The 111,365-nt window shown below is 66.1% G+C and carries 113 protein-coding genes, 1 tRNA gene and 1 pseudogene (1 of these 115 running past the window's edge); 54 read left to right on the top strand and 61 right to left on the bottom strand.

The genetic code is table 11. The features are described 5' to 3' along the window. Positions 1-1,288: the 5' portion of an exodeoxyribonuclease V subunit gamma gene (locus Q8T13_16625; protein ID MDP3719388.1), read on the bottom strand. 1,970 nt of this gene lie to the left of the window's left edge; 1,288 of the gene's 3,258 nt are visible here — the first part of the coding sequence; the start codon lies at positions 1,286-1,288; its stop codon lies off the left edge, out of view. Between the two features lie 182 nt (positions 1,289-1,470). Here Q8T13_16625 and Q8T13_16620 point away from each other — a divergent pair, with 182 nt between their 5' ends. Continuing rightward, complete coding sequence (locus Q8T13_16620; protein ID MDP3719387.1) at positions 1,471-2,547, top strand: hypothetical protein; 1,077 nt, start codon at positions 1,471-1,473, stop codon at positions 2,545-2,547. A 16-nt stretch (positions 2,548-2,563) separates the two neighbouring features. Here Q8T13_16620 and Q8T13_16615 read toward each other — a convergent pair whose 3' ends face one another. Continuing rightward, positions 2,564-4,000, bottom strand: a complete 1,437-nt coding sequence (locus Q8T13_16615) for a PQQ-dependent sugar dehydrogenase (protein MDP3719386.1) — start codon at positions 3,998-4,000, stop codon at positions 2,564-2,566. Between the two features lie 74 nt (positions 4,001-4,074). Between Q8T13_16615 and Q8T13_16610 the strand changes: the two genes are divergently transcribed. The 3 genes from Q8T13_16610 (at position 4,075) to metK (ending at position 7,457) form a co-directional block, all read left to right on the top strand. Continuing rightward, positions 4,075-5,451, top strand: a complete 1,377-nt coding sequence (locus tag Q8T13_16610; GenBank protein ID MDP3719385.1) for a serine hydrolase domain-containing protein — start codon at positions 4,075-4,077, stop codon at positions 5,449-5,451. 37 nt (positions 5,452-5,488) lie between these two features. Beyond that, entirely contained in the window at positions 5,489-6,010 is a 522-nt protein-coding gene (locus Q8T13_16605; protein MDP3719384.1) for a sulfur transferase domain-containing protein, read from the top strand. Positions 6,011-6,287: 277 nt separating this feature from the next. Beyond that, positions 6,288-7,457, top strand: a complete 1,170-nt coding sequence (gene metK, locus Q8T13_16600) for a methionine adenosyltransferase (GenBank protein ID MDP3719383.1) — start codon at positions 6,288-6,290, stop codon at positions 7,455-7,457. 319 nt (positions 7,458-7,776) lie between these two features. Here the strand turns inward: metK and Q8T13_16595 are convergent, their stop codons facing one another. The 3 genes from Q8T13_16595 to Q8T13_16585 form a co-directional block, all read right to left on the bottom strand. Next, positions 7,777-8,547: a hypothetical protein gene (locus Q8T13_16595; protein MDP3719382.1), complete on the bottom strand. Its 771-nt coding sequence runs from the start codon at positions 8,545-8,547 to the stop codon at positions 7,777-7,779. Positions 8,548-8,859: 312 nt separating this feature from the next. Beyond that, positions 8,860-10,203 (bottom strand): CapA family protein, encoded by a 1,344-nt coding sequence (locus Q8T13_16590; protein ID MDP3719381.1) that lies wholly within the window; start codon positions 10,201-10,203, stop codon positions 8,860-8,862. 95 nt (positions 10,204-10,298) lie between these two features. Continuing rightward, positions 10,299-10,658 carry a hypothetical protein gene (locus Q8T13_16585; GenBank protein MDP3719380.1) on the bottom strand — a complete coding sequence of 120 codons (360 nt, stop codon included), beginning with the start codon at positions 10,656-10,658 and terminating at the stop codon, positions 10,299-10,301. Positions 10,659-10,806: 148 nt separating this feature from the next. Here Q8T13_16585 and Q8T13_16580 point away from each other — a divergent pair, with 148 nt between their 5' ends. From Q8T13_16580 to Q8T13_16570, 3 genes are read left to right on the top strand one after another with little or no spacing between them, the layout of a single operon-like run. Then, the gene (locus tag Q8T13_16580; GenBank protein ID MDP3719379.1) at positions 10,807-12,015 is read left to right on the top strand and encodes a hypothetical protein; all 1,209 of its coding nucleotides are present in this window, start codon (positions 10,807-10,809) and stop codon (positions 12,013-12,015) included. After that, positions 12,012-12,752, top strand: a complete 741-nt coding sequence (locus Q8T13_16575) for a pseudouridine synthase (GenBank protein ID MDP3719378.1) — start codon at positions 12,012-12,014, stop codon at positions 12,750-12,752. Before Q8T13_16580 ends, Q8T13_16575 begins: the two co-directional genes overlap by 4 nt. A gap of 42 nt (positions 12,753-12,794) precedes the next feature. Further along, positions 12,795-15,599: a PAS domain S-box protein gene (locus Q8T13_16570; protein MDP3719377.1), complete on the top strand. Its 2,805-nt coding sequence runs from the start codon at positions 12,795-12,797 to the stop codon at positions 15,597-15,599. A 38-nt stretch (positions 15,600-15,637) separates the two neighbouring features. Here the strand turns inward: Q8T13_16570 and Q8T13_16565 are convergent, their stop codons facing one another. Further along, entirely contained in the window at positions 15,638-15,922 is a 285-nt protein-coding gene (locus Q8T13_16565; GenBank protein ID MDP3719376.1) for a hypothetical protein, read from the bottom strand. A 2-nt stretch (positions 15,923-15,924) separates the two neighbouring features. Further along, complete coding sequence (locus Q8T13_16560; protein ID MDP3719375.1) at positions 15,925-16,608, bottom strand: hypothetical protein; 684 nt, start codon at positions 16,606-16,608, stop codon at positions 15,925-15,927. A 181-nt stretch (positions 16,609-16,789) separates the two neighbouring features. Here Q8T13_16560 and Q8T13_16555 point away from each other — a divergent pair, with 181 nt between their 5' ends. After that, positions 16,790-18,229, top strand: coding sequence for a TIGR00366 family protein (locus Q8T13_16555; protein ID MDP3719374.1), 1,440 nt, complete (start codon positions 16,790-16,792; stop codon positions 18,227-18,229). Between the two features lie 172 nt (positions 18,230-18,401). Beyond that, positions 18,402-19,523: a hypothetical protein gene (locus Q8T13_16550; GenBank protein MDP3719373.1), complete on the top strand. Its 1,122-nt coding sequence runs from the start codon at positions 18,402-18,404 to the stop codon at positions 19,521-19,523. 24 nt (positions 19,524-19,547) lie between these two features. On the opposite strand, the gene scpB is transcribed toward Q8T13_16550, so the two are convergent. The 8 genes from scpB to uvrC all read right to left on the bottom strand — a co-directional run bounded on the left by scpB (position 19,548) and on the right by uvrC (position 26,971). Then, the gene (gene scpB / locus Q8T13_16545; protein ID MDP3719372.1) at positions 19,548-20,291 is read right to left on the bottom strand and encodes an SMC-Scp complex subunit ScpB; all 744 of its coding nucleotides are present in this window, start codon (positions 20,289-20,291) and stop codon (positions 19,548-19,550) included. After that, complete coding sequence (locus Q8T13_16540; protein MDP3719371.1) at positions 20,288-21,184, bottom strand: segregation/condensation protein A; 897 nt, start codon at positions 21,182-21,184, stop codon at positions 20,288-20,290. Before Q8T13_16540 ends, scpB begins: the two co-directional genes overlap by 4 nt. Beyond that, on the bottom strand, positions 21,184-22,179 hold the full coding sequence (gene trpS / locus Q8T13_16535) for a tryptophan--tRNA ligase (GenBank protein ID MDP3719370.1): 996 nt from the start codon (positions 22,177-22,179) through the stop codon (positions 21,184-21,186). The genes Q8T13_16540 and trpS overlap by 1 nt, the downstream gene beginning before the upstream one ends. Next, positions 22,176-22,784: a site-2 protease family protein gene (locus Q8T13_16530; GenBank protein MDP3719369.1), complete on the bottom strand. Its 609-nt coding sequence runs from the start codon at positions 22,782-22,784 to the stop codon at positions 22,176-22,178. Before Q8T13_16530 ends, trpS begins: the two co-directional genes overlap by 4 nt. Positions 22,785-22,840: 56 nt before the next feature. Beyond that, the gene (locus tag Q8T13_16525; GenBank protein MDP3719368.1) at positions 22,841-24,328 is read right to left on the bottom strand and encodes a pyridoxal-dependent decarboxylase; all 1,488 of its coding nucleotides are present in this window, start codon (positions 24,326-24,328) and stop codon (positions 22,841-22,843) included. Between the two features lie 7 nt (positions 24,329-24,335). Further along, positions 24,336-24,755 carry a type II toxin-antitoxin system VapC family toxin gene (locus Q8T13_16520; GenBank protein ID MDP3719367.1) on the bottom strand — a complete coding sequence of 140 codons (420 nt, stop codon included), beginning with the start codon at positions 24,753-24,755 and terminating at the stop codon, positions 24,336-24,338. Further along, positions 24,736-24,978 (bottom strand): hypothetical protein, encoded by a 243-nt coding sequence (locus Q8T13_16515; protein MDP3719366.1) that lies wholly within the window; start codon positions 24,976-24,978, stop codon positions 24,736-24,738. Before Q8T13_16515 ends, Q8T13_16520 begins: the two co-directional genes overlap by 20 nt. An 82-nt stretch (positions 24,979-25,060) precedes the next feature. Continuing rightward, the gene (uvrC, locus tag Q8T13_16510; GenBank protein ID MDP3719365.1) at positions 25,061-26,971 is read right to left on the bottom strand and encodes an excinuclease ABC subunit UvrC; all 1,911 of its coding nucleotides are present in this window, start codon (positions 26,969-26,971) and stop codon (positions 25,061-25,063) included. 26 nt (positions 26,972-26,997) lie between these two features. On the opposite strand from uvrC, the gene Q8T13_16505 reads away from it, so the two are divergent. Further along, positions 26,998-27,753: a CDP-alcohol phosphatidyltransferase family protein gene (locus tag Q8T13_16505; protein ID MDP3719364.1), complete on the top strand. Its 756-nt coding sequence runs from the start codon at positions 26,998-27,000 to the stop codon at positions 27,751-27,753. Positions 27,754-27,877: 124 nt separating this feature from the next. Here the strand turns inward: Q8T13_16505 and Q8T13_16500 are convergent, their stop codons facing one another. The 5 genes from Q8T13_16500 to efp all read right to left on the bottom strand — a co-directional run bounded on the left by Q8T13_16500 (position 27,878) and on the right by efp (position 31,402). Then, positions 27,878-28,414 (bottom strand): GNAT family N-acetyltransferase, encoded by a 537-nt coding sequence (locus tag Q8T13_16500; protein MDP3719363.1) that lies wholly within the window; start codon positions 28,412-28,414, stop codon positions 27,878-27,880. A gap of 91 nt (positions 28,415-28,505) precedes the next feature. Beyond that, positions 28,506-29,384, bottom strand: a complete 879-nt coding sequence (locus Q8T13_16495) for a Ku protein (protein ID MDP3719362.1) — start codon at positions 29,382-29,384, stop codon at positions 28,506-28,508. 95 nt (positions 29,385-29,479) lie between these two features. Next, entirely contained in the window at positions 29,480-30,049 is a 570-nt protein-coding gene (locus Q8T13_16490) for a hypothetical protein (protein MDP3719361.1), read from the bottom strand. Then, positions 30,046-30,669 carry a thymidine kinase gene (locus Q8T13_16485; protein MDP3719360.1) on the bottom strand — a complete coding sequence of 208 codons (624 nt, stop codon included), beginning with the start codon at positions 30,667-30,669 and terminating at the stop codon, positions 30,046-30,048. The genes Q8T13_16490 and Q8T13_16485 overlap by 4 nt, the downstream gene beginning before the upstream one ends. A gap of 166 nt (positions 30,670-30,835) precedes the next feature. Further along, a complete protein-coding gene (efp, locus tag Q8T13_16480) occupies positions 30,836-31,402 on the bottom strand; it encodes an elongation factor P (GenBank protein ID MDP3719359.1) in 567 nt (188 codons plus the stop codon). Positions 31,403-31,497: 95 nt separating this feature from the next. Between efp and Q8T13_16475 the strand changes: the two genes are divergently transcribed. Genes Q8T13_16475 through Q8T13_16465 form a run of 3 tightly spaced genes read left to right on the top strand, consistent with a single transcriptional unit; the run spans position 31,498 to position 34,220 of the window. Further along, the gene (locus tag Q8T13_16475; protein ID MDP3719358.1) at positions 31,498-31,896 is read left to right on the top strand and encodes an Hsp20/alpha crystallin family protein; all 399 of its coding nucleotides are present in this window, start codon (positions 31,498-31,500) and stop codon (positions 31,894-31,896) included. Beyond that, on the top strand, positions 31,893-33,080 hold the full coding sequence (locus tag Q8T13_16470; GenBank protein ID MDP3719357.1) for a trypsin-like peptidase domain-containing protein: 1,188 nt from the start codon (positions 31,893-31,895) through the stop codon (positions 33,078-33,080). Before Q8T13_16475 ends, Q8T13_16470 begins: the two co-directional genes overlap by 4 nt. Before the next feature lie 3 nt (positions 33,081-33,083). Continuing rightward, positions 33,084-34,220 carry a mechanosensitive ion channel family protein gene (locus tag Q8T13_16465; protein MDP3719356.1) on the top strand — a complete coding sequence of 379 codons (1,137 nt, stop codon included), beginning with the start codon at positions 33,084-33,086 and terminating at the stop codon, positions 34,218-34,220. Here the strand turns inward: Q8T13_16465 and Q8T13_16460 are convergent, their stop codons facing one another. The 5 genes from Q8T13_16460 to Q8T13_16440 form a co-directional block, all read right to left on the bottom strand. Beyond that, entirely contained in the window at positions 34,221-34,832 is a 612-nt protein-coding gene (locus tag Q8T13_16460; protein ID MDP3719355.1) for a DNA-3-methyladenine glycosylase, read from the bottom strand. Next, the gene (locus tag Q8T13_16455; GenBank protein ID MDP3719354.1) at positions 34,829-35,662 is read right to left on the bottom strand and encodes a hypothetical protein; all 834 of its coding nucleotides are present in this window, start codon (positions 35,660-35,662) and stop codon (positions 34,829-34,831) included. Before Q8T13_16455 ends, Q8T13_16460 begins: the two co-directional genes overlap by 4 nt. After that, on the bottom strand, positions 35,659-38,574 hold the full coding sequence (gene uvrA / locus Q8T13_16450; protein ID MDP3719353.1) for an excinuclease ABC subunit UvrA: 2,916 nt from the start codon (positions 38,572-38,574) through the stop codon (positions 35,659-35,661). Before uvrA ends, Q8T13_16455 begins: the two co-directional genes overlap by 4 nt. Before the next feature lie 84 nt (positions 38,575-38,658). Further along, a complete protein-coding gene (locus Q8T13_16445; protein MDP3719352.1) occupies positions 38,659-40,260 on the bottom strand; it encodes a tetratricopeptide repeat protein in 1,602 nt (533 codons plus the stop codon). 32 nt (positions 40,261-40,292) lie between these two features. Next, a complete protein-coding gene (locus tag Q8T13_16440) occupies positions 40,293-40,766 on the bottom strand; it encodes a DUF664 domain-containing protein (protein MDP3719351.1) in 474 nt (157 codons plus the stop codon). A gap of 118 nt (positions 40,767-40,884) precedes the next feature. Between Q8T13_16440 and Q8T13_16435 the strand changes: the two genes are divergently transcribed. Beyond that, positions 40,885-42,126 (top strand): porin, encoded by a 1,242-nt coding sequence (locus tag Q8T13_16435; GenBank protein ID MDP3719350.1) that lies wholly within the window; start codon positions 40,885-40,887, stop codon positions 42,124-42,126. 68 nt (positions 42,127-42,194) lie between these two features. Here the strand turns inward: Q8T13_16435 and Q8T13_16430 are convergent, their stop codons facing one another. Continuing rightward, complete coding sequence (locus Q8T13_16430) at positions 42,195-42,695, bottom strand: DUF3253 domain-containing protein (protein MDP3719349.1); 501 nt, start codon at positions 42,693-42,695, stop codon at positions 42,195-42,197. Positions 42,696-43,022: 327 nt separating this feature from the next. Here Q8T13_16430 and Q8T13_16425 point away from each other — a divergent pair, with 327 nt between their 5' ends. From Q8T13_16425 to Q8T13_16405, 5 genes are all read left to right on the top strand, one after another. Further along, positions 43,023-44,213: a site-specific integrase gene (locus Q8T13_16425; protein MDP3719348.1), complete on the top strand. Its 1,191-nt coding sequence runs from the start codon at positions 43,023-43,025 to the stop codon at positions 44,211-44,213. After that, positions 44,210-44,794 (top strand): hypothetical protein, encoded by a 585-nt coding sequence (locus tag Q8T13_16420; GenBank protein MDP3719347.1) that lies wholly within the window; start codon positions 44,210-44,212, stop codon positions 44,792-44,794. Before Q8T13_16425 ends, Q8T13_16420 begins: the two co-directional genes overlap by 4 nt. An 84-nt stretch (positions 44,795-44,878) precedes the next feature. Next, entirely contained in the window at positions 44,879-45,094 is a 216-nt protein-coding gene (locus Q8T13_16415; GenBank protein ID MDP3719346.1) for a helix-turn-helix domain-containing protein, read from the top strand. Further along, entirely contained in the window at positions 45,091-46,647 is a 1,557-nt protein-coding gene (locus Q8T13_16410) for a phage/plasmid primase, P4 family (protein ID MDP3719345.1), read from the top strand. The genes Q8T13_16415 and Q8T13_16410 overlap by 4 nt, the downstream gene beginning before the upstream one ends. Then, positions 46,640-46,927, top strand: a complete 288-nt coding sequence (locus Q8T13_16405) for a hypothetical protein (GenBank protein MDP3719344.1) — start codon at positions 46,640-46,642, stop codon at positions 46,925-46,927. Before Q8T13_16410 ends, Q8T13_16405 begins: the two co-directional genes overlap by 8 nt. Positions 46,928-46,932: 5 nt before the next feature. Here Q8T13_16405 and Q8T13_16400 read toward each other — a convergent pair whose 3' ends face one another. Both Q8T13_16400 and Q8T13_16395 read right to left on the bottom strand, forming a co-directional pair. Next, positions 46,933-47,175, bottom strand: coding sequence for a hypothetical protein (locus tag Q8T13_16400; protein MDP3719343.1), 243 nt, complete (start codon positions 47,173-47,175; stop codon positions 46,933-46,935). Positions 47,176-47,220: 45 nt separating this feature from the next. Continuing rightward, positions 47,221-47,829 carry a hypothetical protein gene (locus Q8T13_16395; GenBank protein MDP3719342.1) on the bottom strand — a complete coding sequence of 203 codons (609 nt, stop codon included), beginning with the start codon at positions 47,827-47,829 and terminating at the stop codon, positions 47,221-47,223. Positions 47,830-47,868: 39 nt separating this feature from the next. Between Q8T13_16395 and Q8T13_16390 the strand changes: the two genes are divergently transcribed. From Q8T13_16390 to Q8T13_16370, 5 genes are all read left to right on the top strand, one after another. Beyond that, positions 47,869-48,201: a cold shock domain-containing protein gene (locus tag Q8T13_16390; protein MDP3719341.1), complete on the top strand. Its 333-nt coding sequence runs from the start codon at positions 47,869-47,871 to the stop codon at positions 48,199-48,201. A 31-nt stretch (positions 48,202-48,232) separates the two neighbouring features. Next, positions 48,233-48,679 carry a P27 family phage terminase small subunit gene (locus Q8T13_16385; GenBank protein MDP3719340.1) on the top strand — a complete coding sequence of 149 codons (447 nt, stop codon included), beginning with the start codon at positions 48,233-48,235 and terminating at the stop codon, positions 48,677-48,679. Positions 48,680-48,885: 206 nt separating this feature from the next. Continuing rightward, a complete protein-coding gene (locus Q8T13_16380) occupies positions 48,886-49,314 on the top strand; it encodes a hypothetical protein (protein MDP3719339.1) in 429 nt (142 codons plus the stop codon). A gap of 17 nt (positions 49,315-49,331) precedes the next feature. Further along, positions 49,332-49,799: a hypothetical protein gene (locus Q8T13_16375; GenBank protein ID MDP3719338.1), complete on the top strand. Its 468-nt coding sequence runs from the start codon at positions 49,332-49,334 to the stop codon at positions 49,797-49,799. Next, positions 49,796-49,975, top strand: a complete 180-nt coding sequence (locus Q8T13_16370; GenBank protein MDP3719337.1) for a hypothetical protein — start codon at positions 49,796-49,798, stop codon at positions 49,973-49,975. Before Q8T13_16375 ends, Q8T13_16370 begins: the two co-directional genes overlap by 4 nt. Positions 49,976-49,980: 5 nt before the next feature. Here the strand turns inward: Q8T13_16370 and Q8T13_16365 are convergent, their stop codons facing one another. Then, positions 49,981-50,787 (bottom strand): hypothetical protein, encoded by an 807-nt coding sequence (locus tag Q8T13_16365; protein ID MDP3719336.1) that lies wholly within the window; start codon positions 50,785-50,787, stop codon positions 49,981-49,983. Positions 50,788-50,983: 196 nt separating this feature from the next. Between Q8T13_16365 and Q8T13_16360 the strand changes: the two genes are divergently transcribed. Next, a complete protein-coding gene (locus tag Q8T13_16360; GenBank protein MDP3719335.1) occupies positions 50,984-52,162 on the top strand; it encodes an ankyrin repeat domain-containing protein in 1,179 nt (392 codons plus the stop codon). A 150-nt stretch (positions 52,163-52,312) separates the two neighbouring features. Here the strand turns inward: Q8T13_16360 and Q8T13_16355 are convergent. After that, positions 52,313-52,388 (bottom strand) — tRNA-Thr (locus Q8T13_16355). A gap of 519 nt (positions 52,389-52,907) precedes the next feature. Between Q8T13_16355 and Q8T13_16350 the strand changes: the two are divergent. Next, positions 52,908-53,417, top strand: a pseudogene (locus Q8T13_16350) (general stress protein). 18 nt (positions 53,418-53,435) lie between these two features. Here Q8T13_16350 and Q8T13_16345 read toward each other — a convergent pair. From Q8T13_16345 to Q8T13_16335, 3 genes are all read right to left on the bottom strand, one after another. Continuing rightward, positions 53,436-55,250 carry an ABC transporter ATP-binding protein gene (locus tag Q8T13_16345; protein MDP3719334.1) on the bottom strand — a complete coding sequence of 605 codons (1,815 nt, stop codon included), beginning with the start codon at positions 55,248-55,250 and terminating at the stop codon, positions 53,436-53,438. 75 nt (positions 55,251-55,325) lie between these two features. Then, on the bottom strand, positions 55,326-56,729 hold the full coding sequence (locus tag Q8T13_16340) for an aminotransferase class I/II-fold pyridoxal phosphate-dependent enzyme (GenBank protein ID MDP3719333.1): 1,404 nt from the start codon (positions 56,727-56,729) through the stop codon (positions 55,326-55,328). A 73-nt stretch (positions 56,730-56,802) separates the two neighbouring features. Further along, on the bottom strand, positions 56,803-58,092 hold the full coding sequence (locus Q8T13_16335; GenBank protein MDP3719332.1) for a hypothetical protein: 1,290 nt from the start codon (positions 58,090-58,092) through the stop codon (positions 56,803-56,805). Between the two features lie 178 nt (positions 58,093-58,270). On the opposite strand from Q8T13_16335, the gene Q8T13_16330 reads away from it, so the two are divergent. Further along, entirely contained in the window at positions 58,271-58,525 is a 255-nt protein-coding gene (locus Q8T13_16330) for a hypothetical protein (GenBank protein ID MDP3719331.1), read from the top strand. 11 nt (positions 58,526-58,536) lie between these two features. Here the strand turns inward: Q8T13_16330 and Q8T13_16325 are convergent, their stop codons facing one another. Continuing rightward, positions 58,537-59,628, bottom strand: coding sequence for an aldolase/citrate lyase family protein (locus Q8T13_16325; GenBank protein MDP3719330.1), 1,092 nt, complete (start codon positions 59,626-59,628; stop codon positions 58,537-58,539). Positions 59,629-59,750: 122 nt separating this feature from the next. Here Q8T13_16325 and Q8T13_16320 point away from each other — a divergent pair, with 122 nt between their 5' ends. Genes Q8T13_16320 through Q8T13_16300 form a run of 5 tightly spaced genes read left to right on the top strand, consistent with a single transcriptional unit; the run spans position 59,751 to position 63,438 of the window. Beyond that, positions 59,751-60,560 carry a sugar phosphate nucleotidyltransferase gene (locus Q8T13_16320; GenBank protein MDP3719329.1) on the top strand — a complete coding sequence of 270 codons (810 nt, stop codon included), beginning with the start codon at positions 59,751-59,753 and terminating at the stop codon, positions 60,558-60,560. Then, positions 60,557-61,897: a galactokinase family protein gene (locus Q8T13_16315; protein MDP3719328.1), complete on the top strand. Its 1,341-nt coding sequence runs from the start codon at positions 60,557-60,559 to the stop codon at positions 61,895-61,897. Before Q8T13_16320 ends, Q8T13_16315 begins: the two co-directional genes overlap by 4 nt. A gap of 27 nt (positions 61,898-61,924) precedes the next feature. Then, positions 61,925-62,389, top strand: coding sequence for a hypothetical protein (locus Q8T13_16310; protein ID MDP3719327.1), 465 nt, complete (start codon positions 61,925-61,927; stop codon positions 62,387-62,389). 2 nt (positions 62,390-62,391) lie between these two features. After that, positions 62,392-62,958, top strand: coding sequence for a hypothetical protein (locus tag Q8T13_16305; GenBank protein ID MDP3719326.1), 567 nt, complete (start codon positions 62,392-62,394; stop codon positions 62,956-62,958). 6 nt (positions 62,959-62,964) lie between these two features. Continuing rightward, the gene (locus tag Q8T13_16300; protein ID MDP3719325.1) at positions 62,965-63,438 is read left to right on the top strand and encodes a hypothetical protein; all 474 of its coding nucleotides are present in this window, start codon (positions 62,965-62,967) and stop codon (positions 63,436-63,438) included. 76 nt (positions 63,439-63,514) lie between these two features. On the opposite strand, the gene Q8T13_16295 is transcribed toward Q8T13_16300, so the two are convergent. Genes Q8T13_16295 through Q8T13_16285 form a run of 3 tightly spaced genes read right to left on the bottom strand, consistent with a single transcriptional unit; the run spans position 63,515 to position 65,894 of the window. Beyond that, positions 63,515-63,967, bottom strand: a complete 453-nt coding sequence (locus tag Q8T13_16295; protein MDP3719324.1) for a DUF6152 family protein — start codon at positions 63,965-63,967, stop codon at positions 63,515-63,517. Next, positions 63,964-65,019 carry a hypothetical protein gene (locus Q8T13_16290; protein MDP3719323.1) on the bottom strand — a complete coding sequence of 352 codons (1,056 nt, stop codon included), beginning with the start codon at positions 65,017-65,019 and terminating at the stop codon, positions 63,964-63,966. Before Q8T13_16290 ends, Q8T13_16295 begins: the two co-directional genes overlap by 4 nt. A gap of 8 nt (positions 65,020-65,027) precedes the next feature. Then, on the bottom strand, positions 65,028-65,894 hold the full coding sequence (locus Q8T13_16285) for a hypothetical protein (protein ID MDP3719322.1): 867 nt from the start codon (positions 65,892-65,894) through the stop codon (positions 65,028-65,030). A 70-nt stretch (positions 65,895-65,964) separates the two neighbouring features. Between Q8T13_16285 and Q8T13_16280 the strand changes: the two genes are divergently transcribed. Next, positions 65,965-67,887, top strand: coding sequence for an amidase family protein (locus Q8T13_16280; GenBank protein ID MDP3719321.1), 1,923 nt, complete (start codon positions 65,965-65,967; stop codon positions 67,885-67,887). An 86-nt stretch (positions 67,888-67,973) separates the two neighbouring features. Here the strand turns inward: Q8T13_16280 and Q8T13_16275 are convergent, their stop codons facing one another. From Q8T13_16275 to Q8T13_16255, 5 genes are all read right to left on the bottom strand, one after another. Next, positions 67,974-68,375 (bottom strand): GxxExxY protein, encoded by a 402-nt coding sequence (locus Q8T13_16275; GenBank protein MDP3719320.1) that lies wholly within the window; start codon positions 68,373-68,375, stop codon positions 67,974-67,976. A gap of 126 nt (positions 68,376-68,501) precedes the next feature. Next, positions 68,502-69,515 (bottom strand): M23 family metallopeptidase, encoded by a 1,014-nt coding sequence (locus Q8T13_16270; GenBank protein MDP3719319.1) that lies wholly within the window; start codon positions 69,513-69,515, stop codon positions 68,502-68,504. A gap of 26 nt (positions 69,516-69,541) precedes the next feature. Further along, positions 69,542-69,931, bottom strand: a complete 390-nt coding sequence (locus tag Q8T13_16265; GenBank protein ID MDP3719318.1) for a DCC1-like thiol-disulfide oxidoreductase family protein — start codon at positions 69,929-69,931, stop codon at positions 69,542-69,544. A 256-nt stretch (positions 69,932-70,187) separates the two neighbouring features. Next, positions 70,188-70,652 carry a RidA family protein gene (locus tag Q8T13_16260; protein MDP3719317.1) on the bottom strand — a complete coding sequence of 155 codons (465 nt, stop codon included), beginning with the start codon at positions 70,650-70,652 and terminating at the stop codon, positions 70,188-70,190. Between the two features lie 130 nt (positions 70,653-70,782). Next, positions 70,783-73,041 (bottom strand): TonB-dependent receptor, encoded by a 2,259-nt coding sequence (locus Q8T13_16255; protein ID MDP3719316.1) that lies wholly within the window; start codon positions 73,039-73,041, stop codon positions 70,783-70,785. A 26-nt stretch (positions 73,042-73,067) separates the two neighbouring features. Here Q8T13_16255 and Q8T13_16250 point away from each other — a divergent pair, with 26 nt between their 5' ends. Further along, entirely contained in the window at positions 73,068-73,817 is a 750-nt protein-coding gene (locus Q8T13_16250) for a TIGR00730 family Rossman fold protein (protein MDP3719315.1), read from the top strand. An 18-nt stretch (positions 73,818-73,835) separates the two neighbouring features. Here Q8T13_16250 and Q8T13_16245 read toward each other — a convergent pair whose 3' ends face one another. Next, complete coding sequence (locus tag Q8T13_16245; protein MDP3719314.1) at positions 73,836-74,243, bottom strand: DUF2177 family protein; 408 nt, start codon at positions 74,241-74,243, stop codon at positions 73,836-73,838. A 63-nt stretch (positions 74,244-74,306) separates the two neighbouring features. Here Q8T13_16245 and nadE point away from each other — a divergent pair, with 63 nt between their 5' ends. Next, positions 74,307-76,178, top strand: a complete 1,872-nt coding sequence (gene nadE / locus Q8T13_16240) for an NAD(+) synthase (protein ID MDP3719313.1) — start codon at positions 74,307-74,309, stop codon at positions 76,176-76,178. A gap of 309 nt (positions 76,179-76,487) precedes the next feature. On the opposite strand, the gene Q8T13_16235 is transcribed toward nadE, so the two are convergent. The 3 genes from Q8T13_16235 to Q8T13_16225 all read right to left on the bottom strand — a co-directional run bounded on the left by Q8T13_16235 (position 76,488) and on the right by Q8T13_16225 (position 78,821). Continuing rightward, the gene (locus Q8T13_16235; protein ID MDP3719312.1) at positions 76,488-77,648 is read right to left on the bottom strand and encodes a serine hydrolase domain-containing protein; all 1,161 of its coding nucleotides are present in this window, start codon (positions 77,646-77,648) and stop codon (positions 76,488-76,490) included. A gap of 60 nt (positions 77,649-77,708) precedes the next feature. Beyond that, complete coding sequence (locus Q8T13_16230) at positions 77,709-78,239, bottom strand: DUF4199 domain-containing protein (protein MDP3719311.1); 531 nt, start codon at positions 78,237-78,239, stop codon at positions 77,709-77,711. A 135-nt stretch (positions 78,240-78,374) separates the two neighbouring features. Then, positions 78,375-78,821 (bottom strand): response regulator transcription factor, encoded by a 447-nt coding sequence (locus Q8T13_16225; GenBank protein ID MDP3719310.1) that lies wholly within the window; start codon positions 78,819-78,821, stop codon positions 78,375-78,377. 40 nt (positions 78,822-78,861) lie between these two features. Here Q8T13_16225 and Q8T13_16220 point away from each other — a divergent pair, with 40 nt between their 5' ends. Together Q8T13_16220 and Q8T13_16215 are read left to right on the top strand one after the other, a co-directional pair. Further along, positions 78,862-79,656: an RNA methyltransferase gene (locus tag Q8T13_16220; protein ID MDP3719309.1), complete on the top strand. Its 795-nt coding sequence runs from the start codon at positions 78,862-78,864 to the stop codon at positions 79,654-79,656. A 9-nt stretch (positions 79,657-79,665) separates the two neighbouring features. Continuing rightward, positions 79,666-80,607, top strand: a complete 942-nt coding sequence (locus tag Q8T13_16215) for a hypothetical protein (GenBank protein ID MDP3719308.1) — start codon at positions 79,666-79,668, stop codon at positions 80,605-80,607. Here the strand turns inward: Q8T13_16215 and glpK are convergent. The 3 genes from glpK to Q8T13_16200 are packed head-to-tail and all read right to left on the bottom strand — an operon-like array spanning position 80,604 to position 83,552. Then, positions 80,604-82,091, bottom strand: a complete 1,488-nt coding sequence (glpK, locus tag Q8T13_16210) for a glycerol kinase GlpK (GenBank protein ID MDP3719307.1) — start codon at positions 82,089-82,091, stop codon at positions 80,604-80,606. The genes Q8T13_16215 and glpK overlap by 4 nt on opposite strands. Next, on the bottom strand, positions 82,088-82,870 hold the full coding sequence (locus Q8T13_16205; protein ID MDP3719306.1) for an MIP family channel protein: 783 nt from the start codon (positions 82,868-82,870) through the stop codon (positions 82,088-82,090). The genes glpK and Q8T13_16205 overlap by 4 nt, the downstream gene beginning before the upstream one ends. A 10-nt stretch (positions 82,871-82,880) precedes the next feature. Next, on the bottom strand, positions 82,881-83,552 hold the full coding sequence (locus Q8T13_16200) for a methyltransferase domain-containing protein (GenBank protein MDP3719305.1): 672 nt from the start codon (positions 83,550-83,552) through the stop codon (positions 82,881-82,883). A gap of 19 nt (positions 83,553-83,571) precedes the next feature. On the opposite strand from Q8T13_16200, the gene Q8T13_16195 reads away from it, so the two are divergent. Genes Q8T13_16195 through Q8T13_16175 form a run of 5 tightly spaced genes read left to right on the top strand, consistent with a single transcriptional unit; the run spans position 83,572 to position 87,191 of the window. Continuing rightward, positions 83,572-84,069, top strand: coding sequence for an arsinothricin resistance N-acetyltransferase ArsN1 (locus tag Q8T13_16195; GenBank protein ID MDP3719304.1), 498 nt, complete (start codon positions 83,572-83,574; stop codon positions 84,067-84,069). Beyond that, positions 84,069-85,070, top strand: coding sequence for a lysylphosphatidylglycerol synthase transmembrane domain-containing protein (locus tag Q8T13_16190; GenBank protein ID MDP3719303.1), 1,002 nt, complete (start codon positions 84,069-84,071; stop codon positions 85,068-85,070). Before Q8T13_16195 ends, Q8T13_16190 begins: the two co-directional genes overlap by 1 nt. Continuing rightward, complete coding sequence (locus tag Q8T13_16185; protein ID MDP3719302.1) at positions 85,064-85,663, top strand: VTT domain-containing protein; 600 nt, start codon at positions 85,064-85,066, stop codon at positions 85,661-85,663. Before Q8T13_16190 ends, Q8T13_16185 begins: the two co-directional genes overlap by 7 nt. Next, on the top strand, positions 85,660-86,385 hold the full coding sequence (locus tag Q8T13_16180; protein ID MDP3719301.1) for a 4'-phosphopantetheinyl transferase superfamily protein: 726 nt from the start codon (positions 85,660-85,662) through the stop codon (positions 86,383-86,385). Before Q8T13_16185 ends, Q8T13_16180 begins: the two co-directional genes overlap by 4 nt. Then, the gene (locus Q8T13_16175; protein ID MDP3719300.1) at positions 86,382-87,191 is read left to right on the top strand and encodes a metallophosphoesterase; all 810 of its coding nucleotides are present in this window, start codon (positions 86,382-86,384) and stop codon (positions 87,189-87,191) included. Before Q8T13_16180 ends, Q8T13_16175 begins: the two co-directional genes overlap by 4 nt. Positions 87,192-87,446: 255 nt before the next feature. Here Q8T13_16175 and Q8T13_16170 read toward each other — a convergent pair whose 3' ends face one another. After that, positions 87,447-88,601, bottom strand: coding sequence for a methionine aminotransferase (locus Q8T13_16170; GenBank protein MDP3719299.1), 1,155 nt, complete (start codon positions 88,599-88,601; stop codon positions 87,447-87,449). A 46-nt stretch (positions 88,602-88,647) separates the two neighbouring features. On the opposite strand from Q8T13_16170, the gene Q8T13_16165 reads away from it, so the two are divergent. Next, positions 88,648-89,517 (top strand): sulfurtransferase, encoded by an 870-nt coding sequence (locus tag Q8T13_16165; protein MDP3719298.1) that lies wholly within the window; start codon positions 88,648-88,650, stop codon positions 89,515-89,517. A 95-nt stretch (positions 89,518-89,612) separates the two neighbouring features. Then, positions 89,613-91,301, top strand: coding sequence for a gamma-glutamyltransferase (gene ggt, locus Q8T13_16160; GenBank protein ID MDP3719297.1), 1,689 nt, complete (start codon positions 89,613-89,615; stop codon positions 91,299-91,301). A gap of 58 nt (positions 91,302-91,359) precedes the next feature. On the opposite strand, the gene Q8T13_16155 is transcribed toward ggt, so the two are convergent. From Q8T13_16155 to pssA, 8 genes are all read right to left on the bottom strand, one after another. Then, complete coding sequence (locus Q8T13_16155; protein MDP3719296.1) at positions 91,360-92,199, bottom strand: 2Fe-2S iron-sulfur cluster-binding protein; 840 nt, start codon at positions 92,197-92,199, stop codon at positions 91,360-91,362. 77 nt (positions 92,200-92,276) lie between these two features. Next, positions 92,277-94,088, bottom strand: a complete 1,812-nt coding sequence (locus tag Q8T13_16150; protein MDP3719295.1) for an NAD(P)H-dependent oxidoreductase subunit E — start codon at positions 94,086-94,088, stop codon at positions 92,277-92,279. A gap of 2 nt (positions 94,089-94,090) precedes the next feature. Next, entirely contained in the window at positions 94,091-96,061 is a 1,971-nt protein-coding gene (locus Q8T13_16145; GenBank protein MDP3719294.1) for a molybdopterin-dependent oxidoreductase, read from the bottom strand. A gap of 7 nt (positions 96,062-96,068) precedes the next feature. Further along, on the bottom strand, positions 96,069-96,314 hold the full coding sequence (locus tag Q8T13_16140; GenBank protein MDP3719293.1) for a hypothetical protein: 246 nt from the start codon (positions 96,312-96,314) through the stop codon (positions 96,069-96,071). After that, complete coding sequence (locus Q8T13_16135; GenBank protein MDP3719292.1) at positions 96,311-96,886, bottom strand: hypothetical protein; 576 nt, start codon at positions 96,884-96,886, stop codon at positions 96,311-96,313. Before Q8T13_16135 ends, Q8T13_16140 begins: the two co-directional genes overlap by 4 nt. A 4-nt stretch (positions 96,887-96,890) precedes the next feature. Continuing rightward, complete coding sequence (locus Q8T13_16130; protein MDP3719291.1) at positions 96,891-97,679, bottom strand: VOC family protein; 789 nt, start codon at positions 97,677-97,679, stop codon at positions 96,891-96,893. Positions 97,680-97,828: 149 nt separating this feature from the next. After that, the gene (locus tag Q8T13_16125) at positions 97,829-99,208 is read right to left on the bottom strand and encodes an amidohydrolase family protein (GenBank protein MDP3719290.1); all 1,380 of its coding nucleotides are present in this window, start codon (positions 99,206-99,208) and stop codon (positions 97,829-97,831) included. A 59-nt stretch (positions 99,209-99,267) separates the two neighbouring features. After that, the gene (gene pssA / locus Q8T13_16120; protein MDP3719289.1) at positions 99,268-99,897 is read right to left on the bottom strand and encodes a CDP-diacylglycerol--serine O-phosphatidyltransferase; all 630 of its coding nucleotides are present in this window, start codon (positions 99,895-99,897) and stop codon (positions 99,268-99,270) included. Between the two features lie 59 nt (positions 99,898-99,956). On the opposite strand from pssA, the gene Q8T13_16115 reads away from it, so the two are divergent. Genes Q8T13_16115 through Q8T13_16105 form a run of 3 tightly spaced genes read left to right on the top strand, consistent with a single transcriptional unit; the run spans position 99,957 to position 101,912 of the window. After that, positions 99,957-100,841, top strand: a complete 885-nt coding sequence (locus Q8T13_16115; protein ID MDP3719288.1) for a hypothetical protein — start codon at positions 99,957-99,959, stop codon at positions 100,839-100,841. After that, positions 100,819-101,406, top strand: a complete 588-nt coding sequence (locus Q8T13_16110) for an RNA polymerase sigma factor (protein MDP3719287.1) — start codon at positions 100,819-100,821, stop codon at positions 101,404-101,406. The genes Q8T13_16115 and Q8T13_16110 overlap by 23 nt, the downstream gene beginning before the upstream one ends. After that, positions 101,403-101,912: a hypothetical protein gene (locus Q8T13_16105; GenBank protein MDP3719286.1), complete on the top strand. Its 510-nt coding sequence runs from the start codon at positions 101,403-101,405 to the stop codon at positions 101,910-101,912. Before Q8T13_16110 ends, Q8T13_16105 begins: the two co-directional genes overlap by 4 nt. Here the strand turns inward: Q8T13_16105 and Q8T13_16100 are convergent. Together Q8T13_16100 and Q8T13_16095 are read right to left on the bottom strand one after the other, a co-directional pair. After that, positions 101,888-102,466: a hypothetical protein gene (locus tag Q8T13_16100; GenBank protein MDP3719285.1), complete on the bottom strand. Its 579-nt coding sequence runs from the start codon at positions 102,464-102,466 to the stop codon at positions 101,888-101,890. The genes Q8T13_16105 and Q8T13_16100 overlap by 25 nt on opposite strands. Next, positions 102,460-103,344 (bottom strand): TPM domain-containing protein, encoded by an 885-nt coding sequence (locus Q8T13_16095; GenBank protein ID MDP3719284.1) that lies wholly within the window; start codon positions 103,342-103,344, stop codon positions 102,460-102,462. Before Q8T13_16095 ends, Q8T13_16100 begins: the two co-directional genes overlap by 7 nt. A gap of 224 nt (positions 103,345-103,568) precedes the next feature. Here Q8T13_16095 and Q8T13_16090 point away from each other — a divergent pair, with 224 nt between their 5' ends. Beyond that, positions 103,569-104,441 (top strand): hypothetical protein, encoded by an 873-nt coding sequence (locus Q8T13_16090; protein MDP3719283.1) that lies wholly within the window; start codon positions 103,569-103,571, stop codon positions 104,439-104,441. Between the two features lie 6 nt (positions 104,442-104,447). Next, positions 104,448-105,383: a creatininase family protein gene (locus Q8T13_16085; protein MDP3719282.1), complete on the top strand. Its 936-nt coding sequence runs from the start codon at positions 104,448-104,450 to the stop codon at positions 105,381-105,383. A gap of 83 nt (positions 105,384-105,466) precedes the next feature. On the opposite strand, the gene Q8T13_16080 is transcribed toward Q8T13_16085, so the two are convergent. Next, complete coding sequence (locus tag Q8T13_16080) at positions 105,467-108,364, bottom strand: protein kinase (GenBank protein ID MDP3719281.1); 2,898 nt, start codon at positions 108,362-108,364, stop codon at positions 105,467-105,469. Positions 108,365-108,441: 77 nt separating this feature from the next. On the opposite strand from Q8T13_16080, the gene Q8T13_16075 reads away from it, so the two are divergent. The 5 genes from Q8T13_16075 to Q8T13_16055 all read left to right on the top strand — a co-directional run bounded on the left by Q8T13_16075 (position 108,442) and on the right by Q8T13_16055 (position 110,832). Further along, a complete protein-coding gene (locus tag Q8T13_16075) occupies positions 108,442-108,672 on the top strand; it encodes a DUF6364 family protein (protein MDP3719280.1) in 231 nt (76 codons plus the stop codon). Beyond that, positions 108,669-109,091: a PIN domain-containing protein gene (locus Q8T13_16070; protein MDP3719279.1), complete on the top strand. Its 423-nt coding sequence runs from the start codon at positions 108,669-108,671 to the stop codon at positions 109,089-109,091. Before Q8T13_16075 ends, Q8T13_16070 begins: the two co-directional genes overlap by 4 nt. A 36-nt stretch (positions 109,092-109,127) precedes the next feature. Then, a complete protein-coding gene (locus tag Q8T13_16065) occupies positions 109,128-110,174 on the top strand; it encodes a cysteine synthase family protein (GenBank protein MDP3719278.1) in 1,047 nt (348 codons plus the stop codon). A gap of 68 nt (positions 110,175-110,242) precedes the next feature. After that, positions 110,243-110,509 carry a TraY domain-containing protein gene (locus Q8T13_16060; protein MDP3719277.1) on the top strand — a complete coding sequence of 89 codons (267 nt, stop codon included), beginning with the start codon at positions 110,243-110,245 and terminating at the stop codon, positions 110,507-110,509. Continuing rightward, positions 110,500-110,832 (top strand): type II toxin-antitoxin system PemK/MazF family toxin, encoded by a 333-nt coding sequence (locus Q8T13_16055; protein MDP3719276.1) that lies wholly within the window; start codon positions 110,500-110,502, stop codon positions 110,830-110,832. Before Q8T13_16060 ends, Q8T13_16055 begins: the two co-directional genes overlap by 10 nt. Positions 110,833-111,365: the final 533 nt, after the last annotated feature.

Genomic DNA, 111,365 nt, shown 5'->3' with positions numbered 1-111,365 from the left:
CGATCAGGTCTTCCCACCGCCACGGCGCGCGCAGCGTGCCGGCCAGGTCGTAGGTGGACTCGCCGCGCGCGACCTGCGCGCGCGCCTCCTCGTCGGGTTGGGTGTCTTCGGCCCGGTCGGCCGGCGGCAACAGCGCTTCGACCAGCTCGTCGGCCGGCGGCGACCACTGATCGGCATTGCCAGCATCGTTCAGCGGCACCTGGCCGAGCGAGACGTATTCGGCAAACCTTCGCGCCGATAGCTCCTCGTCCGCGCACGCGAGCAGGGCGAGCATGGCGCGGCCGGCGGGATCGGGCCGCCTGGTGCCACGGTGAAACCAGGCGGGAATGCCCGCGCGATCGAGCGCGTGCTCGAGCACGCTCAGATAGGTGCCCGGCGCGCGCAGCAAAATCGCCATCTCGTCGAACGCCGTGCCACGGGCGGCTTCCTGCAACAGGCGCCGGGCAATCTCGATCGATTCGCGCCCTTCACCGGGCGCCGAAAACAGGATCACCGAGTCGTCTTCCTGGCCGGCCGGCGGTGTCTCGTCGGCGAACAAGTGGCGCTGCAGGCGCTGCAGGGCACGGGCGCCTTGCAGCGGCGCCGACGAATCAATGCCGAGTTCGTCGAGTGTTCGCCGATCGCCCGACGGCGCGGTGATCATCACGGTCTTCGCGGCGCCAATCACCGCTCTGACAAACACTGCCTCCGCTTGCGAGTGAATCGCGACATCCAGCAGCAACACGGTCTTGTCCGCGAGCAACTCGCGGTGCGAGGTCAGCTCGGCGGTGGCCGTCTCGAGCATCGTGGCGTAGTCGATGGCGCCGGCCTTGCCGCGCTCCTCGATGGCTCGCTCGAGCAGTTGGGACAGGTCGTCATTGGCCGGGTGGCCGACCAACCGCTCCGAATCGAGTCCGGCCATGCGCAACTCGCCGAGCGTCCGGCTGAGCGCGCGCGGGAATCCGGGCATGTGGGCCACGGGCGCGAAGTAGCCAAGCTGCTGGCGTTTCAGCAAATCGTCCGCAACCCGGGCGGCCACCGCCTCGTCACTGAGCGGAGCACTCGGGGTGAGGCCCTGTCGCGCCAGGGCCGGCACCGCCAGCTTGGCCACGAGCTCCGTCAGGCCGACCCGCGTGACGCCGAACGTCGCGCCGCGATCGGCCGCCAGCGCCAGCGCAAACTCGTCGGCCGCGCCGCGGCTGGCGCCGACGATCAGGATCGGCGGCGTGACGGCATCAAGGCTCGCCCGCGCCTGGGCAAGCCGGGTTGCGCTCGAGGGCGAAACGATGGAGAGAATGGATTTGGACAAGAAGGACCCGGACGCACGTCGAGGATACAACGCCGGGGACACGTTCCACGGATTAGGACACCGGTGGCAAACGTAAACTCATAAAAACAGGCGTAGAATGCGGGCTTCCGCCCACTTCAGCCCGGCATGGCCCTTGCTCAGGAGAAGTTAGACTTCTCACTTCTTACTTCAGGGGAACGGTTATGGAGTTCAACAAGCTGGTCTTCGCGGGATTGTCGATTGGGTGCCTGGCGGCGGCAGCCGGCGGGTCGTACCTCGCGGTCCGGCAGAATCAAACTTCAGGTGCCTCGGGTGCCTTGGGTGCCTACGGTGCCTCAGGTGCTGCGGGCGCGCCGGTTGAACCTGCTGGCGCGACCACACCAGGCGCTCCCGTGACCGAGTCGGAAGGGGTCATTGCGCCGGAACCATCGACACCGGCCGCGACGGCGCCGAGCACCCCCACCCGTCGCATGCAGGAGATCGCCCAGGCCCCCGACAAGCCGACCCGCGCCTCGGCCGCGTCGACGCGTCCGGCCTCGCCGGCACCCACTCGACGCCCATCGACTCCCGGCGAGACCCGCGATGCGGGCCTCACCGCTCGCTCAGGGCAGACGCCTGAGTCGCCGGCACCTCCTGTGGCTCCCACTGCGTCTGGCGGTACGATGTGGGAGTCGCGTCCAACCGTGCAGGCATCGGCGCCGGAGTATCCCGAGCCCGAGCCGCCTGCTCCGCCACCACCACCCGTACCCGAATTCGTTGACGTCACCGTGCCGTCGGACGCGGTGCTCGGCCTGCAGATCGAGCGGACCGTGTCGAGCGAACTGGCCCGCGTGGAAGACAAGGTCGAAGCGCGCGTGACGCGCGACGTGCGCGTGGAGAACCGGGTGGCCATCCCCGCCGGCTCGACGGTGCGTGGGTCGGTCACCGAGGTCGACAAGGGCGGACGCGTGAAGGGCACGGCACGCCTCGCGATCCGTTTCCACACGATCGTGTTGGCCGACGGCACGCAGCTGGCGCTCAAGAGCGATCCGGTTATTCGTGAAGGTCAGTCACCTGGCGGCGAAAGCGCGGCCAAGGTCGGCGGTGCCGCAGTCGGCGGCGCGATTCTCGGCGCGATTCTGGGCGGAGGGCGCGGCGCGGCCATCGGCGGCGCCGTCGGCGCGGGCGCCGGCACGGCGGCGGCGATGAGCAACGACCGCAACCCGGCGACGCTGACGGCCGGCACCACCGTCACGGTGCGCATGCAGGCGCCGGTCACGGTGACGGTGCAGAAGGAATAGCGCGCGAGCTGACTATTCAGGGCGCCAGGACGCGAATCGTCCCGTCGCCCTTGTTCAGCAGGAACACCCGGCCACCGTTGCCTTCGCTGATGCGCAAGTCCGCGCGGGTGGACGGCTTCTTGCCCTGGGCGGCATTCTTCTCCTGGATCACCTGCAGCGCCGTCTTCGCCGTGCCGTCCGCGTTGATCAGAATGCGGCGAATCGATGCCTGGCCGCCGTCGGGCAGGCGATCGGCGCTGACGTAAAAGATCTCGCCGCTCGGCATGTCGGTGAAGATCAGCAGGTTGGCCAGTTGCGGCAGTTCCTTGCCGCGATACACCATCAAACCGCTGGCGGCCGACTGGTTCTGCATCAACTTGTCGTTCTGGTCCCACTCGGCCACGGGATAGGTCATGGCCGGATCGCTCCGCGGCTTCTCGATGCTCACGGCCTGCCGGCTGATGAACCGGAAGCTCCCCTCCCAGTCGTTCCAGCCCAGGTTGGCGCCGGCAGTAACCGGGCTCACTTCCTCGACGATGTTCTGGCCGATGTCGGCGACGTAGAGGGCTCCGGTTTGCGAATCCCATGCGAACCGCTGCGGGTTCCTGGTGCCGTAGGCGTAGGTCTCGCCAAGCGCGCCGGCGCGGGACACAAACGGGTTATCGGCCGGAATGCCGTACTTCTTGTTGGCGCTGCTGGTGCCGAGCGGATCGATGCGAAAGATCTTGCCGAACGCAGAACCCAGGTCTTGCGACAGGCGCAACGGATCGCCGCCGCTGCCGCCGTCGGCCACGCCGACGTAGAGCAACCCGAACTCGGGTGTGCCGGGCCTGGCCAGCGGGTTGAACGCCAGGTGACCGGCGTTGTGGTTGGCATAGGGCTGGCGGAAGCGCATCATCTCGCGCGGGGGGCCGCCGTCGTAGGCCGGTGCGCCGGGCGTCTTCGCGGTCCACTCCAGCAGCACCGTATCGTGCGTGGTGGCGGTGTGGCGGGTCGTGAAGTCCGGCGACGGCGCCTGGTTGGAGGTGTCGGTGTAGGCGTAGAACTTGCCGAAGCCGGGCGTGCCTGGCTGGCCGAACTGCGGGTGGAAGGTGAAGCTCTGGAACCCGCGCTCGCGCCCGCCGAACTGCACGGCCACGCCCCACGCCGGCGCGTTGATGTCGAGGTAGACGGCGACCTTGCCGTCGTAGCTGATGCTATAGATCGGCCCGCGCATGTCGTTGACGAACATCCGCCGCGTCGCGGGCTCGTCCACGAGATTCATCATCCGAGCGGCTACGCCGTCAATGTCTGGCAGCGAGGCAAACTCGCGCGCGTTGACCCTGATCACGCCGGCCGTCTGCTCGATCGGCTCGGGAAAGGGGTCGTTGCTCTGCCCAGGCAGCAGCGGTGCGGCCGGCTGAGGTGGCTGCGCCGCCACCGGCGACGCGACGAGGAGCGCAATCAGGATCAGGAGCGGGCAGGTGGCAGGCATGTGGGTACTACGATAACCCCGACCTTACAAATTCTTAACCTGCTTGCGGCCTTGACCCGGTGTAGAACTTGGACATGGTGTTACGCCACCCGCTGCGCTCGCTGCTGCTCGTCTTCACCATCGTGGCCGGCCATGCCTTCGCCGGCCAGGTGCGGACGGGACCGCCGCCGGAGATCCGGGCGCTGTTCGACGCCTTCACGCAGGCCATGAACAGCGGCAGCGCTGACACCTGGGAGGCGTTCGTGCAGGCGCGCTTCGCGCCGGCGCTGGCCGAGAAGTCCACGCCCCAGCAACGGGCGCAGATGTACGCGATGCTCGCCAAAGACTTCGGCGCCATCGCCATCGAGCGGGTGAACCGCGAGGGACCAGACGCACCGCTGCAGGTGAACGTCAAGGGCAGCCACGGCAACGGGGTGTTCATTCTCAGCATCGACGACAGTTCGCCGCCTCGCATCACCAGCTTTGGCGTCGAGGCCGGCGAGCGCGGCGGCGCAGGCGCCGACGCCGTGCCAGCACCGCCCGTCGACCGCACGCTCACGAGCGACGAGCTCGACCGGCGCCTCGATGGCTATTTCAGGAAGCTGGCCGCCGACGATGTGTTCTCGGGCGTGGCGCTGGTGGCGCGCAACGGGGTGCCAGTGTTTACCGGCGCCTTCGGCCTGGCCAATCGCGAGAGGAAGATCCCGAACACGATTCACACGCGCTTCAACATCGGGTCGATCAACAAGGAGTTTACGCAGGTCGCGATCCGCCAGTTAATACGCGAGGGCAAGCTCTCGCTCACTGACACGCTCGGCAAGTTCTTCCCAGACTACCCGCAGGCCACCAGCCGCGCCGCGACCGTCGAGCAACTGCTCACTCATCGGGGCGGTCTCGCCGACTTCTTCGGGCCCGAGTTCAACAAGACGGCCAAGGATCGCTTCGGGTCGAACGCCGACTACTTCGCGTTCGTCGGCAGCCTGCCACCCAATTTCGCGCCTGGCGAGCGCAATCAGTACTGCAACGGCTGCTACATCGCGCTCGGCGAAATCGTCTCCAGGGTCTCGGCCATGCCCTACGAGAAGTACGTCGCCGACCACATCTTCAACTGGGCCGAGATGACGAGCACCGGGTACCCGCGCAGCGATCGCCCGGCCGACGACATCGCGCTGGGCTATACGCGGCGTGGGGGCGATGGCGCGCTCCGCAGCAACCTCGCGCTGCACGGTGTCACCGGCAGCGCGGCGGGCGGCGGCTACTCCACGGCGCTCGATCTGTTGACCTATGCGAAGGCGGTCCGGGCCGGCCGCTTTCCGGGGTCGGAGCCCGGGCTGGGCATTGCCGGCGGGGCACCGGGTACTAATGCCGTGCTGGAGGCGCGCGGCGAATGGGTGGTGATCGTACTGTCGAACTTCGATCCGCCGGTGGCCGAGCGGCTCGGGATCGCGATCGCCAACGCTCTCGCGCGTTAGCGTCCCGTCGTATGATTGGGCCTGGAGGCTGATTATCATGCGTTCACTTACCACCGCCCTCATTCTCGCCCTGGGCGTTGCCACCCTTGCGGCTCAGACGAAACAGGAACGAGCCGGCATCGTCAACTTCACCAAGGTCGACGCGGTGGTCGCCTGCGGCGGCGCCACCGAAACCGCGGCGCTCGAGGGCCTGGCCAAGGACGGCTTCAAGGCCGTGATCAACCTGCGGATGCCGACGGAGAAGGGCGCCAACATCGAGGAGAACGCGGCGCGCGCGAAGCAGGTCGGACTGAAGTACATCAACATTCCCTTCAACGGCCAACAGCCCGATGCCAAGGTGTTCGATCAGTTCCTGGCGGCGATTGCCGACAAGTCGAACCAGCCGGCCTACGTCCACTGCGCGTCGGCCACGCGCGTCGGCGCCGTCTGGCTCGCGAAGCGCGCGCTGCAGGACGGCTGGCCGGTCGAGAAGGCCACGGCCGAGGCCCGGTTGATCGGCCTGGGCAACCCGGCGCTCGAGAAGTTTGCGCTGTCGTACGTCGAGAGCAACAAGAAGTAACAGGAGATCAGGAGTTCAGAAGAACAGGAATTGAGATCTAGTTCTCTTGAACTCCTAAACTCCTTTTGAAATCGCGGTCATTTGACAGCGGTTCGGCCCGAAGGCGATACTGAAGGGTCGTTGGTGCGGCGATTTCTCCGACTTGGTGGGCCGCACTATGAGCTTGGTCGCGCTTCCGGCGCGACCTCGTAAGCTCCGTTGCGTATAGGCGCAGCGCTATCTAAGTCGCGAGGCAGGCCCGCGACTGATCGCGGGCTTTTTTATTGGGAGTGTGAACTTGGGTAATCGATACATCTTCTCGTCGGAATCGGTCGGTGAAGGCCATCCCGACAAGGTCGCCGACACGATTTCCGACGCGGTGCTTGATGCGTGCCTCGCGCAGGACAAGTTCAGCCGCGTCGCCTGCGAGACCTTCGTCAAGTCGAACGTCGTCGTGATCGGCGGCGAGATCACGACCAAGGCCAAGCTCGACTACGTCAAGATCGCGCGCGACGCGATTCGTGGCATCGGCTACGTCAATGACGATGACGTGTTCCACGCCGACAAGGTGTTTGTGAACGTGCTGGTGACGCAGCAGTCGCCCGACATCGCCCAGGGCGTTGACGCCCGCAAGGCGAAGGGCAAGAAGACCGCGAAGCAGGGCGCCGGCGACCAGGGCCTGATGTTCGGCTACGCCAGCAACGAAACACCCGAGCTGATGCCGGCGCCGATCATGTACGCGCACCGCCTGGGCCGCGAGTTGACGAAGATTCGCAAGTCCGGCAAGTGCCCGTGGCTGCGGCCCGACGCCAAGTCGCAGGTCTCGGTGATTTACGACAACGGCAAGCCGGTCGGCATTTCGAACGTGGTCATCTCGACGCAGCACGCGGCGGATGCCGAGCACCGGGACATCGAGAAGTTCTGCATCGAGGAAGTGATCAGGAAGGTACTGCCGGCGAAAATGCTGACCAGTGCCACGGAGTTCCTGATCAACCCCACCGGCCGCTTCGTCGTCGGCGGTCCCCAGGGCGATACCGGCCTTACCGGCCGCAAGATCATCGTCGACACCTACGGCGGCATGGGCCGTCACGGCGGCGGCGCGTTCTCGGGCAAGGATGCGACCAAGGTCGATCGCAGCGCGGCGTACATGGGCCGCTGGATCGCCAAGAACGTGGTCGCGGCCAAGCTGGCCGCGAAGTGCGAGGTCCAGTTCGCGTACGCGATTGGTCACCCCGATCCGGTGAGCGTGCACGTCGAGACGTTCGGCACCGGCACCGTGTCGGACGTGAAGATCATCCGCGCGATCAACAAGGTGTTCAACTTCCAGCCGGCCGAGATCATCGAGCAACTCAGCCTGCGGCGGCCGATTTTCTCGAAGACCACCAACTACGGCCACTTCGGCAAGAACGACAACGACCTGACGTGGGAGGCCACCAACAAGGTGGCGGCCCTGCTGAAGGCCCTGTAAAAAACAACAACGTTCACCGAGAGGCCCTGTTGTCGTATTCGGCACGGGGCCTTTTTTGTGAACAGGAGTTCAAGAGGTAAAGAGCTAGGCCCGCAGACTGCTTCATCCCCTTCCCCGAGTGTCAGTTGCAGTTGGAATCCGGAGCGCTCATCGTGATTAAAGACAGGTGTCGGCTGCGGACGCGGCCGATCGGCAAGTAGGCTTACCTTCTTCAATGTCCGTGAGTTGAGGGGACGTTCCTTATAAGGCCCAAAAAAGAATCCCGGCTCCCATCGGGAACCGGGACTCTTTAGCGTATCGTGGTGCCGCCGGCGCGGGCCTACTTCCCGGTCTGCCGCCTCCCGCCAAACTCGTCGACCCAGGCGAGTCCGTTGTCGACCGCCCAACTGATGTTGTTGAACTCGATGTCGAACACGTAGTAGCCATTCGACCCTGGGTACAGGTTACTGTCGTTTCGGAAGATCCCTCGGAAATGTCCGCGATAGTCCGACGCGTTGGTCGTGTTGGTGATGAATCCGGCCGAGTCCTCTACACCGTTTAAGCCCAGTGCGGTGAATTCATACTCGTACCGCAAGAACGTGCCCTTCGTCGCGTTGCCACTCCCTGCAGGGGCGCAAGCGTTCCACAATCGAGCATAGTCCGCATAGTCCCCGGGGGGGCCGTACACAGCGTTGCGGCCCTTGGCACTGACCGTGAACGTGTCACGGTCACGGCTCCACGAGGCCTTCTGGTTCTGCCAAGCGTCGGCATTATCGTCATAGAGTTGAAAAAACCCGTTATTGGTATTGCTTGGACTGCCGGCGGCATACCAGTGCGTCAGAATAAGATTGTAGTCGGCGTAGTAATCCGGCACGTTCCTTACGGCAAAGATAGTACCGTCGCGCTGGGGCCACACGGTCTCGGTGCAGCGCGGATTCGTTCCGCTGTTGGCGTCTGCCCACGTCTCGTACACCGAGACGGTGCCGGTGTAGCCGAACCGCTCGGACGACGCATAGAACTGGTCGGCTTTGCCCTGCGCTTGTCCCGTCGCAGTGACTTGGCTGGCGACCAGCGTGGCAAGGACCAAAGAACATATAAGGCGCTTCTTCATCGAAGTTCCCTTTCGGAAAGGGCGCAATCGCCCAAATCTATGTCCGTGAGTTGACGGAACGTCCCTAGATGACCCAAACGATCCCAACCCGTTCGATGCGTCACCTCAGCTATCGACGAACTGTCTAGTGGTTGGTAATTACGACTATGGTTCAGTCTTGAGTCGCGAGTCTGAGCCTATCCACAACCCGTGTCAAGGGTCCCTTTGGGTCCCTCTCGACTTCGTCGAGTTGGCTCGCGTGAGTCTCGGCTTTTACGCGGAATTAGCGGTGAAATGGGTTGTTTGCGGTGCGAGCCGTAGCGGCCTAATGATTTACGGGGTCACGATCCCGATGCCGTTCTTCATCACAACCGTCGTGCCAAACGCCTTTGAGCGCGTTGTCATCATCTCGAGGATCCTCGTGGCGTCGGCACCCGACGCCAGCTTCGGCCGGCCGCGGTCCGCGCGCGAGGTCTTGTAGCCCAGCGTGATCGGGTGGAGCTGCAGTTCCACGAACTTGCTCCCCTCCCACTTGGTCGTGGCCAGCACGGAGTCCCAGAACTCGGGGTCGGCGGGAAAACTCCGCCGGTCCTTGTCATAGCGCGCGTCGAGGTACTCTGCCGGCTGCGCGGCGGCGTCCAGGGCGTATTGCTCGTAGCTGTCGGCGGGCATTCGCAACAGCGTTTCGTTCTGGAAGATGAAGTTCGACAGGCTGTAGAGAATCGGCTTGCCCTTGTAGATCTCGACGCCGCGCAGCACATGAGGACCGTGGCCCACGAAGACATCGGCCCCGGCGTCGATCACCGCGTGGGCGAACACGGGAATAAAGTCGGCCGGTAGCGACCGGTTGGCGCCGCTCTCGTGGCAATGTAGCGACACGATCACGATGTCGGCGAGCGCGGCGGCGCTCCGCACGACGCGAGCGATCTCGTCGACGTCCTGCTGGTTCGGTTCGGTGCGCTGGCCTGGCGTGTCGCCAGACACGTACCGCCGCCCGCCGAAGTTCAGCGTGTCACCCTCGGGCGGCGGCTGGCCTGACAGCTCCGAGGCGACGCGCTTCAGGTCAGCGAGCCGGTCCGGCGTCACGACGTACGTGGTTGTGAATCGCAACGGACTCAAGCCTGGCCTCGCAGGCATGTCGCCCCGGGTATTTCCTGCTCGTGATGAGGGCGTGAACGTCGAGGCGGCCGAGATCAGGGCAATGCGGGCGCGGGGCGTCTCCAGGAACTTCGCCTCGCGCGCTTCGGCCAGGCTGTTGCCGACGCCGGCCTCGACGAGCCCGGCCTCGCGCACGTAGCGACTCGTGATCTGCGAGCCGAGCGGGCCGAAGTCGCCGGCGTGGTTGTTGGCGCGCGACACGAGGTCGAAACCGGCCCACACCAATTCCTTGAGGATGGGCGGATCCGTCCGCATCCAGGTACCGCCGCTTTCGTGGGCCGGCGGCGCCTCGTAGTCGTGGAACAGCGTCTCGAGGTTGGTGAACGCAGCGTCCGCCCCGCGGACCAGATCCATCAGCCCGGTGAACTCGGGTTCAACGTAGGGCGACAGCCGCTGCATGATGATCGAATCGCCGGTCAGTGCCAGCGTGACCGATGTGGGCGTCTGGCCAGTGGTCGTCGCCTGACCGATCGCGACCGCGCCCAATAACGCCAAGCCGACCGCCACGCGCTTGATCATGGTGTCCTCCAGCGGTCGGAGTATACCTTGCCTCGTACACAGAAACGGGCCCGCCAGTCGGCGAGCCCGCTTGATCGAGGTTCGAGGCTGGACGGTTAATTCGCCAGCTTGATCGACTTGACGTTGATCGACTTGACGCCGTCCTTCTCGGTCACCTCGCCGGTGACGATCACCTTCTTGGCGACGAAATCCAGCAGCTTGGCGTTCTTGTTGGCGGCGTAGTCGCCGATCACGGTGTAGATGGCATCGGCGGTCAGCACGCCGACGGGCTCGCCGCGCTTGGCGCACGACATGGCGCACGCGGCGTGGGCCTCGCCCTTGCCGGCGTCCTTCTTGTCGGTCGCGCACGCAATATCCACGACCTCGCCCTTCACGGTCATGTCGGCGGCAAACACCGGCATCACCAGTGCCGCCACAAAGGCGGCGCCAGCGACCATCGAAATCACATTACGCATGTAGGGACTCCTTCAAACACGAGGGTTCAAACACGAGGGTTCAAACGAAGGTTCGAGGTTTCCGAACCTCCGTGATGGAACAACCGTGGTCGAACCTCGTGATTGAACCTCCGTGCGAACCAACTGCTGTCCAGTGTACCATTCCGCCGTGCTCCTCTCGCGCCGCAGCAAGGCGGCGATTGTCCTCTTGGTGCTGGCCGTGGGCGGCTGGCTGGCGCTCCCCTATCTCGACGCGATCAGCTTCATCGTTCGCGCCGCCGACCTGCCCGGCGCGCCGGCCACGGTGGCGGCGTGGCGGGCCGCCGCGGTCACGCGTGAGGCGGTCTTCGCGGTGCCGACGCGCACCGGCGACGTGCCGGCCCGCTTCTACCGTCCTTCCGGTGGGGCGCGCCGCACGGTGCTGTTGATGCCGGGGGTTCATCGCGACGGCATCGACGAGGCGCGGTTAATCGGGCTGGCCGAAGACCTCGCGGCGACCGGGTTCGGCGTGCTCACTATTGCCGCGCCCGACCTGCAGCAGTTCAAGATTACGCCGCAGGTCACCGACGTCATCGAAGACGCGGTCCTCTGGGCCAGCCAGCAGCCGCAGTACGCGCCCGACGGCAAGGTCGGCCTGCTGGGCATCAGCTTCTCTGGCGGCCTGTCGATCGTGGCCGCGGGCCGCGACTCGATTCGCGACAAGGTGGCGTTCGTGTTGTCGTTCGGCGGCCATGGTGACCTCGCGCGGGTGATGCACTACCTGTGCTCGGGCGAAGTCCTGGGCGATCTGGAACGGGCCAAGCAGAGTTCGGCGGTCGGTGGCGCCGCGCACGTCGGCGTGCATCCGCCGCACGATTACGGCGTCGCGGTCGTCCTGCTCAGCCTCGCGGACCGGGTAGTGCCGGCCGATCAGGTCGCCGCGCTCAGCCGCGGCATCGATGGTTTCCTGCTGGCTTCGTCGCTGGCCATGACCGACCAGGCCGCCGCGCGCAAGGTGTTCGACGAGATGACGGCCTACGCCGAGACCCTGCCTGAACCGTCGCGGACCTTGATGACGCACGTGAACAACCGCGCCGTCGACAAGCTGGGGCCGATCCTGCTGCCCGTGGCCGATGCGCTCAAGGACCACCCGGCCATGCCCGCGTTGTCGGCCGAGCGGGCGGCGCCGCCGCTGGCGCCGGTCCTGCTGCTGCACGGGGTCGACGACAACGTCATTCCGTCGATGGAAACCGTGCTGCTGGCGGAGTACTTGACAGGCAAGGTCGAGGTCACGGGCTTGTTGAGCGGCCTCATCACGCATGCCGAGGTGAACCGCACCCCCACCCTGACCGAAGTTTGGCGGCTCATGCGTTTCTGGCGGGAGATAATGAACCGGTGAGCAAAGACACGGGGCCCGGCGTCCGCCTTCAGAAGATCCTCTCGACCGCCGGCGTGGCGTCGCGCCGCGCGTCGGAGCAGATGATCCTCGAGGGCCGGGTCACGGTGAACGGCGACACCGTGCGCGCGCTCGGCACCAAGGCCGACCCGTCGAAGGACGCCATCAAGGTCGATGGCCGCCGCATCAAGCTCGATGTGAAAGACCGCTACCTCGTCCTCTACAAGCCGAAAGGCTATGTGACGACGCGCAGCGACCCCGAGGGCCGGCAGACGGTGATGGACCTGATTGGCGAAGGCGCCTACATCTACCCCGTCGGCCGCCTCGACTACGACTCCGAAGGCCTGCTGCTGATGATGACCGACGGCGACCTGGCCGCGCGTCTCACGCACCCCCGTCATGAAGTCGACAAGGTTTACGAAGTGATCGTGCTCGGCGTGCCCGACCCGAAAGCGATGGAGAAACTCCGTAAAGGCGTCTTCATCGACGGCCGCCGGACCTCGCCGGCCGACGTCCGCGCCGGCACCACGGTGACAGGCCACAAGCCGACCACGCTGCTCACCATCACGCTGCGTGAAGGCCGTAACCGCCAGATTCGGAAGATGTGCCGTGCCGTGGGCCTGCCGGTGCGCGACCTGCGCCGGGTCCAAATGGGGCCGATCGGCCTTGGCCGCCTCAAACCTGGACAGTGGCGCGATCTCACACCCGACGAAGTCAGGCGCCTCAAGGCCACGGTCTAGCGCTTAGAATCGGATGGAGCGCTCACCGAGCCAACCTCGACTGTGACACCCGTTCTCAACGGTTCCCCCTTTCGCCGCTACGCGGTGGCCGTAGCCGCCATCGCCCTCGCGGTGCTGTTGCGCGTGGCGCTCACGCCCCTCATCGGTCCGGCGTTCCCGCTCGCGACCATGTTCGCCGCGATCGCGTTCTCGGTCTGGTATGGAGGTTGGGGCCCGGCCCTGCTGACGTCGGTGTTGGGATTCCTGATTATCGACACGATCCTGATTCCCGGCACGATCCTGACGCGTGCGGCATTTCCGGAACTGGCCACCCTCATCGTCTACCTGGCGTCGTGCGCCTCGATCATCGTGCTCGGCGAGACCATGCGCTCCGCGCTGAGGCGGCTTGAATCCGGCCAGCACGATCTGTCGACCGCCAACCTCGCGCTCGAACACAAGGTCGAGGCGCAGTCGCTGCTTGCCGCCATCGTCGCATCGTCTGACGACGCCATTGTCAGCAAGACCCTCGAGGGCCGGATCACGTCGTGGAACAAGGGGGCCGAGCAGCTGTTTGGCTACAGCGCCGCCGAGGCGATCGGGCAATCGATCATGATGCTGGTGCCTGACGACCAGCGGGAGCAAGAGCTTGAGATCCTCGAGCGCATCCGCAGTGGCCAGCGGGTCGAGCAACTCGAGGTGGTGCGCGTGACCAAGTCAGGCGAACGGCGCGAGATCGCGGTGACCATCTCCCCCGTGCACGATCGCCACGGCCGAATCATCGGCGCCTCGAAGACCGCTCGTGATGTCACTGCGCGCAACGCCGCCGCGGTCCGCCTGCAGCACAGCGAGACGGCGCACCGCTTACTGGTCGATGTCCACGACGCGACCCGCGGCCTGAGCGATCCGGGTATGGTCATGCGCGAAATCGTGACTCGCGTCGGCCTGCACTTTGACGTCACGCGCTGCGCCTTTGGGGAAGTCGATCTGGAGTCGAACGTGATCGAGATCACGCGGGGCTACACCAACGGCGTGCCAACCGTGGCCGGCCGCTACCCGATCGAGGTGTTTGGCCCGCGGCTGGCGGGCGAGTTGAAGGCCGGGCGCACGGTGGCCATCGCCGACGTGTTCACGGACCCGCTCACCGACACGCCGGCCGCGCACCAGGCTTACGCGCAGATGCAGATTGCATCGGTGGTGTGCGTGCCGCTGCTGCGGCAACAGCGGCTCGTGGCGGTGATGGTGGTGGCTGATGGCCAGCCCAGGCCCTGGGCGCAACCCGATGCCGAACTGATTGAGCAGGTCGCCGAGCGCGCGCTGTTCGCGGTGGAAGGCGCACGCGCGGTGGCGCGGCTGCGCGAGAACCACGACGTGCTGGCCCTGGCGATGCAGGCCGGCAAGATGGGCGCATGGACCCGCGACCTGACCCTGAACACGGTGTGGTGGAGCCCCGAACTGGCGGCCATTTTCGGGCTGTCGCCGGCGGACCAGGACTACCAGCTGTCGCGACTGTTCGAACTGGTCTCGCCCGAGGACCGGGAGCGGCTGCCGGCGGTGATCGAGCAGGCCCTGAACGCGCGCCAGGACTACACGGTGGAGTTCCGCTTCAAGCACGCCGCAACCGGGGAATGGCGATGGATGGAAGCGCGCGGCAAGGCGACCTACGGCGCCAATGGCCGGCCGCAAATGCTGCACGGCCTCGGCATCGACATTACCGACCAGAAGCACTCCGTTGAGGCGCTACGCGAGGCCGACCGCCGCAAGGACGACTTCATCGCCACGCTGGCGCACGAACTGAGAAACCCGCTGGCGCCGATCAGCTCGGGGCTGCACATCCTGCGGGGGGCCCGCCACGATGCCACGATCGCGACGCAGGCGCGCGAGATCATGGAGCGGCAGGTGGCCCAAATGGTCAGGCTGGTCGACGACCTGCTCGACGTCGCGCGCATCACCACCGGGAAAGTCGAGATGCGGCCCGGGCCGATCGATCTCGCCAGCGCCATCACCGATGCCGTCGAAACGGCCATGCCGGTCGTCACGCGGGGCGGACAGCGGCTGCAGGTGACGCCGCCGGCCGCGCCGATCTACGTCAACGCCGATCGCACGCGACTGGCGCAGGTGTTTGCGAACCTGATCAACAACAGCGCCAAGTACAGCGAGCCGGGCCAACCGATCGACGTCAGCGTGGTGCGGGAGAATGACTGCGCCGTGGTCCGCGTGCGCGATGGCGGCGTCGGCATTCACCCGGAGATGCTGCCCCGGGTGTTCGACATGTTCCGCCAGGCCGATCGCACGGGCGGGCGCTCGCGCGGCGGCCTGGGCATTGGCCTGTTCATCGTCAAGCGCATCGTCGAGATGCACGGCGGCACCGTGGCAGTCGCCAGTGCCGGCCTGGGCCATGGGACCGAGTTCACGGTGCGGATTCCCGCCATGACCGTCAGCGAGGTCCGCTTGCCGGCCGAGGATTCAGGCGCAGGCGCCGAACGGCCGATCGGCCGCCGGATCCTGGTCGTCGACGACAATGCGGATGCCGCCGAGTCGCTGGCCGTGCTGCTCGCCATGAGCGGACACGAGACGCGCGTGGCGAACGACGGCGAGGCCGCCCTGGCCGCCGCGGCCGACTTTCGACCCGAGGTGGTCTTCCTGGACCTCGGCATGCCGACCCTCGACGGCCACGAAACGGCGCGGCGCATCCGCGCACAGCCGTGGGGCCGTGAAGTGGTGCTCGTCGCTCTCACCGGGTGGGGGCAAGCCGAGGACCGCCGGCGATCGAAGGAGGCCGGCTTCAACCATCACCTGGTCAAGCCGGCCGATCCCGCGCAGGTCTCGATGTTGCTCGCGGCGATCCAGGCACCAAGGGCGGCGACTTAGTCGCCAAGGGCGGCGACCTAGTCGCCAAGGGCGGCGACTCAGTCGCCTGGGCGGCGGCTGATGCTGCCCGACCCGGGACCCGGTTCGAGCAAGGCCTCCAACTCTCCAAACGCATCGACCGGTGTCGCCTTGACCGGCCGCGCCGTGCGTAAGCCCGACTTGGGACGAGACCGCGCCAGGGCGCGCTGCAGGGCGTACTCCTGCTCTCGAACCCGTGCTCGCAGGTGCCACAGCATCAACAGCAATCCCACCGCCAGCCACCCGCCCCACGCCGCAGCGAGGTCGGGCGGAACATCACGCATCATGTCGAGAAGTCTGCTCATGGTCAGGGCACCCAGGTGAAGGAGGACGCAGAGCCCAGCGAGTACTTGGTCAACAGCGACTCGAAGATTGGGGCGCGGACGCTCTCGCCCGCCATGGCGGCGCGCAACGCCTGGTCGATGTCGGCGCCGTCGTCCTGATCGAGCACCAGGATGATGACCAGGCGGCGTTGATCCGAGGTGTCCTCACCGTCGGTCGGCGAGTGATGGCCCACATTCAGCTTGCGCACCGGAATCGGGTTCCGCAACACCTGGCGAACCCAGACGGCACTCTTCTCGGCACGCAGCGCCGCCCGCCGCTCTTCCAGCTTCCGGCCGGCCGCGAACGACACGCCGGCCGGAATCTCCTCGGAACTCGCGCCGACGCAGATGATCTCGCTGGCGCTGTTGAGCACCGCCTTCATTGCATCGGTGAAGTGCGGTCGCGCCGAGCCGTGCTCCACGGCATCGAAGGAGTTCATGCGCCATCGGAACTCGTCGCTGAACAGGAGGATGCGGAATGAGGTGCGGCGGCCCTCATCGTCGGTCGCGTTGCGGACCGTAAAGTCCTGGGCGAGTTCCGGCGGCATCGGCAGCACCATCCACAGCGCGCGCACCTGGCCGCCCGTGGCGTTGACCATCCAGCCACCGGCCACAATCCACGCGACAATCGCGCCATAGCGTGCATACCTGACGACGGTAGTCCCCATGTCTTTGGGGAGTGTTGCAGGTTCGTTGCCAAGGCCGCACGGACGTAAATCGGGCGGTTGCGGTCGTGCCCGTCCAGACGAACCACCAAAACCGTCGGTGCGGTTGCAGAACTCGCTCGCGATCGCGGGCCGCTCGGCCGGAATTTGCCGGACCGCAGACCAGTGTTAAGGTTCCCCCCACATGCCCTCATCGCCCCCGCGGGCCGCGGCCACGCCCGAACGGCCTGGCGCCGTTGGCCGGGCCGCGCTTGCCCTGACCGCCTGGACCGAACGATGGATTCCGGACGCCTTCATCTTTGCCCTGGTGGCGACCGTGATCGTCGTGGTCGCGGCGCTCGCCTGGACCCCCGCCTCCGCGGCGCAGGTCGTCGATGCCTGGGGCACGGGATTCTGGGCTCTCATCCCGTTCACCATGCAGATGGCGCTGATCATCATCACCGGGCACGTGCTGGCCACGTCAGCACCGGTCGGCGCCGTGATTCGCGCGATCGCCGCCTGGCCGTCCACGCCGCGAGGCGCGGTCGCGCTGGTCACCTTCTTCGCGATGGTCAGTTCGTGGTTCAACTGGGGCTTCTCGCTGATCTTCAGCGCCGTGCTCGCCCGCGAAGTGGCCCGGCGGGTGCCGCGCGTCGACTATCGCGCGCTGGCCGCGGCCAGCTTCCTGGGCCTCGGCAGCATTTGGGCGCAGGGGCTGAGCGGTTCCGCCGCGCTGCAGATGGCGACGCCCGGTGCGCTGCAGCCGCAAATTCGCGACATCGTCGATGGCGGCATCCTGCCCGGCGGGCTGATTTCGTTCACCCACACCATTTTTCTGTGGCAAAGCCTGGTCTCGGTGCTGGTCGAGATCGTGGTCGTCACGCTGGTCATGTGGCTGGCGACGCCACCGGCCAATCGCGCCCGCACCGCGAGCGACCTGGGCATTGACCTCAACGACCGCGAGCCCCCGGCGCCCGATCCGCGCGGTATGACGCCCGGCGCGTGGCTCGAGCATTCGGCCATCTTGCCGATCTTTGTCGTCGCGCTCGGCGGCACCTACCTGGTGCGCTACTTCATGCGGGCACCCGATGCCATCAACGCCATCACCATCGATGTCGTCAACCTCACGTTCCTGCTGCTCGGCATCCTGCTGCACCGCACGCCGGCCAGGCTGATGCACGCCGTGCAGGCGGCCACGCCCGCCGTCTGGGGCGTGCTGTTGCAGTTCCCCTTCTATGCCGGCATTGCCGGCGTCATCACCGGCACGCACCTGAGCCAGCAGTTGGCGGCGCTGTTCGTCGGCATTTCGAACGCCACCACGTTTCCGGCGGTGGTGGCGATGTATTCGGCGGTGCTGGGCGTGTTCGTGCCCTCGGGCGGGTCCAAGTGGATCATCGAAGCGCCGTACGTCATGGCCGCAGCCCACGAACTGAAGGTGCACCTGGGGTGGGTCGTGGTCGCTTACGACCTCGGCGAGGCCCTCGCCAATCTGTTACAGCCATTCTGGATGTTGCCCATTCTCGGCATGCTCGGCCTGCGGGCGAGGGATGTGATGGGCTACACGTTCGTCGTGTTCCTGGCGCTGACGCCGGTGGTGGTGATACTGGTCACTCTGCTGGGCCTCACGCTCACTTACCCGCTGTAGGAAAGAGTTGAAAGTTGAACAGTTGAAAGTTGGTAGTTGAAGTTAGTAGTTTCAGTTTCAGTGCTGAACCATCCCCACTGAAACTGAAACTGAAACTGACACTGACACTAGAACTTTCAACTTCAACTTTCAACTACCAACTCGTCAACTGACAACTTACAGTTAACAGTTAATGGCGCAGCCTACCTACCCCGCCGCACATGCCGTCGCGGCTGCCGTCAACGCGCACTTCACGCGTCACATTGCCGCCGCCAGCGCCCAGCAGGGCGTGGCCCTGGCCGAGGTGCCGGGCCAGGATGCGATCGAGGCGCTGATCGACGCCGCCTTCTGGGCCAGTCTGCGGCGCGAGGAAGGCCAGACGCCGCGCATCTCGCTGGCGTTGTTACCGACCGATCAGGCGCGTCATCCGCTGGTATTTCACTCGCAGTTGCCGCTTGGGCCGGCCATGCTGGCCAAGGTCGCCCCGGCGGTCGAGCGGCCCGGCATTCACCTGGGCGTGTGGCGATCGGCCCACGGCTTTCACGTGTGGGGCACGACCCGCGACGTCCCGGCGTTCTGCCTGGTCGTCGAGGTCGTCGCCTCGGGCTTGTTGGTGGTGAAGCACCGCAGCGAGCCATTCGGCAAATTTGCGAACGTCGCGGTGCTCGAGGGCGATCAGATCAAGATTGTTGACGAGCGCGGCGGCAAGATTATCCCCGACTGCCCCCCCCTGCTCACGACGCTGATCGGCGCTGTTGACCGGCCGGTCGCGGCCGGGGTGACGGCGGTGCTCGTGCAACTGGCCGCCTCGATGCGGCAGCACGGCCGCGGCGGCGCGCTGCTCGTCGTCCCGGCCGATTCAAGCACCTGGCTCGAATCGGTGGTCACGCCTCTGCCCTACCTGCTCGACCCGCCGTTCTCGGAACTGGCGGGGTTGATGCGGGTCACGTCGCCCGACCCCGATGACCTGAAGCGGGCGGTCGACGCCATTGCCGGGCTCACCGCCGTTGACGGCGCCACGCTCATCACCGATCGCTACGAGGTCCTGGCCTTCGGCGCGAAGATCACGCGCCGCAAGAGCAGCACCCAGGTCGAGCACGTCAACGTCACCGAACCGGTCGAGGGCAGCACGCCGATTCGAACCACGCCGGCGCAATTGGGAGGGACGCGCCACCTGTCGGCGGCGCAGTTCGTGCACGATCAGCGCGACGCCACGGCGCTCGTGGCGTCCCAGGACGGCCGCTTCACGATCTTCAAGTGGTCACCGCACGAGCAACTCGTGCACGCGCATCGAGTCGACGCGCTGCTCTTGTAGAAGGCGGGTCTTCAGACGCGCCGGTTACTCGGGCTGATCGTCAGGAACGTCCCCTTCTTCGAGCGGCAACATCTCTTCCGGGATCGGGCGTTCCATCAACACCGCCGGGGCATCGAAGCCCAGCTGCTGCGCCATGTCCTCGATCTTCGGCAGATCGTTGAGGTCGTTCAGGCCGAAGCGAATCAGGAACTCCTTGGTGGTGCCATAGAGAAACGGCCGGCCGATCACATTCTTGCGGCCGACGATCTTGATCAGGTGGCGTTCGAGCAGCGTTGACAACACGCCCGAGGTATTGACGCTGCGAATCTCGCCAATCTCCGCCGCCGTCACCGGCTGCTTGTAGGCGATCACCGACAGCGTCTCGAGCGAGGCCGCCGACAGCTTGTTCGACGAGCGCTCGTGGAACAGGCGGCGGACCCATTCGTGGTACTCGGGTCGCGTGGTGATCTGGAAGCCGCCGGCCACTTCGGCCATGTGCAGGCCGCCGCGCTCGACGTAGTCGGCCTGCACCGCCTTGAGCGCCGCCTGCACGTCTTCTTTCGGCTCGTCGTTCAGCAGCCGGTTCAGCATGCGCGGCGTCAGCGGGTCTGGCGACGCGAAGACCAGCGCCTCGATCACCGCCTTGAGCTGCGACAGCTCCATGCGCGGCTTGGGGTCCTCGGCCGGCGCCTCGTCCACGGCCGTGGCCTCGAGCGGCGTCTCCTCGGCCGGCGCGTCGGCCGCCGCGGCCTCGTCGGCCGGAAGGTCGTTCGGGTTCTCGTCGCTCATTCCTTGTTGTCCTTCGGCGTCGGTGGCGGGTGGTGCAATTTGTACTCGTCTTCGGGGTCGTGACTCGGGTGTGGCGCGTCGGCCGGGCGCGCCCGCTTGTAGATGCGAATGGCGCCGACGCCGCCGGCCTGGAACACCCGGATCAGTTTCAACCGGATCATCTCGAGCATGGCGAGAAACGTCACGATCATGTCACCGCGGGTCGCGACATCGTCGAACAGGTCTTCGAAGCCGCAGGCCTCGGTCTCGGACAGCCGCTCCAACAACTGATCGATGCGCTTCTCGATCGGAACCTCTTCGCCCGGCAGCACCACCGGCGGCCGTTCGCGGGCGCGCTCGAGCACCTGCTTGAAAGCCGAGAGCAGCGTGAACAGGTCGACCTCGAACTCGGGCTCGTAGTCGTCGCCGGCAATCTCTTCGAGGCGCGAATCGGGCCGGCCCCACTGCGCGCTGCGCAGCGTTTCCTTGTCGTGCAGCAGCTCGGCCGCGGCCTTGAACTTCTGGTGCTCGAGCAGGCGCCGCACCAGCAGGTCGCGCGGATCCTCTTCCTCGCCCGGATCGCCGGCGGCGGTCTCGGGGCGTGGCAGCAGCATCTTGCTCTTGATGTGGATCAGCGTGGCCGCCATCACCAGGAAGTCGCTCGCGACATCCAGATTGAGTTCCTGCAGCAGGTTGAGGTACTCGAGGTACTGCTTCGTGATGACCGAGATCTGGATGTCATACACGTTCATCTGATTCTTCTTAATCAGATGCACCAGCAGGTCGAGCGGGCCCTCGAACGACTGCAGCTTGATTTGGATCGAGTCGAGCTGCGACTCGAAGACCTCTTCGGCCGCCGGGGCCGCCTCCGGATCGACCGGAGGAACGGGCGGAATCTCGGGATCGTCGGCCATTAGTACTTCAACTTCACGGCGTCACGCACGCGGTCCATGGTTGCCTGCGCCACCACCCGGGCCTTCTTCGAGCCGTCGATCAGCACGTCGCGAAGGTAGCCCGGCCTCGCCAGCGCCTGCGCGCGGCGCTCACGGATCGGATCGAGCATGGTGTTGATGGCCGCGGCCAGCTTGGTCTTGACCTCGACGTCGCCGACCTTGCCGGCGCGGTAGCGGTCCTTCAGGTCGTTGACCTCGTCCACGTTCGGGTTGAACGCGTCGTGGTACATGAACACCGGGTTGCCCTCGACGGTGCCGGGGATGTCGGCGCGCACGCGTTTCGGGTCGGTGTACATCTGCCGCACCTTGGCCTGCACGGTCTTGGCATCGTCCGACAGATCGATGGTGTTGTTGTAGCTCTTGCTCATCTTCCGGTTGTCGAGACCGGGCAGCCGCGGCGTCGGCGTCAGCAGCGCCTGCGGCTCGACCAGCGCAGACGAGGGGTAGAAGTTATTGAAGCGGCGCACCACCTCGCGCGTCAGCTCGATGTGGGGCACCTGGTCTTCGCCGACCGGCACCCAGTGCGCGTCGTAGACCACGATGTCGGCGGCCTGCAGCAGCGGATAGCCGAGAAAGCCAATGCTCGACAGGTCGCGCTCGCTCAACTGCTCCATCTGCTCCTTGTAGGTCGGCACCCGCTCGAGCCACGAGATCGGCGTGACCATCTGGAACAGGAGGTAGAGTTCGGCGTGCTCGGGCACGAGCGACTGGACGAAGAACGTGCTCTTCTCGGGGTCGAGGCCCGACCCGATCCAGTCGGCGGCGTTATCGAGGCCGTTGGCGACAATGTCGGACGTGTCGGCGTAGTTGGTCGTCAGCGCGTGCCAGTCGACGATGCAGTGGTACGAGTCGTACTTGGCCTGCAGCTCGACCCAGTTCTGGAGCGCGCCCACGAGGTGGCCGAGATGGAGTTTTCCGGTCGGGCGCATCCCCGACAACACACGTTGCTTCGTCACCGTACACCCAGGAGCGTGAGCAAGAAGTAGGCGACCGGCCCGAGCAGCGTGCCCAGGGCGCCGGTCAACATCAAAGCATACAGAATGATGAAGCCGTACGGCCGCATCTGTTCGATGATGCGGGCGCCCGCGTGGGGCAACACCCCCATCAGGACATTGCCGCCGTCGAGGGGCGGCACCGGCACCAGGTTGAACAGGGCCAGCAGGACGTTGATGATCACGAACCACTCCAGGAGCATCAACAGTGGCGTCATCACGGCGCGGCCGGCGATGTCGCCTGGGGCCGCACCCGGGATGATCGCCAGCAGCACGGCTCCGCCAATCGCCATCAGGATATTGCTGGCCGGCCCGGCGGCGGCGATCAGCGCGAAGTCGCGCTTGGGATGCTTCAGGAAACGGGTATCAACCGGCACCGGCTTGGCCCAGCCGATCAACGGCAGGCCCGTAAAGATGGCAATGGCCGGAAATAGCAGCGTCCCGATCGGGTCCACGTGGACCGCCGGGTTCAGCGACAGCCGGCCGAGCTGCTCAGCGGTGCGGTCCCCCAGTCGAAACGCGGCCCAGGCGTGCGCCGCCTCGTGTACCGACAGCGAGGCGATCAGCACGGCGAGTTGGATGAGGACTTGGGTGAAATCGATGCCGGCCAGAACTCAAAAGGTTATCACACGGAGGCGCCCGTCCGGGCGGCCAGGCGCCTGATCGTGTCCAGTAGATGGGCCGCATCCTCGAACCGGGTCCGGAAGTTGACAATGCAGGCGCGCAGGGCAAACGCGTCGCCGATCTGGGCGTTCGACAGGTACGAATCACCGTCGCGCTGGACCTCGACCATCAGCGCGCGATTGACGGTGTTGATGGCGGCCGTGTGGTCGCCGGCGCCCCGCATCGACGAGGGCACGTAGCGAAAGCACACGATGCTCAGCGGGACCGGCGCGAGGCGTTCGAAGTCGTCGCTCGCGTCGATCAGCTCGGCGAGGTGCTGGGCCACCGCGATGTTGTTGTCAATGGCCGCGCGAATGGCGTGGGCGCCGTGAATCTTCAGGATGAACCAGATCTTGAGGGCGCGAAACCGGCGCGTCAGTTCCGGACCGTGATCCCAGAACGCGAACTCCGACATGTCGCCGTCGGCGATCACGTCGATGTAGGCGGCGCCTTGTGCGAAGGCCTGCTGCAGGCGCTGGCCATCCTTCACCAACAGGCAGCCGACGTCCACCGGCGCGAACAGCCACTTGTGCGGATCGAGCGACAGCGAGTCGGCGCGGCCGAGCGCCGCCAACGCCCTGCCAGCGCGAGGCGCGCCGGCCGCCAGGCCGCCGTACGACCCGTCGACATGCAGCCACACCCCAGTGCGCACACAAACGTCGGCAATCGCATCCAGCGGATCGATCGCGCCGGTGTTCACATCGCCGGCATTGGCGACGACGCAGACGAGGTGGCAGCCGGCGGCGCGGTCGGCGCGGATTCGTGACTCGAGTGCCGCCGCGTCCATGCGGAACTCGGCATCCACCGCGATCGGCACAATCGCGTCGCGTCCCAGCCCCAGCATGGCGGCGGCCTTCGGCGTCGACATGTGCGTCATCGCCGAGGTGTAGATGCGCGGCGGTCCAGGCAGCGCCGCCACGCCCTGCTGGTTGATGTCGATGGTGGTGCTGGCGCGCAGCGCCACGGCAAGACCAGCAAAGTTCGCGAACGATCCGCCACTCAGCAATAAGCCAGTACCCTCAGGATCGAAGCCCACCATGGCCTTGAGCCAGTCAATGACCAGGTGCTCCACAGTCGTGGCCGACGGCGCCGACCGCCACGACGTGACGTTCTGGTTGAGGGCCGAGGCCAGGAAGTCGGCCGCGACACCGGCAAAGCTCCCTGACGACTGGACGTAGCCGAACATCCTTGGGTGGCCGTTCTTGCGGCCAAGGACGGCGAGCGCGTCGAATTGATCCATCACGTCGCCGATCGGCTGCCCCGCTTCGGGCAGCGGCTCGTCGGTCGCGGCCAGCAGCTCGCGGGCGGTCACGGCCGGATAGATGGGCGTGTCGGCGGTGGTCTCGAAGTAGTCGAGCGCCCAGGCCAGCGCGGCGCGGCCCAGTGCTTCGCGCTCGGCGGCACTCAGCTCGAGCCCGGGATGGTCTGGTGGTTGATCGGCAGTCGCCACCGGACCATTATCGCGCGGCGCTGAGCGTCACGTGGTCCAGTCCCGCGACGCGATCGAAATCCCGATCGAACGTCAGCAGCGTCCCGCCACAATCAATCACGACGGCGGCGATCCAGATGTCGTTGACCGGGATCGGTGTGCCCGCGCGGCGAAGCCCGGCGAAGACCCGGCCGTACTGCCGGGCGACGGCGGCCGTCACCGGCAGCAGGTCGACGAATGGCTCCTCGAGGAAGTCCTCGAGCGCGCGGCGGTTTTCGCGCGCGCGACTGCCCCACTCGAACGCCGCCTCCAACTCCCCAAGCACCGTCACCGGAATCAGCACGCGCTCAGCGCGGGCCAGCGCGTCCAACACTTGCGCGTGTCCGCCGCGAAAGTGTGAGTAGGCCGAAGTATCGAGGACGAGGCGATCAACGCCAGAGGTCGGCATCGATGACTCGTTGAGGTCCCAGGGCGGCGTCGAAGGCCGCCACGTCTTCGGCGGTCCACGTCGCATAACGCTCGAGGCGCGCGCGCCGGGCGTCGACCCCGACCGTCTCCGTGAGGATGTGGACGACGGTCGAGTTCAGGCTTTCATCGCGTTCCCGACTCATCCGCTCGAGCCGCCGTGCGACGTCGTCCGGGACGTTTCTGATGGTGAGTTGGCGAGGCATGCAGGCATGATATCACGGTCACGCCTGCATGCCTGCGAAAGAGTCCGGTTTCCCGGTAACGAGCGGGTGCCCGTGAGCGCGGTTAAGGGTTCGCCGCGAAGTAGGCGATCACCGCCTCGGCCGTCTTGGCGTCGACGACACTCGCCAGTTCTTCACGGGTGGCCCGGCGCACACCGGCCAGGCTGCCGAATGTGGTCAGCAGCGTCTTGCGCCGCCGCACGCCGATGCCGGGAATGCCATCCAATTCGGACCGCAGATCCCGCTTCGTGCGCGACTGGCGATGGAACGTGATGGCGAACCGGTGCGCCTCGTCGCGGATGCGCTGCAGCAGGTGCAAGGCCGCGCCATGGGTATCGAGGGCCAGCGGCTCCAGGCTGTCGCGCGTGAAGACCAGTTCCTCTTTCTTCGCCAGGCCAATGGCCACCAGGTTCGAGAGCCCCACCGTCTCGAGCGCGGCATAAGCAGCATTCACCTGGCCCTTGCCGCCGTCGATCACGATCAGGTCCGGGAACGGCCCGCCGTTCTCCAGCACGCGCGCGTAACGCCGCCGCACGACCTGCTCCATCGCGGCGAAATCGTCCAGAAATCTGTCGGGAGTCGGGAGTCGGGAACCGGGAGTCGTAACCGCATCTGTCCCGACCGACTCAGGTCCCTTCCCGACCGACTCCCGCCGACTCCCGACTCCCGACTCGCGACTCCCGATCTTGAACTTTCGGTACTCCCCCGGCTTCATGCGCCCCTCTTCACACACCACCATCGACGCGACGGTGTCGCTGCCCTGGATCGTGGAGATGTCGAAGCAGTCGATGCGCCGCGGCAGCTTGGGCAGGCGCAGCGCCGCCTGCAGCACCTCCAGCGCCTCGTAGTTGGCCGTGGCGTTGCCGTCAAAGCGGGTGCGATAGGCCAGCGCCGCGTTGCGCATGGCCAGCTCCAGCAGCCCCTTCTTGTCGCCGCGCTGGGGCATCACGATCCGCACCTTGCGGCCGGCCTGCTGGGCCAGCCAGTCCTCGAGCACGTCCTGCTCGGCGACCGGCACCGGCGTGTGAATCTCGGGCGGCGGCGCCTGGTCGCCGTAAAACTGCTGGATCGCCGCCTCGATCACGGCGCTCTCGGTCTCGCCGCCTTCCTGTGCGTCGGTCACGAACTCGACGCGTTCGATCACGCGACCGCCACGCACCAGGAACACCTGGACCACGGCGCCTTTCGCGCCGAGCTTCACGCCGAACACGTCGCGGTCGCCCAGCTTCGCCGACGCCATCTTCTGCTGCCGCTCCTGCAGCGTCTGGACGGTGCGCATGGCATCCCGAAGGTGGGCCGCCTCTTCAAACCGCTCGCCGGCCGCCGCCTCGGCCATGCGCGCGCGCAACTGCTCGGCCAACTCCTCATTGCGGCCCTCCAGAAACAGGCGCGTGTCGGCGACCGCCACGGTGTACTGCTCTGGCGAACAAATCGCCGCCACGCACGGCGCAAGGCAGCGCTTGATGTCGTACTCGAGGCAGGGCCGGTGCCGCTGGCCGGTAATGACCTCGTTGCACGAGCGGATGCCGAAGATCTTGTGCGTCAACGACATGGTCCGGCGGGCGAACTTGGCCGGCAGGAACGGCCCGGCATAAACGTTGCCGTCGCGCTCGACCGAGCGCGCCACCAGCACCCGCGGGAACGCCTCGGTGGTGGTCAGTTGCAGGTAGGGGTAGTTCTTGTCGTCGCGCAGCAGGATGTTGAACTTGGGCGACCGCTGCTTGATCAGGTTGTTCTCGAGCGCCAGGGCCTCGACCACCGAGTCGGTGACGATCACCTCCAGGCTGGCGACCTCGTCCAGCAGGGCGTTGGTCTTGGGATTGCTGCCGTAGGCGCCGAGGTACGAGCGGGTCCGGTCGCGCAGGGCCCGCGCCTTGCCGACATAGATGGTTTCGCCCTGGGCGTTGTAGTACAGGTAGACGCCCGGCTGCTCCGGGAGGCGGCTAATCTGTTCCTTGAGATCGTGGATAGGCATCGGGTACGCTTAACCCACCTTCCATTATGACCTTCACAGGCGCGATCGGCGCCGTTGGCATGTTTCCCCTGCGGGCCATCATCGCGGCCTCCGTGGCCCTCGGCATCCACCCCAACGTCCTGACCCTGATCGGCGTGCTGATCAACGTGGTGGCGGCCTGGGCGCTGGCGGTCGACCAGTTCGTGCTGGCCGGGGTGATCATGATTGTCGCCAACATCTTCGACTTCATCGATGGCAAGGTCGCCCACATTACCGGCAAGCAGTCGGAATTTGGCGCGTTCTGGGACTCGACGCTCGATCGCTTTTCAGACCTGGCGCTGTTCACCGGCCTGATCTGGCTGTATGCCGAGCACGGCCGCAACGGCTACGTGCTCATCGCTACCCTGGCGCTGATCTTCTCGATCATGACCAGCTACGCCCGGGCTCGCGCCGAATCGCTAATCCAGAAATGCAAGGTCGGCTTCATGGAGCGGCCCGAGCGCATTGTCCTGTTCATGATCGGCGCCTTCACCGACCGGATGGCGGGCGTGCTGTGGGTGATCCTGGTGCTGTCGATCATCACGGTCAGCAACCGGATTCACTACACCTACCTGGCGCTCAACAAGAAGCCCATGCCGGCCGGCGTGTTCGCGCGCTTCTTCTTCTGGCGCGACGATCGCGCGACGCTCCCCTACGACATCTGGGTGATCGCCATCCTCGCCTTCGTGTGGCTGGTGCCGCCCGACTGGATCAGCGACCCCACGGCCAGCGGCATGGGACTGCTGGGGTACTTCATCAAATAGTTGAAAGTTGAGAAGTTGAAAGTTGGTAGTTTTAGTTGAAAGTTGCAGTGTCAGTGTTCAAGTGCTGGAACCAGCACTGCAGCGAAACTGAAACTTCCAACTTCAACTACCAACTACCAGCTCGTCAACTTTCAACTATCAGGTCTCGATAAAACACCGTCGTGCTGCAGAACCCGCCTTGCGGCCACAACGCATAACGCGGGATCGCGCCAACCCGCTCCCATCCCAACTTTACATAGAGCCGTTCGGCATCGCTGCCGGTGACGGTGTCGAGCACCAGCAGCGACTTGCCGCACTCGCGCGCGGTCGCTTCGGCGGCGCGGACCAGTGCTGCTCCCAGCCCCTGCTTGCGGGCGCGCCGCGACACCAGCATCTTCGCCAGGTCGCCGCGATGCGGCTGGTTCTCGGGCAGGTCGAAGATCAACTGCACGGTGCCGCAGATCCCCGCGGCGTCTTCGGCCACGATCAGGGCACGGTGGCCGGCCGAGACACCGCGAGCCACGCCGCGCCAGAACGCCACCGCCCGCTCGCGCGACAACGGCAGCATGAAGCTGACCGACGCGCCGCCCTCGACACAGTCGATCAGTACCTCCGCCAGCGCTTCGATTTGCGCGTCGTCCACGCCGAGCAGCCGCCGAATGGTGAACCCCGGGGATGCCATACGGAAAAAGGCCGCCCTTAGGCGGCCTTCCTCTTCGACTTCTTCGTGGGCTTGTGACTGCCCCACACTGCCTTACGGGCCATCGATCCTCCTAGGATGCCTTGCGTTTCCGGGCGGCACTCTTGGCCGCCGACTTGATGTTGGTAACCTTCTTCACCTCGGCCGGATCGGCCTTGGCGGTCTTCTTCTTGCCGCTGCTCACCTGGTCGAGGCTCTTGCGCAGGGCCTCCATCAGGTCCACCACCTTCGGCGGCGCGCTCTCTTCGGGTGCCACGAACTCCTCGCCCGCGATCTTGGCGTCGATGATGGCGCGCAGGCCTTCCTGGTACTCGTCCTTGTAGTCCGACAGGTTGAGGTCGCCTTCGATGCTCTCGATCACCTGGCGCGCCAGCTTCATCTCGGCGGGGTTGACCTTGCCGCGCACCTCGCGCAGTTCGTCGATCTGATCGATGGTCCGGATCTCGGCGGCGTGATGCAGCGTGTACATCACCATGCCCTGCTTGTGCGGCTTCACCGCCACCAGGTACTCGCGGCCGTGAATGGCGACCTTGCCGATGCCGGCCTTGCCCTGCATGCCTTCGCGCATCACCGAGTAGGCGTCGGCGGCCATCGGTCCCTCGGGCGCGAGGTAGTACGCCTTGTCGACATACATCGGGTCGATCGCGTCCGCATCGGTGAACTGCATCAGGTTGATGATCTTGCTCGACTCGGTCTTCACCTTGGCGATGTCTTCCTCGTCCATCACCACCCAGCGGCCCTTCTCGAACTCGTAGCCCTTCACCAGCTCAGCCTGCGTAATCTCGCGTTCGCACTTCGGGCACCACTTCTTCTGCTGAATCTTGGTCTGGCATTCGGCATGAAGCTGGTTGAACGAAATGGTCGCGCTCGACTCGGTGGCTGGATAGACCCGGACCGGAATGGTCACGAGGCTGACCTTGATGTAACCCTTCCAGGTAGGACGTGCGGCCATGGTTATCTCCTCTTATCGGCCTGATGCTGCGTCCATGTAGCCTCCGCCTTCAGGCGGAGATTTCCACGTCGCCCAAGCGCGGCTCTTGCACGCAACTACGCGGATTCGCGCGTGTCGCGGGTGCCCAGGTGAAGCCCCGGCCCCTCGTCGAACTCGATTGTATGACGGCCAATCTCTTCGCGCAGCAGGCGCCGCACTTCGCCCAGATGAGGTCCGGGAACCGCCAACCGCCGAGCCAGGGTCTTCTGCCGGGACGCCAGCACCAGCGTGTCCTGCCCTCGCCAGGTCAGCCCGCCAATTTCGCGGTACGACATGTAACCGCTGTCGGTCCACACGCCGTCGCGATACAGCCCGCGCCGGATCCGCACCGACAACGGCAGCAGGTAGCCGTAGTAGGTGAACATCATCGTCAAGCCGAACAGCGACGCGAAGCCGCGCGGCATGCGATACGCCGTGACTAGCAGGATCACGCCGAGCATGACCCCAATGGCGAGGTTGATTGCAAAGAACGGCGGCTTGGGTGCGGGCCACACCAGCACCGCCTCGCGGCGCAGGCGCCACCACGACTGCAGTTGCCAGCCAACCCGAGCATTAACGATGACGAACAGCACGCCGAGGGCGACGAGGACCTGCCGCAACGTGCCGGCAAGCTCCTCGGCGCTCATCGCGCCTCGGCCTTCGTGGCGGGCTCCCCGGCCCGGGCCTTCGCCTCGTCCGCCCGCGAGAGCGTAGGGTCGAAGCACTGGCGGCACCGCGCCTCGTAGATGTTCTGCGCGCCGAGCAGCACGCGGTCTTCGCTGTGGATCAGGCGCTGCGTGTGGTTGGCGGGATTGCCGCACACCATGCAAATGGCGCGGGTCTTGGTGATGAACTCGGCAATGGCCAGCAGCTGCGGCATGGGCTCGAACGGCTTTCCCAGGTAATCCTGATCGAGCCCGGCAATCACCACGCGGATGCCGCGCGACGCGAGCTCCGTGGCCACCGCCGGCAGGCCCGCGTCGAAGAATTGCCCTTCATCGATCCCGACGACTTCGGTGTCGGGCTTGATCTGCGACAGCAAATCCGCCGAGTTGCGCGCGTTCTCGGACGCAATGCGCAGCTCGCTGTGCGAGACGATGTGGTCGTCGGAGTACCGGGTGTCGACCGCGGGCTTGAAAATCTGCACCCGCTGCCTGGCAATTTCGGCGCGGCGCAGCCGGCGGATCAGCTCTTCGCTCTTGCCGCTGAACATGCTGCCGACGACGACTTCGATCCAACCTGTGGAAGGGGTCCGGACTACGTCCATGAGGTGATTATATGGGCCGCGCGCTGCTTTCTGCGCGCGCGGTGGGGCTCGGCCCTTCGGGCCTTCGTCGGGCTCGGCCGTCGGTCCTCGTGGGGCCCCACGAAGCGAAGCGAGCCCTACGACGGGCCGAAGCCCCGAGCCGCAGGAGGGCGCGAAGCGACCGACCCTACGCCCTCGTCTGGTACTCGCCGGTTTCGGTGTTGATCCGAATCACGTCGCCCTCGCCGATGAACGGCGGGACCTGGATGACAACGCCGGTCTCGAGCGTGGCGGGCTTGGTCTGGTTGGTAGCGGTCGCGCCCTTGATCGCGGGCATGGTCTGAATGACCTTCAGGTCCACGGTCTGCGGCAACTCGATGCCGATGGGGTTCTCGCCGTAGAACTCCACCTCGATGCTCATCTCGGGCTTCAGGAAGCCCACCGAATCGCCCAGCAGTTCGGCCGTCAGCTGGACCTGATCGTAGGTGACCGTGTCCATGAAATGGTACCCCTGGTTGTCGTTATAGAGGTACTGCATGGCCTTCTGCTCGAGCGACACGCGCTCGACGATGTCTTCCGAGCGCAGCTTCTCTTCGGCCATCGAGCCGGTCTGGATGTTGCGCATCTTGACGCGCACGAAGCCGCGGAGGTTGCCGGGGGTGACATGCTGCCGATCGAAAATCCGGTAGAGCTTGTTGTCGATCTTGACGATCATGCCCTTGCGGAGCTGGGTCGCGAGAAGGTTGTCTGCCATAAAGCCTTTGTATTCAGTTAGTAGAACCTTGCGAGCTTAACATAGGGACCACCGCTCCGGCCAGTCCGACTGACCGTGCTACGATGCCAGACATCGTGGCGTTTGCACGCTGGGACCCGTTCCGCGATCTGCTCACCATCCAGCATCGGCTCGAGCGCCTGTCGACCGGGGCTCAGGGCTGGACCCCCGCCATGGACCTGTGCGAAACCGCCGAGGCCTTCGTGTTGACGGCCGAATTGCCAGGCGTGACCCGTGAACAGGTGCGCATCGATATCCGCGACGGCAAGTTGACGCTGCAGGGCCGGCGCGACGCGCGCGTGTCGTGCGAGCAATACCACCAGGTGGAACGGGGGCACGGCGAGTTCTGCCGCAGCGTGGTCCTCCCCCAGGCCGTCGATACCGCCAACATCGCCGCTGAGATGCGCGACGGCGTCCTCACCATTACCGTGCCGAAGGCGCCCGACTCCGGGCCGCGGCGCGTGCAGGTTTCATGATCAAACGGTTCTCGCTACTGGCGTTGGTGTTGTCGGCCGGAGTCGTGGCCGGGATCGTGCTGTCGGGCACGACCGATGACCGCGATGCCGTGCTCGCCCTGCCGGGCACGACCACGGTCGCCGAACAGCCGGCCCCTGCCCCTGCGCTGCCTGCCGCCAGCGGGCTGGGCGGCGCTCCCGACTTCACCCGCGTCGCCGCGCAGACGGTCAAGGCCGTCACCAATATCTCGGCGATCCAGATCGGCCGCCGCCGCCAGGCCTCGCCGTTTTCGAACGACCCGTTCTTCCAGTACTTCTTCGGCGACCAGGGCGAGATGTTCGGGCAACCGCGGGCTCAATCGAGCCTGGGCTCCGGCGTGGTCATCTCCGCCGACGGCTACGTCGTGACTAACCACCACGTGATCGGCGAAGGCGACACGGAAGTCACGGTCACCGTGGGCGAACACCGCGACGTGCGGGCCAAGGTGGTCGGCGTGGATTCGTGGACCGACCTGGCCCTGCTCAAGATCGACGTCACCGCCCTGCCGGTAATCCCCTACGGCGATTCGTCGAAGCTGAAGGTCGCCGAATGGGTGATGGCGGTAGGCAGCCCGTTCTCACTCAGCCAGACCGTGACGCTCGGCATCGTGAGCGCGCTCGGCCGCGCCAACGTCGGCATCACCCAGTATGAGGACTTCATCCAGACCGACGCCGCCATCAACCCGGGCAACTCGGGCGGCGCGCTGATCAACAGCCGGGCCGAGCTGGTCGGCATCAACACCGCGATCTTTTCGCAAAGCGGCGGTTACCAGGGCATTGGCTTCGCCGTGCCGAGCAACCTCGTGCGACGGGTCGCCGGCGACCTGATGAAGTTTGGCCGCGTCCGCCGCGGCTCGATCGGCTATGTCGAGGTCATGCCGCTCACCTCGCGGCTGGCCGACGAGTTGCGCGCGCCGAGAACCGACGGCATCGTGGTGAACCAGATGGCCCGCGCCTCGGCGGCCTACAAGGCCGGCCTCCTCCCCGGCGACATCATCGTGTCGTTCAATGGCCAGGTGATTGGCGACCCCTCGCAGTTCGTGCGGCTGATCGCCGACAGCGCGATTGGATCGACGGTGCGGATTGAGGTGCTTCGCGAAGGTGAGCGCACGACGCTGCGTATCCCGATCGAGGCGCAGCAGGAACGCCCGGCCAGGCGCCGATAGGCAATGCAGTCCGCCACCGACACGGTCACCAACCTGCCGACTAATTCGCTCGAGGTCACGCTGGCCGTGGCGATGACGGCGCTGGCCGCGCTGGCGATGGCGCTGTTTGTGGGGGCGCTCGTGCGCCGCGGACTGCGCCGGGTCGAAGGCGAGCGCATTCACACCGCCAGCATTACCGATGCGACCGTGCGCGCGATGCGCCGCGTCACGTTTGTGCTGGCATTCCTGCTGCTGTTGTTCCCGGCCCTCGACCTCGCCGGTGTCGAGCAAAGCGCCGGCTGGCATGCCGCGGACGTGACCAGCTGGGCGACCCAAAACGGCGTGCGTATCCTCTTGCTCGTGCTGCTGGCCTTTGCGGCCAACCGCTTCGCGGCGTCGGTGATTCGGCGCGCCGAACACGAGATGGTCGTCGACAACGACCCGCGGGCACTGGAGCGGCGCAAGCGGGCCCAGACCCTGGGCGCCACCTTTCAACGATTCCTGTCGATCCTGATTTGGCTGGTCGCCTCACTGATGGTGCTGCGCGAGCTGGATGTCGACATCACGCCCGTACTGACCGGCGCCGGGATCATCGGACTGGCCATTGGCTTCGGCGCGCAATCGCTGGTCAGGGACATCATCTCCGGCGTCTTCCTGATCGCCGAGAACCAGATCCGGATCGGCGACGTGGCGTTGATCAACGGGACGGGCGGGATGGTGGAAGAGATCAATCTCCGGACGGTGGTCCTGCGCGACTTCGAAGGGGTCGTCCACACCATTACCAACGGCGAGATTCGTACCCTCGCGAACCGCACGAAGGACTTCTCCTGCTATGTCATCGACATCGGCGTCGATTACAACGACGACACCGACCGCATCGTCGAGGTGGTCCGCGAGACCGGCGCGGCGTTGATGGCTGATCCGGCGTACGGGCCCAGCATGCTGGAACCGGTCGAGGTGGTGGGCCTCGACTCCTTCAACGCGTCGGATGTCACCCTGCGCTTCCGGATCAAGACCGTACCGCTCAAGCAGTGGGAGGTCGGCCGCGAGATGCGTCGCCGGATCAAGAAGGCGTTCGACGCCGCGGGGATTCGCATTCCGTTCCCGCAGATGGACGTCACCGTCAAGCAACCGCCGGCGCCACCCTCCGAATCGCGTTGATCATCCGCGGACGGGCCGGCCCGACACCGAGCGGTGGCCGGCCACGCTGGCGCGCCACGGGCGGTCGGTGCCGACGCGAATGCCGATGCGGCTGTCCCACACCACCAACGGGGCCGGCAACCCTTCGTCGCGTATCGTCAGCGGCTGGCGCGTGAGCGGCCGCAGGTTGTCGGCCAGCGTGATGCCCATCGCCCGCGTGAGGTTGCCCGGGCCCCGGCAGAGTTCGTGGTCAGGCACTGGCGTCTTGCCCTTGCGCCACGGCGCCTGGGCGCGGCGGCGGCGCATCAGCGGCAATCCTTCGAGCGGTTCCAGCGCGCGAATCAGCACCGCGGCGGGATGCCCGTCGGCCCCGGTCACCGCGTTCACCATGTCGTGCAGACCGTAGTTGAGATACACGTAGGCGCGGCCCGGCGGGCCGTACAGCGGCGCGTTGCGAGCAGTGCGACCGGCGGCGGCATGACAGGCCGGATCGTCCTCGCCAATGTAGGCTTCGGCTTCAACGATGACGCCCGAGGTCAGACCGGCCTCGGACGTGTAGACCAGGACCTTGCCCAGCAGGTCGCCCGCGACGTCGAGTGTCGGACGGTCGTAGAAGCTGACCGGCAGGATCACGGGACCGGCGCGCCCAGCTCTTCCAGGTAGCCGCGCGCCTGCGGCCGCAGGCGCTTGTTCGCGGCGGCTTCCCGAATCGCGCCGATGGAGCCGTCGTTGAGGAGGCGTTCGCGAGCGAACCACACCGCCAGCGCAGTGGGGTCATTGCCTTCCGCAAATCGGTCACCGATCAGGAGCTTCACTAACGCCACGCTCGACGGGTCGCCAATGCGGGCCAGCGCTTCGAGCGCGCCGCCGGCCAGCGCGCGCTTCCCGCTCTCGCGATAGAAGTGATACCGCTCGGTCAGCGCCGCCACGGCGCTGGTCTCGCGGAGCGATCCCAGGGCGTCCATCGCGGCGAGTTGCTCCCACTCGTCGGACCGGTTCAGCAGCACGTACAAGCCGTCGACCAGCCCGGGCGGCACTCGCGGGCGGACCCCGCCCGACTCGAACGACGCCGCGAGCACGCGACCGGCCACGCGGGCACCGGCAATGCGCGTGCGACGATCGTCGGCGACAACCATCTGCCGCAAGGCCTGCGCGACGACGGCCAGCTCCTCGGGCGCGGCACCGCGCGCCGAGCGGCCGGCGAGAATGCCGAAGGCATAGGCCGCCGCCACCCGGTCGCGGCCGGTCGCCACTTCGAGCATGCCCACCGGCGTGGCGAACGAGCCGGGCGTCAACGGCGCCGTCGGCGCGACCCCGGCGTCGAAGGCCGCCTCCAGATCCTTGCCGGGCACCTCAATGCCGTACAGTTCCATCACCTCGAGGAGGACCCGCTGGGCCTCTGCCGGCTGGGCCAGGGCGGCGAACACGGCGAACATCATCAACGTGCGAGAAATCAGCGTCATCTGGCCACCGTGAGAAGCACCTTGTTCGAGGACAACACTTGCTTGAGATAGCGGCCGGTGTGCGATTCCTTCACGTGCGCCACTTGTTCAGGGGTCGCCATCGCCATCACGCGGCCGCCGCTCTCGCCGCCTTCCGGGCCGAGGTCGATAATCCAGTCGGCGACCTTGATCACGTCGAGGTTGTGCTCGATCACGACCAGAGTGTGGCCGGCCTCCAGCAGCTTGCGGAAGGCCGCCAGCAGCTTGGCGATGTCGTCGAAGTGGAGCCCGGTCGTCGGCTCGTCGAGGATGTAGAGGAGCCGTTCGCCGGTGTGCGATGACAAGTGCGCGGCAATCTTGATGCGCTGCGCCTCGCCACCCGACAGGGTGGTCGCCGGCTGCCCCAGGCGCAGGTATCCGAGCCCGATCTCGTCCAACACCTGCATGCGCCGCAGCACCTTCGGCGTGTTGGCAAAAAACGTCAGCGCTTCGCGCACCGTCAAGTCGAGCACCTGGATGATGCTCTTGCCGCGGTACTTGACCTCGAGCACCTGCGTCTTGAACCGCCGGCCGTCACACTGCTCACAGGGCACGAACACGTCGGCCAGGAACTGCATTTCGACGCGCACCTCGCCCTCGCCCTGGCACGCCTCGCACCGGCCGCCCGGCACGTTAAACGAGAAGTGGCTCGGCGTGAGGCCGCGCGACTTGGCGTCCTTGGTCGACGCGAACAACTCGCGGATCGGGTCGAAGGCCTTCAGGTAGGTCACCGGGTTCGATCGCGGCGTGCGGCCAATCGGCGTCTGGTCCACCAGCACGACGTCGCTGACGTACTCGTGCCCCTCGAGCCGGGTGTGGGCGCCGACCTTGCGGTCCCAGTCGCCCTTGGCGCGCTTGAGGGCGGCATAGAGCACGTCGTGCACGAGCGTCGACTTGCCGGAGCCGCTGACACCGGTGACACAGGTCAACGTGTTGGTCGGGATCTCGATGTCGACGCCCTTGAGATTGTGCTCGGTCGCGCCGAGCAACTTGAGGCGCTGCGGCCCGCCCTTGCGCCGTGTCTGTGGCACCGGGATGCTGAGCTCGCCGCGCAAGTACTTCGCCGTGAGCGATCGCGGCTCGTTCACCAGCTGCTCGAGCGTCCCCGTGAACACGACCCGGCCGCCATGCTCGCCCGCGCCCAGTCCCATGTCCACGATGTAGTCGGCGACGCCGATCATGTCGGCGTCGTGCTCGACAACGATCACGGTGTTGCCCTGGTCGCGCAACTGCCGCAGGATGTCGATCAGCCGCTGGTTGTCGCGCGTGTGCAACCCGATCGACGGCTCGTCCAGCACATACAGGGTGCCGACCAGCGCCGACCCCAGCGAGGTCGCCAGGTTGATGCGCTGCGCCTCGCCCCCAGACAAGGTCGACGACAGGCGATCGAGCGTGAGGTAGTCGAGGCCGACGTCGCGCAGGAAGCCGAGGCGCTTCTGGATCTCCTTCAGCACCTTGTCGGCAATCGCGGCTTCTTTCACCGTCAACTGCAGTTGCTTGAAAAACTGCTCCGCTTCGCGCACGGTGCGCGCCGACGCCCGATCAATGGTCACGCCGCCGACCTGCACGTCGCGGGCCTCGCGGCGCAGGCGCGTGCCGCTGCAGTCGGGGCAGGTCAGGTAGCCGCGGTAGCGGCTGAGGAAGACCCGCACGTGAACTTTGTACTTCTTCTTCTCGAGCCACCGGAAGAAGCCGCGGATGCCCTCGTAGCCGGACGCCTTCGCCTTCCCCACCGGCGTTTCGCCATCGACCACAAACTTCACTTCGTCGGGCGTCAGGTCGCTCCACGGCACGTCGAGCCGCATGCCATTGCCCTTGGCCGCCCGCTTCAGTTCGGCCAGCTGCGACCGGTAGTGCGGCTTGGTCCACGGCTCGATCGCGCCCTGGTTGATCGACTTGGCCGAATCGGGCACCACCAACTCCAGGTCGAGTTCGATGATGTTGCCGAAACCGTGGCAGGTCGGACACGCGCCAAACGGGTTGTTGAACGAAAACAGGCGCGGCTGCGGATCTTCGTATGGGATACCGCAGGTGCGGCATTCGAACCGCTCCGAGAACAGGTGCCACGACGGCTCACCGGCGTCGCCCAGCTGCAGCGCCCACGCCGCGCCGCCGCCCTCGGCATAGGCCGTCTCGATCGAGTCGGTGATGCGGGTCTGCGCGTCGGCGGCCGTCTTGATGCGGTCAACCACGACTCGCAGGACCGTGGCCCCCTTCAGCGCTGCCGCCGGCACGTCTTCGAACGCGACCGCCTGGCCGTCGATCAGCAATCGGCCAAAGCCCTTGCGCCGCAACCCATCGAGCAGACTGGCCGACGCGTCCTGCGGTACCGCGACCGCCGGACCACGGTCTTCGGCGTCCTCGCCTTCCTCCGCCGCCGGCGCCTCGTCCGCGCCGCTCATCTGCATCACTGGCAGGTCGAATCCCAGTAGCAGCCGGCTGCCCTCGGGCAACGCCACCAGCTTGTGCGTCACCACCTCGGCTGTCTCGCGAATCACCTCCTGCCCGCACGTGCGGCACATGGTGCGGCCGACACGGGCGTAGAGCAGGCGCATGTAGTCGTGAATTTCGGTGACCGTGCCGACGGTCGAGCGCGGATTGCGGACGCTGTTCTTCTGGCGAATCGCAATCGACGGGCAGATGCCCTCGATGCGATCGACGTCCGGCTTCTCCATCCGCTCCAGGAACTGGCGGGCGTAGGCCGAGAGCGACTCCACATAGCGGCGCTGCCCTTCGGCGTAGATCGTGTCGAAGGCGAGCGATGACTTGCCGGATCCGCTGACCCCGGTGAACACGATCAGCTTGCCCGTGGGCAGCGTCAGATCGACGTTCTTCAGGTTGTGCGTACGCGCACCGCGAATGATGAGAGGGGCGCTTTCGGAGGCGGGCGGCATGGTCAATTGTGGGTGAAGGTCACAGACGCGAATTTGTTCGCGCCTGTAACCTTCAATACTACCCCCTGCCGCCAGGGGGGGCAACTACCGCAGATCGGTAGTGGGATTGGCGACCGGCTTGCCCTTCCAGAAGCTGTTGAGCGTCGCATAGCGCTCAGCTGCCAGCTGCTTGTTGCCGGCACCGGCATGCGCACGGGCCGCCCCCATCAGCGAACGGGCCCGATTGGGCATGCGCAGCAGGCTGGCCTCGAAGGCGGTGGCCGCCTCGGCGTGCTTGCCGGCCTGGAGCAGCACTTCCCCGAGGAGCTCGTGCGACGGCTTGACCGGGTCGGCCGCGCCGTTGGGCGGACGCATGCTCTCTTCGATCTGCACCGCCTCCTGCAACAGCTTCACGGCCGCGTCGGTCTGTCCCTTGGCCTGCGCGATCAACGCGGCCAGTTCCTTGTGCATGATCCGCACGCCCTTGCCGGCATCGGCTCCGCCAGGTCCCGGTGCGGCGGGCTTGGGTGCCGCGCCGTGATCGGCGTGGGGATTGCTCTCGGCCGGAGCTCCCGGCGCCGCCTTCACCTTGGCCGCGAGCATCGCTTCCATCCGCTCAGCCGTGGCCAGGTCGCCGGTCTTCACGGCGCTGAGGCCATTGGCGAGAATCGTCTCGTTCGACGCGCTCTCCGCGACCGGCTGCACCTTCCACTCTTCGGTTTCGATGATGTAGCGCGCGCGCACGAGCGCCAGCGCCGACATGGCGCGCGGGTTCTTGGTGGTGTCGGCCATCCACTCGAAAGCCTGGATGCGCTCGCGCGCGCCGGCGTAATCGCCCAACTGCAGGAAGCCGTACTGGCCCCAGTCACCGGAATGCGACATGTCGCCCGGCACGTCGCCCGGCTGCCACAGTTCCTTGGCCACGTTGAACGCGCGCATGTTCTGGTTGGCCACCTCGTTCCACATCCCATGCTGGATGAAGATGTGCGTGGGCATGTGCACGGCGTGCGACACCGCCGGGACGATCTTCGCGTAGACGTGCGCGGCCTCGAGGGCCAGCGGCGCGTGCACCGGATCGTCGAAGGCGTGAATGATGTAGTGGACCGCACCCGGATGGGTGGGGTTCTTCTTGTACACGTCCAACGCCAGCGCGCCGGCCTTCACGTTCATGCGCCCGGTGCGATCGTCCACGGCGCTCGACGCGCTCAGGATCGACAACGCATAAAACGTCTTCACCTCATCGTCTGCCGGGAACTGCCGATAGAGCCGTTCCATCGCATCCATGTAGCTAAGTTTGCGGCGGGCCGAGTCGCCGTCGCCCCAGAGTTCTTCGACGGCGTTGAGGAATCCCTTCTCGCGAGCAGTCGGCGCCTTGGCGGCGCGCGCCGCGCGATCGGACCCGAGGCGCGCCAGCACCGCGCGCGGCTCCTTGGGATCCATCTGCGAGTTGAGCGGATGGTTGTAGCAGAGCGTCTCGCCCCAGTACGCCAGCGCGAAATCGGGCTGCGCCTTCTGGGCGAGCTGGAACTCGGCAATCGCCTGTTTCCAGCCGAAGCTGTGAAGAATGGCCACGCCGCGCAAGAAGTGCGCCTGGGCGGCCGGTGAAGCGGATGTCGGGAACGTCAAGTTGCCGACGTTCTCGAGTTGGGCGGAAGCGGGGGCGACGAACGCCAACGCGATCACCGCACAAGCTAGCAGACGACGCATGCGAACCTCCGCTGCGGATTCTACTCTGCTTGCTACAGGTCTGCGAGCGTGATCGCGCCGTCGCCGGTCAGGACCCGCCGCAGGTAGTCGATCTGCCCCAGGTGATAGCTGAGGTGGCCTTCGAGGTGGATCAGCATCTGGCGATTCGGCAGGGTCCGGCCCGCGTAAACCTGCGGAAAATCGGCGTCAAGCTCGTCGGCGGTCATCCCGGCAATCACCGGCGGGATCTCGTCGCGCACCGCGGTCAGCCGCGTGACGAGCTCGGTCTTCTCGATTCCCGAGTCGCTGAACTCGCGCGGCCGGTCGCGCTGGTAGTCGAGCTTACCCATCAAGCGGCCAATGAACTCGCGCAGGTTCCCCTCCAGATGCAGGGCGAGGTTGCCGGCCGAATTGGTGATGCCGGCGCGTGTCTGCCAGAGCGTGGCGGTGTCGGGAAAGGCGTTGAGTTGCTGGATCAGGCGCGTGAGGTCGCGCGCGTAGAGGTCGGACAGTTCCTGCGACAACATCAGCGGATTCTACAGGTTCAGAGGTTCACATGTTTCATGATCGGCGTCGAGCGCGCCGCGGCTCCCCTCGTGTGCTGTTTGGAACATTCCGTCACTGACATCACACCTATGATCGACGATGAGCTTGCTCGACGCTCTCCTTCAGGGGCTGCGTGTCAGAGGGCCGCAGCCAGGCGCTGACCGAACAGACAAGCAGGAGTACTCCATGTGGCGCGTGGCCGTGTCCGCCTTGATGGTTGCAACGTTGTGTTCGACCGCTGCCCTGGCGCAGCAGCCTGAGATCGAGCAACTGCGTTCGGAGTTGGCGACGCTGAAGAAAGAAATGGCGCGCATTGAGGGACTCCTGCGCCAGATAGAGTCGCGCTCCACGCCTGAAGGCGCGAATACCCCGTCGCCAAGTGCATCCCCCGCCACACCTTCGGTGGCTGCGCAGGCCGCGCCGGCCCTGAATACGCCTCCCGCGCTGCCTGCGCAGCCGGCCGACTACATCAAGATGGCGCCGAGATTTGACGTCCTGATGCAAGTGCGCGCCGATGCATACGGCGACGCGGCGACGATCGACACCTTTCGCCTCCGGAAGGCGGAGATCGGCATCAAGGGGCACATCAGCAGGGGCGTAGACTACTCAATCGAACTCGATCCCGTGAGGCCGAGCGATCCGCTTCGGCGAACCTATATAAGGCTGATGCCGCACAACCGCGTGCACATCAAGCTGGGGCTCGAGAAAGCGCCGCTCGGACTCGAGGAGCTGACGTCTTCCGCACAGATTCCATTTGTCGACCGGTCGGAAGTCAGCGACCGGTTTTCCGCGGCGGAAGAATTGGGAATCCACGTGGAGAGCCGCTGGAGCCGATGGCTGTGGCAGCTGTCACTCACCAACGGGGGGCGTCGTCTCCTGATAGACGATAACGAGAACAAGGCTGTGACGGGCAGGCTCGTCTGGGCGCCGCAGTCGTGGCTGTCGCTCGGGCTCGCCTCGATGCAGGGGCAGGCTGGCAAAGAGCACCGCGATCGGGGTCGCTACAACGTGGAAGCAAAACTCGGCTCCCACCTGTCGGGCCTGCAGGCCGAGTTCTATCGGGCGAGCGATGGGGACGTTAGAAGTTCGGCGTTCTACACGGCGGCCTTCTGGGCGTTCGCAACCGAGCGCGCGTGGCTGACGCACGTGCAGCCCGTGTTCCGATACGAGCACATCGACCGGAGTGACCGGAGCCGTGCGGACGAACTTCGGCTGTTCACATCGGGCGTGAGCGTGTTATTTCATGAACATCAGTCGAAGTTGCAGTTCAACTACCTATGGGACGTCCACACGAACGGTCGGAAGAACGAACTACGGGCGCAGTATCAGGTTGAGTTCTGAACGCCGCTCGACTCGACCGTGCCGGATGGGCGTCTTGGCACGCAGCACCCACGTCACGCAGTTGTGCTTCAAGCGTGGCCGCCTGCAGGTCGATAACGAAGCACACCTTCGGTGGGATTGGTTTTCGCTATTCGGCCGCGGCGAAGAATCTCGAGCTCGCCGCGGGCTGTCAGCCAGACGGCACGATCGCGGACGACGGGGAGAAGCGTTCGCCATGTCGCTCCCCCGACAATCCGCGCCACATCACTTGGACAGATCGTGCGCCCCGGTTGGCGGCTCCGCAGCAACGCTCGAACAGCGGCGTCGATGCGACGGTTGGTCGCGGCGGGCCGGCGCGTCAGCCACCAGGGGTGTCCACGTTCACCCAGGGCGACCTTTGCATCATTGACTCTGTCGCGACCTCTTCGGATCTCACGCTGATTCTTGCCATCACGCACCGCCCGGCGCGCGGCCATTAGCTCGTTGACCAATTCCTGGCGGAGGTTGTTGGGGATGTTGGGATCGGCGGTGCGCCACCTTCGACCGCCGATGATGGTGAACGCCTGCTCGGGTGGGTCGATCTCTTTCATGGAACTGGCGTCAGAACGTCACGATTATCGCGCGCCCTGACTCCGCCGGGTTAAATTTCGGCTCGGTTCCGGCTGTTAGACGGGTGTTACGTGCCGGGGCACGAGGTTCACCCCGGCTGGTACTCGCTTGATTTGCCTAGGGCATTTGGAGCCGGCGATCCGGTTTGAACGGACGACCTGCTGATTACGAAACGTTTCAGAGCTTCCCTATCTGATGCGCACTCGACGCCAATCGCTGCAAATTGGGCCTATTCGTGTTACATTCGGACTCGCTAGCTACCACTCACGCGCACCCATCTGGTAGCTATGTGGTAGCTAGGGAGCCCCATGACCAAATCTACAGGCCGCCTCACCCAGCGCGACATCGACGCCCTTACCCCGCAACCCGGCGCGCAGTACGTCGCGTGGGACAAGAGCGTACCCGGCTTCGGCGTGCGCATCTCCCCCGCCGGCGCGAAAGCCTTTGTGCTGAAGTTCCGGCTGAAGTCTGGCCGGGTCCGCTGGAAGACGATCGGCCGCGTCGATGACCTGAGCCTGGCCGAGGCCCGCGACCGGGCGGTCGACGATCGCGGACTCGTGGCCCGCGGGCAGGACCCTTGCGCCGATACCGATAGAGCGCGGGGCGCCGTAACAGTCGCCGAGGCCGCCGATCGATTCCTGAAGGAGTACGCGATCGAGCGCTCAAAGAGTACGCAGCGCAACTACAAGGCCGCCGTAGACGCCCACATCCGCCCCTGGCTGGGCTCGATTCCCATCGTCGACCTCACCCTGGCCGACGTCGAGAAGTTGCACCACCGGCTGCGCGCAACCCCCACACAAGCCAACCGGGTGATCGCCGCCTTGTCGAAGTGCTGCGCATGGCACCGCATCGAGCCCAACCCGTGCAAGGGCGTCCGGTTCTACACGGAGGAGAAGCGCACCCGCTATCTGTCGGTCGACGAGTACGCCCAACTCGGCAAGGCGCTGCGCGACGGGCGGAAGGCCGGCGCCTACGCGAGCGCGGCCTTGACGGCGATCGAACTGCTGCTGCTGACCGGCTGCCGGCCCGCAGAAGTGGCGAGCCTGCAATGGTCGTTCGTCGACCTGAAACGCGGTGTGATCCAGTTGCCAGCGTCAAAGACCGGCGCTAAGCCGGTGTTCCTGTCGATCGACGCCGTGCAACTACTGAAGCGCTGGCCCAGGTTTGCCGAGTCGCTGTACGTGTTCCCCGGCACCGGCCGCCGGCAGCGCGGCGAGCACATGCACCCGAGCACGCTGACGCATACCTTCCAATCGATCCGGGAGGCCGCTGGGCTTCCTGATGACCTACGGCTCTACGATGCCTGCAGGCATTCCTACGCCAGCGTGGCGCTGACCGACCACGGCATGAGCCTGGCGCAGATCGGCGAGCAGTTGGGACACAAGCAGAGCCAGACCACGGCACGATACGCGCACTTGCACGATTCGGCCGCACGCGAGAATGCCAACGCAATCGGCGGCACGATCGCCGCGGCACTCAAAAGGCGGGTGCGACGATGAAGGCCGCCGTCTCAAAGTCACGCGAGCAACAAAAACGCGACCAACAAATGGCACAACACCTCGAAGAGGTTCTCGACGCGATCCAGTCGAAGGCTGTCAAGGTGCTCGGACGGGTGTTGAATACCGAGGTGAACCCGCGAAGGCTGATCGCGGTAATGACTCAGATTCACGACCTGGCCGACCCAGTGGCGAAAGCAAGGGCCGGCAACGCCGTGATGACGTTGACCTCATCAAGACTTCTCAAGTCGAAGCTACAAACCGCGACCTACTCTCACGCGGACATAGTGGACATCATCCTAACCGCACTACGTTTGGGTGCCGAGGAGAACGACCAGGTGCTGTACGTGCTGGACCAATATGCGGCCCAGGCGAAGAGAGCCAAGACGGCGCGAGACACACGAATCGACAATGGCTATCGGGCGAAGCAAGCCCTTGTCAGCCGCTATGACCGTCTTCGTAGGTCACATCCAGAGCGCTCCCGGCGCTGGTATGCCTCGCAACTGCTGGAACCATCGATGCGACTGGACCCGAAGTGCATTGACGCGATGAGCAAGAAGCTGTCGAGGCTTCCAAGAAAGTAGGACACGACCCGTAAGAGCGTCCCGCCTGCTCGCTGAGACTGGCTTCAGTTCGTTACCACTCGTAACCAATTGGAGGCGCAGTCGATGTCCACAGACGCAATTAACACGATCGTTGTTCGCACTGAGCCGGAGGCGGCCGCCATCCTGCGCACCCCTACGCGCAACCTGGCGCGCTGGCGGTCCGAGGGAAACGGTCCAAAGTTCCTGAAGATCGGCCGGCGGGTCGCCTATCGCGACCGGGACCTCGATGCCTGGCTCGATCGCCAAACCCGGACCAGCACGGCCCAGCGGGCGCGATGAGCGACCTGACCGCCGACGACATCTTCACCAGCGGCATGTCGGCGCCGATGCCGGCGGCGGTGAAGGCCGTGCGCAAGGTGGCGAAGGGCGAAGACCTTGACGACGAACTCGCCAATACCGAGGCGGCGCTTGCATCCTTGTTTGCGTTCGCCCACGCCGACCGACTCCAGTACGACTTCCGGCGCAAATGCTGGATGGTGTACGACCGTGGCATCTGGCGCCAAGACCGCACCGGCGAAGCGCAACGGCTCCTCCAGTCGTGGTGTGAGACGCGGGTCTTCGATCAAGTCGCCAGCGCGATGACCAACCGCGATGCCAGTGCCATGCGGAATGCGGCGCGGCGTTCACTGACCGCGAGAACCCTGCGCGCGCTGCTCGAGCTCGCCAGCACTCAGCTACCGCTCGCGAATAGCGGCGAAGCATGGGACGTTGACCCGTTTCTGTTGGTGACGATCGACGGCACCGTGATCGACCTCCGCGACGGCCGCTCGCGTCGTGCCACTCCCGACGATCGCCTGACTCTTCGCTGTGGTGTGCCGTACGACCCGGCGGCGACCTGTGACGCCTTCCGCGCCTTCGTCACGGCGGTCTGTGACGACGACCCGGCGCAAGTGCGATTGCTGCAACTGCTCGCCGGCTACGCGGCGACCGGCGCCACGAGTGAGCAAGTCTTCGCCATCCTGATCGGCTCAGGATCGAACGGCAAGAGCACCCTGCTCGAAATCTGGCGCCATGTCCTGGGCACCTACAGCGCGACGGTCCCGTTCCATATCCTGTTGCGCGACCGAGATACCCGGAGCATTCCCGTCGAAATTGCCCAACTACCCGGCGTGCGCATGGCGGGCGCTTCCGAAGTGCGCGACGGTGCCATGCTCGACGAGGGCCGGATCAAGGCGTTGTCGGGTGACGACACCCTGACCGCCCGCGGGCTCTACCAAGCGCCGTTCGAGTTCAAGTCCAGGGCCAAGCTGGTGTTGTGCTGTAACAAGCTCCCGCGGGTCGATGACCGTTCGCACGCTTTCTGGCGGCGGGCCATCGTGATCCCGTTCAAACGCACGTTCGACGGCTCCACCCGCGACAACAGCCTGTCCGAGAAGCTCCGCGGCGAAGGCGCAGGCATCCTGAATTGGATCATCGAAGGCGCTGTGGACTGGTATCGCGAGGGCTTGCCGAAGGTGGCCGCGGCGGAAGTCGCCAAAGCGGACTGGCGCGAGTCACAAGACCTGATCGCCCAATGGGCCGACGTGACCCTCAAAGCCGACACAGAAGGCCGCCTGAAGGCGAGCGAGGCGTTCAAGGCCTTTTGCGACTGGGCGACGGCTGAAGGGCTCAGCGACCGCGAGAGGCCAGGTAGTCGCACCTTTGGCGAATGGATGTCCGATCACTTCGTCAAGAACACGTCGAACAAGGGCCGCAGCTACCAGGCCTCAATAGTGAAGGGTGAAGGGTTAGAGGCTGATCCGGTAAACCCCCTTACGTGCGCGCAGGGAGAGAGTTCCACAAACACCCTACACACCCTTCACCCTTCACCGACTGGAGGGCTCCGTGTCTGATCGATTCGTTCACCTTCAGCGCGGGTTTGTCGTGCCGGTCGAGGCGGTCGAGGCGGCCCTTGCCATTGAGAACGCCGGACACCGGCTCACCCTCGATGGCGCCGACCTGCTCATCGTCCCGTCGGGGCCAGTTGACCCGCATGACCTAGAGCAGCTTCGACGCTGGAAACCGCACGTCTTGATGATCCTGAAGTACACCGCCGACGACCGCCACTTGTTCGACTCGCGATTGTCTGCGCCTGACTGCGGGCCGATCGTCACCACACCGAGGCCGGCATGAGCGGGCTATCCGAACGGCTCGATGCTCTGGCCAGCCGGCGAGAACCTGGCGTGTACGACGGCGCCCTCATGGTGGAGCACCACGCACTGGCGCCACTGGCCACCGACTCGTTCCTTGCGGCCGCCGACGATCGCCCAGGTCGCCCCGAGTTCGACCCACACGAAGTCACCGGGCTTGAGTCCGGAGTCGGGCGGGGTCCCGATTTCCGCGTAGTAGGTGCGCCCGTCAGGGTCGCCCTCGATCGTCACCGGGCGGGTGCTGCCGCGTTCCTTGGGTGGGCCAGTCGTTGCGTCTCAGCTGCGCGCGGATGGTTGGCCAAACTGATCCAGTTTGCGAACCGGATGGAAGCGGCGATGCAAGCGGCCGACTGTTCCCAGACGTTTCACGATTGCCCCCTTGGTTCCAATGCGTTCGAAGTCAATGACGTGCCACTGCCCCTCGAGATCGAGGCAGAGGATCTCGTAACGCTTGCCGGACGTGATTCTATGACGTGCGCCTGGCTGCGCGTCGTCTTGCACTTCTTTGAATGTCACATTGCCGGAAGCCCGACCTTCAATCAGGCCGCATCCTCCGATCCATTTGCGCTCCCGGAACCAGAAGTAGGATCCGCTCGCCTCATACAACACCGTCACGAGTGCCGGCCCGCTGCCAATGTTGTCGATCGAGCAGTCGGCCGGCTGCTCAGGCGCGGAGGAGCTGTATCTCAGGCTAGGCAGCATCACGGGCCTGTAGCTTGCGCGAACAGCATCCAGGCTGATCTTCGCGGCGAACAACGCGATCCCGACACCGGCGATCGACAAAACGGCCGCAAGCCAGTCAGAGGCCAGTTCTGGCGCGAATGCGCGGCACCAATAGGACGTCGGCCCGAAGGTCGAACAGAGCGCTGTGTAGAGATGCGGCATGCAGGGAGATTGTAGATGAAGGCGCGAACGCAGGTTTGCATGAGCACCCCTGTCCGTCTGACCGGCACCCTTATCCGCTGGTTCTCCGGGCGAGGCTTTGGATTCATCCGGCCCGCTGACGGAACCGCCGACCTGTTCCTGACCCATCACGAGGTGTACGGTTCCTCGCTCCACGTTGGTGATCGCGTGTCGTTCCTGGTCGGGCTTGACCGTAACCGCCAGCACCACGCGGTTGACGCGCGAATTGCGAAGCCGACACCCCCTAGCCAGGTCAAATCTCCCCACCTGACCACTCGGACACCGGCTCCCCCTACTGCGCGAATGGCTGCCACCGTATCAACTTTGAACCAGGAGACTGACCATGGCCGGTAACAGCAACAGCGGTGGCCGCAATCGGAAGGCGTTGCATCTGCACATCGCGGCCGGGACGTACCGCCCTGGCCGCCATGGCACCGCCAATCACCCGCAGGCGCCCGCAGGCGAGGCGCAGAAGCCCGCCGGGCTGTCGCCCATGGCCTCGACCGTCTGGGACGCCCTAGCGCCTGCCTGTGTCGCCATGGGCACCCTCACGCCGGCCGACGCCCGCGTGTTCGGCACCCTCTGCGAGTTGCAAGCAAGCCTCGACCTGATCACCCGCCAGAAGGACGGCCGCGCGCTGCTCTCGCTGCGACAAGACCCCGGCGACGAGAAGCTGGTCGTCGTGGTCGATGCGGTTCTGAAGGCCGAGCGCGATACCGCGGCGGCCCTTCGTCCCTTCTACAGCGTTTTTGGGCTGGACCCCGTGAGCCGGGCGCGGGTGCAGGTACCGCCAACGGTCAAGCCAGCCAGCAAATGGGCGGGGTTGCTGTGACGGCAGGGCTATCGCACTTTCCGTGGCCTAGACGATCCGGCACCGATTGCCCCGGTGATTGTGGTGGATACGGGTTAGGGAGTGGCAACCGGGCGGCAGGGGCGGGACGAAAGCGCCCAAGCGGCGACGCCGGACACCCAGTCTGAGGCTTCTACGCTCGGGGACGCTTTCTAAAGATTCGGGAAATCAAAACGCGGAACTTTCAAATGAGGGAGCAACGAATGGTCGAGAAATCACAAAAGGAACTGGCAAACAAGACAGACGGCGCGACGGTGCGGGCGTTCATCGGTGACATCGAACCGCGGTTGAGGCGCATGGCGGCGTCTCACGTCAATTGCGGAACGTGCCAGACCCGGCGCGCGGTGCGGTTGGCTGGCACGCCCTTGACGATGGTCTGCGCCACCTGCAAGCCGACGAAGGGCGCCCAGCGCACCATCGCCACCACCACCACGCCGTGGCCACCGACGGGCGGCGTCGTCGATCCGGAGATCACCAGGCAGCACAAGCGCATTGACGCGGCCCTTCGCGGCGAACGTCTCACGCCGCTGCCTTCGGCGCCGGCCAGGACCGCGCCCAGCTACAACCCCGACCCGCTCGGCTACCGCACGCCGAAGCGCGTCAAGTCTCGTCACTAACCGGAGGACACAATCACATGGCGCTTCTGAAAAAGTCATTCTTCCGCGGCCTCGACGGCGCGGCCGGCCCGAACTTCAGCATTGAGCCCAAGCAGCATTACTCGCTGCCGGCCGGGATGCTGGAACCGGCGACGATCACCGCGCTGCTGGCTAGTGGCGCGTTGATGCGCCTGAGTGGCGACCCTGGTCCCGGCTTCGAGGTGGTCGAGATCACGCCGAAGTGGTTCGAGAGTGAGCCACCACCGCCACCAACCGAGGCCCTGATCGACGGCAATGAACTGTGCGAGCGCCTGGGCGGCATCACGCTGGCAGACCTCGATTTGCTGCGCGGCCAGTACGGCTTTCCGGCGCCCACCAGCAAGCGAACGGTCAGGACGAACCCGGACAGCTTCGCGTACAGCTCGACACAGCTCTGGTTGTGGAGTGGCGTACAGCGCTGGCTCCGCGAGAACCCGCTGCGGAAGTCTCAAGGATGGGGCGAATGATCACCACGGCGATTGCAGAGAGCGGTGTCACCGTGACGCCGCTCTCCTTCGAGCAGCGCTGCTGGAGCTGCCGAAAGTTGCTGTTCAAGGCGACGACGAAAGAACCATTCTCGATCGGCGCGATCGCGGTCTTCAAGTGCGGGCGCTGCCGTGAGTACTCGCATTTCGTCGGATAGACGAACTAGTCTGCGTACTCGTAAGCTGGGTGGTCTACTTCGATAAACCGGCGCTTAACGCGGTCGAACTGCCGGCCGAAATAGGTGCGCCGGAGGATTCCGAGGTCGTCCTTATACTTCACGTACCCGATGACAAAAATCTTAGGGGCGCGCGGGTGGGGCTCCCCCTCGCCAAAGATCGTGAGGTGGCCGTCGAAGTCAAAACTGAACTCGCCCATATTGATGGTGCGAATTGCCCCAGCGCCCATGACGGCAGGGTCCTGATCGGGATGGTGGACCTTAGAAACGGGGTTCTCCATGGGCAGGTGTTTAGCAAAAAGCCACTCGGCGTGAGCCTTAATCAGCGTGGCCTTCGTTGTGCCGGTATTCGCGATTAGCACGCGGCAATTCGTCAATTTGTCGTCCAAGATGCCTTGGTCGAATCCATCAACTACGACGTTCCGAACAATTAGGCGAGGACGATGCGTCAGCAGCATTGTTTCTTTTGCGACGTCTGCGCTGACCTTGGCCGCATCGACCTGCTTTCTCAACGCGCCGAGAGACAGGAATGCCGCCCCTACGGCGCCACCAGTGACGACAATGAGAACCCAGTTAGACCACACTGGTGGCCCCGGCTGAGATTTGCTGATGGCGCGCGCCTGGGTCGCTTGCTCGCGTATCTGTCGCAGTTCCGAGGCGATGGCTTCAAGAGCAGCGCTGGTGCGTATTTGCTGATCGTTGGTGGTCTGGTCCGTGCCGACGGGCTGTGGTCGTGACTGAGCGAGCGCGCACGCGGCGAATAGTGAGAACGCTACGGCAAGGGCAGGACGCATGGTCGCCGATTCTACCTCCTCCGGCGAATGGCACCCCGAGGAACTCCCGTGCGGCCCCTAGGTCGCTCACATTCGGGCGGATTGCTTTTCGAGGCAAGGCGCAAGGCGCCGGGCAACGTCGAACCGCTGCTATAGCCTGTTGTGGCTTATTATTCCCGCGTTATATCTTGCGCGCCTGTTGGACGAGGAGTGAAGGATGTTTTCAAAGCTATTCGGATCGCGCTCTAAGCCGACTCCAGCGGCCGCCCTTCCTGTCCAGCAGTTCGAGGACTCGCTCGTCAACGGTGACCTGGCTGGCGTCCAATCCGCTGTCCAGGCCGGCTGCAACATCGACGAGCGCTTCGGTTCCGGGAGCATGACCCCCCTCATGGTCGCGACCTCCAATGGGCGTGCGGACATTTGCCAATGGTTAATCGAACAAGGGGCGGATGTTGCGGCCCGCTCTGGAGACGGATCTACTTGTTTGCATTGGGCATCATTCAACGGAACCGAAGAGATCCTCTCGCTGCTCATTGCGACCGGCGCGAACCCCGACGCGACAGACCAGAAGGGCTGGGTTGCGGCATTCGTGAGCCTGCTTCAGGACCGGGATGAACTGCTCGCCTTCTGGTTGGATCGGTCCTTCGACTTGAACCACCGAAATTCCAATGGGCAGACACTCCTCCATGTCGCGGCTGCAACTGGCAAAGTGGCATGCTTGGCAGAACTCATCAGGAGAAACGCCGATCTTGAAGCGAAGGACTCAGGCGGTGAGACGCCACTCCTGTCTGCCTTGAGCCACTCACAAGGACAGGTTGCCCGCGTTCTCGCGGACCAGGGCGCAAACTTGCACGTCAGAGACGGAAGAAACGCGACGGCCCTGCACCACGCAGCTTGGGGCGGTTTGCTGGGCGCATGTAGGCAACTCATCGAAGCTGGAGTGGACGTCGGAGCAACTGACTCGGACGACGAAACTCCTCTGCATACCGCTGCTCGGCGGGGCTACCCAGGCATTGAGCAACTACTGATCAGCCGCGGTGCTCAGGTGGAAGTGCGAACACGCACAGGTTCGTCGGTCGCTGATCTTCGCGAGCAGGCCGCTGGACTCCGGCAGGTGACAGAAGAGTTGGCGCTGTTTGCTCTGCTCCCGGAAGAGATCACGATCAGCGATTCGTATGAGTACGTGAAGATCTACGAGGAGATTGACAGGGCGGAGGTCAACAATGATGCTGCCCTCGTGGCAACGCTGAGATGGAAGGCGAAGTCTCTTCTTGAGGACTTGGTTCACCAATACCGTCTGAACCCATCGCGAGCGGCGGGAAAGGGAACGGTTTCCCTATCCACGATATGCAGTGACGCTCGCAAGCAGCACCCACCCGAGAACTCCGAGTGGTAACGCAACAGTTCCCGCACACTCTGGAACTCTCATCCTGCCGGAGCAACATCTGTTCTGCCCGCGTGGTAGCTATGCGGTAGCTATTCAGAGCCACCAGAATGGGTGAGACTCAAACAAACAGCGCAACTGCTTTGTTATCTAGGATTTAACTGGAGCCGGCGATCCGGTTTGAACGGACGACCTGCTGATTACGAATCAGCTGCTCTACCAACTGAGCTACGCCGGCCTCTTGGCGAGATCCCCGTCGCGATACGCACGGCGGAGACAGACAAACAGCTTACCAGAAAGCCCGGCCATGGGCCAATCGCCGAAACCACGCGCGGACCAAGCGCGAGCTTGTGCCTCGACCTCCGTATCTGGCTGCGCGCGCTGTAGTTGTGCCGCGCAAAGTGGGCGCGAACATTGCACATACGGTGATTTGAGGGGCGCGACATTCGCGCCTGATTCATAAACGGCCCGCCCGTGCGTGATCACGGCGGCGCCTTACCGAAAGAGGGTTACCGTGGAACCACGAAACAGCGACGGCACGTTTGGCGAAGAAGTCTCGGCACTCGGACAGCGCGCCAAGGGCGCGGTGAAAGACGCCACCGGCGCCATGACCGGCAACCGTAGCCTCGAACGCGAGGGCGAGCGCGAGAACGCGGACGGCCGCGCCCGCCAGGCCACCAACAGCGTCATGGGTGAAACAGACGCCGCGCGCAGCGCGAGCGGCAGCGGACGCGCCAATTCACAGGCCGGCGGCTACGTCACCGGACTCTACTCCACGCCCGAGTCGGCCAGCCGCGCTTACCAGGACCTCACCACGCGTCACGGCTACAAGTCGGACGACATCAACGTGCTGATGACCGACGAGACGCGCAAGCGGCACTTCGGTGACGCGAAGCCCGGCACCGAGCTCGACGGCGGCACGAAGGCCGCCGAGGGCATGGGCGTCGGCGGCGCAATCGGCGGCGGCGTCGGCGCGGCCATCGCGGCGCTCTTCGCGGTGGGCACGTCGATCGTCATTCCCGGCCTCGGGCTGGTGGTAGCGGGTCCGATTGCCGCGGCCCTCGCGGGCGCCGGCGCGGGCGCGGCCACCGGCGGGCTGATCGGCGCGCTGGTCGGCGCGGGCATTCCCGAAGAGCGCGCGCGTGAATACGAGCGCGGTCTCAGCGAAGGCGGCATCGTGATCGGCACGCGCGCCCGCGACGCCGCCCACGCGGCCGAGCTCGAGAAGGACTACGGGTCGTACGGCGGCAGCAACGTGCGCAGCTAGATACCCTCGGGCCGCGGGCTATCGATAGCCCGCGGCCAGCAATTCGAACAGCTCGGCATATCGCCCGCCCGCTCCGAGCAGTTCTTCGTGCGAGCCCAGCTCGCTGACCTTTCCGTCGGCGATCACCGCGATCCGATCGGCAATCCGCACGGTCGAGAACCGGTGCGAGATGACGATGCCGATCCGCCCCTTGAGCATGGTCTTCAGTTCCGCGAAGATCGCGGCCTCGGCTTCCGGATCCAGGGACGAAGTGGGCTCGTCGAGGATCCAGATGTCGGCATTGCGATACATGATCCGCGCCAGCGCCAGCCGCTGCCACTCGCCTCCCGACAGGTCGTGGCCGCCCTCGAACAACCGGCCGACCTTCGAGTCGAGGCCATTCGGCATCTTCTTCACCAGCCACTCACTGCGCGAGTCTTTCAAGGCGTTCAACACGCGGGCGTCATCAACCGAACCATCCGGACGTCCCATCACCACGTTCTCGCGCACCGTCAGCTCGTAGCTGGCATAGTCCTGGAACAACACGCCAATGCGGTTGCGCAGTTCGCCGGGGTTCAGCTCGCGCAGGTCGGCGCCGCCGACCCGGACCGCGCCCTCGTCCACGTCGTAGAACCGCAACAGCAGCTTGACCAGTGTGCTTTTGCCGGCGCCGTTCTCGCCAACCAGCGCGATCAGCTCGCCGCTGCGGATGTGCAGGTTCAGGCCGGCCAGCGCCGGTTCGGTTCCGCCCGGATAGGTGAACGTCACCTGGTCGAACTCGATGCCGGCCGCGAGCGAGGCCGGCACCGGCCGCGCCGGCGACGGCACCGGGACGAGCGGATCGATCGACAGGAAGGAAAAATAGTCCTCGAGAAAGGTCGTGTGCTGATCGACCGAGACGAACGTGCTGGAGATCAGTCCGAGCGTGCTGGACACGGCCGTGAACGCGCCGATCACGAGCACCACCCCGCCCGGATCGATGCTGCCCGCCACGCCCTGCCGGGCCACGAACAGGTACGCCAGCGCCAGCGCGGTGCCCGTCACGAGGCCCGTCCACATGGAGACTCGGGTGCCCGATCGGTACATCTGTTCGCGCAGCCGGTACAGTTCCTCGGACCGCTCACGATGGCGCTCCAGCAGGTAGTCGGCCAGGACGTAGGCCCGGATCTCCTTGGTGTTCCTCGGCTGCACCAGCAGGTCGCCCAGGTACTCCCGCTCCCGCTCTTCGGGCGTCTCCTTGTAGTAGAACTCGTAGAGCCGGGCGGTGACGCGGCGTTCGAGAGCCAGCGACAACAGCGCGGCCACCAGGGCGAGCACGACCAGGATGTAGTGGAGACTCGCCAACAGGCCGGCCATCAGCACGATGGTGATGATGTTGCCGGAGAGGCTCAGCACCGACCACGTCAGGTCGCCGGGCCGCCACGACACGTCGCGCTTCGCCCGCGCCAGCCGATCGTGCCAGTCGGAGTTGTCGAAGTGGCCCAGGTCCACCTTCGAGGCCTGTTCGAGCAGGCGCTGCTCGGCTTCAAGTTGCACGCGGCGCACGAACAGGTTGCGGCCGTAGCCCATGTACGCGCCGATCGCCCGTTGCACGCCGGTCGAGACCCAGAGACCCGCAACGATCGGCAGCAGGTCCGTCCACTGCAGCGACTGGGCCCGGGCCTCGGCAATGCGGTTGACCAGCACGGCGCCCAGGTAGACCGCGACCGGGGTCATGGCGGCCGACACCATTCCCAGTATGCTGTAACGAACCAACGCGCTCGGCGACGCGGCCCACGCCAGCGAAAGGCCCTTCCGCAAGTTTTTCCTGACGCGGCGCGTCCGCCCCTTCAGCGCGTCGGCACTGACAGCCATCCGGACAGTTTACTTGCGGCCCAAAAGAAAAGGGCCCCGAAGGGCCCTCGTCTCGACGCCGCCGACCCGCGACGGTCAGAGGATGTTCGTCGCCGTGCCCGCGTTCTTGCAGGCGTTGGCAATGTTGGCGAGCGCTGTCTCGACCAGCTTGCGCGACGTGCCGATGTTCATGCGCATATGGTTGGCGCCGCCCGTGCCGTAGCCGGCGCCCTGGTTCAACTGCACCTTGGCGTGCTTGATGAAGAACCGCTCGACCATCTGCTCGGGCGTCAGCGACGGCATGTTCGCGGGCTTGTTCTTGTTGTAGTCGGCCGCCAGCTGCTTCGAGTTGATCTTCTCGGCGACGGCCGTGACGTCCAGCCACGCCAGGTACGTGCCCTGCGCACGGTGGGTCTTGAGCATCGGGATCTTGTCGTGGATGTAGTTGACGACCAGGTCGTGGGTGCCGGTCACGTACTCGTTCGCCTGGCGCAGCCACTCGTCGCCCTGGGTGATGGCGGCTTCGTTGGCGACCATGCCCATGGTGTTGAGGTCGGCGCGGTGGTTGACCTTGACCCGCGCCAGCAGGTCGGGGTTGGTCGAGTAGAACCACGCCACCTTGTGCGCGGCGAGGCCGAATGACTTGCTCGCGGCCTTGAACGTGAGGCTGTTGTTGACGATGGCCTTGTTCGGCAAGCTCGCAAACGGGGTGTATTTCTGGCCCTTGCTGACCCAGTCGCAGTGGATCTCGTCGGCCAACAGCACCACGCGGTGTCTCAGGCAAATTTCGCCAATGCGCGTGAGGTCTTCCGCCGACCAGCAGTTGCCGGTGGGGTTCTGCGGGTTACACAGGATGAACGAATGGGTATCGATGCTGATCCGGCGCTCGAACTCCTCGAAGTCCATGGCGAACTGGCCGTTCACGAACTTGAGCGGCACGTCCTCGGCCTTGGTCTGCGAAGCGGTCAGGTCGGAATAGAAGCCGTTGTAGGTCGGCGTCTGCAGCAGCACCTTGCTGCCCTTGGGCGAAAACGTGATCAGGGCCGCGATCAGCGCGGGATGCACGCCGTTCGACAACACGATGGTGGCAGGGTCGATGTCGATGCCGTAGTGCGCCTTGTTCCACGTGGCCACCGCCGCCGTCATGGCCGGGGTCGCCTCGTCCATGTCGAGGTAGCCCCAATTCTCATGCTTCATGCGGGCGTTGAGGGCGTCGGTGATGCACGGCGCCGCCTTGAAATCGATGTCAGCGATGCCCATGCCGATATCGACACTGCCCTTGCCGAATTGCCGATTCGGCCGGTCGAACTTGGAGGAGGTTGTGCCGAACCGGTTGTAAACGGTGTCGAAGTCGAACTTGCCGCCGGCGGGCACCTGGAAGGCGGTCCCCGCGGCCGCGGCCATCAGCGGGTGGCTGCTGCCGGCGGTCACCCCGGCGAGAGCGGTCAGACTGGCGTTGCGGAGAAACGAGCGTCGATTCAATCCATGCGTTTGTGACATGCGTGGGCCCTCACGCTGGAGATACTACACCCGGCGCGAGGGGTGGGACCAAGTCTTTTGGCGGCCCGGGCGCCTACGCGCCACAGCTGAAGAACGCCATCCGCAGCTGCCCGGGACCGATCGACAGTGACTGGCGATTGCCGGTCACGTCCTGGGCCGTCACCTCGACCAGCAGGTCGGTCGATGTCCCCTCGGCGCTCGAACCCGACTGACCACAGGTGTCGGTGATCGCCAGGGTATTGCTCGTGCTCGTTTGCGTCACGGTCCTGGTCGTGGTGCCGTAGACATAAGTCGCAGTCCAGGTGTACCGCTCGATGGCGTTCGGCAGGTTGGTGGTCGCCACCAGATTGCAGGTATTGGCGCCACCGGTCGACCGAATCTGGCAGGTGGTCGTCGCCGCGGTCGAGCGGAACGGATCGAACATCTGCACGCTCAGCGTAAAGCCCGCACCTGACTGCTCCACATGGTGGGTCGCCGAGCCGCCGGGAAAGTTCAGGCGGATGATTCCCGTTCGATGCCCGCCCGGGTTGTGGGTGAAGGAGTAGTACAGCGTGCCCGCGGCGGTACCAGTCGCCGGTGCCGTGAGCGTGAGCCACGGCGCGTTGCTGGTCGCCGTCCAGGTGCAGCCGGGCGAGGTGGCGTGCACGTCGGCCCAGTTGGACCCGGACGCCAGCCCCACTTCGCGGAACGCCGGATTGAACCCGTATGCACAGGCCGGGGCAACATAGCAGGTGGCCGACACGCCGTTGCCATCGATCTGGGAAAAGACCTTCTGCACCGAGGTCTGGTGGTCGCACGCGTTGGTGCGGTATCGAATGTATTCCTGCGTCCAGACCACGCCCCCTTCCGCGTCGACGAACGACGCGGACGCGCCCCGGCTCATCTGCTGGTACTTCAACTCCAGGTCCTGGCGGAACGCCAGTGCCTCGCTGCGAGGCGGGAAGACCACCAGGCCGCCGGCGTTCGCAGCGCAGATCGCGGCGGGAGGGTTGCCGTCAATCTGCGCGAACACGCGCTGGCTCGCGCCGGCATGGTCGCAGCCGTTGACCCGGTACCGCATGTACTCCTGCACCCACACCACTTCGCCTTCGCGGTCGACAAATGTCTCCGACGCTGCGCGGCTGAGGCCGGTCTGGTACTTGGTCTCGAGTTGGTTGCGGAACTCGAACGAGTCGCCGCGGCTCGGAAAGAGCACGTCCATCGGTCCCGACACGCCGCCCACGCCCATCGGCGTGCGATCGGTGGTGGCGGCCGCCTGTGTGGACGGCGCAGTGGGCAAGGCCGCCGTTGCGCGATCAGGCGGTCGCGAGCATCCGGCCACGGCCATCAACAACATCGCGGTCACCACAGTTCGTCCCACCATGCTCAGATTCTCCCCGGCTTTGCACCGTCGCTTGGAGCGCGGTCGAAGCCGACCAATAGTAAACGAGTGCAAGCGCTCTCAGCCGTGGCGATGGCGTGACAACCTCACACAGCTCACCGCTTCTGCACAGTTTCAACGGGCACCCCTTTTGCTGATACCCGGGCAGGAGGCTTTTCACATGGAAAACAACAACCGCAACAAAGACCAGCAGGGACCTGATCAGGGTCGTCAGCAGGACAACCGGCAAGACGAACAGACCCGTCAGAGCCGTACTTCGGAGGATCGCGATTCGCAGCAGAGTCAGGGTGGCTCGGCTGGCCGTACGAGCGACACCGCGGATCTGCAGGACGACGACGAGATGGACGAAGACCGCGACGACGATACGCGGACCACGGGCGAAGGCGGCACCAACCGCCGCAAGAACATCTCGTAGTTCGACCGTAGTTACTGAGGCTTCGGACGCGGGGCAAACGGCCCCGCGTCCGGCTGGCCTTGAGTGTTGGCAAGCGGTCCAAGTTCCGCGGCCACGCCTCTCGCAATGGCCGCCGTTTCGCTGCCCGCCTGGAAGCAGGTGAAGTCCGGTCGATCGCGCCACGCGAAGGGACCACAGAGCCGGATTCCGGCGTTGATCGCGGCATCGTGCACGATATTGATGGTGCGCTCGTAGTCGGGCGTCCCCTGCCGGTACCCGGTGAAGTTCGCGAGGTCGCCGCTGGCCGCGAAAATCGCGCTGACGCCAGGGACCTTCGCAATCTCGGCCGCGTTCTTCACGCCCTCGAGCGTTTCTATCATCAGGATCAAGACGATGTTGTCGTTGGCGGTATTGCGATAGCCGCCGGGCACGCCTCCCCACATGGCGGCATCGAACGCCTGGCCCCCACCATTGCTGCGGCGGCCGAGCGGCGGAAAGTAGGTCCAGTCGCGCGCCTGAATCGCCTCGGCGACGGTGTCGATCGTGGGCACGACGACGACGAGCGCGCCGGCATCGAGCGCGTGCTGAATCTCGCGCTCGTCGGTATACGCGACGCGCGCGCCGGGCACCGCCTTGGCATGCGGGCACGTGCGCCACATCCGCGCGACCGCCTGCCAGTCGGTTTGCCCGTGCTGCATCTCGGTCCAGATGAAGTCGTAGCCGGCATTGGCCATGGCGCAATAGGTGGACGGGTCGGTGGCGCCGAACACCGTGCCGCCGGTGACCTTCCCGCCTTGCGTCAGCTTCAGCCTGGCCGGGTTCCACACCTTGGCGCCGGCCGGTACGGCAAACGCGGGGCCGAACTTCCAGGTCGCGGGATCGAACGCCCCCTGGTTGGCGGCCCCCGGCGGCGCCGTCGTCGTTGCCCCACTGTCTTTGCCGGCGGGCGCGGCCAGCGGAAACTTTGACGAGCCCGCGTTGGGGTTGTTGGCGTAGGGATCGGCCGATGGCGCCTGGGGCGTGGGCGGCGCCGGCCGCGCGGGCTGGGGATCTTGTGCTGACACCGTGAGGGCGCCGGCGATCAGCGCGGCGCAGGCGGTCGCGACAAACTGGGTGAGACTCATGGCCCGGGCTCCTGCGGCGCACTGTAACATTGATGCCGCGTGCACAACACCGACCTCATCCTGCCCCTGACCGGAGGCTTCGCAACCGCGCGGCACGTCGAGCGGTTCGGGAACCGGGGCGCATGAAGGCCCTGCTGCTGGCTCGAGGCCTTGGCCGCCGCATGCAACAGGATGGCGGCGTGGCGCTGACCGCCGCGCAACAGGCAGCGGCCGCCGGCGGCGCCAAGGGAATGGTGCCGGTGGGCACGGGCGGCCGGCCGTTCCTGGATCACCTCCTCAGTGCGCTGGCCGACGCCGGCTGTCACGACGTGTGCCTGGTGGTGGCGCCCGAGCACGAAGCCCTCACCGACTACTTCACGGGAGCGGGACGCCCGTCGCGCGTGCGCCTGTCCTGGGCCGTGCAGCCGGTGGCCGACGGCACGGCGCGCGCCGTGCTCGCCGGGCAGCCGTTCGCCGGCGACGATCCGTTCCTGGTGCTGAACGCCGACAACCTGTATCCGGTGGAGGTGCTGCGGGCACTGGTCGCGCTCGACGGCCCGGGACTACCGGCCTTTGACCGCGAGGCCCTCGTCCGCGACAGCGGCTTCCCCGCCGAGCGGGTGGCGGGGTTCGCCCTGCTCGACGTCGATGCCACGGGTCAGTTGCGCGGCATCGTCGAGAAGCCTTCGCCGCAGCAGCTGGCGGCGGCCGGTCACCATGCGCTCGTCAGCATGAACGTGTGGCGGTTCGACGCCCGCATCTTCGCGGCCTGCGCCCGGGTGCCCCTGTCGGCGCGTGGCGAGTACGAGTTGCCCGGGGCCGTGGCTCTGGCCATCACCATGGGCACGATCTTTCGCGCGATCGCCGCCCGGGGCGCCGTGCTGGACCTGTCGCGGCAGGTCGACATCCCAATGGTGTCGGCCCGGCTGGCCGGACAGGAGCCGCGGCCGTGACCGACGCATTCACCCGTCACTTCGAGCAGATTGGGATGACCGCTGGCGAGGCGCGGTCGCGAGCGGCGCTGTTCCGTGAGCTCGACGAGCGCGGCGGCAGCGTGCTGCAGGGCCCGCCGGAGTGGTTCCGGTTTTCGCCAGGCCGCGTCGAGATCTTCGGCCGGCACACCGACTATGCCGGTGGCCACTCGTTTCTGGCCGCGGTGCCCCGGGGCATTGCCCTGGTGGCCCGGTCGCGCAGCGACGGGATCGTCCGGATCGGCGACATTCGCGACGGGCAGATCGTTGAGGTCGATCCGTCGGCCCCGGCCCCGCCTGAGTACCGCGGCCTGCGCCGCTACGTGCACGTCGTGGCGCGGCGGCTGTTCCTGAATTTCCCCGGGTGTGCGCTGGGCGCGGAGATCGCCATTGCCAGCGACCTGCCGCGCGCCTCGGGGATGAGCAGTTCGAGTGCGCTGGTCGTCGGCGTCGCCACGGCCTTGATCGCCCGTGCCCGGCTCGCCGAGCGCGACGAGTGGCACCGCTACCTCCCGACCGTGCAACACCTGGCGTGGTATCTCGGCTGCGTCGAAAACGGCCTCGACTACGAGGGGCTCCCCGGCGCCGCCGGCGTCGGCACCCATGGTGGCAGCGAAGACCACACGGCGATCCTGGCGTGCCGCCTCGGCCACGCCAGCCTGTATCGATTCATGCCGGTCACCGCGCTGCGCGACGTGCCGATGCCGGCGGACTGGACCTTCGTCATCGCCTCGAGCGGGGTGCAGGCCGACAAGGCCGGCTCGGTGATGGCCCGCTACAACCGGGCCGCCGACTCGGCGCGCGCGCTCGTCGGCTTGTGGAACCAACACGCCGAGGCGCCGGCGCACTCGCTCGCCGCCGCGCTCGCCCGGACCCCGGAGGCGGTGGCGCGGTTCGACCGCTGGATCGACGCCGGGTCCGGCGAGTTCTCGCCGGAGGACCTGCGCAAACGCCTGCACCACTTCGTGAACGAGGACCGCCGCGCCCCGCTGGCGGCCCGGGCCTTTGCCGACGCCGACGCCGCGACGGTCGGCGAACTCTCGCGCGCGTCGCAGTACGACGCCGAGGCGCTGCTCGGCAACCAGATTCCGGAAACCATTGCGCTCGCCCACCTGGCGCGCGAGACCGGCGCCTACGCCGCCAGCAGCTTCGGCGCCGGCTTCGGCGGCAGCGTCTGGGCGCTCACGGCCAGGCACGACGCCGAGGCGTTTGCGGAGGAGTGGGTCCGCGCCTACCAGCGGCGGGTCCCCGCCATCGCCCCGGTCCCGTGGTTCGTGGCCCGCCCGGGTCCCCCCGCAACCGAGATCACGTTTCCTTAACCGCCAAGCTCAGCTAAGATGCCGCCCATGCGGATATTCGCGTGGCTGCTTCCCTTCGCCGTGCTGGGCGCCTCGGCCTGCACCGGCTCGGCGCCGCCCCCGCCGCCCCCGTTCCAGACCACCGCCAACATGAAGGACCTGATGTTGAACGTCCTCGACCCGGCGGCCGACGGCCTGTGGGATTCGGTCGGCACGATCATGACCGTGGAGGGGACGTTCGAGAAGTTTCCGGCGACCGATGACGAATGGGCCGGCGTGCGGGCCAACGCCATCCAGCTCGCCGAGTCGGGCAACCTGCTGATGCTGCCCCAGCGCTCGAACGGCTCCGCAGAATGGGTCGCCGACGCCCAGGACCTGATCACGCAGAGCGGACGCGCCCTCAAGGCGATTGAGGCCAAGGACAAGGACGCCGTGTTCACCATCGGCGGCGACATCTACGATGTCTGCACCAATTGCCACCGCAAGTTTTCTCCTGAGCTGGTGAGGCCCTAGCCGTGTCGCTCCTGGCGTTCGCCGAGTGGCTCGACGCGACCGCCGGCAGTACGGCGCTGCACGAGTCGATGTACATGTACCCCCTCGTGGAGTCGACCCACGTGGTGGCGCTGATGCTGTTCGTGGGGCTGGCCATCATCCTCGACCTGCGGCTGCTCGGCCTCACCTTGAGGCGGGTGCCGGTGTCGCTCGTCGCCGGCCGCCTGCTGCCCTGGACGATTGCCGGCTTCATCATCATGGTCGTCACCGGCGTGCTGTTGTTCTATGCCATCCCGGTGCGCACCTACCAGAGCATCTTCTTCCGGGCTAAAGTCATCTTCCTGATCCTCGCGGGACTGAACGTGTGGTACTTCCACACGCGCGTCTACAAGCGGATCGACGAATGGGATCACGACGTGATCACGCCGACGGCCGCGCGCCGCGCCGGCCTGGCCTCGCTGGTGCTGTGGGCCGGCATCATCGTGACCGGGCGCATGATCGCCTACAACTGGTTCGACTGTGACATTCAGCCACAGTCGGCGTTCGTCAACTGGGCGGCCGGCTGCGTCGTCCCACCTCCCACGCCCTGACACTGAATGCTGCTGACTTTCTTCGAGTGGTGCGAAACGCTGTGGCTCGGCCAGGCGGTGGTGGGTTCGAACTGGCTCTTTCCAGTGATCGAGTCGGTACACCTGCTGGGGCTGGCGTTGCTTGGCGGCTCAATCCTGCTGGTCGATCTTCGGCTGCTGGGGCTGGGGTTGAAGGAGCGTGCGGTCGCGGAACTCGCCCTCGACGCGCGGCCGTGGATGCTGACGGGCCTTACGATCCTGATCGCGACCGGCATTCCGTTGTTCTTGTCGGAGCCGATCAAGCTGTATTACAGCACCGCGTTCTGGATCAAGATCACCACGCTCCCGGTCGCGATCGCATTCGCCCTGACCGTGCGCGCGCGTGTGACGCTCAGTGACTCTGTACGTAACACAGCGCGCCGCCAGCAACTGGTCGGCGCGCTGTCCATCGCGCTGTGGTTCACCGTGGCCATCTCTGGCCGGTGGATCGGGTTTTCGTAAGTAAAACCAACAAGAGTTCAGGAGATCAAGAGAAACCAATTAGGTTTCTCCTAAACTCCTTGTCTCCTGTTTTTCTTTATCGGCCGCCGGGCTTCTTAGTCGCTTCGGTCGGGTCGCGGCCGTCTTTTGGTGCGCCGGTGCCCGACGAGCCCATGAACAACTTGCGGCCGTCGGTGAAGGTCACGTCGCGGCCGTTCGCCCGCTTCAGCGAATGGTCCTTGGTCTGGTAGCCGTCGACGATGATCTCGGTACCGACCTTGACCGTCTCGCGGGTCACGCCGCGGCGCAGCAAGGTGTTGGGTGTGCCGCCCTCGATCATCCAGATTTCAGGCTTGCCGTCCTTGATGGTTTCAATGTGAATCCACGTATGCGGGTTCACCCATTCGAGCCGCACCACCTTGCCCTGCAGGCGGATGGGCGCGTTCGGATCGAACTCGGCGCCAAACGCATGATGGGCAATGACCGATCGGCCGGCGAGCAGCAGGCCGACACCGAGCAACAGCACACTGAAGGTTGTTCGCGTTTTCATTTCTTGGTCCCCAGGCGTTTCTCTTCGTTGCGCGCGCCGCTCAGCACGTTCGACATGGCGTAGTTGCCTTCGTGGCACGCGTATTCATAGATTAACTCGTCTGTCGCCCGGAAGGGAATCTCCCCGGTAAACGGCCGGGTAAAGGTGGTCGGGTCCTCCACCGTGAAGCGGTAGTTGATGGTCGTGGCGTCCACCCGGCGGAACCGTTCGGTCACCTTGAGGTTCTCGGCGGCTCCGCGAAATGGCTGCTGCAGCGGGAAATTTGTCGTTTCCACCACGAGCGTATCGCCCTCCCAGTGGCCAATCGAGTCGCCCAGCCACGGACGGATGTGCTTGGGCAGGTGCGTGCCGCCGATCCGGACAATGCGGGCGTCGTGGACCATTTCCATCAGGATCATCACGTGATCCGGGGTCTGCACGATTTGCAGGTTGTTGTTATAGAAGTAGTTCGGAATCAGGGGCGTGGTCGGCCCGAACGACAGCAGGCAGCGCTCGGCGAGCGGCCGGAACTCGGGGTGATCGTACTGTCCGCGTCCGGCCATGTTCTTCATGCGCGCCTGGGCCCGGGCCCGCGCTTCGGGCGTCGTCGCGGGAATGCGGCCATCGGGCGGGTCGATGATCAGCGAACTGCGGAACTGGCCGTCAACCACCGCGACACGTTCCCCAGGATCGAGCCAGAAATTGTTGTAACCACCGACGTTGCCGGCGGCACCGGTCGAGCCATCGCCGCCCTGGGGAGGCGCGGGCCGGTTCGGATCGCTGTCCTGGTTCAACCGTTCGACGCGATCGGCGGTCGCCTTCTCCAGGCGCGCCGCTTCCTCCGCGCTCAGTACGAGGTCGGCGAACTCCTTTGGACGCTCGAGCGGCGTGATCGTCGCGTTGCTCCAAATGCCCTGGAGGTCGGGCTTGCCGTCGGCGGTGCGCGGCATGGTCCACGGCTTGGCGATGCCTGGTGCCTGTGCGTGCAGCATGACGATCGCGGGCGAGGCCAGGCCGGCCACCACGACGACTGCCGCCAGCACCCTGAATCCTGAGCGTCTCGTGAAATTCATGTCGTCCTCTACTGAACCGCAGTCTTCCGGAACTTCCCGTACATCAACTCTTCAACAAACTCGACACACTTGAACTGGTTGAGCCGCGCGTTGGGATTGATGTGCCGATAGAGCGGCATGCGGATCTTCCAAGGCCGGCTGAAGGTGGCCGGGTCTTCAATGGTGGCCTCGTACCAGAGATGGTCCGGGCCCTGCGGCGTGTAACGCTCGACCACCTTCATCTGCTCCGAGTGGTGGTTGCCGGCGCGGTCGAACCAGGTCTGGTCGTTCAGGCCGGTCACGGTCACGACCAGCGTGTCGCCCTCCCACTTGCCGACCGACTGCCCCATCCACGAATCGACCGGCGCCTCGCCAGGATCCTTGAGGTAGATGTTGCGGACCGCACCGGCGAACTCGTACGCGAAGAAGATGGCCTTGTCGCTGTGCAGGATCTGGAACGGATGCGGCAGGTAGTTGGCGCGCGGTACGCCGGGCAGGTAGCACTTGATCTCGGGATCGCGGTTCAACCAGTCTTCCTGGTTTTCCTTCTGCTTCTTCGCGGCTTCAGGCAGGTACGGAATCTCGTCGCCTTCGACGATGCCGACGCCACCCGGCACGGCGCCGACCGCACCGAACGCCAGCACTGGCGCTGCCGGCACGGGCACGACAGGGCCCGGCTGAAACGCCAGCGCCGCCTTGGCGCTGTGCGACAGCACGTCGTAGTTGGCCGTGTTGAGGGCCTGCCAGATGCCGTTCAGGTTTGGCTTGCCATCGGCCATCCGCGCCGGGCGGGCGGCCTGTCCGGTGACGGGCGTGGTCGCCCAGAAACCTGCTGCCACGACCGCCGCGGTGACAGCGGCAATGCCGATTTCCCGTACGGATCTCGAAACTTTCACACACCCTCCAGCGTTAGCGAGATGCTGACATTCAGAGACATGAGTGTCAAGGGAGCCTAGAATAGGGCCCATGCGTTTTGAAACCCGCTTTCGATCGCCGCGCCTCGGTCTGCTCGTAACCGTGTTGATGCTCGCCGGTCATGGCGCCACAGCCGTGGCGCAACGCAAGCCGCCGGCGCGTCCTCAGCCGGCGCCGGTGCTGAACTTCTACGAGGTCCACGAGCAATCGATCGGCGACCTGCAGGCCGCGCAAACCGCCGGCACGGTCACCGCTCGAGGGTTGGTGGATTCCTATCTCGCACGCATCCAGGCCTACGACCAGGCGGGCCCGCGACTGAACACCATCGTCATGCTCAACCCCCGCGCGCGCGAAGACGCCGATGCGCTGGATCGCGAGCGAGCCGAGAAGGGCGCGCGCGGTCCCCTCCACGGCATCCCTGTCCTGATCAAGGACAACTACGACACCGCCGATATGCCGACGTCGGGCGGCAACCTGGGGCTCGCCACCATGCAGCCGGCGGCCGACGCCTTCCAGGTGCGCAAGCTGCGCGAGGCCGGTGCGGTGATCCTCGGCAAGACGACGATGCACGAGTTGGCGGCGGGGATTACCAACATCTCGTCGCTGACCAACCAGACGCGGAACCCGTACGACCTGATGCGCGTACCCGGCGGCTCGAGCGGCGGCACCGGCGCGGCCATCGGCGCGAGCCTCGCCGCCGCGGGCATGGGCAGCGACACGTGCGGCTCGATCCGCATCCCGGCCGCGAACCAGAACATGGTGGGCTTGCGCGGCACGCACGGCCTGTCCAGCCGCACCGGCGTGATGCCGCTGTCATCGACCCAGGATATTGCCGGGCCGCTGGCACGGACGGTCACCGACCTCGCCATCATGCTCGACGCCACGGTCGGCCCCGATCCCACCGACCCCATCACCGCCGAAGGCGCCACACACATCCCCAAGTCCTACCGCGACGCGCTCACGCCGGGTGGCTTGAAGGGCGCGCGCATCGGCGTGCTGCGCGGATTGTTCGGAACTGCGCCCGAAGATGACGAAGTCGGCAACCTGGTTCGCAAGGCGCTGGACGCCATGAAAGCGCAGGGCGCCGAAGTCGTGGACATCACGGTGCCGGGCCTGGACGATCTGTTGCGCGACAGCAGCGTGATTGCCGACGAGTTCAAGTTCGACCTGGCCGCTTACCTGGCGAAGCAGCCGAATGCGCCGGTCAAGTCGCTCGGTGAGATCATCGAGCGCGGCCTGCATCACGATCAGCTCGACGCCACGTTCCGCCTGCGCAACTCCCCGGAGAGAAAGGAGACCGAGCGCTATCGCCAGGCTTTCGTGAAGCGTCGGGCGTTGCGCGCCGCCGTGCTGGCCACCCTCGAGGAACAGCGCATCGATGTGCTCGCCTACCCCACGCTCCGCCGCAAGCCGGCGATGATCGGCGAGGCGCAAAGCGGCTCGAACTGCCAGTTGAGCGCGACCACCGGCCTGCCCGCCATCACGATGCCGGCGGGCTTCACGACTGACGGACTGCCGATCGGGCTGGAGCTACTCGGCGGCGCATTCCAGGAGGCCGCCCTGTTGAAACTGGCTTATGGCTGGGAGCAGGCCACCAAGCCGCGGCGAGCGCCGTTCAGCACGCCGCCGCTCGTCAACGGCGCCGCGCCGCTGCCGGTGAGCGTCGAGGCGACGGTTGGCGGTAGCGCCGTCAAGTTCACCTACGACCGCACGACGGGCGCACTGCGATACGACGCCACGACCCCGGCCATCGGCACCGATCGAGTCGTGGGATTAACCCTGCAGCGCAGCGATGGCGACAAGCCGGGCCCGATCATCGCCCACCTGCTCGTGCCGAATCAGGTCACCGGCTCGGGGACGTTGATGCTGCGAGGACGGGACCGGGAGGACCTGGTGGCCGGCAAGATCTACGCGCACTTCTACACGAGGCAGTCGCCCCTTGGCGCCGGCAGGACACAGATCCGAATACCATAGGGCCACAGAGGACACAGAGGACACAGAGGCAATTCATTCAAATACAAGTGCCGCTGTCACGGGGCACTTCTTTTGGGGGCGGGCGGCTACAGCACGAACCGCTTGATCCCCTCGCGCAGAACCGGGCGGTTGAAGTTGAGTATCAGGCCTGTGCGAAGGTTCGTGATCCGCAGGTAGGTCAGCATCTGCGCGGTGAAGACAGGCTCGAGGTGGAGGACGCTCTTCACCTCGACGACCACCCGTCCTTCAACAATGAGGTCCGGCCGGTACTCGCCGACACGAATGCCCTTGTAAGTCAGGGGCACCAACCGTTCGCGCTCGAAGCCGATGCCCTGGGAGGCCAACTCGATGCACATCGCCAGCGTGTAGGGCTTCTCGAGCAATCCTGCGCCCATGTGCCGATGCACTTCAATGGCGCAGCCGATGCCTCCCAACGGCGTGATGTTGACGGTGGACCCTTCGCGCCCAGGCGGAGTCGCCGCCATCATCGAGGCGTGGCTGCGGCCGTTTCGGTTTCACGCTTCTGGCTCTAGCCGTCCAGGCAGTAGCTTAAAGCACGGGCACCCAAAGTATTGCTCGGTGCCCTCGGTGTCCTCTGCGGCTAACTCCCCTGCTCAGCGCGGCGTGCGGTAGGTACTGGCCGCGCCGAGGTCGGTCGGCCGGTTGCCGCCGGCGTTGGCAAGCGACAGCCGCATCTCGTCCGAGACGATATCGTAGCTGCCCAGCCGTCGGCCGAGTGGCGACACCAGGTCGATCGACGGAAACGGCCGGGCCGTCAGGCCGAGCACGACTGTGCCCGTCTCGATGGCAATGCCCGACTCGGTCAGCAGCGCGTACTCGTAGGTCGGGTTGCGCGCGTCTGTGCGCACGAACCGGATCCCGGCAGGACCGTCACCGCTCACCCGCATCCAGGCGCGCGTGGCCGGAAAGCGCAGGTCGCGCGGATTGGACGCGAACGGCTCCAGCAGTTCGGCGCTCGTCACCGCCGTGCTCCAAATCCGATCAAAGAACGCCTTCGCGTCGGCCGCCAGGAACGGCTCGGGCGTGACGGCGTTCGGATCGGGAATCGCCCCCGGGTAGTACGCGAAGTCATCCAACTGAAAGTGCGTCATCGCATAGGTGATGGCCGTGGTCCCAACCGTCTGCGACAGAGTACCGGCGGTGCCCAACGACTGTCCGGCGCCGACGGATGCAGCGGCCACCATCTCGGGACTGACGTTGGCGAGATTGGTATAGGTGGTTCGATAGGCGTGTGTGCCCACCACGTGTTCGAGCTGCACGATGCTGCGGCCCGGCGCCGACGGATCGGGAGCCACGCTCTCGACGGTGCCGGCCGCGGCGGCGCGGACCAGTCCGCCAATTCGGTACTCCACGTCCCAACCGGGATGTCCGTCGGCGGCGTGATCGGCGCCGTGGTAGCCAAACGGCACGAGCCCGAAGGCGGCCCTCGCCACGTCGGACGGATCGATGGGCATGACCAGGCCCAGCACGCCGGGAACGGTGGTGGGGAGCGGCACCACGATCGGCGGCAGCGCCGTCACGGGCGTGGGCGCGGTCGGTGAATCAGCCGACGTGCACGCGGCGGTGGCCGCCAGGAGGAGGATCAGCAGCGCCGAGGGCTTCAGCATTTTGCTGGCCATCGTACCTCCATCGACTAGATCAGGCGGGCGCGAATTTCGGGCGGGGGGATCTCACAGGCGTTGGCGCGCCCGGCCAGGCGGATCCGGATCGCCGCCACCACCGCGTAGGCCGCATCGCGAATCGGCCGGGGAATCCACAGCAACACCGCCGCCCATCGCCAGGGCGCCGACAGGCGTTGCGCGATCCGCAGCGACGCGGTCGATCGCAAGTACACCTGACCGTCTTCGATCAGGACAATGCTGCGGGTGGCCGCCCGGCTGGTGCCGTGCGACGCCAGCAGCGCCACGGCCTCGGGCGATTGCGATGCGCCGAAGCGGAAGTAGCCGCCGTCACGCTGGGCGATGAACTTGACCGAGCCCTCGCAAAACGCGCACTCGCCGTCGAACAGGATGATGGCAGACACCCCTCGATTGTACGTGAGGCGTCACACAACTTGGCCACAGAGCACTCAGAGGGCACAGAGAAGACAGGCGTTCGCCGCAAGCGCTGCAAGCCCGCGCGACAGGCCGGCCTTTGGCCGGCCACCGGGAGCGAATCAGGCCCGACACAAGAGCGTCCGGGAGGATCTGGGACGTTCTTGTGCCGAGCCTGATTCGGTCCCGTCGCAGGGCGAAGGCCTGCCGCGCGGGCTGCGCGCGTCTAATCTGCGTAATCTGCGGCTACTGCTTCAGCAGGCGAATGCCGCCGGGCAGGTGCGCGGTGGCTTCGATCTCGACCTTGTACTCAGGGCTCGCGAGCCTGGTCACGCCCACCAGCGTGCTGGCCGGACGATTCGTGCCGAAGTACTTGGCGCGCACCGCGGCCGCTTCCGGTGCCCGGAACGCATCCACGTCGGTGGCGTAGATGTTGATCTTGACGACGTGCGAGAAGTCGGCGCCCTGCGACGTCAGCGCCGTCTGAAGGTTCTTGAGGACCTGCTCGAGCTGCTCGACCATCCCCGGCCCCGCCAACTTGCCTTGCGCGTCGGCGCCAAGCTGGCCCGCGATATAGAGGATGTCGCCCACCTTGACGATGTGCGAATAAGTGGTGGGCGTACTGAGCCCAGGCGGATTGATCCGCTCGATCTTCTGAGCCGCCGCCGTTTGCGCCGTGAACAGAACGGCCAGTATGAATGCGACACGCATCAGCGCCTCCTGGGGTCTTAGGGTCCTAGGGTCCTGGGGGCCTGGGGGCCTGGGGGCCTGGGGTCCTAAAGAGTCTGTGTTTAATCTGTGCCTAATCTGTGGCTGTCTTATCTGTGGCTGTCTTCTGTGGCTACTGCCAGCTGACACGGGCGCCGATGCGCACGGTCCGCGGCCAGCCGATCTGGCGCAGCGGCGTGCGGGCCGTGTCGAACTCGGTGTCGAGAATGTTCTCGACCGCCACAAACGCGTTGAGGCCGCGCGTAATCGCGCGGTTCACCGTGGCATCCCACACCGCGTACGGGTTCAGGATGAACTCCTCGGTGTTGAGGTCGTTGTCATACTGCTCGCCGCTGAACCGCAACTGGGTGGCGGCCGTGAACCACCGCGGCTCGGCCCAGGTCAGCCCGAAGCCGCCCTGCACCGCCGGCACCTGCGGCACCCGGTTGCCTTCGAGCGCGGGCGTGGCCACCGAACCGCGGAAGTGGCTCGACGTCAGCACGAGCTGGGCGTTGAAGCTGAACGCCGTCGAAAAGCGGGTATCGAATTCCATTTCGACGCCGGTGGCGCGAATGCTGTCGGAGTTCTGGCGCTGGCGAATGGTCGACGTTGGGGTCTGCGTCAGCGTGACGTTGGCAATCGCGCCATCAAGGTTGTTGAAGAACGCAGTGGCCCGGAACGAGGTGCGCGACCACTGCGTCAATACGCCGCCTTCGACGCCGGTCAGCGTTTCCGGATCGAGCTGCGGATTGGCGTTGGTGATGGCCGTGCCGGCCGCAAAGCGCCGGTGCAGTTCGTTCAGGGTGGGGGTGCGGTTGGCGTGGTAGGCCGAGGCCTGCACCTGGAAGCGGCCCTGGCGCCACGCCAGCGCACCGCGCGGGCTGAAGAAGGTCACCTGCTTGGTGGGGTCGGCCGGGTTGAGCGGCTCGGAATTCCACCAGTCGACGCGGCCGCCCACTTCGAAGGTCAAGGCATCGCTGGCGGTGATGCTGGCGCGCGCATAGGCGGCGCCGAGCGTCTCGGTGCCGCCCGAGACGAACGGCCCGTTCGGCGTGTTGATGCCGCCGACGAGCGTGTACCGCAACTCGTCCTGGGCCGACTCAGTGCGGTGATAGTCGCCGCCGACAATCAGCGTGGCGCGGCCGAGCGGACGCGTCCACTGGCCGTTGGCCATGGCGTGCCTGGTATCGATGAACTGCTCGAAGGTCATGCGCTCGGTGGCGCGGCTCGCGGCGACGAACGAGAACGTCTGGTAGTAATCCTGGCTGCTGGCCGCCGCCTGCGCCTGCAGCACGCCGCCGCCCATCAACCCGCCGCCCTCGAGCGAGAACTGCTGCCAATCGGTGGAGTTCACCTGGACCGGCGTGCCGTTGCCACGCTCTTCCGTATAGCCGGCACCGCGCAGCGTCAGGTGCCAGTTGTTCTGGCGGTAGCCGGCCGTCGCAAAGCCGGTCTGGTAGTCGCTGTCGGCCTTCCGGTCGATCGAGCCGCGCGCTTCGGGGGCGACAATGAAGGCGCCGTCGGTGCGCACGCCTTCGTAGGCGCCGGTGGCCGACCAGCCGTTGCGTTCGGTGGCGCCAAACAGCGACCCGCGGAAGGTGTCGTGGGAGCCGCCGTCGAAGGTGGCACGCGCCCGCGGCCGGCTGGGCTGCACGGTCAGCACCTGCACCACCCCGCCCAGCGCGCCGGCGCCGTACAGGTCGCCGGTAGCGCCGCGCACGACCTCGACCCGGTCCACCGCCGCCTGTGGCACGCGGTTCCAATAGACCCAGCTGCCGAACGGGTCGTTCAGCGGCACGCCGTCGGCGAGCACCAGCGTGCGGCTCGCGCCCGACCCCGAGACGCCGCGCAGCGTGACGCCCTGGGTGGTGGGATTGGCCACGCGCGACGAACTGCGGCGAAAGAGCGTGAACCCGGGCGTGAAGCGCAGCGCGTCGTCCAGCGAGCCGGCGGCCATGTTGGTCAACTCGGCGCTGGTGATCACGGTGGCGCTGGCGGCGCTCGGCAGCCGCTCGGCGCCGCGCGTGGCGGTCACGACCACGGTGTCGGCAAAGTTCACCGGGCGGAGCACGACGAAGACCGGCCCCGAGCCCGTAACGGCGACATCGGCCGGTTCGAAGCCTTCGGAGGTGACGCGAATAGCGACCGCCAGCGTCCCGGCGTCGAAGTTGCCGTCGCGGTCGCTGTGCACGGTGACCGAACGCCCGTCCTCGGTGCGCGCAACCACCTCGGCGGCGGGGATGACCCCGCCAGACAGGTCCGTCACGCTGCCACGAGTCGTCGATGCCGACTGCGCCGCCGCGGGTGCGATAGTCTGGGAGCGAACGGGTGTGGGCGAAACGAGCAAGGCCGACACCAAGCCGGCGAGGACAAAACGAGCCTGTCGGGTCATAGAAAGTAAACTCTACACCATTCATCATGGCTGAACCCGATCGCGTCCTGCTCGAAGGCCCCCACTCACGGGTCAGAGATTTCCTCCTGCTGATGCGGGCGGGGCGAGACTTCATCCAGGGGTTTCGCGTGCTGCATTTCGTGGGGCCGTGCGTCACCGTCTTTGGGTCAGCGCGGTTCGACGAACACCACCGGTATTACGCCCTGGCCCGCGAGGTCGGTGGCGCCCTGGCCAGGATGGGCTTCACGGTCATGACGGGCGGCGGCCCGGGCGTGATGGAAGCGGCCAACCGCGGGGCGCGTGAGGCCGGCGGCCGGTCAGTCGGCTGCAACATCAAGCTGCCCATGGAGCAAGGGCACAATCCGTACCTGGACTGCTGGGTGACGTGCCATTACTTCTTCGTCCGCAAGGTCCTGCTGCTCAAGTACTCGTACGCCTTCGTGGTGGTCCCCGGCGGTCTGGGCACGCTCGACGAGCTATCCGAAGCGCTCACGCTGATCCAGACGCGCAAGATCCTGCAGTTCCCGGTCATCTTGATGGGGCGTGACTATTGGGCACCGTTTCTGGCGATGGTGCACACAATGGTGGAAGCCGGCACGGTGTCACCGAGTGATCTCGACCTGATGCTGGTGACCGACTCGGTGGACGAGGCGATGGCACACCTCGAGAAGTACGCCGTTGAGGGCTTCGGACTCAAGCGGCGGAAGGCGCCGAAGCCGTCGCGGTGGCTCGGCGAGAAGCAGCTGTCCAAGCCGTGCCCCTCGGAGCGGGCCTGAGTGGTGTGAATCGGTGGCCTAGGAGCGCGCCACGGCGTGCATGGCGGCGCCGGCTGCGGCGCAAATGACGCCGCCCCAGATCATGTCGACCACCACGACCTTGAGCGGAAACGCCTCCATGGTGGCGTAGTTGGTCAGGTCGTACACGCTATAGGCGATCACCCCGAACACCGCGCACCACAACGCCGCCTCGCCAATGGCCCCGGCGCGCGCCCGCGGCAGGGCGAACAGGGCCAGGCCCAGCACAATCAAGGCATAGAGCAGCAGGGCCGGCAGCCAACGCGGGTCGAGGCTCCCATCCGGGTGCTGGCGCAGCAGCGGCCCGAGTTCGCGCTTGTAGAACTGGTTGGCCAGCAGCCCGAGCCACACCGCGTCCATCAGGATGAAGACCACCAGGCCGAGGCCCCACTGCTTGACGAGTTCCATGGTTGCTCACTATGACGCGCGGTGCGGCGGCCAGGGTCCCATCCCTGCTAAGCTGAATCAGATATGCGTCTGGCCAAACTGGCGGTTGCCAGCGTCAGCCCCACGGTGGGGGCGGTCGTCTCGAACGTGGATCGGCTGATCGAGGTGGCCCGCGCCATGGGCGAGGCGGAGGTCACTATTGGCGCGTTTCCGGAGCAGGCCATCGGCGGCTATCCGCCTGAAGATCTGGTGCAGTGGCGAGGCTTCCTGGAAGGCCAGCGCCGCGAACTGGGTCGCTTTGCCGCCGAGACCGCCGGTTACGGCACGGTCTACGTGCTGGGCCTGGCCGTGTCGGTGGGCGGTCAACTGTTCAACTCCGCCGCCCTCGTCCATCGCGGCGTGATCGTCGGCCTGGTCCCGAAAGAGAAGCTCCCGACGTACAACGTGTTCTACGAGGGCCGCACCTTCTCGCGCGGCGGCGCTGGCCTGGCGCTCGATGCCGGCGGCGTGCCGCTTGGCGACTATCTCTTCTCATTCGATTTCGGCGAGGTCGCCGTCGAGGTTTGCGAAGACGCGTGGTCGCCCGACGGCCCCATGCGCCGGCGCTGCTATTCGGGCGCGGAAATCGTGGTCAATGTGTCGAGTTCGCCCTATCGCATGGGCATCGACTCGACCCGTCGCGAGATGCTGGCGACCAGGGCCGCGGACAACCAGGCAGTATTGCTCTACGCCAACGCGGTTGGCGGCCAGGATGGGCTGATCTACGACGGCGGCGGCTTCATTTTCCAGAACGGCCGATTGGTATTCGAGGCACCGCGCTTCGAACAGGGCTGGTGGTCGTCGGTCGTTGATCTCGATCGCACGAGGCGGCTGCGCATGGAGAACACCACCTGGCGCAGCGACTGCGAGGCGTTCCGGCTGCAGCGGGAGACCGTGCCGGCCGTGCGCGTGACCGCCGCGACCGCGAACCGCTCTGCCCTGACCTACCCGGTGCCCGAGGGCGGCAGCTTCTTTCTGCCGGCCAGCACGAAGCCGGCCGCCGACCCGCGCGAACGCGCGCTCGACGACCTGTTCGAAGCGCTTGCGCTCGGCGTGAAGAGTTATTACGAGAAGACGGGCGCGTTCACCTCGCTTGGCATCGCCCTGTCGGGCGGACGCGATTCCATGCTCACGCTGATGGTGGCGTGGCGCGCCTCCCAGTTGATCACGGGTGGCGCCGCCATCTCGGCGTTCTACATGCCGAGCCGCCATTCGCAGCCCGAGACGAAGCACGCCGCGCAACAGCTGGCCGATGAACTGGGCGTGTCGCTCACGACCAGCCCGATAGACGAGGCTACCGATCGCGAAGTGGCCGCCGCCACCGCGATGCTCGACGGCAAGCCGGTAACTGAACTGACCCGCCAGAACATCCAGGCGCGCGTGCGCGGGCAGCGGATGTGGAACTGGGCCAACTCGTCCGGCGCGCTGTTCCTGCAAACCGGCGACATGAGCGAGAAGGCCGTCGGCTACACCACCATCGGCGGCGATCTCGAAGGCGCGCTGTCGGTCATCGCCAACGTCCCCAAGACGGTGGTCATTGCCATGCTCGAACGGCTGGAACGGCGCTTCGGATTCAAGGGCGTGACTGCTACGCTGGCCACCGACCCTGGTCCGGAACTGGCCGACGCGCAGGTCGCCGAACACGAACTGATGCCCTTCCCCGTACTCGACGCCTGCCTGCATCTGTATGCCGGCGAGAAAATGTCTCCAGACGAAGTCGGTACCGCACTAAAGGCACTGTTCCCGCAGATGGATCCGGCTGCGCTCGATAAGTGCGCGACCCGTTTCACCAAGCTGTTCTCGCAGTCGATCTACAAGTGGGTGCAGTCGCCGCTGTCACTGCACGTCGGCTCGCTCGACCTCGACCGCGAGCGGGCACTGCAGATGCCGGTGGTGCAGAAGAACGAATGGCATTGAATGGACAGCCGGCCGGGTACGGCGTTATCGTGAGCTTGGAGCCGCAACAACGTGCTGGCCCGCAAGATTTGTCGAGGCTTGAGTATTCCTGAAATCGGCAAGTAGCCGCCCCTTAGCCACGGCCGTTTTCCCGAGAGGTCCGAAAACAACGGCGAATCCGCCTCACGGCGACCGCCCCTGCCACATCTACTACACGGTCGATGCCGATGACGTGATCGTGCGCGCCCTGTGGGGTGCCCGCCGAGCGCACGGCCCAACGATCGGCCAGTAGACTCTGGTCGCAATACTTCCTCTGTTGCCGACCTTCAGTCAGCCGTCCGTCACCGCGCGGAGCACTCTGGGAACCAACTTGAAGGGGACGGCGCCGGCCGTCACCTGATTCACTGCTCCTGCGAGGTACAGGTCTGGCTCCGGGGCGTGAAACAGCCACGTCCCCGTCGACCCGGTGTGACCCACAACCTGCGGGACCGGCCGGAAGGGCGCGAGGAAGCGGGGCAGCCGGAAGCGCATGACCCCGAGGCCGTACTCAATGGGCCAACTGGGCTGCCGCAAGGCGGCGCGGTCCAGCGGGAAGGAGAACCGTCGCCATCGCGCCTGCATCCGGAGCCAGGTGCCAGGATCCCGAAAGAGACCACCGCCGTTCACGCCCTTGAAGAACCGTACGAGGTCGTCGCACGTCGAGTTCATGTCGGAGATAGAGGACAGGAAGCTGGGGAGCCGGACAACCTCCGTGCCGGCGTAGAGTGCGGCGACGCCGGACTCTCGACCACTCACACGGGAGCGCCCGGGAACCCAGGTGTCCTTGAGCCCGAGGGGATTCAGAATCAGGCCTTCCAGGACCTGGAAGAAGGGTGCGTCGCGGCGCGCCTCGATGATGCCGACGAGCAACTGGTAGTTCGTATCCGAGTAACGGATGCGCACACGCTGCGCGTCGAGAGATTGCGGCGGGAAGTGCGGCGCCAGCCGCTCACGGACCCGTCGTGCCATGTCCTCCAGCGGCCACGCACGGTCGCCGTCCTCCACCAGGATCTCCACCAGGCTGCGGCAGTCGCGTGCCTCGCCCCGCCGTTTCGCCGGGTAGTCCTCGATGAAGTCTGCCAGACCCGAAGCGTGGCACAAGAGGTGCTCCACGGTGATCCAGTGCGTCCGGTCTTTACCGTCGAGCACGTGAAGCCGGTCCGTGACGGCCGCCGGGAGCCGATCCACGACGCGATCCTCTAGTGTCAGTTCTCCTTCCTCGACCATTCGCAGGACCGTCGAGGCGATGAAGAGCTTGGTGATGCTCGCGATGAACCAGGGAGTCGTCGGCGTCATGGCCGCACCGTCCGGAGACACAGCGCCCCTGGCGCCCGCCCAGCGGAACGCTCCGTCCCCGGAAACGACGGACATTACGGCTGAGCGGATCTCGTTCCGCTCGAACACCCCATCGAGCAAGCCATCCAGTCGCTCCGCGATCTGCGTCTCTCTCATCTGCGTCTGACTCGACAGGAGGTCACGAGATCAGGAGCCAATTCCGTAACTCCTCATCTCCTACTCTCCTTTTTGACTGGTACGCCTCCGTCCGAACACGCCGGCCGTGACCAAGGTAAACACCAAACCGACCGGCAGGGGTTCGATGGCGGTGAATGCGATGTTCACCAGCGGATTCTGATACATCTCGCCGAACTCCGCCATTTCTTTGGCCTGCGCGGCGAGTTGGGCTTCAGTGGCACCGCCCTGCCGGGACTGCTCCAGTGCGTACGCCGTGTACTTGTCCAGGAAGTCGGGCATGAACCCGTAGTAGAGGATCTGCCAGCTCACGACGTAACAGGCCGTCGCCACCAGCGTGATCAGCAGGCCGACCTTGAATGCCCGGCCGAAGGTCACGTAGCCGCCGGCCACGTTGTCGCGGTACGACTTCACGCCGAAGAACACCATCAGGAACGCCAGAACCATCGACGTGTAGCCGACGATGGCGCCGCGGTCGAAGCCGATCTGCTCCTGGAACGGCAGTGTCGCGAACATGAGGGCGGCCATGATCGCGCCGGCGATCAGGCCAAAGGTGAGAACGATCTTTTGCATTCGGTAAACTCCTCCGTGGTTGAATACGGCGCGTCTTGGTCGCGCCGGACCGGCCGATTCTGCGGGCCGGGCTTTCCAACCGCGTCACCCGAATGGATGATTTTGGAGGATTTTGCGAGGAATCATACGAAAGTCTCAGGGAATGAGGCGGAGTTGCTTGCCCAACTGCACCGCCTGGGTGCGACGGCGGGCGCCAAGTTTGTCGAACACCCGGCTCAAATGGGTCTTCACCGTGTTTTCGCTGACGAACACCCGCTCGGCAATTTCCTTGTTGCTCAGGCCGTGGGCGATCAACTCCAGCACTTCCAGCTCGCGCGGGGTGATGCCAAGGGCGGTCAGCTTGCCCTGGTCGCGGACAAAATCCACCGGCGCGGGGACCATTACCTCCCGCACCACGACCGTTTCCCTGGTCTTGGTCAGCTTCAGGCCCAACCAGATGCCAACGCTGGCGAAGATGGCGGCGACGATGCCGCCGTAGATCTCGACACGGTATTCGACCACCAGCCAGCGGTACTCGACGAGCTTCAGGCCGGCGATCAGAACGCCGCCCAGTAGCCCGTAGAGCAACACATGCTTGCGCATGCTCTGATTCTAAGCTGAGCGGAAATACAATGGGATCGAGATGCCGGCACCGACAGTCATCGAGTCGCTGAGCGATCCCCGGGTCGCCGACTATCACCACATTGCCGATCACCGGCACATGCTCGCCCGCGGCCTCTTCATCGCCGAGGGCCGCCTCGTCGTCCGGCGCCTGCTGGACCTGCGGCAATGGGATGTGGAATCGATCCTGCTGACCCCGGCGGCGGCCGAGAACCTGAACGACGTTCTCCACCTGGCCACGGCGCCGATCTACCTGGTCGATCAGGCCCTGATGAACGGCATTGCCGGCTTCAACATCCATCGCGGCTGCCTCGCGTTGGCGCGCCGGCCAGAGCCCGCCACGCTGGACCGCATTGCCGCCGGCCCGCTCTCGCGGATCCTCGTTATGGAGGGCGTGAACAACCCCGACAACGTTGGCGGCCTGTTCCGCACCGCCGCGGCCTTTGGCGTCGAACTGGTAATCCTCGGGCCCAACTGCGGCGACCCGCTGTACCGCAAGGCCATCCGCACGTCGATGGCGGCAACGCTGGTCGTGCCCTTTGTGACCGCACCGCAGTGGCCGTCAGCGATCACCGACCTGCGCACCGATGGCTTCACCGTGGCATCGCTCACACCGCGCCACGACGCGCTGCCGCTGATGGACCTGCCCCGCCACGCCAAGCTGGCGCTGATCGTCGGCGCCGAGGGCGACGGCCTGACCGAACCGGCGATGGCGGCCTCGACGTTCCGCGTCTGCATCCCGACCACTGCCGCCGTTGACTCGCTGAACGTCACGACCGCCGCCTCCATTGCGATGTACCATTGCTGGCAGGAGTAGTGGCAACTGGTGGCATTCGTTGAAGAGGTCCTGAGGTTTCTCACCGCCCGCATGCAGATCGAGGCGGAGTGGGCGGTGCAAGAGAAGACCTCGTTCACCTGGTGGGCCTCGTCGCTGCGGCAGCGGGTGTGGGTCGCCGAACCGCGCGAGTTCCAGGGAGTGCCCCTCACCACCCTGCACGTCGAAACGGATTTGCTGGCCGGCGTGCCGATGGATGACTCCACCTGGCCGCGCCTGGCCGCCATCAACCGGTTCGCATCGCTCAGCGCGTATGTCGCGGACCCGGCCGCCGGCACCGTCAGCCTGCATTCCTCGGTCTCGCTCACTGAAGACAACTATCGACTGGCCCAAACCATCGCCCTGCACGCCATGGCGCTGCAGATGGCCGATGCGTTCGCGGAAGCCACGGAACTCGCCAGTGCGTTCGGCGCAGAGGTGGCCGCCTCACCGCATCCAACGATGGGCATGCGTCACACGCCCGACGAGATGGTGGGCATTCTCGAGATCTACCAGCAGCGCGGCGCAGCCGAGTCGCCGTTCACGCCCGAGGAGCTGGCTCAGTTGGTGCACGTGGAACCCCGGCCGTGGCTGCTGGCCGCCAACGATGTGCACCGCCTCGACGCCGACCTCGAGTTCGCGGCCGGCGAGGTGCACGCGCGCCTTGAATTAGATGCCGAAGCCACGCACCCTTCTCTCGGCAGCGGCTTGCAGATGCGATTGAAGCTGCCGGTCGAACCCGACCCGATGGTGGCACAGCGCCTGAACGCCAACGAGCGGCTCGAGCCGGATGCGCACCAGCTGGGCGCGTGGTGCGTGGACGAGGAGCACGGGTTGATGTTTACCGGCTTCGTGCCGGCCGCCGCGTGGGTGCCCGAGCTATCGCGGTCGCTGGTGTATCACCTGTCGGCCAAGAACGAATGGGCGCGAGCGCTGCTGTTCCCGGCTGGCTAGGTTTCCCAGTCGAGCGATCGGCCTACGGCCCTTTTCCAGCCCGCATACAACTTCTCGCTCTTCGCCTTCGGCATGGCCGGGCGGAACTCGCGGTCGAGCGCCCAGTTGGTGGCCACATCGTCCATGCTCTTCCAGTAGCCCACGGCAAGTCCGGCGAGATAGGCCGCGCCGAGCGCTGTGGTTTCGGCGACCACGGGACGCCGGACAGTGACGTTCAGCAGGTCGGCCTGGAACTGCAGCAACATCGCGTTGGCCGCGGCTCCCCCATCGACCTTCAAGGTCGTGAGCGGCAGGCCGGACTCAAGCTGCATCACTTCCAGCACGTCGCGGGTTTGGTAGGCCATCGCATCCACGGCCGCGCGAGCGACGTGGGCCATCTTGGTGTTCCGGGTCAGCCCGACGATCACGCCGCGGGCACGCGGATCCCAGTGCGGCGCCCCCAGGCCGACAAACGCCGGCACGAGGTAGACGCCGTCGGTATCGTCCACGGTCGCCATCAGCTTCTCGACATCCGCTGACGCTTCGATCGCTTCGAGGCCATCCCGCAGCCACTGCACCGCGGCACCGGCCACGAACACCGAGCCTTCGAGCGCATAGGTGGTGACCCCACCGACCTTCCAGGCCACGGTGGTGACCAGGCCCTTTTGCGACGGCACCGGCTTGGTGCCGGTGTTGAGCAGCATGAAGCAGCCCGTGCCGTAGGTGTTCTTCGCCGACCCCGGCTCGAAGCACGCCTGGCCAAACAGCGCCGCCTGCTGATCGCCGGCGGCGCCGGCAATGGGAATGGCGGTCCCGAACAGCGAGGGGTCGGTGTGCCCGTAGACCTCGCTGGACGACTTCACCTCGGGCAGCATCGCGCGAGGCACATCGAGCAGCTTCAACAGCTCGTCGTCCCACTGCATGGTGTGAATGTTGAACAGCAGGGTCCGGCTCGCGTTGCTGACATCGGTGACGTGCACCTTGCCACCGGTCAGGCGCGAGATCAGGAAGCTGTCGATGGTGCCGAACAAGACTTCCCCCTTCGCGGCGCGCGCGCGCAGGCCGTCGTGGGAGTCGAGCAGGTGCTTGATCTTCGTCCCCGAGAAGTAGGCGTCAACCACCAGGCCGGTCTTCTTGCGGAAGGTCGGCTCGTGACCATCGGCCTTCAACCGGTCGCAGATCGGCGCGGTCACGCGGCTCTGCCAGACAATGGCGTTGGCCATCGGCTTACCGGTCGCCTTGTCCCACAGCACCGTGGTCTCGCGCTGGTTGGTGACGCCAATCGCGGCAATGTCGGCCGCCGTGAGGCCGGCCTTGCTGAGCGCGTCTTTCGCCGTCTGCAGCTGGGTGGCCCAAATCGCTTCGGGATCGTGCTCGACGTGCCCAGGCCCAGGGAAAATCTGCGGAAACTCCTGCTGTGCCGTCGCCACCGCCTTGCCGGCGCGGTCGAACACGATGGCACGGCTCGACGTGGTGCCCTGATCAAGGGCAAGAATGTATTTCATCGATTCGACTCCGGGGCCTCGTGATGCTTGTTGATAAACATGTCATACAGCCACGCGCCGAGCACCGCGCCGACACACGGCGCCACGATCGGCACCCACCACCAGCCGCCGCCCGCGGTGAAGACGCCCGGGCCCCATCCCGCCACCAGCGTAAACAGCCGCGGTCCCAGGTCGCGGGCAGGGTTGATGGCGTAGCCGGCGTTGAAGCCGAACGCGACGCCGATGGCCACGACCAGCAGACCCACCAGCGGCGCCGTCAGCCACGCCGGCGGCGCGACGTTCTTCTGGTCGGTCACGGCCAGCACGCCGGCCATCAGCAACATGGTGCCGATGACCTGATCCACGAAGCCACCGGCCAGCGACAGGTACGGCTGCGGATAGGTGGCGAAAATGCCGGCGGTGGCCGTGGCGCCCTCGATCATCCGCGTCCCGCCGTCGAACGCCGTGAGCGCCTCGCGATAGTTGAGGAACACGAGGGCGGCGCCGGCAAACGCGCCGGCGGTCTGGGCCAGCGCATACGGCAAGACCTTGTTCCAGGGGAACGTGCGATGCACCGCCAGGGCGAACGTTACCGCCGGGTTCAAGTGGGCGCCTGAGACGCCACCAGCGGCGTAGATCCCAAGCATGACGCCGAGCCCCCAGCCCACATTGATCCCCAGGTACGAGCCATTGCCCTCCTGGCTGAGCACCGTTTGAGCGACCACGCCCGCGCCGAACGCGATCAGGATGAACGTGCCGAAGAACTCTGCTGCAGCTTCTCGCGGGGTGCCTTTGAGCATGCGCGGGATTCTACTTCAGTCGCAGCACGATAATGTGTTGCCAGGGCAGAACGTCGATCACCTGGTCGATCACGAAGCCCTCGGCCTCCAGTTCCATCTTCACCTCGGCCACGCTCATCTTGTGGACCTCGAGAATGGGCACCTTCGGGTCCTCCTTCCGGAACTCGACCAGCACCAGCCGTCCGCCGGGCTTGAACACCGGTTTCAGTCGCTGCAGGAACACCTGCGGGCTCTGGAGCTCGTGGTAGACATCGACCATGATGGCGAGGTCGATGGACGCCGGCGCCAGCTTCGGGTCGTCGACCGCCCCGAGGACCGTCGTCACGTTGGCCAGCCCCTCGGACTTGATCCGCCGGTTGAGGATCTCGAGCATCCCGGGCTGGATGTCGGTGGCAAACACCTGGCCAGTGGGTCCCACCTGCTTCGCCATCCGCGACGTGTAATACCCCGAGCCGGCGCCAATGTCGGCCACCACCATGCCCGGCTTCAGCTCGAGGGCCGCCAGCGCCTTCGAGGGCGCCTCTTCCGCCTCCCGCTCGGGCCGCTCCAGCCACCCGGCGCCGCCAACGCCCATGACCGGCGCAAACACACGCCCGCTGACCGGGTGGCGGCGCTGCGCCTCGACGACCGCCACGAATCCGACTGAGAGAGCGAGAACCAACGCGGCGGTCCGGGTTAACATGAAGGGCTTTCCTATTGTCATGACGTTGTCCGCACGAGCGGCGTCCCCGGGCGACATCCCGGCGATCGCCCAAATCTACAACGAAGGCATCGAAGACCGCCTTGGCACCTTCGAAACCCGCCCGCGCTCGCACGACGATGTGCGCGCGTGGTTCGATGGCATACACCCCATCGTCGTGGTCGAAGCCAGCGGCCAGGTCGTCGCGTTCGGCTCGACTTCGACCTATCGTACTCGCGACTGCTACGGCGGCATTGCCGAGTTCTCGGTCTACGTGTCGCGCGCGTCGCGCGGCCAGGGCGCCGGCCGGGTGGCGATGGAGGCCCTGGTCCCGGCCGCCGCGGCGGCCGGCTTCTGGAAGCTGCTGTCGCGCATCTTCGTCGAGAACACCGCCAGCCGCACGCTGATGGCGCGCGCCGGGTTCCGCGAGGTCGGCATCTACGAGAAGCACGGCAAGCTCGACGGGGTGTGGCGCGACGTAGTGATCGTGGAGCGCATCATTCCCGAGAACGTGCGCTGATGAGACGAACGGTCCCACAACTGATCTCGCTCGCCGCCCTCGTGCTGGGCGTCGCCCTCTTCATCTATACCGTGATGGGTCTCAACCGTGACGAGACCCTCCGGCAGGTGCGCGAGCTGGGCCTGGCCTTGCCGATCGTGCTGATCCCGAGCGTGATCTGGCACGTGATGCGCGCGGCCGGCTGGTGGGTGTGCTTCCCGCCAGAAGTGCGGCCGTCATTCTGGCGGGTGTTCCGCGTGCGGCTGGCCGCCGACGCCGTCGGCTACTTCACCATCCGCGGCGTCGCCAGCGAACCGCTCCGGGTCGTGCTCCTGATGGACCGCGTGCCCCCGGTCGTCTCGGCCGCGGCGTCGGTGCTCGAACGCACCGCCATGGGCATCATGAGCGTCGTCGGCGTCGGGTTGTTCGCGGCGTTTGCGGTCTCGTCCGACATGCTGCCGCGCGCCTGGCAGGGCGTGTTCCTCGGCATTGCCGCCACGGCGCTGGTGGTGCTCGTGTTCTCGCTGCTGTTCCTGATGCGGTCGGGACGCTACTTCGGCCCGCTCATCTCGAAGATTCATGCCCGCACCGGATGGAGATGGGCCGGTGGCCGCACGGTGCGGGTCATCAGCGCCGTGGAGGACCTGTTCCTGAAGCTGGCGCGGACCGATCCGCAGCGGCTCGAGGCGCTGGTCGCGCTGAGCGTCGCGTGCTACGCGGTGATGGCGCTCGAGGTCTACCTGGTGTTCTGGGCCATGGGCGAATCCATCTCGCTGTGGGTCGGCATCATTGTCGAAACCTTCACCCGATCGGCGAGCGTGGCGAGCGGCGCGATTCCGGGCAACCTGGGCGCCCTCGAAGCCTCGAACGTCGCGGTGGTCAAGGCGCTCGGCCTGGCCGGGGGCGGCACGCTCGCGCTGTTCCGGCGCGTGCGCAGCCTGATCTTCGCCACGGCCGGCCTGGCGTTCTACCCGCGCGACACCGTCGCCGCCGCGCCCACGCCCGAGGCGCCCGGATGCTGACCAAGGTGGTTGCGGCCATTACCGCGTGGGCCACGGGCCTGGGGGGCGTAGGCCTGTTCATCATCGCCGCGCTCGACTCGTCGTTCCTGTCGTTTCCGCAGGTCAACGACGTGCTGGTGATGTTGCTGAGCGCGAAGTACCCCGAACGCATGATCTATTACGCCGGCATGACCACCGCCGGTTCGCTGCTCGGCTGCTATGCGCTGTTCGCCGTCGCCCGCCGCGGGGGCGAGGTGTTCATGCGCAAGCGCCTCAAGGGCGCGCACGTCGATCGCGCCATGCGGCTCTACCAGCGCTTCGGGATTCTCGCGGTGGTGGTACCGGCCCTGCTGCCGCCGCCGGTGCCGTTCAAGGTGTTCGTCGTACTCGCCGGCGCCGCGAATGTCGCGACCTGGCGTTTCGTCGTCGCGATTGTGATCGGCCGTGGCATCCGCTATTTCGGCCAGGGTTACCTGGCGGTGCTGTACGGCGAGCAGGCCCTGGACTACATGCAGGCGCACGGCGCCCAGATCGGCATCGGCCTGGCCGTGCTGGCGCTCGCGGCGGGCCTCGCACTGGTGATGTTGCGTCGACGCGAGCAGGCCACGGCATGATCGATCTGTTGCCGTTCCGGTCGGTGCACGTGGACCTGCTGTCGACTGACAACAACGAGGCGCTGGCCAGGCGGGCGCACTACCTGCAGTGGCTCTCGCCTGACGAGCACGAGCGCATGGCGCGGTTCGTGTTCGAGCGCGATCGCGTGCGGTTTCTGTTGACCCGCGCGCTGGTCCGGACCACGCTGTCACGCTACGCACCAGTGGCGCCCGCCGACTGGCACTTCATTGCCAACGCGCACGGGCGCCCCGAGATTCTCGATCGGCCGGCGGGGGTGCCCGACTTGCGGTTCAACCTCTCCCACACCGACGGCCTGATCGCCTGCGCGGTGACGATCGGCCGCGAAGTGGGCATCGACGTCGAACACGTCGGGCGCCGATTGACGCAGGACGTCGCGGCCCGCTTCTTTGCGCCGGCCGAGGTCGCGCACCTCCAATCGTTGCCGGCCGATCAGCAGGAGCGGGTGTTCTTCGACTACTGGACCATGAAGGAGGCCTACATCAAGGCCCGCGGGTTCGGCCTGGCTTTGCCGCTCGGCGACTTCGCGTTCCACTTCGCGCCGGACCGCCCGCCGGCCATCACCATCGAACCGTCGCTGCGTGACGATCCGGCCACCTGGCAGTTCCTGCAGGACTGGCCGACGCCGATCCATCGGCTGGGCCTGGCGATTCGCCGCACCGGCGACGATCTGCCGGTGCGCATGCGGCAAGTCGTCCCGTGAAGCTCTGGGCGATTAGCGATCTGCACGTCGGCTACGAAGAGAACCGGCGGGTGGTCGACGCGTTGCCGGCATTCCCGGACGACTGGCTGATCGTGGCCGGCGACACCGGCGAGACGCCGGCCCACCTCGACTTCGTGCTGCGCAGTCTCGAACCGAAGTTCGCCCAAGTGATCTGGACGCCCGGCAACCACGACCTGTGGACGCCGAAGACCCTGCCGCCGGACCAGCGCGGCGCGGCCCACTACGAGCGGCTGGTCGCGCTCTGCCGCCGCTACGGCGTGTTCACGCCAGAGGATCCCTACCCGAAATGGCCCGGAGACGGCCCGCTGCGCGCCATCGTCCCGACCTTTACCTTGTTCGACTACTCGTTCCGGCCGGACCACGTTGCTCGCGAAGATGCCCTTGCCTGGGCCGCCGAAACTGGCATCCGGTCGGCTGATGAAGACCTGCTGGCGCCCGATCCGTACCCGCACTGCGACGAGTGGTGTGCCGCCCGCGTCGCCGCCACCGAAGCGCGGCTGGATGCCATTCCCAAGGAGGCGAAGCTAATCGTCGCCAATCACTTCCCGCTGCGTCGCGACCTGGCGGTACTGCCGCGGATCCCGCGCTTCTCGATCTGGTGCGGGACGATGAGAACCAACGACTGGCACCGCCGCTACAACTTCGAGACGGTCGTCTCGGGCCACCTGCATCTCCGCTCGTCGCGCGAGATCGACGGCGTGAGGTTCGAGGAAGTGTCACTCGGATATCCCAAGCAGTGGAACCAGTCACGCGGGCTCGAGCACTACCTGCGGCGCATTCTCTAGCAGCCACAGATTAAACACAGATTGAACGCCGATTCAGTCACGGTTGCTGGCGCGTACGCATTCAACAACGGGCCCGGGAGCGGCCGTAGGCCGCTCTAACGAAGCAGGCGGCCCGACTTCAAGAGAGGCAGGATAAATTCAAGGTCTCTCTTGAAGTCGGGTCGCCTGCTTCGTTGTGCGACGCCGGCGTCGCCGGCGTCTGCGGGCCCTCAATCTGTGAAATCTGCGAAATCTGTGGCTGTCAAAAGCAGGCGCTCAGATCTTCACGAGCCGCTCGGCGGCGGCGGTCAGGGTTTCGTCGCGTTTAGCGAAGCAGAACCGCAGGACGGGTCCGCCGGTGTCCTTGTAGAGAAATGCGGAGACGGGGATCGACGCGACGCCGTGCTCGACGATCAGCCGGTGGGCGATCTCCTTGTCGGTCTCTTTCGAGATCGCCGAGAAGTCCATCAACTGGAAGTACGTACCGCCACACGCCAGTGGCTTGAATCGCGAGCTCGCCGTCAGTTCCAGGAACAAGTCCCGCTTCCGCTGGTAGAAGCCCGACAGGTCTTTCGCGGCGGGATCCTTGCGCACGGACTCTGCGAACGCCATCTGCGACGGCGTGTGCACGGTAAACGTCACGAACTGGTGGACGCGCGTGACCTCGGCCATCAGCGTCTGCGGCCCGATGCAGTAGCCCACCTTCCAGCCGGTCGTATGGAAGGTCTTGCCGAACGAGCTGATCACGATCGAGCGCGCGCGCAGGTCCTCGTAGCGCAGCAGGCTCTCGTGGCGGCGGCCGTCGAAAATGATGTGTTCGTAGACTTCGTCGCCAATCAGGATGATGTCCGTGCCGTCAACGATCGACTGCAGCTGCTTCATGTCGTCGGCCGACCACATCATGCCGGTCGGATTGTGCGGCGTGTTCACCAGGATAATGCGCGTCCTGGGCGTAATGGCGCGGCGGACCTCGTCCCAGTTCACGGTGTAGTCGGGATAGCGCAGGCTCACGAACACCGGCACGCCGCCACTCAGGCGAATCACCGGCACGTACGAGTCGTAGCACGGCTCGAACAACAGCACCTCGTCGCCCGGCTGCACCAGCGCCGTCAGCGTCGCATACAGGCCGGCCGTCGCGCCCGAGGTCACCAGGACCTCGGTCATGGGGTCGTAGCGCGGACCGTACAGCTGCTCGACCTTGGCCGCGATGCCCTCGCGCAGCGCCAGCACGCCCGGCATGGGCGCGTACTGGTTGTGGCCCTCGCGCATGGCCTTGGCCACCGCCTCGACCAGCGCCGGGTCGCAGTCGAAATCCGGGAACCCTTGCGACAGGTTGATGGCCTGGTGCTCGTTGGCCAGCCGGGTCATCACCGCGAAGATGCTGACGCCGATATCGGGAAGCTTGGAGGTGACGGGAACAGCCGAGGTCATGACGGTCCCGACATTCTGACACGACGGCGGGGTTACAATCGCCGACATGGCATTTCTCTTCGCCCTGCTCCTCGGCGTGCAATCGCCCACCACCTACGCCCGGCCCGAATTGCTCGTCGACACGGCGTGGCTGGCCCAGCACCTGAACGACGCGAACATCCGCGTGATTGACATGCGCAACCGTGGTTATGCCGAGGGGCACATCCCGGGGGCGGTGTTCGTGGACAACAACTGGATTCGCAATCCCAAGGCGCCACCCACCTTCCTGCCGACGCCGGCCGAGTTCGAGGCGTTGATGTCGCGCCTGGGCATCTCCAGCACCACGCGCGTGATTGCCTACGACGATCGCGGCGGGCTCTACGCTGCCCGCCTGTGGTGGATCCTGAACCACTACGGCCACGCCAACGCGGCGCTGCTCGACGGCGGCTGGAACAAGTGGTCGGCGGAACAGCGGCCCACCAGTGCCGACGTGCCCAAACCCGCGGCGACGGTGTTCACCGTCAAGCCGGGTACGGTAAAGGTGGCGACCGCCGATGACGTGAAGGCGGCGATCAACAAGCCGGGCGTCAAGCTGGTGGACGCCCGCACGCAGGGCGAGATCGACGGCAAGGACCTGCGCAACATCAAGCGCGGCGGCTTCATCGAGTCGTCTGTGCCGATCTACTGGGAAGACACCATGGATCCGGTGACCAAGGCCATGAAGCCGGCGGCAGAGCTCGTGAAGCTCTACCGCGACAAGGGGATTGTGCCCTCCGACCAGGTCACGGTGTATTGCCAGGTCGGCATGCGTGCCGCCCACGACATTTTCACGCTGGCGCTCATCGGCCACGACCTCACCAAGCTGGCGAACTACTACGGCGCGTGGGAGGAATGGGGCAATCGGGACGATACGCCGATTAAAACTAAGGTGCCTTAGGTGCCTAATGGGCCTAAGGGGCCTAGGGTGCGCACTTTAGGCACCTTAGGCACCCTAGGCACCCTAGGCACTATAATTCGCGCGGAGGCTTTGCCATGATTCGCCGTGCATTCTTCGTCGTGATTGCCCTGCTGGCCCTGTCGTCGATGACGATTCAGGCCGGCTCGTCCCCGGCCCGCGCCAAGTTGGGGATGGTGATCACCCAAAGCGACATTGCCTCGGAGATTGGGTTCGAGGTCATCAAGAACGGCGGCAACGCCATCGACGCGGCCGTGGCCACTGGCTTCGCCATGGCGGTGACGCACCCGACCGCCGGCAACATCGGCGGCGGCGGCTTCATCGTCTATCGGCCGGCCAAGGGCGAGCCGGTGTCGTATGACTTCCGCGAGGTCGGCCCGGCGCGGTCGTCGCCGGAGATGTGGCTGAAGGACGGCAAGTACGACTTCGACACGCATCACAACAGCCACATGTCAGTGGGTGTGCCCGGCACGGTGGCGGGGCTGCACCTGGCGTGGAAGGAAGCCGGTACCAAGCCCTGGAAAGAACTGGTCGAACCGTCGATCAAGCTGGCCCGCGATGGCTTCGAGGTTTCGCACGGCCTGGCGCGGTCGCTGGCGTCGATGATTCCCGAGTTCAAGAAATATCCCGCGTCGCTCGCGCAGTTCTCAAAGAACGGCCAGCCGTACGAGGCCGGCGACATCCTCAAACAGGCCGACCTGGCGCGGACGCTGACGCGCATTGCCGAGCAGGGGCCCGCCGGGTTCTACGAGGGCGAGACGGCCGAGCTGATCGAAAAAGAGATGAAGGCCAACGGCGGCCTGATCACGGTTGGCGACCTCAAGGCCTACCAGGCCAAGAAGCGCGATGTCGTCAAGGGCACATACCGCGGCTACGACATCTACGGCATGCCGCCGCCCAGCTCCGGCGGCATGGCCATCGTGCAGATGCTGAACGTGCTCGAGGGTTTTGACCTCAAGGCCAACGGCTATGGCTCGGCCAAGAACATTCATCTCACGGCCGAAGCCATGCGCCGGGCGTTTGCCGATCGCGCGCGTTATATCGGCGATCCGGATTTCGAGAAGGACATCCCGCTGCCGATGCTGATCTCGAAGGACTACGCCAACGGGCTGCGCAAGACCATCGACCCGAACAAGGCGTCGAAGTCGTCCACCACCTCGTTCACGTGGACCAGCGAATCGCCCGAGACCACCCACCTCTCGATCGTGGATGCCAACCGCAACGCCGTCGCCATGACCTACACACTCGAGTACGGATACGGCTCTCGCATCGTCGTGCCCGGCGGCGGCTTCCTGCTGAACAACGAGATGGGCGACTTCAACGGCCAGCCCGGATTGACCGACGATCGCGGCATGATCGGCACCAACCCCAACCTGGCACGGCCCGGCAAGCGCATGCTGTCGAGCATGGCGCCCACCATCATCGCCAAGGACGGCCAGTTGTTCATGGTCACCGGCACGCCCGGCGGGCGCACCATCATCAACACGGTGCTGACGACAATTCTCAACGTGATTGATTACGGCATGAACGCGCAGGAGGCCGTGGATGCGGGCCGCATGCACCACCAGTGGCTGCCCGACCGCATCAACGTGGAACGGCTCGGCATCTCGGCCGACACCCTCGCGTTGCTGCGCGCCATGGGCCACACGGTCAACGAGGGCGGCAACCAGGGCGCCGCCCAGGTGATCGTGTTCAACCAGAAAGAGAACCTGCTCGAGGGTGGCGTCGATCGCCGCGCACCCGACGGCGGCGCGGCCGGCAAGTAACGGATTTACAGGAGACGAAGAGATAAAGAGTTTCTCCTTATCTCTTTAACTCCTGTTTCTATTTGTTCACGTACTCGAAGCCGAAGCGTCCCTTCACGCACAGATTCCCACGGGTGACGTCGTTGTCGAACGGCGACGTCACCTTCACGATTTGCTGATCCTGCACGTGCACGGTCAGCGTGCAGCCGACACCGCAATACGGACAGATCGTATCCGTCACGGCCTGGGTCTCGGGCCGCCACTCCCCTGCCTTCCGCAGTTCGAACTCCGGCGTCGCCATCAACGCGCCGGTCGGGCACACCGCAATGCAGTTGCCGCAATAGACACACGCCGAATCCGGCAGCGGCACGTCGAGCTCAGTCGAGATATGGGCGCTAAAGCCGCGACCGGCGACGGCAATGGCGAAGGTGTGCTGCGCGTCGGTGCCGCACGCTTCAACACACTTGTAGCAGAGGACGCACTTGCCGTAGTCCCGCACGTAGAGGTCGTTGTCGATCTTCACCGGCTGGGCCACAGAGGACACAGAGGACACAGAGCCAAGACTCTCTTGAAACCTCTCTGGACGGGCTCCGTACTCCATTATCATCTCGCTTAGTCCGGGTGCGGTACTCAAATCGACAGAAGATCCCAATAACTCCAAGACCACCTTGCGCGAGAGGTCAACCCGAGGCGACCGGGTCTTGACGACCATGCCGGCCTCGACCTTGCGCGAGCACGCCGGCGCCAGCACGCGCGCGCCTTCGACTTCGACGACGCAGACGCGGCAGGCGTTTACGGGGGTGAGCGTCTCGAGGTAGCACAGCGTCGGAATGTGGATGTCGAGCGTGTTGCATGCCTCGATCAGGGTCGCGCCGGCCGGCACCTCGACCGCTCGCCCGTCGATGGTCAACGGCACCATCACCGGCGCGGGTTCAGCCGGCGGAGCGGGAATGACCGCTGCCGGTGGCGGCAAGCGGAATGAGATCTCGTCGTTGGTCATGACCCGGACCTTCTCAAAGAGGGCAGGTTTGCAAATGCCGATTCAATGGCCGACGCTGCCGTCTGGCCCAGTCCGCAGATCGACGCGTCTCGCATCGCCTGACCCAGCTCACTCAGGAGCACCGTGCCCTGATCCCCGATCCCTGATCCCTGATCCCGGCCGCGCAGAAGTTCTTCCTGCCGCACCGTGCCGACGCGACACGGGACGCATTGGCCGCAGGATTCGTCGCGGAAGAACTGCGCGATGCGGGCCAGCGTGTCCAACAGATCGGCGGTGTCGTCGAACACCATGATCACGCCCGATCCCAGGGTGGCATTGGCGGCACGCGCGCCTTCGAATGACAGCGGCATGTCCAACGCATCCGGGCCGACGAACGTGCCGGCGGCGCCGCCAAGCAGCACGGCCTGCAGCGACCGGCCGCCCGGGACACCGCCGGCCAGGTCGATCGCATGCCGCAGCGTCTGGCCGCATTCAATCTCGTACAGGCCTGGCTTCGCGACGTGGCCAGACAGGCAGAACAGCCGCGTGCCAGTCGAGCCCGCGGTGCCGGTTCGCGCCCACGCCGTGCCGCCTTCGACCAGGATGTCGAGCACGTTCACGAGCGTCTCGACGTTGTTCACCACGGTCGGCTTCCCAAACACGCCGATCTGCGCCGGAAACGGCGGCTTCGACCGCGGTTCCCCGCGCTTGCCCTCGAGGGAGTTGAACAGCGACGTTTCTTCACCACAGATGTACGCGCCGCCACCACGGCGAATCTCGATCTCGAACGCGTGACCCGAGCCTGCCACGCTCGGCCCCAGCAAGCCGGCCGCCCGTGCCTGTTCGATCGCCGCGCCAATGGCGCTCTCGGCCTCCGGGTACTCGCCGCGAATGTAGATGAACCCGTGCTCGGAGCCGGTCGCGAGTCCACAAATCGTCATCGCCTCAATCACGGCCAAGGGGTCCTGCTCCATCAACACGCGATCCTTGAACGTGCCGGGTTCGGACTCGTCCGCGTTGCAGACCACATAGTGCGGTGTCGCCGGCTCGCGGGCCACCGCCTCCCACTTGCGGCCGGTCGGAAACGCCGCGCCACCGCGCCCCAGTAACTTCGCCGCCGAGACTTCGGCGATGACGGCCGCGGGACCCATGGCGATCGCCTTCGTCAGCGCCGCGTAACCGCCGTGCTGGCGATAGATGTCGAGCCTGGTGACATCGGCCACGATCATGCGCCGAAGGATTCGGGTACCCGCACCAGCCGGCACGGTAGTCACCTTCGGAACCCTCGGGATCTCAACCGCCCGGACGACCTCCTCCGCGGTGACCGGCGCGAGCACAAACCGCTCCGGCTCGCTCCCGGCCCGAGTAATGAGCGCGGCGGACCCGTGATCGCATTGCCCAAGACACGGCGAGCGGTGCACCGCGTGCCCGAGCCGCGACTCCAGCTCCCGGCACATCCGGTCGGCGCCTTTCAAGCGGCAGGCGATGTCGTCGCACACATGGGCGACGGCCACCGGGCGCGGCTCCGTGGCCAACAGGTGATAGAAGGTGACGACGCCCCAGGCCTCGGCGGGCGGAACCGACAGCCGGGTGCAGACGTAGTTGAGGGCGCCGTGGCTGATCCAGCCGATGGCGTCCTGGACGGCGTGAAAGGCGGGCAGCAGCAGGTCGCGGTCACCCGTGACCTGCCGTCCGCCAATGGCCGTGCGCCCGTCGCGGCCAATGTCCCGCGCCGCGCCGTGCCATCCGGTTGCCGGGGGGCCCAGGAGGCGATCGACCGCCGCGCGCTCGGCTTCGGTGGCTTCGGCGCCGACGATATGCAGATCCATGGTTAGGGCCGGGAGTCGGGAACCGGGAACCGGGAGTCGGAAGAACCCTTGTCTTTCCGATCGACTCCCGACTCCCGACTCCCGACTCCCGTCTCGATTCGAATAGCGGTGGCCTTGAACTCGGCCGTGCCCACCAGGGGATCGGTGGCATCGTTGGTCAGCATGTTGGTGGCCACTTGATCGGGGAAATGGAACGTCATGAACGTCAGGCCTGGCCGCAGAGCGTGATCGATGTGGACCGGCGCCACCACCGCCCCGCGGCGCGACGTGACGGTCACGGGCTGCCCCTCGGCCAGGCCGAGGCGGCGGGCATCTTCAGGTGAGACGTCGATCGTCTCGCCTCGCCGCGTCGGCGAGGCATACGATCCCGTCTGCACGCCCGTGTTGTACTCGGCCAGCCGCCGGCCCGTCGTCAGGCGCAGCGGGAACTGCTCGTTCAGCTGGTCCAGCGGCAGCTCGTGCCGCACCATGGAGAACGGCGCCCGCGGGCCACGGACCGGCCGCTCCCAGAGCCGGCCGTGCAGGAACAGTTCGCCCGGATGGTGATCGTCGTAGCAGGGCCACTGCAGCCCCGAGTGCTGCTCGAGCCGCGCGTAGCTCATGCCGGCGTGAACCGGCGACAGCTGGCGCACCTCGTTCCACATGCCTTCGGCGTCGGCCGGCCAATCGTGCCCGAGCTTGCGCGCCAGGTCACAGATGATCGCCAGGTCTTCACGCGCCTCGCCTGGCGGATTGAGGGTCTTGCGCACGCGCTGCACGCGACGCTCGCTGTTCGTGAACGTGCCTTCTGACTCGAAAGCGCCGGCCGCGGCCGGAAAGACAACATCGGCGCGCTGGGCGGTTTCGGTCAGGAAGATGTCCTGGACCACCATGAAGTCGAGTCCCTCGAGCAGCCGCGTCGCGCGGTGCTGATCGGCTTCCGACTGCACCGGGTTCTCGCCGATCACATAAAGGGCGCGCAACTCGCCGCGCTCCATCGCGTCGAACATGCCCGACAGGTGCCAGCCCTTCTTCGGCGGCACCGGGACGCCGTAGAACCGGTCGAACTTCGCCCGGACCTCGTCGTTCTCGACATGCTGAAAGCCGGGCAGGCGATCGGGCAGCGCGCCCATGTCGCCTCCGCCCTGCACGTTGTTCTGGCCCCGCAGCGGGTTGAGGCCCGAGCCCCAGCGCCCGACGTGGCCCGTCAACAGCGCGAGGTTGATGAGCGCCATGACGTTATGGACGGCCGTATGGTGCTCGGTGATGCCCAGCGTCCAGCAGATGATCGCGCGCTTGGCCGTGGCATAGGTGTGCGCCATTTCGCGGATGACGCCGGCCGGCACACCGGTTTCGGCCGCGCCACGCTCCAGGGTCCAGGGTTCGACCAGGCCGCGATAGGCGTCAAAACCGGTGGTGGCGTGTTCGATGAACTCGCGGTCGGCCAGGCCGCTGGTGATGATTTCGCGGGCCATCGTGTTCGAGAGCGCGATGTCGGTGCCGATATCGAGGCCCGCCCACACGTCGGCCCACTGCGCGGAGGTGGTGCGCCGGGGGTCGATCGCATAGAGCTTCGCCCCTCGCTTCAGCCCCGCGAGCAGGTGGTGAAAGAAAATCGGGTGCGTCTCGCGGGCGTTCGATCCCCACAAGAGAATGCAGTCCGTCTCTTCAATCTCCTGATACGAGCTGGTGCCGCCACCCATGCCGAATACCGCCGCCAGACCGGCGACGCTTGGGGCATGTCAAGTGCGGTTGCAGCTATCCAGGTTGTTCGAGCCCATCACTACGCGCCCGAACTTCTGCGCCGCGTAGTTCATCTCGTTCGTGCTCTTCGAGCAGCTGAAGAGGCCGAAGGCCCGGCCGCCATGCGCCTGCCGCACGGTGTCGAGCCCGGTAGCCGCGCGCTCCAGTGCTTCGTCCCACGAGGCCTGCCGAAGCGGGCCGCCGCGGGTGTCACGAACGAGCGGATGGACCATGCGCGTCATCCTGCTCATCGTGGTTTTAAGGTAGCACGGTCCACTGAGCGATGGGGATCGACAGGAGCAGGTATCGCTGGCGCAACGCGATCACGTGGCCCGGCAGGTCCCTGGTGCTGAACTCCCCGGCCCGGCAGCGATCGCGCAAGCGGCGAATCTCAATCCGGTAGAGATCGTTGATCTGCTCCCGCAAACGCTCGGGCGAGGTGTCGGGCCTGGGCGCCAGGCCATGCCGCGCCAGTTCTTCGGCGACTTCGGGTCGATAGATCACCGGCGGCACTTCAGGGCGTACAACGAGATCTCGATCTCCACCGCCGATGGCAGGCCGGCCGTGGCCCCAGCCTGGGTGTAGGCGGCGCAGGCGGCGACGAGGTCACCCAGCCGGTCGCTGGCCCGGGCCAGGCCGACCCAGGCGTTGGCGGTCGGCTTCACCCTGGTCGCGCGCAAGTAGGCATCGCGCGCCTCCGTGTACCGGTCCACCTCGAGCCACAGCTCCCCGGCCAGCTCGTCGATGGGCAGCGGCCACTGTGCCGGCGCGCCGGCCAGGGCCATGGTGTCGGACAGGTCGCGGGCGTGGGCCAGGAACACCTCCATCTCGTCGCGCTCGTCCTGGGCGGCGCTGACGGCGGCGCGAATGGCGACGTCGGCATACCGCGCCGCCACCCCTGGCATGCCATCCAGGGCGCGCAGGCGCAGGTTGACGGGCCCGAGCAACTCGAGGGCGCCGCCTTTGGGCGCCAGTTCGCGCGCGGCGACCCACCCGTCGATGGCCAGGCGCTGCACCTCGCGGTCCACATCCTGCCCAAGCGTGGCGATCATCGCCGCGATCAGCATGAGGCGCATCGCGTCAGCCTCCGATCAACTGGACCACGACACCAGTGCCCGTGTCGGCCACGGTGCGGCGCTCGAGCTGCGCGGCCTCGAGCGTGAACGACCGCATGCCGACCGCGTGCTCGGGCGGCGGCGGCGCGCCTGCGCCCAGCCACGTGTTCATACCCAGGTGATGATGATAGCCGCCGGCCGCGGCGAATAACGCACCGGGGTAACCGCGCACGGTCGGCTCGAACCCCACGTCGCCGCAGAACACCGCCTCGCCGTCTTCGAGCCGCGAGACGTGCAGGTGCACGTGACCGATCACGGTTGCGGCCTCCAGCCCCTGCCACGCCGCATCAGCGCCCGCCTCGTTCGCCACGCTTTGCACGTCGAGCGGATCGGTGGTCATGGCCAGCTCGCCGTTAGCGGTGCGCCAGGTCTCCCGCGGGCGATCCCGATAGATCTCGATGCCCAGGCCGTCGGGGTCACTCAAGTACAACGCCTCGCTGACCAGGTGATCGGCCACGCCGGAGAGGGGCCACTGCCGGTCCGCAAGGCGCCGCAACGAGCGGCCGAGCGCCGCGCGCGAGGGCACGAGGATGGCAAAGTGGAACAGGCCGGTGCTGCGACGCGGCTTGGGCACCGAATCGCGACGCTCGTGCAATTCAATCAGGACCGGTCCGCCGGCCGACAGGTATGCCGTGCGGCCGTCTCGCATGGACTCCAGAAAGCCGAGGGTGTCGCAGTAGAAGGACACCGAGCGGTCGAGATCATTGACGGTCAGGCTGACGGAGCCGATGTGGGCGTCTGCCGGCAGGGGCATGCAGCCATCTTAACGCCGTACCGAACATTGGCCACAGAGGACACAGAGGACTCAGAGCAAACTCTCGAAATGCGATCGAGCGTCGAACGCGCCGACTGGCATTTAGAAAGAATTGACTCGGTGTCCTCTGTGTCCTCTGTGGCCCACGATCACCGCATGAGCGCGATGAGCGCGGCGCGGTCGACCTCTGCATTGCCGATGACGATACGCGAGATCCGTCGGGTGTTGGTGATATCGTCGAGCGGGTTGGCGTCGAGGACGAGGAAGTCGGCGCGCTTGCTCACCCTCAAGGCGCCGGTGTCGGGGCGGTTCACGAACGCGGCGGCGCGGCTGGTCGCGGCGACGATCGCCTGCGACGGCGACATGCCGGCCTCGACCATGGCTTGCAGTTCCAGTTGCTCGGCGAAGCCGAAGTGGTGATCTTCGAGGCCGGTATCGGCGCCGAGCACGACCTTCGCGCCGGCGGCAGCCAGCTTGGCGAGACTCTGCCGCAGGATGCCGTACCGCTGACGCGCGGCTTCCACCGCCTTGGGTTCACGCTTTGCGTAGTAGGCCCGCATGCGCTCAATGACTGGCGCAATGACCGCCGGGGTGAGCAGGGCCATCATGGGGTCACCGGCGGTGAGCCACGGCGGCGTTGCCGCGAACGTCGGCTTGAGCGGTGTCGTGAGGTTGCCCATCACCACCACGTCTTTCTTGACGATCGCTGCCACCAGCGCATCACTCATCACGGTGTCGCGAACCATGTGCGCGAAGGCGTCGATACCGGCATCAACGAGATCGACCGCATCGGCGTGATAAAAGACGTGGGCGATCACGCGCAGTTGGCGCTGATGCGCCTCGTCGATGATGGCGCGGTAGAGGGGCGGGCTGAGCTTCGGCGCGCGGCCGTTGCGATCGTCGACCCAGATCTTGACCATGTCGACGCGGCGCGCGGCCAGCTCCGCCACGGCCTTGCGGGCCTCGGCCTCGGTTGTTACTTCATAAGCGATGCCGGTGTAGGCGGCGCCGCCGGGGCCGGCATTCGGCGAGCCGATGCCACGGCCAGTCACCTGCAGCAGCGCGCCCTGCGGCCGGCCATTGGTCTGCTCCGACCGCAGTTGATACAACAGGTCGCCGGTTTCGATCCCTTGCGACTGCACCACGTTCACGCCGAAGTACAACGCGCGCGCCAGGTCGCTGATGACGGTTTCGCGGGTGTAGTTGCCGGCCGAATAGCTCAGCCCCTGCTGGAATCCGGGATGGCCGTGGGTGCCGATCAGCGCCGGAATGATGGTCTTCCCGGCCAGGTCCACGCGCCGCACCGAGGCCGGCACGGCGATGGAGCCGGCGGGCGCCACCCGAGCAATCGTGCCGTTCTCCACGAGCATCGCGGCCCGTTCGATTGCGGCGGTGCCGTCGCCCGGAATCAGGCGGACGTTCTCGTAGAGGACCGGAGCGCCGGGCCCGGAAGCAAAGGGCGCCTGGGCCGCAGGTGCGAGGGAACCGAACACCGCCAACGCGCACATCCCGAGCCTCGCTGTCCGCATGACGCGGACTATACCTCGGGGAGTTCAGGGATCAGGGATCAGGGATCAGGGATCAGGGATCAGGGTTTTGGAATGCGCAGGGTCGCGCTAATCATCGCACTGCCGCTGGCCGCGAACATCAGGACCAACGGGTGCAACAGGGCCGGGCCCACCTGGTAGACGCCGAACCACAACTGGTCGTCCACGCGGCCGAGATATTGCGCCAACCCGAGCACCAGCACCAGCACCACGCTGGTGGGGATTGGCGTGCCCTCGAAGTACTTGACCTTGCCGGTCGCCGCGTCGGTCAGGGCTTCGGTGGTGGCGTTGAAGCGCGCCAGGCGGCTGACGCCGCACACGACGAAGTAGGTCAGGATCACCATGTCCCACCCGCCGCGCAGGCCGAGCGTGAAGCCGAGGACGGCGGGCGCGACGCCGAACGAGATCACGTCGGCCAGCGAGTCGAGGTCGGCGCCAAGCACCGACTGGCGGCGGCTGTCGAGCCGGGCCACGTAGCCATCAAGCACATCGAACAGCAACGCGGCCGGCAGCAGAAAAAACGCCGCCCACAGAAACCGGCGGTTGTCGGTGGCGATGTAGTCGAGGCACAGGAAGATCGAGATGGTGCCGCACGAGGCGTTGAGGATGGTCAGCAGGTCGGCCCACGTGTAGGACCGCAGCATGGACATGTGCCGTCGGCGGACCGTCATGACCCCAGCGTATCAAACCGCGCCGTTAACCTTTTGGCAGGTCATCCGTAATAAGGGGTATGAAGCAACGCATTCTCTCGGCCCTGGCGGCCACCCTGCTGACCGCGGCCACCCTGTCGGCTCAGCCGGCGCCGCCGGCACCGGCCGAGCCTCCTGCGGCCCCGGCCGCCCCTGTGTTCCAGGTCCCGACCGACGCCAACGAGACACGCGAACAGCTGCGGGAGCTCCTGCGGCAGTACCCGCCCGCCGTCGGCGAGGTCCTGCGGCGCGACCCAAGCCTGCTGAGCCGGGCCGACTACATTGCACCTTATCCGCAGCTGGTGGGGTTCCTCCAGCAACATCCGGAGGTCCTCCGGAACCCGACGTTCTTCTTCGGCGGCTACGACTACTACGAGCAGCGCCGCACGCCGATGTCGCCCGAGGTCGAGGCGCTCGGCGTCCTGCTCGGTGGCCTCGGTGGCTTTCTCGGCTTCGGCGCCTTCTTCGCCATCCTGATCTGGCTGGTGCGCGCCGTGATTCAACACCGCCGGTGGCTACGGCTGACGAAGGTGCAAACAGACGTTCACACCAAGCTGATGGAGCGCATGACTACAAACGAAGAACTGCTCGCCTACATCCAGAGTCCTGCCGGCCGCCGCTTTCTCGAGTCGGCTCCCATCCAGCAGGAGCCGGATTCGCCCCGGATGGGCGCCGCGCCCGTCGGTCCCATCATCTGGTCGATGATGGCCGGCATCGTGCTCGCTACCGTCGGCGTCGGCTTCCGGTTTGCCGCGAATTCAGTGACCAATGAAGCGCAACAAGCCTTTACTGTAGTAGGCGTGATTCTGCTCGCCCTCGGCGCCGGCTTCGTCGTCGCCTCGGTCATGGCCTACCTGGTGTCGTCGCGTCTCGGCCTGTTCCCGGCGAGAGCCGCCATCACTGATGCGAGTTCCGGCAATGCGTGAACTGGCGCTGACCGACATGGAACGCCTCGGCGCCTTTGACGAAGCCGAACGCACGTTCCAGATGACCGAGGAAGCCTTTCGCTCCTTCTACGAGCTGACGGCGCGGCCGGTCCGCGCCTACCTGGGCCGCATGACGAACGACGACCGGCTCGCGGACGACTTGCTCCAGGAGGCGTACTACAAGTTCCTGCGCTCGAACGCCGTGTTCGACAGCGATGACCACCGGAAGCATTACCTGTTCCGGATTGCCACGAACCTGGTGCACGACCACCGCCGCCGGCCACGCGTGGAAGTGCCGGTCTCGACCGCGGCGCAAGAGGCGCTCGCCGCACCGGTTGACGCCCACCACGCCGACCAGGCGGCGGCGCGCATCGACTTGGCACGAGCCCTGGAACACCTGAAGCCGCGCGAGCGGAGCCTGTTGTGGCTGGCCTACGCGCAAGGGTGGTCGCACGAGGAAATTGCCGCTGCCATTGGCGTGAAGACGGCTAGCCTGAAAGGCATGTTGTTCCGCGCCCGTCACCGCCTGGCGGTGATCCTGAGAAATCCCGGAGGCCGATCGTGAGCAGTCTCGAATGCGCTCGTGAAGACCGTGTGCTCGGCGCCGTGCTTGCGGGCCGATGGCCCTCGGAAGACGACGAACTGGTGGCCCACGCGCAGCAGTGCGAGATCTGCCGCGAGGTCGCGGAAGTGGCGGTCGTGCTCCGTGCCGATCACGGTCACGCACGCCGCGAAGTGCATGTGCCGGTGGCCGGCCAGGTGTGGTGGCGTTCCGCGGTGCGGGCGCGGCTGGAGTCGGCGCAGGCCGCCACGCGGCCCATGGCGTGGCTGCACGGCGTAACTGCCGCCATCACTCTTGGGATCCTGATAGCCGTCGCCGGCATGGCCTGGCCGACGCTGATCGTGGCGGCCGACTGGGCGCGCGAGGTGGCGGCGCCGTTGATTGCCAACGGTGAAGTGTCGGGGGCAGTCAGCGGTGTGCTGCGGCAAAGCATGGTCGTGGCGATCGCCGCGGCCGCGTGCTTACTGGTGGCCCCGGTGCTGCTCTACTTCGTCCTGTCCAACGATTGATCGCACGGCCGTGGCGGCGGCTCGCCGCGCGCGCCCGACTTGTGGGCACAGTAGCGGAAGGTCGTCCCCTGCGGCCCGCCCACTTCCCAGAACTGCGGGCACTGCGGCCAGTACTCCAGTTCTTCCAAGACGTCGACGCTGCGGCGCACGGCTTCAGGCACGGCCTCAATGACCGGCGAGAAGTGATGGCCGAAGAGGCCCGACCGATCGATATCGGCAAAGCCCGACTGCGACTCGCAGGACACCACCAGCGGGGACAGGCCGCCGGCGGCCACCAGGCGCACCCGCGACGGCGCGGAGCCGAACGAGTCGTAGCCAACACCCTGAAACCGCAATTGCTTGCCGCCGTTGGTGGTCACCGTCACGCAGACATCCCCTTTAGGGTTCAGCCATCCCGAACCGCAGGACACCTCGACCGACGCGACCTCCGCCATCGCGGCCAGGCGACCGCGCACGAACGCTTCTTCGCGTGGGCCGGCCAGCGTACAGGCCGATGCAAAGCCAGCCGCGGCGGCCGCCGCCACGAGCCAACCCCGGCGCGCGGCGGCTACCATCGTCCGCTGGCGCCGCCGCCGCCCGATGATCCGCCGCCGAAACTGCTGCTGCCGCCGGACGACCCGCCGGAGCTCGACCCGCCGGAACTGCCGCCACCCATGACCCAACCGCTGCCGCTGCCGCTGCTGCCCTTGCCACCGCCCTTACCCGGCCGGAAGCTGTCTTTCCACTTCTTTCTGCTGCCCAGCCAGTAACCAGTCGCTGCCATGGCCAACCACAGCGGCGCGAGCGTGTAGAGGGTGACCGTGAACATCACGAGCAAGGCCATCAGCATGGGAATGCCGGAGAACAGGCCGCCGAACAGTATCGGGAAGACGGTCTTGGTGCGCAGGCCGAGTCCAAACATGAACGAGCCGATCCCGATGAACATCCCGAGGAAGGGCACCAGTATCCATACCGGCACGTCGTTCGAGGAGTCGTTGAAGCGGGCCAGTTCCTCCGGCGACAGCACCTGGTTCTTCTCGACGATGTCGGCGATGCGGCCGACGCCGGCGCTGATGCCGCCGGCGTAGTCGTCGTCTCGGAAGCGCGGCAGGAACTGCTCGTCGCGAATCTCGCCGGCCAGGCCGTCGGGCAGGACGCCTTCGAGGCCGTAGCCGACCTCGATGCGCATCTCGCGATCGTTGGGCGCGACCAGGATCAGCACGCCGTTGTCAGCCTTCTCCTGCCCGACGCCCCATTCCTTGAACAAGCGGGTGGCGTACTCCTCAACCGACATTCCCTCGAGCGATGTCACCGTCGCCACGGCGACCTCAGACGAGGACGCGGCCTCGACCTCCTTCAGGCGCTGCTCGAGCCTGGCGCGCGTCGCCGCGTCAAGAACTCCCGCGAAGTCGTTGACGTAGCCGTCCGGCTTGGGCAGGGCCTGGGCGCTCACGGCGCCAACCGAAGTGAATAGTAGGACGTGCGACGTGAGAAGAACGAGAAGAAGGTCGCTAGCGCGTGGCGTGGACATGGTCATGGTCACGTTACAAATGGAGACGAGTGACGCGAACGATACAACAGCTACGTCACTGATGGCACGGATGACGTTACAATATGGCGGTTCGGAGCCCGCGTCAGATCGTGCCGACCCGGGCGTCGCGGCAGGAGTTCAGACACATGAAGCGATCGACGATTTCGACCGTCACTCTCGGCAGCCTCGCGCTGGCCGCATTCCTTCTTTCCTACGGCGCCCTCACGGCCGCACAGGGCGGCCAGGCGCCGCCGCCGCCCGCCAATACGCCGCCCAAGCCGCTGGTGCCGGTGGCTGCCAGTTCGGTCGCGGCCAACCCGGATCAGTACGTCGGCGAATTCGTGACGATGACCGGCGCCGTCGAAGCCAACCTCACCGCGACCGCGTTCTCGGTGGACCAGGACAAGACCAAGGCGACCGGCAAGGACGTGCTGGTGCTGGCGCCGACGCTGCAGAAGCCGGCCGACGCCAACGGCTACGTCACCGTCATCGGCGAGTTGATCAAGTTTGATGCGGCCGCGGTTGCGGCGAAGCTCAAGGACTACAAGATCGACCTGTCCCCTGAGGATCAGGCCCGGTTCAAGGGCAAGCCGGTCGTGCTCGCTACCGCCGTGATCAACACGGCCGGCATCGACATTGCCAAGAAGCCCATTCCGCCCATGACCGCTGACGACCTGGCGCTGCAGAAGATCATGACCCAGCTGCCGCCCGCGCAGGCGGCGCTGCGCAAGTTACTCGACGGCAAGGACCTCGACCCCGTCAAGGAACAGGCCACCATCATCCAGAAGGCTTTCGCTGACACCGAGGCGTTCTGGAAGGCCAAGGGCAACACCGAAGCCATGAACATCGCGGCCGAGGGCAAGAAGCACGCCGACGCCATCCTGATCAACGTCGGCCTTGGCAGTCTCGCCGCCGCCAAGACCTCGATCACGCCGCTTGGCGCCACCTGCGCCACCTGCCACGGCAAGTTCCGTGAACGCATGGACGACGGCACGTTCCGCATCAAATCCGGGAGCTAGAGGACCATGAAACAGATCGCCCTCGTCGCACTCAGCTTCGTCGTCCTTGGCGCCACGTACGCGTCTGCCCAGCCGCCCGGCGCCGGTGCGCCCGCCGGCCAGCAGCGCCAGCGCCCCGCTCCGGATCCACGGTCGATCGGCGGCGGCAACTGCGCCGACAACCTCTACAACTGCGTCGACGCGGTCAACCCGCTGCCGCCCGCCACCACGGTGTGGATCGAGGAAATGACCTGGATGGACGTCCGCGACGCCCTGAAGGCCGGCAAGACCAACGTCATCATCCCGACCGGCGGCGTCGAGCCCAACGGTCCGTGGCTGGTGACCGGCAAGCACAACTACGTGCTGCACGCGAACTGTGAAGCCATTGCCCGCAAGATGGGCAACGCCCTGTGCGCGCCAATCATCAAGCACGTGCCCGAAGGCGGCATCGAGCCCAAGACCGGCCACATGGTCTCGCCCGGCACCATCACGCTGCGCGAAGAGACCTACCAGGCGCTGCTCACCGACACCGCCGAAAGCCTGCAGGCGCACGGCTTCAAGAACATCATCTTCATCGGCGACAGCGGCGGCAACCAGCGCGGCCAGCAGACCGTGGCCGACACGCTCACCGCCAAGTGGGCCGGCAAGGCGCTGGCCCTGCAGATCCCCGAGTACTACGACTACAACAGCGTCTCGAAGCACATGGCCGGCAAGATCACCGAAGCCGCCAAGGGCGACGGGCTGCACGACGACCCGATCATCACGCTGAACATGTTCATCGATGACCCGGACTCGGTGCGCTACGACGCGCGCGTCAAGGCCGGCAAGGCCGTCATCAACGGCGTGGACATCTCGGACCGCGCCAAGGCCACGGCGCTCGCCAAGGAGATTGTCGAGTTCCGCGCCACTAAGACCGTCGAGGCGATCCACAAGCACATTGCCGCCAAGGGCGGGACGAAGTAGAAGTTAGAAGTCGGAAGTTGGGGGCGGGCGGCCGTTTTGCCGGAGCGCGTGGGCGCGAAGGCGGACGCGCCGCCCGTTTTCTTTTATCGGGGAATCGGAACGCGAGCCTTCAACTCATCAAACCAGTGTTGCACCACCACAAGTTGAGGTCGCGATGCCTCTGCGGCGGTACCCCTGGATGCGGCCAGGTGGACGAGAAGACGCCCATCAGGCGCGACGTCGTAGGCAAAACTCGGGTAATCCTCCGACGGTGACGTCGCGATCTGCGTCGGCTTGCCCGCAACGAAGGTCGCCCCTGGCTGGATCGCACTCGACCACCGCGACAGGGCAATCGCATTCCCACCCACGTTAAAGAACAGCTCGCGGCCGTTACTCGCCCAGCGCGGGTCACTGCCCCCCTCGGTCGACACCTGCCACCGCCCCTGGTCTACGTCGGGGAATGGCCGCACATACACCTCGTTGCGTCCAGATTCGTTCGAGTGGTACGCGATCCAGCGGCCATCGGGTGAGATCCTCGGAGAATACTCTCCAAACGCCGTCTTGATCAGCGGGCGGACCTCGATCGGCGGTCCCAGCGTGGCGATCATGATGTCAGCCCTCGCGGAAGCTGTCAGGTCGCTGACCGTAAACACGAGCCGCGCACCGTCGGGCGAAATCGATCCCAGCGCATTCAATCCTGCCAGCTTGAACAACGACAGGGGCTTCCCGCTACCATCGGCGGCCTGGCAGAACGCTTCATCGGCCTCGCGATAGCAGATGCGGCGGCCGTCCGGAGTCCACACCGGTGATACGGCCGCACCGGAAAACGTCAGACGGGTCAATGCACCCCGGGCGATCGTCCACACCCAGATGTCGGTGCCCACGGAGGTGTTGGCATCGTCGCTGACCGAGACCGCCGCCTGGCTGCCGTCAGGCGACAGGGCCAACCCGAAGCCTACCATCACAAAACGTCGCTGAGGCGCAGTCGTGGGCTCCTGCTGTCCCTGGCGATTGAGCCACACGAGCTCTCGATTGGAGCCGGCCGCTCCACCGGGTACAAAAGCCATGGCTCCCGAATGAGACCAGGCCGCTTGCGCGGCGCCAGTTGAATTCACCGCAGCTTGCCGGATGCCGGGCTGCACTGGCACCGGGCCGCCGCTTACCATCAGCCGTTCCTCGTCGAAGGGCACCGCGAAAAGGGTGGCCTCGCGGAAGTACGCCAGGTGGCCCGTGGGCAGCACGCGGGCATCGGTGCCGCCGTTGATCAGCGCCGTGCGGCGGCCGGTCGCGAACTCGTGGACGACCACGACGGCGTCGTCCCAGGACTGCTGCCCCGTACGAATCGAAAACAGGACCGCCCGTCCGCCGGAGATGAGCTGGGGACCGTGCGCGAATTCCGCCTTGCTCTCATCCACGCTGACCAGGAGCTTCGCTGTCCCGCCGCTGGCCGGCACCTCGACGATGCCGCGCGGCGAGGCTTGGCCCAACAGTAAGCGATCACCAAGCCACGAACCTCCCAAGGGGTTGCCCACCACGGCCAGCGTCACCGGCGTGCCGCCGGAGATCGGCACTTTTTTCAGTTCCGTCGTCGAAGAGGAAAAAAATGCGATCCACTGGCCGTCTGGAGAGTAGATCGGCTCGCTAGGATCGGACTTTTCGGTGCCTGAAATCGGCGCGGCCGTGAGCTCGCCCATCTTGCGCAGATAGAGCTGGTTATTCGCGACGTAGACCAGGCTGGTGCCATCCGGCGACAGCGCAATCACGTGCCGGCCCGTCCGCGTGAAGGCCTGCCCCTCGGGCAACTCCACCGAAAACCGCGTCGGGACAGCCGCTGGCGGCGCGTGGGGCCACCACGTCCACGCCGCTGCACCGGCGATAGCGGCGCCGGCGAGGATCGCGCCGCCGACACGCGCGACAAGGGCGGCTGCGCTCGGCCGCGCGACCGGCGCCATGCTCGCGACCGCGGTGGTCGCGGCGCCACCTTCGGCCATCTCCTTCGCGAGCCACTCGAGCTGTCGTTTCAGATCGCGCGCGGTCTGCCATCGCTCGTCTGGATCCTTGGCGAGACACCGCGCCACGATCTCGTCGAGCATCGGCGGCGACACGGGCTGCAGCGAGGTTACCGGCGGAGGCGTGTGATCGAGAATCGCCCCGATCAGGCTCGCCTGGCTCTTGCCCTCGAATGGCCGGCGGCCGGTCAGCATCTCGTAGAGCACGCCGCCGAACGCAAAGATGTCGGCTCGGGCATCGACCTCCTTGCCCTCGAGCTGCTCGGGCGCCATGTACTGCAGCGTGCCGAGAATCGTCCCCTTCATCGTCAGCGGCGAGCTCACGGTCGGCATCGAGAGATCCGCCAGGCTCACCAGGCCGCGACCAAGATCCTCTTTGCTTTCGGAGGTGGCGCCCGCACGCGAGAGCCGCGCGAGGCCGAAGTCCAAGAGCTTCACGGCCCCCTTCGACAACATCACGTTGCCGGGCTTGAGGTCGCGATGGACGATGCCCTGCCGATGGGCGCGATCGAGCGCGCCGGCGATCTGGACGGCGACCGCGAGCGCCTCGTCCACGGTCATCGGCGGCAATGCATTGGGAGCCGAGGGCGACGGCGGTGCGGTGGGATCCGATGGCGCATCGCCGCGGCTCAGCACTGCGTTGCGCGATGCGCGCGACGGTCCGCGCGCCAGTCGCGCCGTGAGCGTCTCGCCCTCGACGTACTCCATGACGAGGAAGTCGACGGGCGGCTCGTCGGGGGCCGGCTGCTCGCGGCCGACGTCGTAGAGCGCGCAGATGTTCGGGTGATTCAGCGACGAGATCGCCTTGGCCTCACGTTCGAAGCGCTCGCGCGACTGGACGTCGGCAGCCAGGCTGCCCGCCAGGACTTTAATCGCGACCGTGCGATCGAGCCGCGTGTCGCGGGCTCGATACACCTCGCCCATGCCACCGGCGCCAATGGCGTCGACGATCTCGTACGGGCCAAGTCTCGTATTCGGGGTCAGCGTGGGCATTTGGGGAGCGAGGCAGGAGGAGTATACGCGACGGTTGAGGTTTTCCAGATACGTATCAACGTGGTAGATTCATACGTATGGCGAAGCTGACCCTCAGCGTGGACGAACGCGTTGTCGAACGGGCCAAAACCTACGCCCGCGAACAGGGGACCTCGGTGTCGGGCCTCGTTGAGAAGCTGCTGGAACTGGCCGCCACGCCAGCCGGCCGCGCTGGCAGCACGCCAGCCGTGTTAAGCCGACTTCGTGGCTCGCTCAAGCGCGGCTCCGCGCGCGACTACCACCGCTATCTCGAACGCAAGTACCGGTGAAGCGCATCCTGTTCGACGTGAACGTGGTGCTCGATGTGCTGCTGGACCGCGCACCGTTCGCTGACGCCTCGTCCGACGTGTGGGCGACGGTCGAGCGGGGCGAGGCCGTAGGACTACTCTCGGCCCATGCCGTCACCACGCTGCATTACCTGAACGCCAAGGCGGTCGGCGGCCGGATGGCCCGAGAGACCACCGACGCCCTGCTGTCGGTCTTCGACGTGGCGGGCGTGGATGATGCGGTGCTGAACGCGGCCCTCTCCCTGAACTGGACCGACTTTGAAGACGCGGTCACCGCCGCAGCCGCCAAACGGGCGAAGTGCGAGGCACTGGTGACGCGCAATCCCGGCGACTTCAAGGGCTCGGCCGTGCGCGTGCTCACGCCGTCAGAGGCGTTGGCCTGGCTCGCCTCGTCCCGCTGAGGAGTAACATCAAGGGGAGAGCTTATGCAAACCCCCATGACCGCCCCGGCCCTGACCCGCCACTTTCACTCGATGCGCCGGCTGATCGGCAACACCCCTCTCCTGTCGCTCGAGCTGCGCGTCAACGGCGAGCCGCGCACCATCTACGCGAAGTACGAACCCCTCAACCTGACCGGCAGCATCAAGGATCGCATGGCGCTGCACATCCTGCGGCGCGCCTACGAGACCGGGCAGATCCAGCCGGGCGATCCGATTGCCGAGGCGACCAGCGGCAACCCCGGCATTTCGTTTGCGGCGATCGGCCGCGCCCTCGGCCACCCGGTGACGGTGTTCATGCCCGATTGGATGAGCAGCGAACGCATCTCGCTGATCGCCAGCTTCGGCGCATCGGTGGTGCTCGTCAGCAAGGCCGATGGCGGCTTCCTCGGCTCGATCGCGCGCGCCGATGCCATGAAAGAAAGCAACCCGCGCACCTTCCTGCCGCACCAGTTCTCCAACGAGGCCAACATCGACGCGCATGTCACCGGTACCGGGCCGGAGATCTGGCTGCAACTGCAGGGGCAAGGGCTGAGCCCCGACGCGTTCGTCGCCGGTGTCGGCACCGGCGGCACGGTCATGGGCGTCGGGCGTTACCTGAAGTCGAAGAAGCCGGCGGTCAGTGTGCATCCGCTCGAACCCGCCGAGTCGCCCACGCTCTCGGCCGGCCACAAGATTGGCCATCACCGCATCCAGGGCATCTCGGACGAGTTCGTGCCGCCGATCGTCCACTTCGACGAACTGGACACGCTCGTTCAAGCGAACGACGGCGACGCCATCCTGATGGCGCAGCTGTTGGCGCAACATGGGTTGGCCGTGGGCATCTCGGCGGGAGCCAACGTCATCGGCGCGCTCAAGATTCAACAGACCCTCGGCCCTGACGCCATCGTCGTCACCGTGCTCTGCGACAGCAACAAGAAATACTTGAGCACCGACCTGCTGCGGACCGAACCGATCAAGGACGGTTATTTGACGCCGCAGGTCGAGATGCTGGGGTTCGACTCGGTGAATCGAGTCTGCGACATGTGCGCCGACCCGCGGACCTAGTGTCCGCGGGCCGCGGACCTAGTGTCCGCGGGCCGCGCATGCCCTGGGCCGTGGTGTATACTGTATACATGGCTGGCGCGCCGACCAACGTTTCGTCCATTCTTACCGTCCGCCTCACGCCGGAGGTCGAGCGCCGATTAGCGCGAGAGGCGCGGCGGTCGCGACGAAGCCGGAGCGAAGTCGCCCGCGCCATCCTCGAGGCGCACCTGGCTGGTCCTGCTACCGATCCGGACGCCGAGGCTCGGCGCCAGTCCCTGTTGGCCAGCGCCCAGGACGCCGATCGCGAGACCCTCGCCTTCATCGAGCACGCCGGGGATTCGCGCGGGTGGAAATAACCCGCGGCGCCGTGGTCATCGTCTCGGCTCGCGGCGCCTACACCGGCAAGCCCCGTCCAGCGCTCGTGGTGCAGGCCGACTCGTACAATCCGACGCACGCCAGCGTCACCATCTGTCCGATCACCACGGCCTGCATCGATGCGCCTCTCTTCCGGGTCAGCATGCCGCCTGGCGAGCGCACCGGCCTCAAGTCGGCATCCCAGGTGATGGTGGACAAGATCGTGAGTGTGCCCCGTGCCAGCATCATTCGCGAGGTCGGACGATGTGATGAGGCAGCCTCACATGCGGTAGATGACGCCCTGAGAGCCTGGCTGGCGTTATAGCGCAGGGTCGAGCCGCGCCGACGATACGGCCGCAGACGCCCCAGCCGCAGATCCCCCCAGACGCAGCCGCAGATTTCCACGAATGCGGGCCTCACAAGCCCGGCCGCAGATTGCCCCCGGACACAGCCGCAGATTTCAGCCGGCGTGCGCGGGCCTCACGACCCAGCCGCAGATTCCCTCCAGCCACAGCCACCGCACTTCTTCCGGACGCACACAGCAGATCTCACCTCGGTTATCGATCTCAGCGAGCCGGCCGCAAGAGGTCACCGGACTGCACCATAGCAAGAAATGCGAGCGGCATATCTGACCGGCGCGGCAATTTCTTCAATGGGATCGCCCACCATAGAATTATCGTCGGCAGCGATCGTGTTAACCCAAAGACTTACCGGGACTGTCAAACGACAGGGGAAATTGACCCCCTTGCGCCACTAAAACTGACCCCCTCCTAATCACTGTTTTCTGCGGTCAGCGCGAGCCGGCTCGCCGGCGAGCGCCCCCTGTGGGTGCGGCATTGCCGGGATCAAACCGGCCTT

The organism is Acidobacteriota bacterium (genome assembly GCA_030697165.1).
GTDB lineage: Bacteria > Acidobacteriota > Vicinamibacteria > Vicinamibacterales > UBA2999 > 12-FULL-67-14b.
Note: the sequence above shows the minus strand (reverse complement) of the source record. Positions and strands in the feature narration are given on the sequence as shown.

Excerpts from the sequence above, each read along its gene's own strand:
- Q8T13_16610 (MDP3719385.1), top strand. The coding sequence starts at position 4,075 with ATGGTGTTACGCCACCCGCTGCGCTCGCTGCTGCTCGTCTTCACCATC.
- Q8T13_16440 (MDP3719351.1), bottom strand. The coding sequence starts at position 40,766 with ATGTTGTCGCAGGAACTGTCCGACCTCTACGCGCGCGACCTCACGCGC.
- Q8T13_16540 (MDP3719371.1), bottom strand. The coding sequence starts at position 21,184 with ATGGCCGACGATCCCGAGATTCCGCCCGTTCCTCCGGTCGATCCGGAG.
- Q8T13_16130 (MDP3719291.1), bottom strand. The coding sequence starts at position 97,679 with ATGCCCCTGCCGGCAGACGCCCACATCGGCTCCGTCAGCCTGACCGTC.
- Q8T13_16550 (MDP3719373.1), top strand. The coding sequence starts at position 18,402 with ATGGCGCAGCCTACCTACCCCGCCGCACATGCCGTCGCGGCTGCCGTC.
- Q8T13_16420 (MDP3719347.1), top strand. The coding sequence starts at position 44,210 with ATGAAGGCCGCCGTCTCAAAGTCACGCGAGCAACAAAAACGCGACCAA.
- ggt (MDP3719297.1), top strand. The coding sequence starts at position 89,613 with ATGATTCGCCGTGCATTCTTCGTCGTGATTGCCCTGCTGGCCCTGTCG.
- Q8T13_16620 (MDP3719387.1), top strand. The coding sequence starts at position 1,471 with ATGGAGTTCAACAAGCTGGTCTTCGCGGGATTGTCGATTGGGTGCCTG.
- Q8T13_16200 (MDP3719305.1), bottom strand. The coding sequence starts at position 83,552 with ATGTTAACCCGGACCGCCGCGTTGGTTCTCGCTCTCTCAGTCGGATTC.
- Q8T13_16330 (MDP3719331.1), top strand. The coding sequence starts at position 58,271 with ATGGAAAACAACAACCGCAACAAAGACCAGCAGGGACCTGATCAGGGT.
- Q8T13_16245 (MDP3719314.1), bottom strand. The coding sequence starts at position 74,243 with ATGGAACTCGTCAAGCAGTGGGGCCTCGGCCTGGTGGTCTTCATCCTG.
- Q8T13_16445 (MDP3719352.1), bottom strand. The coding sequence starts at position 40,260 with ATGCGTCGTCTGCTAGCTTGTGCGGTGATCGCGTTGGCGTTCGTCGCC.
- Q8T13_16500 (MDP3719363.1), bottom strand. The coding sequence starts at position 28,414 with ATGGCATCCCCGGGGTTCACCATTCGGCGGCTGCTCGGCGTGGACGAC.
- Q8T13_16605 (MDP3719384.1), top strand. The coding sequence starts at position 5,489 with ATGCGTTCACTTACCACCGCCCTCATTCTCGCCCTGGGCGTTGCCACC.
- Q8T13_16255 (MDP3719316.1), bottom strand. The coding sequence starts at position 73,041 with ATGACCCGACAGGCTCGTTTTGTCCTCGCCGGCTTGGTGTCGGCCTTG.
- Q8T13_16290 (MDP3719323.1), bottom strand. The coding sequence starts at position 65,019 with ATGAATTTCACGAGACGCTCAGGATTCAGGGTGCTGGCGGCAGTCGTC.
- Q8T13_16225 (MDP3719310.1), bottom strand. The coding sequence starts at position 78,821 with ATGCGCAAGCATGTGTTGCTCTACGGGCTACTGGGCGGCGTTCTGATC.
- Q8T13_16280 (MDP3719321.1), top strand. The coding sequence starts at position 65,965 with ATGCGTTTTGAAACCCGCTTTCGATCGCCGCGCCTCGGTCTGCTCGTA.
- Q8T13_16135 (MDP3719292.1), bottom strand. The coding sequence starts at position 96,886 with ATGCGCCTCATGCTGATCGCGGCGATGATCGCCACGCTTGGGCAGGAT.
- Q8T13_16190 (MDP3719303.1), top strand. The coding sequence starts at position 84,069 with ATGAGACGAACGGTCCCACAACTGATCTCGCTCGCCGCCCTCGTGCTG.
- nadE (MDP3719313.1), top strand. The coding sequence starts at position 74,307 with ATGCGTCTGGCCAAACTGGCGGTTGCCAGCGTCAGCCCCACGGTGGGG.
- Q8T13_16310 (MDP3719327.1), top strand. The coding sequence starts at position 61,925 with ATGCGGATATTCGCGTGGCTGCTTCCCTTCGCCGTGCTGGGCGCCTCG.
- scpB (MDP3719372.1), bottom strand. The coding sequence starts at position 20,291 with ATGAGCGACGAGAACCCGAACGACCTTCCGGCCGACGAGGCCGCGGCG.
- Q8T13_16205 (MDP3719306.1), bottom strand. The coding sequence starts at position 82,870 with ATGCTCAAAGGCACCCCGCGAGAAGCTGCAGCAGAGTTCTTCGGCACG.
- Q8T13_16260 (MDP3719317.1), bottom strand. The coding sequence starts at position 70,652 with ATGCGTGTCGCATTCATACTGGCCGTTCTGTTCACGGCGCAAACGGCG.
- Q8T13_16110 (MDP3719287.1), top strand. The coding sequence starts at position 100,819 with ATGCGAGTTCCGGCAATGCGTGAACTGGCGCTGACCGACATGGAACGC.
- Q8T13_16325 (MDP3719330.1), bottom strand. The coding sequence starts at position 59,628 with ATGAGTCTCACCCAGTTTGTCGCGACCGCCTGCGCCGCGCTGATCGCC.
- Q8T13_16165 (MDP3719298.1), top strand. The coding sequence starts at position 88,648 with ATGGCATTTCTCTTCGCCCTGCTCCTCGGCGTGCAATCGCCCACCACC.
- Q8T13_16425 (MDP3719348.1), top strand. The coding sequence starts at position 43,023 with ATGACCAAATCTACAGGCCGCCTCACCCAGCGCGACATCGACGCCCTT.
- Q8T13_16590 (MDP3719381.1), bottom strand. The coding sequence starts at position 10,203 with ATGATCAAGCGCGTGGCGGTCGGCTTGGCGTTATTGGGCGCGGTCGCG.
- Q8T13_16485 (MDP3719360.1), bottom strand. The coding sequence starts at position 30,669 with ATGGACGTAGTCCGGACCCCTTCCACAGGTTGGATCGAAGTCGTCGTC.
- uvrC (MDP3719365.1), bottom strand. The coding sequence starts at position 26,971 with ATGCCTATCCACGATCTCAAGGAACAGATTAGCCGCCTCCCGGAGCAG.
- Q8T13_16250 (MDP3719315.1), top strand. The coding sequence starts at position 73,068 with ATGGCTGAACCCGATCGCGTCCTGCTCGAAGGCCCCCACTCACGGGTC.
- Q8T13_16555 (MDP3719374.1), top strand. The coding sequence starts at position 16,790 with ATGCCCTCATCGCCCCCGCGGGCCGCGGCCACGCCCGAACGGCCTGGC.
- Q8T13_16320 (MDP3719329.1), top strand. The coding sequence starts at position 59,751 with ATGAAGGCCCTGCTGCTGGCTCGAGGCCTTGGCCGCCGCATGCAACAG.
- Q8T13_16085 (MDP3719282.1), top strand. The coding sequence starts at position 104,448 with ATGAAACAGATCGCCCTCGTCGCACTCAGCTTCGTCGTCCTTGGCGCC.
- glpK (MDP3719307.1), bottom strand. The coding sequence starts at position 82,091 with ATGAAATACATTCTTGCCCTTGATCAGGGCACCACGTCGAGCCGTGCC.
- Q8T13_16365 (MDP3719336.1), bottom strand. The coding sequence starts at position 50,787 with ATGCGTCCTGCCCTTGCCGTAGCGTTCTCACTATTCGCCGCGTGCGCG.
- Q8T13_16390 (MDP3719341.1), top strand. The coding sequence starts at position 47,869 with ATGAGCACCCCTGTCCGTCTGACCGGCACCCTTATCCGCTGGTTCTCC.
- Q8T13_16470 (MDP3719357.1), top strand. The coding sequence starts at position 31,893 with ATGATCAAACGGTTCTCGCTACTGGCGTTGGTGTTGTCGGCCGGAGTC.
- Q8T13_16295 (MDP3719324.1), bottom strand. The coding sequence starts at position 63,967 with ATGAAAACGCGAACAACCTTCAGTGTGCTGTTGCTCGGTGTCGGCCTG.
- Q8T13_16235 (MDP3719312.1), bottom strand. The coding sequence starts at position 77,648 with ATGAGAGAGACGCAGATCGCGGAGCGACTGGATGGCTTGCTCGATGGG.
- Q8T13_16585 (MDP3719380.1), bottom strand. The coding sequence starts at position 10,658 with ATGCGTAATGTGATTTCGATGGTCGCTGGCGCCGCCTTTGTGGCGGCA.
- Q8T13_16075 (MDP3719280.1), top strand. The coding sequence starts at position 108,442 with ATGGCGAAGCTGACCCTCAGCGTGGACGAACGCGTTGTCGAACGGGCC.
- Q8T13_16360 (MDP3719335.1), top strand. The coding sequence starts at position 50,984 with ATGTTTTCAAAGCTATTCGGATCGCGCTCTAAGCCGACTCCAGCGGCC.
- Q8T13_16335 (MDP3719332.1), bottom strand. The coding sequence starts at position 58,092 with ATGGTGGGACGAACTGTGGTGACCGCGATGTTGTTGATGGCCGTGGCC.
- pssA (MDP3719289.1), bottom strand. The coding sequence starts at position 99,897 with ATGACGGTCCGCCGACGGCACATGTCCATGCTGCGGTCCTACACGTGG.
- Q8T13_16615 (MDP3719386.1), bottom strand. The coding sequence starts at position 4,000 with ATGCCTGCCACCTGCCCGCTCCTGATCCTGATTGCGCTCCTCGTCGCG.
- Q8T13_16170 (MDP3719299.1), bottom strand. The coding sequence starts at position 88,601 with ATGACCTCGGCTGTTCCCGTCACCTCCAAGCTTCCCGATATCGGCGTC.
- Q8T13_16300 (MDP3719325.1), top strand. The coding sequence starts at position 62,965 with ATGCTGCTGACTTTCTTCGAGTGGTGCGAAACGCTGTGGCTCGGCCAG.
- Q8T13_16340 (MDP3719333.1), bottom strand. The coding sequence starts at position 56,729 with ATGTCACAAACGCATGGATTGAATCGACGCTCGTTTCTCCGCAACGCC.
- Q8T13_16275 (MDP3719320.1), bottom strand. The coding sequence starts at position 68,375 with ATGATGGCGGCGACTCCGCCTGGGCGCGAAGGGTCCACCGTCAACATC.
- Q8T13_16080 (MDP3719281.1), bottom strand. The coding sequence starts at position 108,364 with ATGCCCACGCTGACCCCGAATACGAGACTTGGCCCGTACGAGATCGTC.
- Q8T13_16150 (MDP3719295.1), bottom strand. The coding sequence starts at position 94,088 with ATGGATCTGCATATCGTCGGCGCCGAAGCCACCGAAGCCGAGCGCGCG.
- uvrA (MDP3719353.1), bottom strand. The coding sequence starts at position 38,574 with ATGCCGCCCGCCTCCGAAAGCGCCCCTCTCATCATTCGCGGTGCGCGT.
- Q8T13_16195 (MDP3719304.1), top strand. The coding sequence starts at position 83,572 with ATGACGTTGTCCGCACGAGCGGCGTCCCCGGGCGACATCCCGGCGATC.
- Q8T13_16345 (MDP3719334.1), bottom strand. The coding sequence starts at position 55,250 with ATGGCTGTCAGTGCCGACGCGCTGAAGGGGCGGACGCGCCGCGTCAGG.
- Q8T13_16560 (MDP3719375.1), bottom strand. The coding sequence starts at position 16,608 with ATGGGGACTACCGTCGTCAGGTATGCACGCTATGGCGCGATTGTCGCG.
- Q8T13_16455 (MDP3719354.1), bottom strand. The coding sequence starts at position 35,662 with ATGACGCTGATTTCTCGCACGTTGATGATGTTCGCCGTGTTCGCCGCC.
- Q8T13_16490 (MDP3719361.1), bottom strand. The coding sequence starts at position 30,049 with ATGAGCGCCGAGGAGCTTGCCGGCACGTTGCGGCAGGTCCTCGTCGCC.
- Q8T13_16565 (MDP3719376.1), bottom strand. The coding sequence starts at position 15,922 with ATGAGCAGACTTCTCGACATGATGCGTGATGTTCCGCCCGACCTCGCT.
- Q8T13_16515 (MDP3719366.1), bottom strand. The coding sequence starts at position 24,978 with ATGCCTCGCCAACTCACCATCAGAAACGTCCCGGACGACGTCGCACGG.
- Q8T13_16180 (MDP3719301.1), top strand. The coding sequence starts at position 85,660 with ATGATCGATCTGTTGCCGTTCCGGTCGGTGCACGTGGACCTGCTGTCG.
- Q8T13_16415 (MDP3719346.1), top strand. The coding sequence starts at position 44,879 with ATGTCCACAGACGCAATTAACACGATCGTTGTTCGCACTGAGCCGGAG.
- Q8T13_16125 (MDP3719290.1), bottom strand. The coding sequence starts at position 99,208 with ATGCGGACAGCGAGGCTCGGGATGTGCGCGTTGGCGGTGTTCGGTTCC.
- Q8T13_16220 (MDP3719309.1), top strand. The coding sequence starts at position 78,862 with ATGCCGGCACCGACAGTCATCGAGTCGCTGAGCGATCCCCGGGTCGCC.
- Q8T13_16060 (MDP3719277.1), top strand. The coding sequence starts at position 110,243 with ATGGCTGGCGCGCCGACCAACGTTTCGTCCATTCTTACCGTCCGCCTC.
- Q8T13_16230 (MDP3719311.1), bottom strand. The coding sequence starts at position 78,239 with ATGCAAAAGATCGTTCTCACCTTTGGCCTGATCGCCGGCGCGATCATG.
- Q8T13_16435 (MDP3719350.1), top strand. The coding sequence starts at position 40,885 with ATGAGCTTGCTCGACGCTCTCCTTCAGGGGCTGCGTGTCAGAGGGCCG.
- Q8T13_16370 (MDP3719337.1), top strand. The coding sequence starts at position 49,796 with ATGATCACCACGGCGATTGCAGAGAGCGGTGTCACCGTGACGCCGCTC.
- Q8T13_16430 (MDP3719349.1), bottom strand. The coding sequence starts at position 42,695 with ATGAAAGAGATCGACCCACCCGAGCAGGCGTTCACCATCATCGGCGGT.
- Q8T13_16595 (MDP3719382.1), bottom strand. The coding sequence starts at position 8,547 with ATGAAGAAGCGCCTTATATGTTCTTTGGTCCTTGCCACGCTGGTCGCC.
- Q8T13_16505 (MDP3719364.1), top strand. The coding sequence starts at position 26,998 with ATGACCTTCACAGGCGCGATCGGCGCCGTTGGCATGTTTCCCCTGCGG.
- Q8T13_16185 (MDP3719302.1), top strand. The coding sequence starts at position 85,064 with ATGCTGACCAAGGTGGTTGCGGCCATTACCGCGTGGGCCACGGGCCTG.
- Q8T13_16395 (MDP3719342.1), bottom strand. The coding sequence starts at position 47,829 with ATGCCGCATCTCTACACAGCGCTCTGTTCGACCTTCGGGCCGACGTCC.
- Q8T13_16465 (MDP3719356.1), top strand. The coding sequence starts at position 33,084 with ATGCAGTCCGCCACCGACACGGTCACCAACCTGCCGACTAATTCGCTC.
- efp (MDP3719359.1), bottom strand. The coding sequence starts at position 31,402 with ATGGCAGACAACCTTCTCGCGACCCAGCTCCGCAAGGGCATGATCGTC.
- Q8T13_16380 (MDP3719339.1), top strand. The coding sequence starts at position 48,886 with ATGAGGGAGCAACGAATGGTCGAGAAATCACAAAAGGAACTGGCAAAC.
- Q8T13_16115 (MDP3719288.1), top strand. The coding sequence starts at position 99,957 with ATGAAGCAACGCATTCTCTCGGCCCTGGCGGCCACCCTGCTGACCGCG.
- Q8T13_16270 (MDP3719319.1), bottom strand. The coding sequence starts at position 69,515 with ATGCTGAAGCCCTCGGCGCTGCTGATCCTCCTCCTGGCGGCCACCGCC.
- Q8T13_16410 (MDP3719345.1), top strand. The coding sequence starts at position 45,091 with ATGAGCGACCTGACCGCCGACGACATCTTCACCAGCGGCATGTCGGCG.
- Q8T13_16065 (MDP3719278.1), top strand. The coding sequence starts at position 109,128 with ATGACCGCCCCGGCCCTGACCCGCCACTTTCACTCGATGCGCCGGCTG.
- Q8T13_16090 (MDP3719283.1), top strand. The coding sequence starts at position 103,569 with ATGAAGCGATCGACGATTTCGACCGTCACTCTCGGCAGCCTCGCGCTG.
- Q8T13_16375 (MDP3719338.1), top strand. The coding sequence starts at position 49,332 with ATGGCGCTTCTGAAAAAGTCATTCTTCCGCGGCCTCGACGGCGCGGCC.
- Q8T13_16155 (MDP3719296.1), bottom strand. The coding sequence starts at position 92,199 with ATGGTGCCGTTGACCATCGACGGGCGAGCGGTCGAGGTGCCGGCCGGC.
- Q8T13_16520 (MDP3719367.1), bottom strand. The coding sequence starts at position 24,755 with ATGCCGACCTCTGGCGTTGATCGCCTCGTCCTCGATACTTCGGCCTAC.
- Q8T13_16495 (MDP3719362.1), bottom strand. The coding sequence starts at position 29,384 with ATGGCCGCACGTCCTACCTGGAAGGGTTACATCAAGGTCAGCCTCGTG.
- Q8T13_16100 (MDP3719285.1), bottom strand. The coding sequence starts at position 102,466 with ATGGTAGCCGCCGCGCGCCGGGGTTGGCTCGTGGCGGCGGCCGCCGCG.